Here is a 109,002-nt window from a genome sequence, read left to right as displayed (position 1 = left end):
AGCTGAGCTAAGAGCCCCACACAACGCCTGCGCTGCAAGCGAGACCGCAATTATGCGCTAATTCTGGAGGGCTTGCAGGAAAACCCGCGGGTTTTTTTAATCCAGTGCGTTGCGGCGTTGCAATTCCACGAACAGGCCCGCCTGGTCCAGGTCGCCCAGGCCGTTTTTCACTCCCTCGGCATAGAGCTGCTCCAGCAGGCCGGTGATGGGCGCATCAAAGCCGACTTCCTCGGCCGTGGCGATGGCGTTGCGCATGTCCTTGAGCTGCACCGTCATGCGCCCACGTGGCGCAAAGTCGTGCTTGACCATGCGTTCGCCATGCACTTGCAGGATGCGGCTGTCGGCAAAGCCGCCGGAGATGGCTTCACGCACCTTGGCAGGGTTGGCACCGCCGCGTTCGGCCAGCAGCAGGGCTTCGGCCACGGCACCGATGGTGATGCCTACGATCATCTGGTTGGCCAGTTTCGCGAGCTGGCCTGCGCCATGCGGACCCACATGGGTGGCACGGCCCAGCGCGGCAAAGACAGGCAGGGCATGTTCGAAATCCGCAGCCTCGCCACCGGCCATGATGGCCAGCGTGCCGGCTTGCGCACCCAGCGTGCCGCCCGAGACGGGGGCATCCAGATGCCGCACGCCCAGCGCGGCAAGCTTGCCGGCATGTTCACGCGCTTCGCGTGGCTGGATGGAGGCCATGTCGATGAACAGCGAGCCCTTGGGCATGGCGTCGGCAACCCCCAGCGTGAACAGCACTTCGCCCACGATGGCGCCGCTCTCCAGCAGGCTCACGGCGAAGTCCACGCCGCGTACGGCATCTGCCGCGCTGTCATGGATGCTCGCGCCATCGGCAGCCAGCGGCTCGGCCTTGGCGCGGGTGCGGTTCCAGACGTGGACCTCATGGCCGGCCTGGGCCAGGCGGCGGGCCATGGGCAGGCCCATCATGCCCGTGCCCAGAACGGCGATCTTCAATGTGTTCATGGCGTTGTTTCCCTGGAGCTTTTATGAATGACGACATGCTAAGCCCTGGTGAGGCCGCAATCGCGGCCATGATCACAGATCAGTTGTGCGCGCAGGATGCAGAAAAAGGGACAGCCGAAAACAACAAGGGCAGCCTGAGCTGCCCTTGATGCTTTTTTTGGAGGTTCACCTTCGCGCTGGTGAGTCGCGCTTTACGGCCTACATCAGCAGATGCTCGCCGGCGTTGTCGCCGCCGAGGATGACGTAGTTGACCTTGCGGATGTCCATGAGCTTGGTGCCGCCTGCGTAGCTGATGGAGGACTGCACGTCCTGCTGCATCTCGACCAGCGTGTTCATCAGCGGGCCCTTGACGGGCTCCAGAATGCGCTTGCCTTCCACATGCTTGTACTCGCCCTTGTTGAAGTCGGAGGCCGAGCCGTAGTATTCCTTGAACAGTTGGCCGTCCACTTCCACGGTCTTGCCGGGCGATTCTTCATGGCCCGCAAACAGGGAGCCAATCATCACCATGGTGGCACCGAAACGGATGCTCTTGGCGATGTCGCCGTGGCTGCGGATGCCGCCGTCGGCAATGATGGGCTTGGTCGCCACGCGGGCGCACCACTTGAGCGCCGACAGCTGCCAGCCGCCCGTGCCGAAGCCGGTCTTGAGCTTGGTGATGCAAACCTTGCCGGGACCCACGCCGACCTTGGTGGCGTCCGCACCCCAGTTTTCGAGGTCGATCACGGCCTCGGGCGTGGCGACGTTGCCGGCAATCACAAAGGCCGCAGGGATCTTGGCCTTGATGTAGGCAATCATGTTCTTCACGCTCTCGGCATGGCCGTGGGCAATGTCGATGGTGATGTATTCGGGGCAGATGCCGTCGGCCACGAAACGGTCCACCGTCTCGTAGTCCGGCTGCTTGACACCCAGAGAGATGGAGGCAAACAGTCCCTTGGACTGCATGTCCTTGGTGAAGGCCACGTTGTCGATGTCAAAACGGTGCATCACATAGAAGAAACCGTTTTGTGCCAGATAAGTGCAGATCTTCTCGTCCACCACCGTCTTCATGTTGGCGGGCACCACAGGCAGCTTGAAGCTGCGGTTGCCCAGCACCACGCTGGTGTCACATTCCGAACGGCTTTCCACGCGGCACATGCGGGGCAGCAGAAGAATGTTGTCGTAGTCGAAGATTTCCATGGTTCCAAGCTCCGGAAAAGGTCACGGCGGGAATCTCACCCACCTCAATTTTCAAGGATAGGCGCTTGGCTTGGAGCCCGGTTTTTGGCGGTGCCGGCACGCAGCAGGCAAAAAAAAACCGGACCTCAAAAAACTTGGGCCCGGTGATTGATTCTATACGGCGCTGGCGCAAATCGTATGTCCAGACATAGTTATGAGGGTTATAAGGATTTTCTTATAGAGTAACTCTTGCCCTGCGTCTCACCCGATGTGCCATAGACCCGCATGAAGGCATCCACGGCGCGCTCGGTGCACAGGGCAATCTCCTGCGCAGTAGGGGCGGGCAGGTGCTGGAACATGAAGCGCGGCAGCAGCTCGGCCTCCAGCAGCGCCAGCAGATGATGGCGCATGACTTCTGTATCGGCATTGCGCAGCAGGTTGCGCTCTATGCCCTGCTGCAAAAAGGCGTTGATGGCAGCGTTGCCGCGCGCCGGCCCCATGTCCCAGCAGCGTTGGCCGATATTGGCGCGACCGCCTTCGGAAACCAGCAGGCGGCGCACGGCCATCACCTCCGGCGAATACAGCAGACCCAGGAAACGCTGGCCAAAGTTGCACAGCGTCTGCGCCGCATCGTCATTGCCGGTCTGCAGCGCCAGCATGGTGTTCTGGAAGTCGGCCTCGGAGGCCTGGAACATCACCTCCAGAAACAGCGCTTCCTTGGACGGGAAGTAGTTGTAGAGCGTGGCCTTGGAGCCGCCCAGCCGCGTGCAGATCTCGGACATGGAAGTGCGCTCGAAGCCCAGTTCGCCAAAGGTGGCCGCTGCAACGTCAATGATGGCTTGTCGCTTTTCTTCCGTTTTGGTGCGCATGGGGCGAAATGTCCTGGGGCGGTTGTGATGTCTTTCAGTGTAGCGCTTGCGATCTCAAACGCTGGAAACATATACTGTACCGTACAGTTCATTATTAAAGTATTTCATGACTCAATGCATAGCCGCCGCGCCGCAGAGGATTCGGCGCGGGCGCCATGGCTGGTGGGTTCTGGGCTTGCCGGCGGTTCTGGCAGCCTGTGCCCAGATTCCCGAATGGGAGGGCAAGGCCATGCTGGCGCAGCCCGTGCCCGAGACTCTGCAGGCTGCAAGCCATGCCCCGCCCATGGACTGGCCCACCCAGCAATGGTGGCAGCGCTATGGCGACGCACAGCTCGATCAGCTGATCGCCGAGGCTCTGGAGGGCGCTCCCGATATGGCGGCCGCCGCAGCCCGCGTGCTGCAGGCCAGGGCCATGCTGGGTGTGAGCGAAGCAGCTTCGGCGCCGCAGCTTTCCGCCCGCGCCTCGGTCAGCGAGGACAAGCTCAGCTACAACCATCTGACGCCAGAGGCCTTCGCGCCGCGCGGCATGAATGACTACGGCCGCGCCACGCTGGACCTGAGCTGGTCGCTGGATCTGTGGGGCAAGCAGCGCGCAGCCGTGGCCGCCGCTGCCGGCGAGCTGGCAGCGCGCGAGGCCGATGCAGCCCAGGCGCGTCTCTTGCTGTCCAGCAATGTGGCCCTGGCCTATGCGCAGCTGCTGCGCCTGGCCGCCAATGCGCAGACGCTGGAGCAATCGGTGCAGGTGCGCCGGACCACGGCCGAGTTGTTTGAGCAGCGCTATGCCAACGGGCTCGAAAACCAGGGCAGCGTGCACAGCGCCAGGGCGCGTCTGGCAGCCGCGCAGGCCGAGCTGGCACAGATGCAGGAGCAGGTCGCCTTGCAGCGCAACAGCATTGCTGCGCTGATCGGAGCCGCTCCCGATCGTGGTGCGGCCATCGTGCTCGATGCCGGGCGCCTGCAATCGCCGTGGCAGCAGCAATGGGCCTTGCCCGAGCAGTTGCCGGCGCATCTGCTGGGCCGTCGCCCCGATGTGGTGGCCGCCCGACTGCAGGCACAGGCGCTGGAGTCGCGCGTGGCATCGCAGCAGGCCGAGTTCTATCCCGATGTGAATCTCAGCGCCTTTGTCGGCGTGCAGTCGCTGGGCCTGGACATGCTGAGCCGCAGCGGCTCCGGCATCGCCAGCCTGGGCCCGGCCGTCAGCCTGCCGATCTTCAATGGCGGCCGCTTGCGCTCGCAACTGGGGGCAGCGCGTGCCCGTTATGACGAGGCGGTGGCCCAGTACCGCAGCACGCTCAACCGGGCCTTGCAGGAGGTGGCGGACAACGCCGTCAGCCAGCGAGCTCTGCAGCAGCAGATGACGGCCATGCAGCAGGCCGTGACGGCCGCGACCGAGGCGCATCGCGTGGCGCGCAACCGCTATGAGGGCGGGCTGGCGCGCTATCTCGATGTGCTGTCGGCCGAAGACCAGTTGCTGGCCAGCGTGCGCCAGCTGGTCGATGTGCAGTCGCGTGCGCTGACGCTCGATATCAGTCTGCATCGCGCACTGGGCGGCGGCTGGAGCGAGTCCGCCGGCGCCTCTGACGCGATCGCGCCAAAGGCCTGAGCCACTTTCCAGAACTGAATCACGACTTGCGCAAAACAGGTTCGGGCAAGACGACTGCCTCAGCAGGCAGGCTGTGATTGCAGTCTTGTTTGCGTGACTCCCATGAATATTTCCGAGGTTTTTTTGTATGACTGAAAACGCTTCTTCCGTGAGCGCGAATCCCGCTGCGCGCGAACAGCGCCGCAACCGGTTGCTGGCCGGGCTGGCTGGCGTGGTGCTGCTTGGCGGTGCGGTTGCCGGCGCCTATTGGTGGCTGCATGCCTCCCGCTTCGTCTCCACCGACAACGCCTATGCGGCGGCCGAGGTGGCGCAGGTCACGCCCTCCATAGGCGGCACGGTGCTGGAGGTACTGGTCAGGGACACCCAGGCCGTGAAGCAAGGCGATGTGCTGGTGCGCATCGATCCCACGGACGCCAGGCTGGCACTGGCCCAGGCCGAGGCCGAGCTGGCCCGTGCCATGCGCCGCGTCAAGGGCTATGTGGCCAATGATGGCGGCCTCAAGGCCCAGGTGACGGCGCGCGAAGCCGATGAAAAGCGCGCGGCCGCGCAGCTGCTGGCGGTCGAGGCCGATATGGAGCGTGCCACCATCGACCTGCAGCGCCGCCAGGCCTTGGCCAAGAGCGGTTCGGTCTCGGGCGAGGAACTGACGCAGGCGCAGAACGCTTTTGCCGCAGCCAAGGCGCAGCTGGCATCGGCCGTGGCCGCGCAGGCACAGGCCAGGGCCAACCGCGAAGCCGCCATTGGCGCCAAGCAGGTCAACGCCACCTTGATCGAGGGGGCGGATGCACAGAGCAACCCCGAAGTTCAGCTGGCGCAGGCGCGGCGCGATCAGGCCCAGGTCGATCTGGATCGCAGCACGGTGCGCGCTCCCGTCGATGGCGTGGTGGCCAGGCGCAGCGTGCAGATCGGGCAGCGCGTGCAGGCCGGCGCGCCCTTGATGACGGTGGTGCCGGTGCAGCAGATCTATGTGGATGCCAACTTCAAGGAAGGCCAGCTGGGCAAGGTGCGCGTGGGCCAGCGCGTGCAGCTGCAGTCCGATCTGTACGGCAGCGATGTGAAGTACAGCGGCACTGTGGTGGGCTTCAGCGGCGGCACCGGCTCGGCGTTTGCGGCCATTCCCGCGCAGAACGCCACGGGCAACTGGATCAAGGTGGTGCAGCGCCTGCCAGTGCGCATTCAGCTCGATGCCGCCGAGCTGGCCAAGAACCCGCTGCGCGTGGGCCTGTCCATGCAGGTGACGGTGGACACCCGCAGCGGCCCTGCCGACGCAGCCGGCGTGGCGACCACGGCCGCGCAGTGAGCGTCTCATGAGCGATCACAACGCAATTGCGGCCGCGGCGGCCGATGCGCCTGCCGTGCCCATGGCCGCCGGCATGGTGCCGCTGACGGGGGGCACGCTGTGGCTGGCGGCCCTGGTGCTGGCCGCGGCCAATTTCATGGCCGTGCTGGACATGACGGTGGCCAATGTCTCCGTGCCCAGCATTGCCGGCAACCTGGGCGCGACCACCAGCCAGGGCACCTGGGTCATCACCAGCTATGCGGTGGCCGAGGCCATCACCGTGCCGCTGACCGGCTGGCTGGCGGCGCGCTTCGGTGCGGTGCGCGTGTTTGCCACGGCCATGGGCTTGTTCGGTCTGGCATCGCTGCTGTGCGGCCTGGCCAATTCGCTGGGCATGCTGGTGTTTGCGCGCATCTTGCAGGGTCTGGCCGGCGGCCCGCTGATGCCGCTGTCCCAGTCGCTGCTGCTGCGTATCTTTCCGCCGCGCATGGCGCCCGCGGCCATCGGCCTGTGGTCCATGACCACGCTGATCGCGCCCGTGCTGGGCCCCATCGTGGGCGGCTGGATCTGCGACGAGTACACCTGGCACTGGATCTTTCTGATCAACATCCCGGTGGCCCTGGTGTGCGCGTTCGCGGTCTGGCATCTGGTCAGGCGCTACGAGCAGCCGCTGCTCAAGAACCCCATAGACACCGTGGGCCTGATGTTGCTCATCGTCTGGGTGGGTTCGCTGCAGCTGATGCTGGACGAAGGCAAGAACCTGGACTGGTTTGCCTCGCCCATGATCGTGGCGCTGGCCGTGGTGGCCGTGGTGGGCTTTGCGGCCTTCATGATCTGGGAGCTGCATGCCGAGCACCCGATCGTTGATCTGCGCGTCTTCAGACACCGCGGCTTTTCCATGGCCGTGCTGACCATCAGTCTGGCCTTTGCAGCCTTCTTCGCCGTCAATGTACTCACGCCGCTGTGGCTGCAGAGCTTCATGGGCTACACGGCCACGCTCGCGGGTCTGGTCACGGCCTGGACGGGCTTGTTCGCGCTCTTCGTGGCGCCGGCTGCCGCCGGGCTGGCGGCCCGGGTGGACCCGCGCCGGCTGATCTTTGGCGGCGTGTTCTGGATGGGGGTGATCACCTGCTGGCGCGCGTTTGCGACCACGGACATGGGCTATTGGGACATCGCCCTGCCGCTGATGTTCATGGGGCTGGGTCTGCCGTTCTTCTTCATACCGACCACCGGGCTGGCGCTGGCCAGCGTGGAGCCGCAGGAGATGGACAACGCCGCCGGCCTGATGAACTTTCTGCGCACCCTGTCGGGCGCGGCTGCGGTCTCCGTGGTCAACACGGCCTGGGAGAACGGCACGACGCGCAAGCATGCGGATCTGGTGGGTTTGAGCGATGCCAGCGGCGAGGTGCTGCACGGGCTGCAGCAGTCGGGCATGAGTCCCGATGCGGCGCTGTCGGCGCTCGATCAGCTCATCACCAGCCAGAGCGTGATGCTGGCCACCAACCAGATCATGTTCATCATCGCGGGCGGCTTTGTGCTGGCGGCCTGCGCGATCTGGCTGGCACCCAGGCCGAGCCGCACGGTCGAGCCCGGTGCGGGTGGACACTGAGTGTGAGTGCCGTGGCTTGAATGAATTGATAGCTGCTTGCGCTTAATATTCTTGCATTTCAGATATGAAAGTATCTGAAATCCATATTTATCAAGCGCAGGCAGCTTTTCTTTCAGGAGCATGAAGCCGCGAAAGCAGCAGCAAGTCGAAGGGAGTCGCCAGCATTTCTACAATGGGGGGCTATGTTCCCGATCGACCTGCTTGACTCCGCGCCAGACGGTGCAAATTCCGGCGCCAATCCCGCCTCTCACTCGCCCCTGCTGACCGGCCTCAACGATGAGCAGCTGGCCGCGGTGACCCTGCCTGCGGGCCATGCGCTGATTCTGGCTGGTGCCGGCTCGGGCAAGACGCGCGTGCTGACCACGCGCATCGCCTGGCTGCTGCAGACCGGGCAGGCCACGCCCGGCTCCATCATGGCCGTGACCTTCACCAACAAGGCCGCCAAGGAGATGCTCACGCGCCTGTCGGCCATGCTGCCCTACAACGTGCGCGGCATGTGGATAGGCACGTTCCACGGGCTGTGCAACCGACTGCTGCGCGCTCACTATCAGGCCGCGAAGTTGCCCCAGGCGTTTCAGATTCTGGATACGCAAGACCAGCTCTCGGCCATCAAGCGCCTGTGCAAGCAGTTCAACGTGGATGACGAGCGCTTTCCACCCAAGCAACTGATGTACTTCATCGCGGGCTGCAAGGAAGAGGGCATGCGGCCCGGCGATGTGGTGGCGACCGACCCCGACACTCGCAAGAAAGTGGAGCTGTACCAGCTCTACGAGGAGCAATGTCAGCGCGAAGGCGTGGTCGATTTCGGCGAGCTGATGCTGCGCAGCTACGAGCTGCTGCGTGACGATGCCCATCTGCGCCACCACTACCAGCGCCGCTTTCAGCATATCCTGGTGGACGAGTTCCAGGACACCAACAAGCTGCAGTACCAGTGGCTCAAGCAACTGGCGGGCGACGATGTGGGCGGGCGCTACGAGTCGGCCGCCAGCGTGATTGCAGTGGGTGACGACGACCAGAGCATCTATGCCTTTCGCGGAGCGCGCGTGGGCAATATGGCCGACTTCATCCGCGAGTTCGACGTCAAAAACCAGATCAAGCTGGAGCAGAACTACCGCAGCTACAGCAACATCCTCGACTGCGCCAATGCGCTGATCAGCCACAACAGCAACCGTCTGGGCAAGAACCTGCGCACCACCCAGGGCCCGGGCGAGCCGGTGCGCATCTACGAGGCGCCCAGCGATCTGGCCGAGGCTGCGTGGATGGTCGACGAGATCAAGCAACTGGTCAGAAACGACGGCTTCACACGCCAGGAAATTGCCGTGCTCTACCGCAGCAATGCGCAAAGCCGGGTGATCGAGTCGGCGCTGTTCAATTCCAAAATTCCCTACCGTGTGTACGGCGGCCTGCGCTTTTTCGAGCGCGCCGAAATCAAGCATGCGCTGGCCTATCTGCGCCTGCTGGAGAACCCGCACGACGACACCAGTTTCCTGCGCGTGGTGAACTTTCCCGCACGCGGCATAGGCGCGCGCACGATCGAAGTCCTGCAGGACACGGCACGCAGCAGCGGCACTTCGCTGAGCGACGCCGTCACCGCAGTGGGCGGCGCGGCTGGCACCAAGCTGCAGGGCTTTGTGGCCCAGATCGATGTGCTGCGCGAGCAGACGCAGGGGCGCACGCTGCGTGAAATCATCGAGACCGTGGAAGAGCAAAGCGGGCTGATCGAGCATTACCGCAACGAGAAGGAAGGCGCGGACCGCATCGAGAACTTGCAGGAACTGGTCACGGCTGCCGAGAGCTTTGTGACCCAGGAAGGCTTTGGCCGCGATGCCGTGGCCATGCCGCTGGACGAGCAGCAGAATGCGCCGCAGCTGAGCCAGTCGCCGGTCAGCCAGGGGCTGGACCCGAATCAGCCGCTGCTGGACGAGGCGCTCAAGGCACCGGCAGGTACTGCGGCCTCCATGGTCAATGCCGATACCGGCGAGACGCTGTCGCCGCTGCAGGCTTTTCTCGTGCATGCGGCGCTGGAAGCGGGCGACAACCAGGCCCAGGCAGGCCAGGATGCCGTGCAATTGATGACCGTGCATGCCTCCAAGGGCCTGGAGTTCGATGCAGTGTTCATCGGCGGCGTGGAGGAAGGCCTGTTCCCGCACGAGAATGCCATGATGGATCGTGGCGGTCTGGAGGAGGAGCGGCGCCTGGCCTATGTGGCTATCACGCGTGCGCGCAAGCGTCTGTATCTGAGCCATTCGCAGACGCGCATGCTGCATGGCCAGACGCGTTACAACGTCAAAAGCCGCTTCTTTGACGAGCTGCCCGAAGAAGCGCTCAAGTGGATCACGCCCAGGCAAAGCGGCTTTGGCAGTTTTGCGCCCTCTTCAGGCGCGGGTGGTGCCTGGGGATCAAGGGCTGGAGGTCAATACGGCTCGGGCTCGGGCTGGGGCGGCAAGCAGACCGAAGTCTTTGCCAGCCCGCCCGTGCCGCAGCAAAAGGCCGAGCCCGCGCACGGCATCAAGGCCGGTATCGCGGTGTTCCACAACAAGTTCGGCGAGGGCAAGGTGCTGGCGGTGGAGGGCACGGGTGACGATGCGCGCGCCCAGGTCAGCTTCGGCCGCCATGGCACCAAGTGGCTGGCGCTGGCGATTGCCAAGCTGACGATTGTGGACTGAGGGATAGCGCCTTTGCCCAGTAAAAAGCCGCCTTGTAGAAGGCGGCTTTTTTATGAGGCGTTGGCGCTTATTTGGCGCTGAGCTTCATCTGGGCGGGCGAGGCCGTGATGTAGCCCACGGCGGAGCCGAACTTGTCCTTGTAGTTGGCCTTGATCAGCGGATCCAGCTGGGTCTTGACGTTGGCGTGGATGCCGCCCCAGTCGCCAGCGTGCTGGAAGTTGCTCATGATGTAGGTCCAGCCGTTGATCTCGTCCACGGCATGCAGGCCGGTGGATTCACCACCTGCGGGCACGGACAGCACGCGCGACAGCTGCTTGGTGTCCACGTTGTAGGCCCACATGAAGTTGTTGACGTGCTGGCTGCTGTCCTCGCCGATGAACAGGGTGCGCATTTTCTCCGAGAACTTGAGGTTGTCGGGGTTGGCAATCTTGTTGGGGTTGGCGGTGTTACCCAGGGCGTCGCCCTTGAGGGTCTTGCCGTCGCTGTCCAGCAGATCCTCGCCAGCCAGCAGGGGAGCGGTGTCCACGGGCATCCATTCGCTGTTGATGGCCGTGCCGGTCGTGTCCTTCTGGCCGCCCTTGAGGTTCAGCGCCATCACCACGCCGGCGACCAGCTGCTTGGGCACGGAGACGCCGTTGCCAGGCACGTTGGCGGCATTGCCGGCCACCATGGAGGACTGCACGTTCTGCAGGGCGGAGTAGGCGATCTTGTCCTTGGCGTTGACGGTCGTGCCTTCCATCTTGGTGAAGCCCAGGCTGGCACCCTTGAAGGCTGCATAGCGATGGGTTTCGAGGAAGGCGGCGGCCTTGTCCATGCCGGGGTTGATCTTGATCCACTCGGTCTTGCCGTTGGCCACGATCTTGGTGTAGCTGGAGTCGCTCGGGTCGGCCTTGAGCACGGTCATGATGTCCGCAGGCTTGAGCGTGTTGGCCAGGTTCTCGATCTCGGCGCTGGTGGCAGAACCCAGCTTGATCCAGGTCAGGGGTGCAGCGCTCTTGGCTGCAGGGTCGATGGAGAAGCCCGCGCCGACCTTGGCGGCATACAGAGTGCCCGACGACAGGTCTTTTTCCTTGTCTGCCACGAAGACGAAATAGCCGCTGTTGGTGGCATCGTCACCCATGAGGGCGGTGCGCTGGTCGGGCATGACCTGCACCAGCTCGTGCGAGATGCGGCCCATGCAGAAGTGCTTCTTGATGGTGGCCGTGCCGTCGACATTGACGATCACTTCGGGCATGTGGCCGTAGTGGTAGGGGTTAGCCTTGTTCTGGTCGCCATACAGGTTCTGGCTGTAAGCCTGGAACATGGTGTTGCTGCCGATGCTGAAGGCATCGGGCTCGTACTCTTCCGACGACAGATGGGTGCCCCAGGGCGACAGGCTGGCACCGCAGGTGATCCACAGTCCATGAACCTTGGAGGTGTCCACATTGTGGTATTTCACCAGGCTCAGCTTGCCGGTGCTCTGGTCCTGGTCCAGCGTCAGCACGGCGATGGGCGAGGGCAGCTTGCCGTACATATCGGTCTTGCCGTCCTGAGCCCAGGTGGTGTACTCGAACTGCACCACGGCAAAGACGGGCTTGCCCTTGACGCCTTCTACCTTGGCATCAGGAACGGTCAGCAGCGAGGTGCCGTCGGGCGAATCGGAGAAGAAGTGGCGCTCTTTGCCAGCGACCGTCTTGTCGATGATCTTGTTGTTGTAGATGTCGTAGTAACCACCGGCCAGCACCTGGTCGCCCTTGCCGTTGGAGACCATGTCGCCGGTCACGAAGAAAGGCTGATAGCCCAGGTTGTAGACCTGCTCGCTCTTGTCGTCGAAAGCGACCTTGAGCTGCGAGGCCGCATACATGGTCGCCATCTTGTCAGGGGTGCTCAGCGTAGGCGCGGCCATGCTGGTGAAGCTGGCGGAAACATAGTTCTTGGTGACGGGAGGCGTCGTAGGCGTTGTCGGGGTGTCGTCATCACCACCACCACATGCTGCCAGCAGGCTGGATGCGGACACGACCGAACCCAGTGGGAGCAGAGGAGCGCCGGAAAAGAGTTGCAGGGCCTTACGACGGCTGAGCAGATTTTGTGCCATGAGAGTTTCGCAGTGTGGGGTGAAGCGCAGACTTGGGGCCGCGCTGAATTGGATGAATGCCAGGACATGAGATGCATGCCTTGGTCAGTCCTGCGAATCCTAGGAAACAAATATGACAGTGCCGTGGCGGCTTGATGACGCCGGGATGAATGATCTGCTGGCGCGGGCCTTTGTTCGGCCCATAAAAAAAGCCCCGACCTGGGGTCGGGGCTGGTGCTGGTGCAGGGTGGTAGTGCTCGAGCTTACGAATCCGATGATGGCGGCGCTGTGCCCGACGAGGAGTCGATCAGAGTCTGGTCGGCATCGGGCGGGCTGAAGCTGTCACGGAAGGTAAACACAATCGAGGTAAAAAAGATGGCTGCCAGCATCAGTGCCGTTGCCACCATCAGGCCACCGGCAATGCTGCCGATGAGCATGGCAAGGATGCCGGTCACGATGGCCAGGGCCATGCCGGAGACGATGAACACGCCGATCCAGCAGACACCGAACACCAGATAGGCACCGATATTGCGAATGCAGCCGACAAAGCTGAAGAACAGCGATTTGATGGGGCTGATGCCATGCCAGTGGATGAGCGCCGGAGCATGCCAGAAGGCCAGCGACAGCGGCAGGTAGAGAAACATGCTCAGCCACATGGCGGACTGGAACTCGGGCTCTTCGGCCAGTTCGCGGGTCATGGGAGTCTGACCCAGGTAGACGCTGGCAAACGTGCCGCCGTCCACAAGGCTGGAGGCACCGATGATGAGCAAAAAGCCTGCGGCATAGAGGCCGCCCAGCATCAGCATGGAGTGCAGATGCTGGCTGCCGGAGCGGAAAGCCACCAGCAGCAGCGCCGGTGTGGGCTTGCGGCCGTGGGCGGCTTCGGATGCCGCGACCATCATGGTCAGCGAGATGCATGGCAGCAGTGCCAGTGCAATGACGGGGCCGATCAGCGGCAGGGCCGAGATCAGAGACATGCTGGCCATGCCCAGAAAGAACAGGGCGGCCAGGGCCAGGGGCTGGCTTTTGAAGGTGCGCAGACCCTGCAGCACCCATTGCAGACCGGTGCCGGGTGGAACGATTTGAAGTTTCATGGAAGAGGCTGAAATACTTTTGCGAGAGCGTGCAAAAGTCGCTTCTTGCACTGTACCCGAGACGGCTGAGCGGGGCCATCAAAAGCCCCGGAGCAATCAGCTTGCCTGGTACTCAGTCCAGCGTCAGCGGATGTGCGATGCGCTGGCTCAGCACGCGCTCGAAGTGGGTGGGGTCGTGGGGCTGCAGCAGTGCGGCTTCACGCGGCAGATGGAAGTCCCAGAGGCGGGAGATCCAGAAACGCAGGGCGCCGGCACGCAACTGGGCGTTGAGCAACTCGCGCTCGGGCCCGGTCAGCGGACGCACGGCCTGGTAGGCCGCAAGCATGGCTTTGGCGCGCTCGGCATCATGTGCACCTGTTGCGTGATCGATACACCAATCGTTGAGGCAGACCGCAAGATCGAAGAGCCAGGTGTCCACGCCCGCGAAATAGAAGTCGAAAAAACCGGTCAGCCGGTCGCCGTCGAACATCACGTTGTCGCGGAACAGGTCGGCATGGATGGGGCCGCGCGGCAGGGCCGCATAGCTGGCCGAGGCGGCGATATGGTTCTGATAGGCCAGCTCGGCGCGCAGCATGGCGGCGGTTTCCTCGCCCAGATGGGGCAGGACCACGGGCACGGTTTCATTCCACCAGGGCAGGCCGCGCAGATTGGGCTGCTGCCGGTTGTAGTCCTGACCGGCCAGGTGCATGCGCGCCAGCATCTCGCCCACGGCAGCGCAGTGCACGGCAGCCGGGGTCAGCTGGCTTTTGCCGGCCAGGCGGTTGACGATGGATGCGGGCTTGCCGCAGACCTTGAGCAGAATGTCACCGCTGCGTGCCTCGCCCTGCGGGTCCGGCACGGGAATCCCGGCTTGTGCCAGATGCTTCATCAGGTAGAGGTAAAAAGGCAGTTGCTCGGCACTCAGGCGCTCGAACAGTGTCAGCACCCACTCTCCCTGGTCGGTCGTCAGAAAATAGTTGGTGTTTTCAATGCCGCCTTGAATGCCGCGCAATTCCTTGAACGCGCCTAGGGACATGCGGCGCAGCAGCTCGCGCGCATCTTTATCGGAAACTTCGGTGAAAACAGCCATGGTGAATACGCCGGTCTGGGGCGACCGACCGAACTAGCGGGGAGAAGGTGTCTATATGCAACAGGGCAGTGAAGCACTGCCCTGTCATGAATGGGGGAAAGCGCGCCGCGCTTCAGAATTTGATGAAATTCCAGACGCGGGTGCCCGTGGTGTCGCCGCTGTTGTTGTCGCGGTTGCGGGCTGCGCGGGCGCCGTCGTTGGACTGCACCTCGTACTCGGGCATGGAGCCTACCTTGGGTTGCACGGTGATGCTCTGGGTCTGACCGCCCACACGGGTTTCATCCACACGGCTGCCAGCATCTTCCACGCGGATATGTTCGATCCGCTGGTTGTGCCTGCCGGTCGCCGCCGCGTTGTCCTGCTGGCCCTGGGGCGCAGGAGCGACCACGGCATTGGCCGGAGCAGGAGTGGGGGACTGGGCCAGAACGGATCCGGCAGCCAGGCTCAGGATGATGAAAAGTGGTGCAGCGCGCATGATGCATAGATTGTAGGGCGACTTCGAATTGTCCCGCCAGGCGCAGCCTGTCTTTGGGCGGCAGACTGCAGGAGCCGGGCACGCGTGCACAATCCGGGGTATGAGCAATTCCAAGACCCTGGTGCTGGTGGACGGCTCCAGCTACCTCTACCGCGCCTACCATGCCATGCCCGACCTGCGGGCGATTCCAGGCGACCCGGCCAGCCCGGCCACGGGCGCCATCCGCGGCATGGTGAACATGATGCAGGCGCTGAGGAAGGATGTGCAGGCCGATTACGCCGTCTGCGTGTTCGACGCCTCGGGCCCGACCTTCCGCGACGAGATGTACACCGAGTACAAGGCCACGCGCTCGCCCATGCCCGATGACTTGCGCAGCCAGATCGAGCCCATCCACGAGGTGGTTCAACTGCTGGGCTGGAAGGTGGTGGCCGTGCCCGGCGTGGAAGCCGATGACGTGATTGCCACGCTGGCGCAGACCGCGGCGGCCCAGGGCATACAGGTCATCGTCTCCAGCGGCGACAAGGACTTGAGCCAGTTGGTGGGCGAGCATGTGACCATCATCGACACCATGAACGGCAAAAAGCGCGACGTGGCCGGGGTGACGGCCGAGTTCGGCGTGCCGCCGGCGCTGATGATCGACTACCAGGCCCTGGTGGGCGATACCGTGGACAACGTGCCCGGCGTCACCAAGGTCGGACCCAAGACTGCGGCCAAGTGGCTGGAGGAGTATGGTTCGCTGGACAATCTGATCGCCCACGCGGCAGATATCAAGGGCGTTGCCGGTCAGAACCTGCGCGATGCGATTGCCAGCGGTCAGCTGGCGCTGAGCCGCCAGTTGGTGACCATGAAGACCGACTGCGATCTGTCCTCCTATATCAGCGGCCTGCCGCAGCTCGATGCTGTCACGCTGGCCGAGCCCGATAGCGCAGCGCTTGCGCCCTTCTACGAGAAATACGGCTTCAAGGGGCTGGTGCGCACGCTGGGCGCCGCGGCGGCCGAAGCCAAGGCGGCCAAGCCAGGCAAGGCTGCCAAGGTCGACAGTGCCCAGGGCGGCCTGTTCGATGCTGATGACGCGGCGGCGACCGAGGTCGCCGTGACTGCCCAGCAGCGCGATGTCCTCTACACCACGATTCTGAGCGAGGCTCAGCTCGATGAATGGCTGGCCAAGATCAGCGCCGCCGAGCTGACCGCACTGGATACGGAGACCGATTCGCTGGACGAGATGGTGGCCCGCATCGTCGGCATCTCCTTCAGCGTGGCCGTGGGCGAGGCCGCCTATATTCCGCTGCGCCACGAAGGCATGGATGTGCCCGAGCAGCTCGATATGGACATGGTGCTGTCCAGGCTCAAGCCCTGGCTGGAAGATGCCGGCAAGAAGAAGCTGGGCCAGCATGTCAAATACGACCAGCATGTGTTTGCCAATCACGGCATCACCGTGCGCGGCTATGCGCACGACACCATGCTGCAGTCCTATGTGCTCGAAGCCGACCGCCCGCACAATCTGACCAGCCTGGCGCTGCGCCACGTAAGTCGTACTGGCATCAGCTACGAGGACCTGTGCGGCAAGGGCAAGAACCAGATTCCGTTTACCCAGGTGAGCGTGGACAAGGCCGCTGCGTACAGCTGCGAGGACTCCGACCAGACGCTGGACGTGCACAACACCTTGTGGCCGCGCATCCAGGCCCATGCCGGGCTGCTGCATATCTACGAGCTGGAAATGCAGACCAGCGAAGCGCTGTTTCGCATCGAGCGCAATGGCGTCAGCATTGACGCGGGCGAGCTGGCGCGCCAGAGCAATGATCTGGGCGCGCGCATCCTCAAGCTCGAGGAAGAGGCTTACGAGATTGCGGGCCAGCCCTTCAATCTGTCTTCGCCCAAGCAGCTGGGAGAGATCTTCTTCGACAAGCTGGGCATGCCCGTCGTGAAGAAGACCGCCACCGGCGCGCGCAGCACGGACGAGGAAGTGCTGGAAAAGCTGGCCGAGGACTATCCGCTGCCCGCCAAGCTGCTTGAGCACCGCTCGCTGTCCAAGCTCAAGGGAACCTACACCGACAAGCTGGCGCAGATGGCCCTGCCCAGCGATGGCCGCGTGCACACCCACTACGCCCAGGCCGTGGCGGTGACGGGGCGTTTGTCCAGCAACGACCCCAATCTGCAGAATATTCCCGTGCGCACGCCCGAAGGCCGTCGCGTGCGCGAAGCCTTTGTGGCCCCCGAGGGCAAGCTGATTGCCAGCGCCGATTATTCGCAGATCGAGCTGCGCATCATGGCCCATCTGTCGGGCGACGAGGCCCTGCTGAGCGCCTTCAAGAACGGCCTGGACGTGCACCGCGCCACGGCCGCCGAAGTCTTCGGCGTGAGCGTGGACGAGGTCAGCAGCGAGCAGCGCCGCTATGCCAAGGTCATCAATTTCGGCCTGATCTATGGCATGAGCAGCTTCGGCCTGGCCAAGAACCTGGGCATTGAAACCAAGGCAGCGGCTGCTTATATCGACAAATACTTCCAGCGCTATCCCGGCGTGAAGCGCTATATGGACCAGACCGTGGAGCTGGCCCACGCTCAGGGCTATGTGGAGACCGTCTTCGGCCGCCGCCTGGTGCTGCCCGAGATCAATGGCGGCAACGGCCCGCGCAAGAAAGCGGCCGAGCGCGCCGCCATCAACGCCCCCATGCAGGGCACGGCGGCCGATCTGATCAAGAAGGCCATGGTGGCTGTGCAGGCCAGGCTGGATGCCGAAAAGCCCGAGGTGCTGGTCATCATGCAGGTGCATGACGAACTGGTGTTCGAGCTGCCTGAATCCGCCAGGGACTGGGTGCAGGCCGAGATCCCGGCCATCATGGCTGGCGTGGCCGACCTGTCCGTGCCGCTGCTGGCCGAGATCGGCTTTGGCAGCAGCTGGGAAAAAGCGCATTGAGCTTTTCACCAACAGGCGCACTGATACGCGTTCGTCCCGGGGGCGCCCAGGTCTTGCCGAGGCGAATCCTTAAAAAAGAGAGCTGCCTGCGCTTTTTAATAAAGAACTTCAGATTGTTTTTGGCCTGAAGTGCTTTGTTCACATGCGCTGTCAGCTCCTGAATTGTTCTAGCTTGTTGCGGGAAATATCTTGTTCAAAGGCTTTGCAATGACGCCCGCCGTGCGCATGGGGCTGTCGATTTCGGTGGCGACGGGGCTGTACGGCATCTCCTTCGGTGCGCTTTCCGTGGCGGCCGGCCTCAATCTCTGGCAGACCATGGCGCTGAGCGCGCTGATGTTCACAGGCGGTTCGCAGTTCGCCTTCATCGGCGTTGTGGCGGGCGGCGGCAGCGGCATGGCGGCCGTCAGCGCTGCCTCGCTTCTGGGCGTGCGCAATGCCATCTACGGCATGCAGATGAGCCGTCTGCTGGGCGTCAAAGGGCTGCAGCGCTGGCTGGCCGCGCACTGGACCATCGACGAATCCGCAGCCACGGCATCGGGGCAGGAAGATCTGGCCGAGCAGCGGCGCGGCTTCTGGGTTGCCGGGGCGGGCGTGTTCCTGCTCTGGAATCTGTTCACCTTGCTGGGCGCGCTGATGGGCAATGCGCTGGGCGACACGCGCCGTTTCGGTCTTGACGGTGCCGCCGTGGCGGCCTTTCTCGGCCTGCTCTGGCCGCGCCTGAATGCGCGCGAGCCGGTGGCGCTGGCACTGGCCTGCGGCCTGGTCACGGCCCTGGCCATACCCTGGGTGCCCGCAGGCGTGCCGATTCTGCTGGCCGCGGCCCTGGGCGCCTTCTGGGGCTGGGTGCGCCCTTCGGAGGCTGAGCAATGACGCTGTCCCTGTGGCAATGGATCTTGCTGGCCTGTGCGCTGGCCTTTGTGACCAAGCTGCTGGGCTACAGCCTGCCCGAGCGCTGGATGCGCAGCCCGCGCATGGCCCAGATCGCGGCCTGTCTGACGGTGGCGCTGCTGGCATCGCTGACGGTGATGAACACCCTGGCCAGCGGCACGCGCATCAGCCTGGATGCGCGCCTGGGCGCCTTGCTGGTGGCGGCGCTGGCCCTGTGGCTGCGGGCACCATTCCTGCTGGTGGTGATTCTGGGGGCAGCTGCTGCGGCGCTGCTGCGCTGGCTGGTCTGAACTGACTGCAAGGCACTGGCCTTAGACTGTATGGCCAGCCCGGCTTGCTGCGCGAGCCGGGCTGGCTTGAGATTCCATCAACCCAAGGAGGATCCATGAAGTACGAAGACATCGCTCAGGATATGCAGGGGCTGCTCGGCGGTCACGCCGATGCCCAGCCCAGCCGCCGCGCGGCCTTGCGCACGGCCCTGGGGGCCGGCCTGGGCGTGGGCTATGCCTGCGCCTCCGGCCCGGTCATGGCACAGACGGCCATCAAGACTCCGGTCGACGGCCTGACGGCAGGTGAGGTCAGCATCGATGTCAAAGGCTTCAAGCTGCCGGTCTACCGGGCCATGCCTGCGGGCAGGCAGAATCTGCCCGTGGTGCTGGTGATCTCCGAAATCTTCGGCGTGCACGAATACATTGCCGACACCTGCCGCCGCCTGGCTCGTGCCGGCTATCTGGCGATAGCGCCCGACCTGTTTGTGCGCCAGGGCGACCCCATGGCCTATGCCGAGATGGCCAAGCTCATGAGCGAGGTGATCGCCAAGGTACCCGATGCCCAGGTCATGGGCGATCTGGACGCGGCCGTGCAATGGGCGGGTACGCAGGGCGGCGATGTGAAGAAGCTGGCCATCACCGGCTTTTGCTGGGGCGGGCGCATCACCTGGCTCTATGCGGCGCATGCGCCGCTCAAGGCCGGCGTGGCCTGGTACGGGCGGCTGCAGGGCAACAAGAACGATTTGCAGCCCAGCTATCCGCTGGAACTGGTGGGGCAGCTCAAGGCTCCGGTGCTGGGCCTGTACGGCGGCAAGGACACCGGCATTCCGCTTGAGTCGGTCGAAGCCATGAAGGCAGCGCTCAAGACCGGCTCTGCCGCGGCCAGGGCCTCGGAGTTCGTGATCTTCCCCGATGCGCCCCATGCCTTCCATGCCGACTACCGTCCCAGCTACCGCGAGCAGGCCGCGCAGGACGGCTGGACGCGCATGCTGACCTGGTTCAATCAGCATGGCGTGGCCTGATGCCTCATGCGCCGAAATTTTCGGCTCGGGGGGCTTGACAGCTTTGCTAAGGTGAAAGAAGTCCCGGCATGCCATGCACGTCATGTGCATCCGGGGCTGACGGTATGGGGATAGTCGCAAGCGGGCCGCGTTGGACCGCGCATTCTGCGAAAATCCCCAGGATTCGCCTGTAAAAGGTTGCGGTTAAGCCATATAAAGCTATGACATTGGTAGCAATTATTCTGGCCACCCTGGCTGCTGGTATCGGCAGCGTCTGGGTGGCCGCGTTGTTGATGAGTCTGGGAGGGGGGCGCACGCCAGGGCTGATGCCCCAGCGTTTGCTGAGCCTGGCGGCGGGAGCCTTGCTCGCCACGGCCTTCATGCATTTGCTGCCCGAGGCGTTCGAGAGCCACGGCAAGTCCCATGATCTGTTCGTGGTGCTGCTGATCGGGCTGGTGTTTTTCTTTCTGCTGTCCAAGGCCGAGCTCTGGCACCACGGCCATGAGCATTCGCATGGCGACGCCCACCAGCATGTTCCCGTGCACCACGGTCATGGCCACGATCACCAGCATGGTCACACCCGCCATGAGCATGGCGAGCATACGCATGCTCACAGCCATGGCAAGGGCGGCTGGGCCATTCTGACGGGCGACAGCGTGCATTGCTTTGGCGATGGCGTGCTGATTGCATCGGCTTTCGTGGCCGACATCCGTCTGGGCCTGATTGCCGCTCTGTCGGTGCTGGCGCACGAGGTGCCCCACCACATGGGCGATATCGTGGTGCTGCGCCAATCCAGCAGCAATCGCCGCGTGGCGCTGATCAAGGTGTCCATGGCAGGAGCCGTGACCACGCTGGGCGGGGTGGCCGGCTATTTCCTCATCGGACAGTTGCACGAGCTGCTGCCATATTTCCTGGTCATTGCGTCGAGCAGCTTTATCTATGTGGCGCTGGCCGACCTGATTCCCCAGCTGCAAAAGCGCCTGAGCGCCAAGGAAACCGCAGCCCAGGTCTTCTGGCTGCTGCTGGGCATTGTCATCGTGACGGTGATGAGCGGCGCGGCGCACAACCATGGACACGAGCATGACCACGATCATGGTGCCGAGGTCGGGCATGCGCACGAGCCCGCCCCCGCGCCCGCGGCTGCCCATGAAGCGGCGCACAAGCACGAACATTGATTGCTACTGCAGTCGATAAAAAAACCGGCTTCCAGCCGGTTTTTTCATTCAGGAAATATCTTTGAGCTCGGTCTTGACCGCCGCCAGCTGGCGGCGCGATACCGGCAGCAGCTCGCTCACGCCCTGCAGGCGCAGACCCCAGCCTTCGCCTTCCTGCGGGTCGTCATATTTCTCGAGGCCGCGCAAGGCCGCACGCAGCACCAGGGCGTTGCGGTGTATGCGCAGCAGATGCTCGCCATGGCGGGTTTCGAGATCGGCCAGCGCTCCGTCGAGGATGTAGTTGCGCTGCACGGTGCGCACGGTGATGTATTTCTGCTCGGCCTTGAGAAAGCGCACCTCGGACAGCGGCAGCCGCAGCGTGCCGCCGCGCTCCTGGATCAGCAGCACGGGGCCGCTGTCCACGACGCTGCGCGTGCTCAGCGCACGTTCGGCCTTTTGCAGCGATTGCTGCAGGCGCTCCAGGCGTACGGGCTTGGTCAGATAGTCCACTGCATCGAGCTCGAAAGCCTGTAGCGCATGGCTGGAATGCGCCGTCACGAACACGATGGCGGGCGGGTTGGGCAGCTCGGCCAGAGCCGCTGCCAGTCGCAGCCCGTTGTGGCCCGGCATGTGGATGTCCAGCAGCACCAGTTGCACCGGGGCCGGCTGTGCGGCCTGCAGCATCTGCAGGGCTTGTTCGCCATCGGCGGCTTCCTGGATATGGTGGGGGCCATGTGCGCAGTCGCCGAGCAGAGTGCGCAGCCTGGTGCGGGCCAGAGCTTCGTCATCAACGATCAGAATGTGCATGGCGGGATTGTCCCGGTTTTGGGGCGGTCTGCAGCAAAGGCACGCTCAGGCGCACCACATACAGCCCATCGCGTACCCTGGCGCTGAAGCTGCCTTGCAGATCGTGCAGCAGCGACAGCCTGGCCTTGACATTGTCCAGGGCCATGCCATGGCCCGTGCTTTGATGCTCGGCGCTGGCCGGCGGCAAGGTGTTGATGATCTGGATCAGCGCCTCGTTGCCGCGCCTTTCGGTGCGGACCTGCAGCTTGCCGCCGCGCGCATTGGGCTCCACGCCATGACGGATGGCGTTCTCCACCAGCGGCTGCAGCAGCAGCGGCGGCAGCAGCGCGCCATGCACGCTTTCATCGAGCTGCCACTGCATCTGCAGCCGCTCGCCAAAGCGAACCTGCTCTATGGACAGATAGCGCTGGGCCAACTCTATCTCCTGGGCCAGCGTGGTGGTCAGATGGGGTTCGGCCAGCGCATAGCGAAACAGGTCGCTGAGGTCCTCGAGCAAGGCCTCGGCCTTGGCGGGTTCGGCACGCACCAGCGCAATCGCGCTGTTGAGGGTGTTGAACAGAAAATGCGGTCTGATGCGTGACTGCAGCTCGGTGAGACGGGCCTGGGTCTGCGCCGGCGTGTTGCCGCGCGCGCGCAGCACCAGTGCCGTCACGAGCAGCGCGGCCAGCAGGCCTCCCGTGACGGCACTGGCCAGCCAGGGGACTTTGGCTATGCCTATGAAGAGCAGCATGCCGCAGGCGTAAAGCCCCGCGAGGGCACCCAGCAGCACGCCGGCCAGATACTGGCCGCGCGTGCCCAGGCGCTGCAACTGGTGCTTGAGGCTGCAGGCCGCTATCAGCCAGACCAGGGTACCGGGCAGGCAAGCCCCGGTGAGCAGGGCGGCGCTGGAAAACCACTCCCAGAACGAGTCCGCGCCATAGATGGCGGCCGTGCTCACAACCACCTGTACAAACAGCACGGCACGCAGGACCACACCGGCATTGCAGGCGTCGAACACCAGGACCGTGCGGGCCGATGCGGGAGTGGCGGCGATGAGCGGTGAAATGGGCACAGGTGGTCTGGAGCAGGGCGCTGTCTTGGATGCAGACTGGGGCGAAAAAAGCACAAAGGGCATCCCTGTCGACAGGGATGCATGCCCGGTTCGAAATTGTGCAAGTCCTGTGATTATTGGCCAGCAGCCGCTGTGCAGCTGCAATTCGCGCGGCATCTGTCGGTTTGATGCATCAGCGTTTGTGCTGACTCAAAACTAGGCAGTAGCCCGGCCTGCGGCCTGAAAGCGTCTGAGCGACCAGACCAGGCCTGCGAGAATCAGCAGCATGGGCGCCAGCTCGACGAGCCGGGGCAGGCGCTGCTCGTAGAGGAAGTGGTAGGCCAGGGCAAACAGGGTTTCGAACACCAGCAACTGGCCCACGAAGGTGATGGGCAGGCGCTGGCTGGCGGCATTCCACATCCAGTTGCCCAGCCAGGACGAGAGCACGGCCACGGCCAGGTTCAACAGCCAGAACAGCTGCCAGCGCTGGGCTGGAATATCGGGGCTGCCAGCGCCGCTGGCCTCGGGCGATACCAGCCAGAGCAGCGCCCAGAGCAAGGCGCTGATGAGTCCGACGACCAGACCCCAGAGCGTGGACCATTCCGTGCCGTTGAAGCGGCTTTGCGCCAGATAGCGGGTGTTGTCCAGCGCGTAGCGGCTCCAGCAGAGCATGGCCAGCACGGCCATCAGCACGCCCAGCAGATAGCGCCCCTGGCTGCCTTCGGGCCCTGTGGTCAGCGCATGGGCGTTGACGAGCACGATGCCGGTCAGGATCAGTGCCATGGGCGCCAGCATGCGGCGCAGAGGAAGCGCGCCATGGGTATTGCGTCCCAGCAGCGGCACGGTGACGGGAACCAGGCCCACGATCAGCGAGGTCACGGCCATGCCTATCCATTGCACGGCCGTGGCGACCAGGGCAAAGTACACCACATTGCCCGTCAGGGCCAGCCAGACCAGATGCCGGATATCGGCCGCTTGCAGCCTGGGCAGCAGCCTGGTGGCCCGAGGCAGAAAAACGCATAAGGCCACCACGCCATAGAGCACGAAGCGGCCAAAGGTGATCTGCAGCGGCGAGAACTCCGGCAGCATGGCCGGCACGAGAAAAATCGCGCCCCAGAGCGCGCAGGCGGCCAGCGCAAAACCGAGGCCGGAAATCAGGGAAGAGCGGGAATGCATGCCGGGAGGCGCGTCAGCCGCTTGGGCAGCGGCCTGGGAGGGAAGTGAACGGGGACGATGTGATTGTCCGCGCAAGCCAGAAACCGGGTGGCTGCAGCCGGATTTGCCGGTTTGGGTGAATAAGGCTTGCAGACCTTATCCATCAAGTACATGGTGCTATTGATTAGTGATTTTTTGGGGCGCGAACAGTGCTTTGTCGCAGTGGCCGGCAATGGCTCTGGGGTGCTCTGGCGCCGGCACCGGGTCAGGCCGATAAAATCCCTGTTTCTGCTTTGCACAGCCGTCACGCCAAACTTCTGCATTGGGCGGCCTGTGGTTTTACGGGATTGTTGCCCTCACATGTCTACATCTGCTCCTTCGCACAACCAGCTCGATTCCAAGGCCGAAGCCTGGTCTGCCCTGTTCTCCGAACCCATGAGCGACCTGGTCAAGCGCTACACCTCCAGCGTGTTCTTTGACAAGCGCATGTGGCAGGCCGACATCCAGGGCTCTCTGGCACACGCCGAAATGCTGTCGGCCCAGAAGATCATTGCAGCCGAAGATTTCGCCTCCATCCAGAAGGGCATGGCGCAGATCACGGCCGAGATCGAGGCCGGCACTTTCGAGTGGAAGCTGGATCTGGAGGACGTGCACCTGAACATCGAGGCGCGCCTGACCCAACTGGTCGGCGATGCCGGCAAGCGTCTGCACACCGGCCGCAGCCGCAACGACCAGGTGGCCACCGACGTGCGCCTGTGGCTGCGCAGCGAGATCGACCTGATCGAAGGCCTGCTCAAGGAGCTGCAACGTTCGCTGGTCGACGTGGCCGCGAAGAATGTGGATGTGATCCTGCCCGGTTTCACCCATCTGCAAGTGGCCCAGCCCGTGAGCTTCGGCCACCATATGCTGGCCTATGTGGAAATGTTCAAGCGCGATGCCGAGCGCATGCTGGACGTGCGCAAGCGCGTCAACGTGCTGCCCCTGGGCTCTGCTGCCCTGGCCGGCACCACCTACCCGCTGGACCGCGAGCGCGTGGCCAAGACCCTGGGCATGGAAGGCGTGAGCCAGAACTCGCTGGACGGCGTGTCCGACCGCGACTTCGCCATCGAGTTCACCGCTGCTGCCTCGCTGTGCATGGTGCACGTGAGCCGCCTGTCGGAAGAGCTGATCATCTGGATGAGCCAGAACTTCGGCTTCATCAAGATCGCCGATCGCTTCACCACCGGCTCGTCCATCATGCCCCAGAAGAAGAACCCCGATGTGCCCGAGCTGGCACGCGGCAAGACCGGCCGCGTGGTCGGTCATCTGATGGGCCTGATCACGCTGATGAAGGGCCAGCCCCTGGCCTACAACAAGGACAACCAGGAAGACAAGGAGCCGCTGTTCGACACGGTGGACACCCTCAAGGACACGCTGCGCATCTTCGCCGAGATGATTGGCGGCCAGCTCAACCCCGCCAGCGGCGTCAAGGAAGGCGGCATCACCGTGAATGCCGAGAACATGCGCGCTGCAGCTCTGAAGGGCTATGCCACGGCCACCGACCTGGCCGACTATCTGGTCAAGAAGGGTCTGCCCTTCCGTGACGCCCACGAAACCGTGGCTCACGCCGTGAAGCTGGCCACCATGAAGGGCGTGGACCTGACCGAGCTGCCGCTGGCCGAGCTGCAGGCCTTCAACCCCAATATCGAGGCCGATGTGTTCGAGGCCCTGAGTCTGGAAGGCTCGCTCAATGCCCGCAACACGCTGGGCGGTACGGCTCCGGCGCAGGTGCGTGCGCAACTGGCCAAGCACCACGCTCGTCTGGCCTGATGGACTCAAGCACTGTGGCGTAACGTTCACGCCTTGAAAGCGCCCTTTGCCGGGCGCTTTTGTTTTGGTTAGTCTGGAAAAAGCATAAGGAGAAAACACATGACGCAATCTCGTCGTCAATTGCTGAAAGCCGGTGCGGGAGCGGTGGCAGCATCGGCCCTGGGCCCGCTGGCCTGGGCCTCGTCGGGCCAGCCCATCCGCATTCTGGTGGGCTTTCCGCCTGGCGGTGGCTCGGATGCGATTGCGCGCCTGCTGGCCGACAAGCTCAAGGACGAACTGGGCGGCGTGACGGTGCTGGTGGAGAATCGTCCCGGCGCCGGCGGCCAGATTGCAGCGCAACTGCTCAAGGCCTCGCCTGCCGATGGCCATACGCTGTTTCTCACGCATGACCACACCATCTCCATCCTGCCCAAGGTCGTGAAAAAGCCGGGCTTCGATCCGCAGCAGGACTTCATTCCCGTGGCCGGGGTCGCCACTTTCGTGAATGCGCTGGCCGTGTCCAGCAACACGCCGGTGAGGAATCTGGCCGAGTACGCGGCCTGGGCCAGGGGCAGTGCCAAGAACGGCACCATCGGCATTCCGGCTCCGGCCTCGACGCCCGAATTTCTGGTCAAGATCCTGGCCGACCACTACAAGCTCGATCTGGTGGCAGCACCGTATCGCGGCAGCGCTCCCTTGCTGGCCGATATGCTGGGCAATCAGATTCCTGCCGGCATTGCCTCGGTGCCCGACTTCATGGAGAACCAGAAGGCTGGCAAGCTGCGCGTGATCGGCGTGCTGGGCGCCAAGCGCCAGGCCTCCATGCCCGAAGTGCCGACCTTGCTGGAGCAGGGCATCAAGGGCTTCGAGGACATGCCTTACTACGGCATTTTTGCGCCCAAGGGCGTGCCCCAGGCCTTTGTCGAGCGCTTTTCTGCAGCCGTGGGCAATGTGCTCAAGCAGCGTGACGTCTACGCGCAGCTGACGGCGTTGGGGCTTACAGTTGGATACATGAATCCCCGCCAGTTGGGGGAGCGTGAGGCTGCCTATTCCAAGGTTTGGGCCGGTATCATTCAGCGCAGCGGTTTCCAGCCGCAGTAGTTTCGCGCGTGCGGCACCTGCTCAAGGCCCTGCTTCACTTGCGAGGCAGGGCTTTTTGCATTCTGCCGTCCCGCACTGCTGCGTCGCTGACTCCAGACTTCAGATTCAAACAGCCAGGGCCGGCCACGCCGGCCCCAAAAGGAAGTGACTGTATGACTGTGCCTTATGCAGAGGGAAGGAAGAGGGAGCAGATCGCGCCGCACTGGCGCGTGCTGCTCAAGGCAGGCCTGTTATGGGGCCTGGCGGCCACGGCGGCCCATGCCGTGGGGGTGCGCCAGTTCAGCCCGCAGGGCGATGTAAGCAAGGTGGGCCAGGTGGTGGTGCAGTTCGATGGGGCAGCCGTGCGCTTTGGCGACCCCAAGGCCGCGGCGCCGGTCAATCTGCAGTGCAGCAATGCGCAGGCCGCCAAGGGCACGGGGCGCTGGAACAGCGAAAAGGAATGGGTCTTCGACTTTGCCCAGAACCTGCCCGCCGGCGTGCGTTGCACGGCCCAGCTCAACCCTCAGTTCAAGAGCGTCGCGGGTACGGCCCTGACGGGCGCAGCCAGCTATCAGTTCCAGACCGGCGGACCGCAGGTGGCCCGCATCGCGCCCGATACCTATGAAGAGGTGGACGAGCAGCAGTACTTTGCTCTGCGCCTGACGGGCGCGGCATCCGTCGACAGCCTCAAGCAGCGCGTCTGGTGTACCTCCGAAGGTGTGGGCGAGCGCATTCCCGTGCAACTGATCGAGGGCAAGGACCGCGAGGCCGTGCTCGAGCAGCGCCACTGGGACAAGGATGCGGCCAAGAACCCGCAGAACTTCGTGGTGCTGGCCTGTAACCGCCGTCTGACCTCGGGCAGCAAGATGACCCTGGTCTATGGCAAGGGCGTGGCCATGGCCAATGGCCTGGTCAGCAAGGACGAGCAGCGCTACGAGTACCAGGTGCGCCAGCCCTTCAGCGCCGACTTCAGCTGCGAGCGCGAGAACGCCAACGCCGCCTGCCTGCCGATCCGCCCCATGCGCCTGTCATTCAGCGCGCCGGTGCCGCGCAAGCTGATCGAAGGCATACGCCTCAAGAGCGGTGCCTCGGCCGTGGCACCCATCATCGAGCAGAACGGCGACAAGCTGGCCGAGGATTCGCTGGTGGACAGCGTGAGCTTTCCCGCCACCATGCAGCCAAACACCAAGTATGTGGTGGAGCTGCCGCCGCAGTTCAAGGATGCCGCGGGTCGCACGCTGAGCAATGCCAATATGTTCCCGCTGGCCACGGCCACGGGCAATATGCCGCCGCTGGTGAAGTTTGCCGCCGCGCCCTTCGGCATCGTCGAGCGCTTTGCCGAAGGCCCCAAGGGCCCGGCGCTGCTGCCCGTGACGCTGCGCAATGTGGAGCCGCAGCTTCTGGGCAAGTCGCTGGACGCCAGCGTGGTGCGCACCAAGAAGGGCGGCTCGGACGCCGACATCATCGCCTGGATCAAAAAGGTCGAGCGCTATGACAGCTACAGCGTGGAGCGCAAGCGCGCCGCGCGTGATGTAAAGATCTTGCCTCCTGTCATCAATGACGACAAGCACTGGGTGCAGACCCGCATGCTGTCGCTGCTGGACGGCCAGAGCCAGACCCAGACGCTGGAGCTGCCCAAGGCGGCCAAGAGCGACCCGCGCCCCTTCGAGGTCGTCGGCATTCCGCTGAACCCGGGCTTCCAGGTAGTGGAGATCGCCTCGCCCATGCTGGGCCAGTCTCTGCTCGACGAAGGCTATGGAGCGGGCCGCACCATGTATGTGCGCACTTCGGTGCTGGTGACCAATCTGGCCGTGCACTTCAAGCTGGGGCGCGAGAACTCCGTGGCCTGGGTGACGACGCTGGACAAGGGCAAGGTGGTGCCAGGCGCCACGGTGCAGGTCTCGGACTGCAACGGTCAGGCGATTGCTTCGGCCGTCAGTGATGCCCAGGGTCTGGTGACCTTCAACGGCCTCAATCCCAATCCGCCTTCCTGCAGCAACGAAGACGGCTACTACCGCAGCAACTCCTATTTCGTGAGTGCGCGTGCCAAGACCGAGGCTGGCGAGGAACTGGCTTTTGTCTGGAGCAACTGGAACAAGGGCATAGAGTCCTGGCGCTTCAATGTGCCGACCAGCTCCAGCAGCAAGCGCGACGAAGTCGCGCATACGGTGTTTGACCGCATGCTGTTCCGTGCCGGCGAAACCGTGTCCATGAAGCACTTTCTGCGTGCCCTGACGGGCCCCGGCAAGAACTCCACGGGCTTTGAACAGACCCAGGACAAGCCTGACCGCCTGACCATCACCCATCTGGGCAGTGGCCAGCGCTTTACCCAGGCCCTGAGCTGGAATGCCAATGGCAGCGCGAGCAGCGAGTTCCCCATCTCCAAGGCCGCCAAGCTCGGCGAATATGCGGTGGAGCTGGGCTACACCAATGGCAGCGGCCGTCGCTCCAGCTTCAGCACGGGCATCTTCCGTGTCGAGGAGTTCCGCCTTCCCGTGATGGAGGGGCGTGTGGGCCCGGCCGGCAAGGAGCAGCTCTACGCTGTCAGCAGCGTGCCTGCCGAAGTGCAGATCAACTATGTCTCGGGTGGCGCCGCCGCCAATCTGCCGGTCAAGGTGTCGGCTCTGCTGCGCTCCAAATCGCTGGATTTCGCGGGCTGGGACGGCTTCAGCTTCAACCCGCCGCGCAGTGCCCAGGACGTGGGCAGCAGCGACGACGAGGAAAGCACGGCGGCCGACGACACCAAGGTCGTGGCTGACAAGCTTCCCGTGACGCTGGACAAGAACGGTCTGGGCAAGGTCGCTATCGACAAGCTGCCCAAGTCCGGCGAGCCGCGCGAGTTGCTGATGGAGGCGACCTACGCCGACCCGAACGGCGAGGTGCAGACCCTGCGCAGCACGCGCACCATCTGGCCGGCTGCCGTAGTGGCCGGCGTGCGCTCCGAGAACTGGATCTCGGTGGACCGCAAGCTGCGCTTTCAGGCGCTGACGCTGGATACGGCAGGCAAGGCCCAGGCCGGCGTGCCCGTCAAGGTCGAAGCCGTGGCGCGCATCACCACCTCCAGCCGCAAGCGGCTGGTGGGCGGCTTCTACAGCTACGACAACCAGACCACGCTCAAGAATCTGGGCACCGTGTGCTCGGGCACCAGCGACAGCCATGGCCTTGTTCAATGCGAGGCCCAGCTGTCCCAGCCCGGCGAGGTGGAGCTGATCGTCAAGGCCGCCGACAAGGAAGGCCGCAGCAGCCAGGCCGCGACCTCGGTGTGGGTCACGGGCCAGGGCGAGCTCTGGTTCGGTGGCGAAGACCATGACCGCATGGACGTGCTGTCCGAGCGCAAGAGCTATGAGCCCGGCGAGACCGCGCGCTTTCAGGTGCGCATGCCCTTCCGCCGCGCCACGGCGCTGGTGGCAGTGGAGCGCGAAGGCATCGTCAGCACGCAGGTGGTGGAGCTGGCGGGTGACAACCCCACGGTGGACGTCAAGATCGAAGACAACTGGGGCCCCAATGCCTATGTCAGCGTGCTGGCGCTGCGCGGCCGCCTGATGGAAGTGCCCTGGTATAGCTTCTTTACCTGGGGCTTCAAGTCGCCGCTGGAGTGGTGGCGTGCCTTCTGGAATGACGGCAAGGAATTCATCGCGCCGACTTCCATGGTGGACCTCTCCAAGCCGGCCTTTCGTTTCGGCATGTCCGAAATTCGCGTGGGCCTGAAGAGCAATACCCTGGACGTCAAGGTTTCCTCGGACAAGTCCAGCTACAAGGTGCGCGGCACGGCCAAGGTCACCATCAAGGCCACGCTGCCCGATGGCAAGCCTGCAGCAGGTGCCCATGTGGCGCTGGCGGCCGTGGACCAGGCCTTGCTGGAGCTGATGCCCAACAGCAGCTGGAATTTGCTCGATGCCATGCTGACGCGCCGCGAATGGGGCGTGCAGACGGCAACGGCCCAGATGGAGGTGATCGGCCGGCGCCACTACGGCAAGAAGGCCGTGCCTGCGGGCGGTGGCGGTGGCCGCAGCCCTACGCGCGAACTGCTCGATACCCTGCTGCTGTGGAAGCCCGATGTGGTGCTGGACGGCAACGGCATGGCGCTGATCGAGGTGCCGCTCAACGACGCCCTGACCACCTTCCAGGTGGTGGCCGTGGCCGATGCGGGCGTGAGCCTGTTCGGCACTGGCCAGGCGGCGATCCGCACCACGCAGGATCTGCAGATCATCAGCGGCCTGCCGCCCCTGGTGCGCGAGGACGATCAGTTCCGCGCCCAGGTCACGCTGCGCAACACCTCGGCCAAGGCCATGAAGGTGGAGGTCACGCCGCGTGCCACCATGCTGGAGCTCAAGGCCCAGACCGTGGAGATTCCCGCCGGCGAGGCGCGTGAAGTGGCCTGGGATGTGAAGGCTCCGGCCCAGCTCTCCGGCACGCGTGCCGAGGCGCTGATCTGGGAGATTTCCGCGCGCGACACCGCTGGCGGCGCCGATGCAGCGCAGGATGCGCTCAAGATCAGCCAGCGCATCGTGCCTGCCGTGCCGCTGTCGGTGCAGCAGGCCACGCTGGTGCAGGTCAACGGCAGCTATAGCGTGCCCGTGAATCCGCCCGCCGATGCCCTGCCCGGTCGCGGTGGTCTGCAGATGTCGCTGGTGCCCAAGCTGACCGAAGGCCTGCCCGGCGTGCGCGACTGGTGGGCCCGCTACCCCTATTCCTGCCTGGAGCAGACCACCAGCAAGGCCGTCGGCATGAACAACGCCGATCTCTGGGGCAGCACCATGGCCCAGCTGCCCAACTATCTGGACGGTGACGGCCTGGCCAACTACTTCCCGCCCCAGGACGGATCGGTCAGCCGCGGCAGCGATACGCTGACCGCGCATCTGCTGAACCTGTCGGCCATGGCGCAGGGCGTTGACAAGCGCTTCGTGATTCCTGCCGCCGAACGTGCGCGCATGGAGGACGGCCTGATCGCGTTTGTGGAAGGCCGCATCCAGCGCAACTTCTGGAGCCCGCGCAAGGATCTGGAAATGCGCAAGCTGGCGGCGATTGCTGCACTGGCACTGTCGGGCAAGGCCACGCCGCGCATGCTCGACAGCATCAATGCCACGCCCAACCAGTGGCCCACGCACACGGTCATCGACTGGGTGATGCTGCTGCAGCGCATGAGCGATGCGCCGCAGCGCGATGAGCGCCTGGCCCAGGCCATGCAGATTCTGCGTGCCCGCCTGACCTACAACGGCACGCGTGCCGGCTTCTCGACCGATCAGGACGATGGCTGGTGGTGGCTGATGCAGGGCCCTGACGTGAATCTGGCACGCCTGATCCTCGCGACCATCAACGACCCGGCATGGGCCGAAGACATGCCGCGCCTGGTCAGCGGCTTTATCGCACGCCAGCAGTCCGGTGCCTGGAACACGACCACGGCCAACCTCTGGGGAGCTCTGGCCCTGCGCCGCTTCTCGCAGAAGTTCGAGTCCGAGCCCGTGGCCGGCAGTACCGTGGCCAGCATGAACGGCAACGAGGCCAAGGTGAACTGGGCCGAGGTCAGGCGTGCCACGTCCGAGGATGCGCAGGGCACGGCCCACTCTAACAGCGTCTTCGGCGAGCCCGTGCGTGCCGGCGGCCTGATGAACAACACCATGTTCATGCCCTGGGCCAAGGCTGGCAAGGGCCAGCTGAGCGTGACGCAGCAAGGCACGGGCAAGCCCTGGCTGACCGTGCAGTCCGTGGCGGCCGTGGCCCTCAAGGCGCCTTTCAGCGCCGGCTACACCATCAAGAAGACCGTCACGCCCGTGGAGCAGGCGGACAAGGGCATGTTTGGTGGCGGCCAGTACACGCGCGGCGATGTGCTGCGCGTGACGCTGGAGGTGCAGGCCAAGACCGATATGACCTGGGTGGCCATCACCGATCCCGTCCCCACGGGGGCGACCATTCTGGGTGGCGGCCTGGGCCGCGATTCCGAGATCGCATCCAAGGGCGAGAAGCAGGAGGGGGCCGGCTGGCTGGCCTACGAAGAGCGCAGCTTCGAGTCCTACCGTGCCTACTACCAGTACCTGCCCGCAGGGACGACGAAGGTCGAATACACCGTGCGCCTGAACAACGCCGGTGAATTCGCCCTGCCGCCCACGCGTGCCGAAGCGCTGTATGCGCCCGAGATGTTTGGCGAGATTCCCAACGCCAAGCTCAAGGTGGTGATGCCCAAGTAAGCCTTCAGCGGTTTCCCGGCCGTACGACAAGCCCCGGTCTGCGCAAGCAGTCGGGGCTTTTTTCATGCACTGATGCTATGGATATAGAAGCTGCTTTCGCATTTAAAAAGGATGATTCAAGATCATTTCTATCTGAGATCAATCAATAGCAGGCGCCAGAAGCTCCTGTTTTTATTTAGTTGGATCCGGGTTGACACGTGACTGTCATCCAGTCTTTCTAGACTGGTGTGATGTCTTTGATCGAGCTGGAGAACGTCGCCAAATCCTGGGGTGACGCCACGGCCCTGCATGCCGTGAATCTGCGCATTGAACCAGGCTCGTTTTGCGTCTTGCTCGGCCCTTCGGGCTGCGGCAAATCCACCACCTTGCGCATGATTGCCGGGCTGGACATTCCCACTTCGGGGGCGGTGCGCATCGATGGTCGCGACGTCACACATCTGCCGCCCGCTGAGCGCGGCATTGCCATGGTGTTCCAGAACTATGCGCTGTTCCCGCATCTGAGCGTGGCCGACAACATCCAGTTCGGTCTGCAGGTGCGCAAGGTTGGCAAGGCCGAGCGCGAGCAGCGTCTTGAGCAAACCGCCGAGCTGCTGGGGCTGACGGCACTGCTGGAGCGCCGGCCCGGGCAACTCTCGGGCGGCCAGCAGCAACGCGTGGCGCTGGGCCGTGCGCTGGTGGCGCAGGCCAGGGTCTGCCTGATGGACGAGCCGCTATCCAATCTCGATGCCCAGCTGCGCCAGGAAATGCGCGCCGAGCTGCGCGAGCTGCAGCAGCGTCTGGGTCTCACGGTGGTCTATGTGACCCACGATCAGGCCGAGGCCATGAGCATGGCCGATCAGGTGGTGCTGCTCAACAAGGGCCTGGTGGAACAGGCGGCCGGGCCGCGCGAGATCTATGCCAAGCCCGCAACCACGTTTGCCGCGCGCTTTATCGGCACGCCCGCCATGAACATCGTGGCCCTGCAGGGCAACCGGATTGCAGGCAGCGATGTGGTCGTGGCCCCGGATCTGGTGGCTGGCAGCGCCTATCCGCAGGCGCTTGGCGTGCGGCCCGAGGTGATTGCCGTGGCAGGTGATGCCGACAGCGGCCACGAGGGTCTGGGCAACCGCATTCCGGCCACCGTGCAGGGCTTTGAATATCTGGGTGCCGATCTGGTGCTGCGCTGCCGGGTGGGCAGCGAGCTGCTGACGGCGCGTGTGCCCGGCCATGCCCATGCCGATCTGCGGCCTGGACAAGGCGTGATCCTGTACTGGCCGCAGCAGGCTTCGCATTGGTTCGATGCGCAGGGCGGGCGCATTCATGTTTGCGGGCAGGCGGTGGAATCCGCTCGCTCCTTGCTGGCCGCAGCCTGAGCCGCCGGTGTTTTCCATTGTCTGCAATTCCCGAGGAGAGATTCCCATGCGTCGTCAAACCTTTGTTCATGGCGTGATCGCCGCTGCCGCCGGCCTCGGCCTGGCGGGCACTGCTCTTGCGCAGTCCCCGTTGGAAGTGCCTTTCTATTACCCCGTGGCCGTGGGTGGCCCCATCACCAAGGTGATAGATGGTTATGCGGCGGACTTCAACAAGGCGCATCCGCAATACAAGATCACGCCCATCTATGCCGGCACCTACCAGGAAACCATCGTCAAGGCGCTGACGGCGAACAAGGCCGGCAAGGCGCCTGCGACCTCGGTGCTGCTGTCCACCGATATATTCACGCTGATGGACGAGGGCGCGATTGCGCCTATTGACGACTTCGTGAAGACCGATGCCGACAAGGCCTGGCTCAAGGGCTTTTATCCGGCCTTCATGGCCAACAGCCAGACCGGTGGCAAGACCTGGGGCGTGCCCTTTCAGCGCTCCACCGTGGTGATGTACTACAACAAGGAAGCTTTCAAGGAGGCCGGCCTGAACCCCGACCAGGCGCCCCAGAACTGGAAGGAACTCAAGGAGGCAGCCCACAAGCTGACCAAGAAGGACGCCAGCGGCAAGGTCGTGCAATACGGCATCCAGATTCCGTCCACAGGCTTTGGCTACTGGATGCTGCAGACCCTGACCACGCCCAATGATGTGCTGCTGGCCAACGAGTCCGGCACCCGCGTCATGCTCAACCACCCCAAGGTGGTGGAAGCGCTGAACTTCTGGGTCGGCCTGGTCAAGGACGGCGTGCACCCGGCAGGTGTGGTGGAGTGGGGCACGACGCCCAGGGACTTCATGGAAAAGAAGGCCGCCATCATCGTGACGACCACGGGCAATCTCACCAATATCCGTGCCAATGCCAAGTTCGACTTCGGCGTGGGCCAGATCGCCGGCAATGTCCGCAAGGGCTCGCCCACGGGCGGGGGCAATTTCTACATCTTCAAGAATGCGCCCAGGCAGCAGCAGCAGGCTGCGTTCGAGTTTGCCAAATGGGTGACCCAGCCAGAGCGTGCCGCGCAGTGGAGCATGGACAGCGGCTATGTGGCTGTCTCGCCTGCAGCCTACGAGACTCCCGCACTCAAGAAGTACGGCCAGGAATTTCCCCAGGCACTGGTGGCGCGCGATCAACTGCCGGTGTCGGTGGCCGAGTATTCCACCCATGAGAACCAGCGTGTGACCAAGGTGCTCAACGATGCGATTCAGGCGGCCCTGAACGGCACCAAGACCGCAGCCCAGGCCATGGAAGAGGCGCAGAAGGAATCCGAGCGCATTCTGCGTCGCTACAAGTAATGAGCAGTCCGGCTCTTGAAACCGGCAAGGGCGTCATGTCTGCGCCCTTGCCATCCAGGGCCGCCCGCAGGCTGGCGCAGGCCGCAGCGCGAAAGCAGGCCGTGCATGCCTGGCTGCTGCTCATGCCGGCGCTGCTGCTGCTGTCGGGCTTTACACATTGGCCGGCCTTGTCCACGTTGATCGACAGCCTGCATGCCACGGGTCGTGGCGGCCAGCCCGGCGAATGGGTGGGGCTGGAAAACTATGCGCTCATGGTCGATGATCCCGTGTTCTGGCAGGCCGTGCGAAACAACCTCTGGTTTGCCGCTGCCACCATTCCGCTGTCCATGGGACTGGCCTTGCTGATGGCGCTGTGGGTCAACGAGAAGCTCGCGGGGCGGGCCTTGCTGCGCATGGCCTATTTCACGCCCACGGTGCTGCCCATGATTGCCGTGGCCAATATCTGGCTGTTCTTCTACACGCCTCAGTACGGACTGCTGGAGCAGTTGCGCGGCGCACTGGGCCTGGACGCGCACAACTGGCTGGGCGATCCGTCCACGGCCCTGGCCTGCATCACGCTGGTGGCCGTGTGGAAGGAGGCCGGCTTTTTCATGATCTTCTATCTGGCCGCGCTGCAGACGCTCAACCCCAGCCTCAAGGAGGCAGCGGTCATCGAAGGCGCATCGCGCTGGTATTTCCTGCGCCGCGTGCAGTGGCCGCTGCTCATGCCGACCACGCTGTTCATCCTGGTCAACGCCGTGATCAATGCCTTCCGGCTCGTGGACCATGTGTTCATCCTCACACGTGGCGGGCCGGACAATGCCTCCACGCTGCTGCTCTATCACCTCTACGAAGTGGGCTTCAAATTCTGGGACACCGGCTATGCCGCGGCCATCACCGTGGTGCTGGTTTTGGTGCTGGCTGCCGTGGCACTGTTCCAGTTCTTTGTGCTGGACAAAAAGGTGCACTATCAATGACAGCTGCTTCATTTCTGCCGGGGCGCAGGAGCGCCCGGGAGAGCCAGGGCGTGAGCTTTTATGGCGCTTCATGGCTGGACACCCTGGCCGCCTGGACGCTGGCGCTGCTGTGGCTGCTGCCGCTGGCCTATGCTGTCTGGACGGCGTTTCACCCCTCCGATGCGTCCACGCGCCTGGATCTGTCCGCGCCCTGGACGCTGCAGAACTTCCGCCATGCCTGGGAAGCCGCGCCGTTTGCGCGCTATTTTCTCAACACCATCTTGCTGGTGGCCTTGATTCTGGCGGTGCAACTGCTGCTGTCCACGCTGGCTGCATTTGCCTTTGCACGCTTGCGCTTTCACGGCAGCAATGTGGCGTTTGCGCTGGTGCTGATACAGCTGATGATCATGCCGGACATTCTGCTGGTGGCGAACTATCAGACCATGTCCGGGCTGGGAGCGGTCGATACTCTGGCGGGCATAGGTCTGCCGTATTTCGCCTCGGCCTTTGCCATCTTTTTGCTGCGCCAGACCTTTATGGGCATACCCCGCGAGCTGGACGAAGCCGCGCGCGTGGAAGGTGCCAGCACGCTGCAGATTCTCTGGCGTGTCTACGTACCGCTGGCCAGGCCGGTCTACACGGCATTTGCGCTGGTTTCGGTGAGCTTTCACTGGAATAATTTTCTCTGGCCTCTGATCATCACCAACAGCGTGCAGTCGCGTCCGCTCACCGTGGGCCTGCAGGTTTTCTCCAGCGTGGAATCGGGCGTGGAATGGTCGACTATCTGCGCCGCCACACTGATGACTTCAGGGCCGCTGCTTATTGCATTCCTGCTGTTCCAGCGCCAGTTCGTGCAAAGCTTCATGCGCGCAGGCATCAAGTGACTGGGATACAGTCAAACCATTTGAGGAGTTGACGATGCCCGGTCCCGCTGCTGCTGGTGTGCTGATTTATGCCAAGGATTTCCAGAGTCTGGCAGGCTTCTATGAGCGGGTTCTGGGCATGCGGCGACTGCATGAAGATGCGCACGTCATCGTGCTGGAGTCCGCAGCCCTGCAACTGGTGATTCACGCCCTGCCTGCCGAGATTGCGGCGCGGGTCAAGATCGGCACGCCACCGCAGCGCCGTGCCGATGTGGCGCTCAAGTTCTTCGTCACCGTGCCGGCGATTGCCGAAGCCGAAAGCGCTGCACAGGCGCTGGGCGGACAGGTGTTTGACGAGCGTTGGCAAGGTCCTGGCTTTGCGGCCTGCAATGCCATGGACAAGGAAGGCAATGTGTTCCAGTTGCGCGAGAACTTGGCCTGATCAGCTGCTGTAAAAATGGTGGCTGCCGGGGCTTCAGCCACTTTCAATCTGGAAAGACGCGACAAGATGAATATCCTGACCTGGAATGTGCAATGGTGCTGCGGCATGGATGGACTGGTCAGTGTGGAACGCATCGTGCGCCACGCGCTGCAAATGGGCGAGCAGTCCGGCGGTCTGGATGTGCTGTGCATGCAGGAAATCGCCGTCAACTACCCCGATCTGCAAGGAAGGCCCGGCGACCAGTTGGCCGAGCTGAAGGCGCTGTTGCCGGGCTGGCAGATTTTCTTTGGCGCATCGGTCGATGAGTTCACGCCCCGGGGCCATCAGCGTTTTGGCAATCTGATTGCCACGCGGCTGCCGGTGCTGCTGGTTCAGCACTATCTGCTGCCCATGCCGGCAGAAGCCGATATGCGCTGCATGCAGCGCATGTGTTCCGTGGTCACGGTCGATGACGCGGCGCTGGGGCCGGTGCGCATCATGACCACGCATCTCGAATATTTCTCGACGCTTCAGCGCATGGCGCAGGCCGGCGCACTGCGTGCCCTGCAGATGCAGGCCTGTGCGCTGGCGGATGCCTCGCCCCAGCCGGCCAACGATGGCTCGCCCTATCAAACCAAGCCGCATACCCGTCATGCCGTGCTTTGCGGGGATTTCAACTTCGAGCCGCACGAGCCCGAATATACCGTTCTGTCCGCACCTTGGGCTGCTGGTGAGGAAGGCTGTCTGCAGGCCGGGCAGTGGCGCAATAGCTGGGATGTGCTGTATCCCGGACAACCGCAGCCTCCGACCTTCAGACTAGTGGATCGAACCTGGGGAGCAGAGCCTGGGGCATGTGACTTGATATGGGTCAGCGACAGCTTGTGTCAGAGAGTGCACACTTGGAGTGTTGACAGCGCCACACAGGCGTCTGACCACCAGCCTGTGATGTTGACGCTGGACTGAGCTTGTTGCTAGGTTCGGAGCTGGAGTCGAGAGACGAGTGGCTGCACAAGTCGCACTGTTGTGAAACCCTGAGAACGTAAACACGTTCTAAAAGAGAGGAGTCTTCATGCCTGTAGAAATTCCGTCCATGTCCATCATGTTGCACCGTAGCTGGTGGGTGCTGTTGCTGCGCGGCGCCGCCGCCATCATCTTCGGCGTGCTGACCTGGATGCAGCCTGCGGCGTCCGCCGCCGCGCTGGTGCTGGTGTTTGGCGCCTATGTGTTTGTCGACGGCCTGCTAGGCATCTACACCGCCATCAAGAGCCGCCAGCAGTCGCGCCACTGGTGGGTGGTTTTGCTGTGGGGGCTGACGGGTGTGGTGGTGGGGGTGCTCACGGTCATCAACCCTGCGATTACCGCGCTGGTTCTGACTATCTATATCGGCGTCTGGGCCTTGATGACCGGTGTGCTGCAGATCGTCGCGGCGCTGCGTCTGCGCAAGGAAATTCAAGGCGAATGGGTGCTGGTGCTCGGGGGGCTGCTCTCGGTGCTTTTCGGCATCTTCGTGCTGATGCAACCCGGCGCGGGCATGATGGCCATGCTGTGGGTGCTGGCGACCTATGCCGTCATCTTTGGCGTGCTGATGGTGATACTGGCGTTCAAGATCAAGAAGTTCACGGCCTGAAGAAAAGGCAGTGGTTCCGGAAAAAGCGGCTCGCTGGAGCCGCTTTTTTATTGCCGCTTGTCTGAGCGGACAGTTTGCCGTGCCATCTTTGGGACAATGCCTGCTGACTTTCAACAGCGCACAAAGACATGAAACAAGGCATGCAGCGGTATTTCCAGCCCTCGAGAATGAAGCCGTCCTGGCGAGCCGTTGGCATGACGGCCGCCTTGTGGCTGGGTCTTGCCGCCAGCAGCCAAGCCGTGCCCAGCTATGACGAGGTGCGCAGCGACCATCGCTCGTCGGAGACCCTGCTGCTTTCGCGCGAAGGCGAGGTGCTGCAGCGTTTGCGCACCGACAGCACGGTGCGCCGCGGACCCTGGGTGGCTCTGGCCGATGTTTCGCCGGCACTGCGCACGGCCCTGGTGCTCAGCGAGGACAAGCGTTTCTACGAGCACAGCGGCGTGGACTGGGCTGCCGTCACCGCAGCTGCCTGGGGCAACCTCTGGAACACACGCACGCGCGGCGCGAGCACCATCACCATGCAGCTCGCCGGTCTGCTGGATGGAGACTGGCGTCAGGGACCGGGTGGGCGCAGCGTGGTGCAGAAGGTGGGGCAGGCTGTGGCGGCCCAGGTGCTGGACAGGCGCTGGCGCAAGGACCAAATTCTCGAGGCCTATCTGAACTTGGTGCCGTTCCGCGGCGAGATCGTGGGTATCGCTGCGCTGTCGCAAAGCCTGTACGGCAAGGCCGCACACGGGCTGGACGCGCGCGAGGCCGCCATTGCCGCAGCCCTGGTGCGGGCACCCAATGCCTCGGTGGAGCGGGTGGCCCAGCGTGCCTGCGGCGTGCTGCAGGTGATGGTGCCCGATGATGTGGCGGCCAGGGATTGCTCGGCCATGCAGCTCTACACCTCCAGCGTTCTGCAGCGGCGTCAATGGCTGGCCAGCGAGGGCGTGGCCCCGCATTTCGCACGGCGCTGGCTGGCGCTGCCCCAGAACAGGGGGCAGGAGCAGGTGCGATCAACCTTGAGCGCACCCTTGCAGCGCTTTGCCGTGGCCAGCCTGCAGCAGCATCTGCGCGAGCTGCAGGGCCGCAATGTGGAAGATGGTGCGACCGTGGTGCTGGACAACCGAACAGGCGAGATTCTGGCCTGGGTGGGCTCCTCAGGAACGCTGAGCCAGGCGTCCGAGGTCGATGGCGTGACCGCGCTGCGTCAGCCCGGCTCCACGCTCAAGCCGTTTCTCTACGCCCAGGCGATTGCCGAAAAGCGCATCACGGCCGCCTCGCTGATCGAGGATTCATCGGCCCATATTCCCACGCAGAACGGCCTCTACATTCCGCAGAACTACGACCGGCGCTTCAAGGGCTGGGTGTCGGCGCGCACGGCGCTGGCGTCCTCGCTCAATGTGCCTGCGGTGCGCACGCTGGTCATGGTCACGCCCGACGCCTTCTTCGAGCAGCTCAAAAAACTGGGTCTGCCGCTGCGTGAAAGCGGGGGCTATTACGGCTTCAGCCTGGCGCTGGGCAGCAGCGAGGTCGCGCTGCTCAATCTGACCAATGCCTATCGGGCACTGGGCAATAGCGGTCAATATCGTCCCGTGAGCTGGGCCTTGCCTCAGACTGAAAGCCGCAAGGCCGGCGGCAAAACCGGCGACGACGCGGTGCAGGCACTGGATGCGCGGGCAGCTTTTATCGTGGGCGACATTCTCTCCGACAATATGGCGCGGGCCCCGACGTTCGGCACGGACAGCGTGCTGGCCACGCGCTTCTGGACGGCCGTGAAAACCGGCACCAGCAAGGATATGCGCGACAACTGGGCCGTGGGCTGGTCCGAGCGCTACACCGTGGGCGTCTGGGTGGGCAATGCGGGTGGCGAGGCCATGCATTCGGTCAGCGGCACCAGCGGCGCAGCGCCCATATGGGCCGATATCATGGGCTTCTTGCATCGCAACCTGTCCAGCCGCGCGCCCAGGGCTCCGGTCGGCGTGCTGCAGCAGCAAGTGCAGTTCGGTGCGTTGGCAAGCGGCGGCATGCCTATCGAAAGTGCACGCGGCGAATGGTTTGTGGCAGGGACCGAGCAATCACTGTTTGCCATGGATCATGTGGCTGGCGGCACGGAACGGAAAAACCTAGCAAGGCAAAAAGCCAGCAAGTCCGGCAGTGCCGCGGCTGCGGCCGCTGTGCGTATCTCGCGCCCGGCCAATGGCACCATTTTGGCGCTGGACCCCGATATTCCGCCCGACAGCCAGCGCGTGCAGATGGTGGCGCGCCAGGCCGGCATGGCGGCCGAGCAGGACTGGCGCGACAGCAGCTTGCGCTGGCGGCTGGTGACCCGGCAATATGGAGCGCCGGCCACAGCAGACAAGAACGCTCAACCCGTGATGCGAGAAGTGCAGCGCGAGCTGGGGCGCGGCAGTCAGCTGGGCTGGCTGCCCTGGCCGGGGCGTCACAGGCTGGAGCTGCTCGATGCCTCCGGCAAGGTGCTGGACAGCATCGCGCTCGAGGTGCGCGGTGCCGGCGCCCTGGTGGCCGGGCCGGAACAGATCCAGAGTCAACGCCGGCGCTGAAGGCTAGCCAATGACCCGGAGGCTCAGTTGCCGGAATCGAACTGCGCGACCAGAAAGTCCAGCAGCGCGCGCAGCTTGGGCGTCACATGCTGGCGTGATGGATAAATCGCATAGAGCGTGGTCTTCACCGTGCTCCAGTCCTCCAGGACGGCCTGCAGCCGGCCCGTGCGCAGGTCTTCCTCGACATAGGGCCGCGGGATCAGGCTGACGCCAAAGCCCGCGCGCAGTGCGTCGCGCACTGCCAGGCTTGAGGACACCGAATAGCGCGCGTTGACTGCCACGCTCTCCATGTGCCCGCCTTGCTCGAATTCCCAGGCATCCGCATGGCCCGAGAGGCTGAAGCGTATGTGCTCCAGGCCGTTGAGGTCGGCAGGCGTGTGCGGGCGGCCGCGCTTTTCGAAATAGCCGGGAGTGGCGCACAGCACATGCGACATGCTTGTCAGCGGACGCGCGATCAGCGAGGAGTCCTCGAGCCGGTCACTGCCGCGTATGGCCAGATCGAAGCCTTCGCGCACGATGTCGACGCGCCGATCGTCCAGGTGCAGGTCCAGCTGCAGCTCGGGGTAGCGCTCCAGGAAGGCGGGAATGGCGGAAGACATCTGCGTCAGCGTGAATGTCATGGGTGCGCTGACCTTGAGCAGGCCGCTGGGCGCGGCCTTGAAGGGGCATAGCGCCGAGTCGGCATCGGCCAGCGCATCCAGCGCCCGCGTGACATGCTCGAGATACAGGCGGCCTTCTTCCGTCAGCGCCATGCGCCGTGTGGTGCGCTGGATCAGGCGCGTGCCCACATGGGCCTCCAGCTCGGCGATGTTTTTGCTGATCGCGGCTGGCGACAGGCCCAGGCTGCGGCCCGCCTCGGCAAAGCTGCCGCGCTGCGCGACGCGATGAAAGACTTGCAAGGCGGTCAGTCGGTCCATGTGATTCTTCTCTGTTGGTGAATGGTTTGTTTTTATAAAAGCCAATTATCAATTCAGGGTGAATTATCTACAGTCATGCCATGACTACCCCTCACCCCACACTCGCTCTCATCGAGCAGCGCATCTCGGCCAACCGCTTCGATGACTCCCACAGCCTGGCCGATGCCGAGATAGCGCGGCTGGTTCAACTGGCCACGCGCGCACCCACGGCCTACAACCTTCAGAACTGGCGCTTCATCGCCGTGCGCACGCCCGCAGCCAAAGCCAGGCTGCGCGCTCTGGCCCAGGATCAGGCCAAGGTGCAGGAGGCGGCCGTCTGCGTCATCGTCTGCGGCGTGCTGGCCGACCCCGAGGCGCTGGCCGAACGGCTGCAGCCCTTTGTGGACGGGGGCTTCATGCCTGCCGCCATGGCGCAGGGATGGCTGCAGGCCGCGCAGCAGCAGTACGCCAGCGCGCAGGCGGTGCGCGACGAGGCCCTGCGCTCGGCCAGCTTCGGCGCCATGACGCTGATGCACGCGGCGCAGGCCATGGGTCTGGCGTCCTGTGCGATGACGGGCTTCGACGCCGAAGGCGTGACATCGAGCTTCGGTCTGGCGCGCGAGGAGGTTCCGGTGATGCTTGTCACCGTGGGCCGTGCAGCAGCCGGCAACTGGCCGCAGAAGCCGCGCCGGCCGCTGGAGCAGGTGCTGGAGTTCGCATGAGCGCCCGGCAAGCGGTGCGAACACCGGGGCAGACCCGGGCATGGGATCTGCTGCTGACAGGGCTGGCGCCCGCCATCTGGGGCAGCAGCTATATCGTCACCACGCAGCTGCTGCCGCAGGTGCCCGCGATGACCGTGGCCCTGCTGCGCGCGCTGCCCGCAGGCCTGTTGTTGCTGGCATTTGCACGGCGCCTGCCGCAGGGCATGTGGTGGTTGCGGGTGTTCATCCTGGGAGCGCTCAATTTCTCGGTGTTCTGGAGCATGCTGTTCGTCTCGGCCTACCGTCTGCCGGGCGGGGCGGCCGCCACCGTCGGGGCCGTGCAGCCGCTGGTGGTGGTGTTTCTCGCGGCCTGGGTGCTGGGCAGTGCGCTGCGACCGGCCTCGGTGCTCGCAGCCCTGGCCGGACTGGCGGGCGTGGCCCTGCTGGTGCTCACGCCCGGCGTGGCGCTGGATGCGACAGGTATTGCGGCAGGCCTGGCAGCAGCGCTTTCCATGGCCTGCGGCACGGTGCTCACGCGCAAGTGGCGCCCGCCCGTGCCACTGCTGACCTTCACCGCCTGGCAGCTCACGGCCGGCGGCCTGTTGCTGCTGCCGGTGGCGTTGTGGGCCGGACCGGATTTTCCGGCGCCCACACCCGGCCATCTGATCGGACTGGCCTGGCTGGGTCTGGTGGGCGCGGCGTTGACCTATGTGCTGTGGTTTCGCGGCATTGCCCGGCTGGAGCCGAACATGGTGGCGCAGCTGGGTTTTCTGAGTCCGCTGACGGCGATTTTGCTGGGGTGGGTGTTCCTGGACCAGACGCTGACGACCGTGCAGATGGCGGGCGTGGCCCTGGTCCTGGGCGGCATCTGGCTGGGGCAGAAGGGGGCGGCGCGCTGATCCCCGCAAGGCCCGGCTCTGGGCCGGAGCCTGTGCGGGATCAGTCCCGTACCAGCAGATCGCCAGTGATCTCCGAGACCTTCTTGACGCTGGTCAGCGTCATGGCCACGCGCATTTCCTTTTCGAGCAGGTTCAGCAGGTTGGTCACGCCGGCTTCGCCTTCTGCAGCCAGCGCGTAGACGAAGGCGCGGCCTATCATGGTGCAGTCTGCTCCAAGGGCCAGCAGGCGCACGATGTCCAGGCCGTTGCGCACGCCCGAGTCGGCCAGGATCTTGATCTGGCCCTTGACGGCATCGGCAATGGCAGGCAGGGCGCGTGCCGAGGAGAGCACGCCGTCGAGCTGGCGCCCGCCGTGGTTGGAGACGATGATGCCGTCAGCGCCGAAGCGCACCGCATCCCTGGCGTCCTCGGGGTCGAGGATGCCCTTGATGAGCATGGGACCCTTCCAGAAGTCGCGGATCCACTCCAGGTCCGACCACGAGATGGAGGGATCGAAGTTCGCGCCCAGATAGCCCATATAGTCTTCGAGCGAGACGTTCTGACCCTTGTAGGTGGAGATATTGCCCAGCGTGTGCGGGCGCCCCATCAGGCCCACGTCCACGGCCCAGTGCGGATGGGTCACGGCCTGCAGGTAGCGGCGCATGGCGGCGTTGGGGCCGCTCATGCCCGAATGCGCATCGCGGTAGCGGGCGCCAGGCACGGGCATGTCCACGGTGAAGACCAGGGTGGAGACGCCGGCGGCCTGGGCTCGCTCCAGCGCGTTCTTCATAAAGCCCCGGTCCTTGAGCACATAGAGCTGGAACCACATCGGGCGGCCCAGCCTGGGCGCGACTTCCTCGATGGGGCAGACCGAGACGCTGGACATGGTGAAGGGGATGCCCTTTTTATCAGCGGCCATGGCGGCCTGTACTTCGCCACGGCGGGCGAACATTCCGGTCAGCCCCACGGGAGCCAGCGCCACGGGAATCGAGAACTTCTCGCCGAACAGCTCGATGCTGGTGTCCAGCTGGCTCATGTCCTTGAGCACGCGCTGGCGCAGGGCCACGTCGGCCAGGTCGTCGACATTGCGGGCCAGCGTCTTCTCGGCATAGGCACCGCCGTCGAGGTAGTGGAATAGAAAGGGCGGCAGGCGCTTTTGCGCAGCCGCGCGGTAGTCGGTGGTAGAGGAGATGATCATGAAAAAATGGCGGAGGAAGAGGAAAAACGATCCAGCCGCTTGCGTCGGGCCGCCTCGGCATCCGACTCGGACAGCTTTTCGTGAACATAGGCCAGGTGCTGGCCGATAGCGCTTCTGGCCTGCTCCGGCTCGCCGTCGACAATGGCCTGCATGAGATTGCGGTGCTGTGCAGTCAGATGCTCCAGCGTCGAGAGATCATCATGCACGAACATCAGGCGCCGGTTCTGGGCCACGGTGCCAAGCACCAGCTCGAAGAGGCTGCCCATGAGCTGCACCAGCACGGCGTTGTGCGAAGCCTCGGCAATTGCCAGATGGAACTGCGCATCGGAGCGGGCCGCGCTGGCGGCATCGCGCGCCTGCTGGTGGCGCAGCATGTCGTCGAAGCAGTGACGGATGCGGTCCCTGTCCTTGTCGGTGGCACGCTGGGCCGCATACCAGGCAGTGCTGAGCTCCAGCGCCTGGCGTGCTTCCAGCACGTCGTAGCGATACTGGGGGTCGTCGCGCAGCAAGGATTCCAGCGGTGCGACGGCCTGCTCGTGCCACAGCGGCACGCGCGAGCCGACAAAGGTGCCGGCGCCCACGCGGCTTTCGAGCACGCCGCGGCTGGCCAGCTTCTGTATGGCCTCGCGCAGCGCCGTGCGCGAGACCCCCAGCTGCTCGGCCAGCGCCCGCTCGGTCGGCAGCTTTGCGCCGCTCTGGAGCTGGGTGCTCTGGATCAGCTCCAGCAGCTGCTGGGCAACGCGGTCGGACAGGCGGATGGCGGGCATGGGGTCGGGCAGGAGTTTCAGGTGGTAGGAATCATCCACGGAAACACATAAGCCTGCAGCGTGCAGATGATGCCGATCAGCACCAGAAAGGCCAGACTGTGCTTGACGGTGAAGCGGAACAGGTCCGATTCCTTGCCGGCCAGGCCCACGGCTGCGCAGGCAATGGCGATGGACTGGGGCGAGATCATCTTGCCGGTCACACCGCCGGTGGTGTTGGCCGTCACGGCCAGAACCTCGGGCAGCCCCAGCTGGGCGGCCGTCGTGGCCTGCAGGGCGCCGAACAGCGCATTGGCCGAGGTGTCTGAGCCCGTGAGGAATACGCCGACCCAGCCCAGGAAGGGCGAGAAGAACGCAAAGGCCTTGCCCGTATGGGCCAGCGCCATGGCCAGCGTGGTGGACAGGCCGGAGTAGTTGGCGATGAAGGCAAAGGCCAGCACCATGCCGATGGAGTAGATGGGCAGGGCCAGTTCCTTGAAGGTCTCGCCCAGGGTCTGGACTGCCACGGCTGGCTTGAGGCGCAGCAAAAGAATGGCGAGCACGGCGGCGATCAGGATCGCGGTTCCAGTGGCCGACAGCCAGTTGAAGGAATAGACCGCACCATAGGGCGTGGGCGCGGCGACGACGGGAGCCATTTTCTGCACCAGATTGTGCAGCATGGGCACGGGAATGCTGAAGACCGTGCCGGACAGTGCACCGCCCGAGGCGAACAGCGCCTTGAAGGGCTTGAGGCTCCAGATGGTCACCATGGCCGTGAGGATGATGAAGGGCGACCAGGCCTTGATCACCATGCCGGTCGTCAGTTTGGCAGGGGCTGTCGTCTGGATCTTTGCTGCGCCCGGCTCGGTGTCGAAGCGGAAGATGCGCTTGGGCTGCCAGAACTTGAGGAAAGTGGTCAGTGTCACCAGGGCGAAGATGGCCGAGGTGATGTCCGGCAGTTCGGGGCCGATGTAGTTGGCCGTCAGAAACTGTCCGAGTGCAAAGCTGCCGCCGCCCACCAGCACCGCAGGCCAGGTTTCCTTCACGCCGCGCCAGCCGTCCATGATGGCCATGAGCCAGAACAGCACGATGATGGTCATGAACGGCAACTGGCGGCCGGCCATCTGGCTGATGGCCATGACATCGACGCCCGAGACCTGACCGGCCACGATGACGGGAATGCCCATGGCGCCGAAGGCCACGGGGGCGGTATTGCCGATCAGGCACAGGCCGGCTGCATACAGAGGCCTGAAACCCAGGCCCACCAGCAGCGCAGCCGTGATGGCCACGGGGGCGCCGAAGCCGGCGGCTCCCTCAAGGAAGGCACCGAAGCAAAAGCCCACCAGGATGAGCTGCAGGCGCTGGTCTTCTGTGACCGAGAGAATCGACGAGCGGATGATGTCGAACTGTCCGGTCTTGACCGAGACCTTGTAGAGAAACACCGCCGCGACAATGATCCAGGCAATCGGCCACAGGCCGTAGAAGAAGCCGTAGACGCCTGCTGCCAGCGCATTGGCCACGGGCATGCGGTAGAAGAGCAGCGCCACGGCCAGGGACAGCGCCACCGTGATGGTGCCCGCCACATAGCCCTTGAGGCGCAGCTTGGTCAGTGCGAGAAAGAAAAAGATGATGGGTATCAGCGCCACCAGCGCCGACACCCACACATTGCCTGCGGGGTCGTAGTTCTGCGACCAGATTTCTTGCATTGCCTTGATCTCCTGGATTTATGCGGGGAGGGCAACCCTCCTGAGCGTCCAGAAGCTTCCCCGTCAATTCTTTAAACAACCATGCCGCCCTGCGCCGGACGCTGTCATGCAGTCTTGTTCGGCTTCGCTTGTTAAATTGGTATGACCAATGTGTGGCGATTTCGGGTTGGATGGATTATAGAAATGGGGTTTTGGTCATGAATTAGTGGTTTTCCCTTGTTTTTAATAATTGATTGGTAATACCAATTTGCAGATTGGTATTACGCTGATCCCCTGCAAACGGCGCAAAAAAGCCGCAGGCCCGAAGGCGCTGCGGCTGCTGGTGTGCCCACCTGGTGGGTTGAGAAAAGGGACATGCGCGGTGGAAAACTGCCGCGGCCCAGGCCAGAGATGCCGAGCAAGGGCCAGTGTGGCCCTTTAGGGTGTCCCGTCAGGGCAAGCCGCAAAGCGGCTCGGGGGCTCAGTTCACCATTAGCTTGAACGGCCAGACATAGGCCTGCATGGTGACGAACAGGCCCATCAGGCAGGCCAGGGCGATGGAGTGGAAGAATACGTAACGCAGGATGTCGCCTTCGCGGTTGAACCAGCGTGTGGCGGTCGAAGCCACGACGATGGATTGCGCATCGATCATCTTGCCCATCACGCCGCCCGAGCTGTTGGCGGCGCCCATGAGGTTGGGGGACAGGCCCAGTTGGTCGGCGGCGACCTTCTGCATGCCGCCGAACAGCACGTTGGATGCAGTGTCCGAGCCTGTGAGCGCCACGCCCAGCCAGCCCATCAGCGTGCCGAAGAAGGGGTAGAGCACACCGGTGTTGGCAAAGGCCAGGCCCAGGGTGGTGTCTGTGCCCGAGTAGCGTGTCAGCGTGCCCAGGGCCAGCATCAGCACGATGGTCAGCAGCGAGTAGCGCACCAGCCATGTGGTCTTGAAGAAGGTGCGCGCTATGGTCACCGGGTTGTACTTCATGACGAAGGCACTGACGATGGCCGAGAACAGAATGGCGGTTCCGGTGGCAGACAGCAGGTTCAGCGTGTAGACCGCACCCTCCTTGGTCGGCTGGGGCACCACGGGCGGCATTTTCTCGATCAGATTGTGCAGGCCCGTCATGGGGAAGGCGGGGGCAAACAGGCTGTTGAGCCAGGCCTTGACCGGCGGCAGGCCCCAGATGAACACAAACACCGAGAGAATGATCCAGGGTGTCCAGGCGGCGATCAGCGCGCTCTTGCTGTGCTTGGCCACGGGCTGCGGCGGCTTGACTTCGGAGGCGCTGATATCCTTGCCGCGCAGCGAGGCCGAGGTCCAGATCTTCTTGGGCTGCCAGACGCGCAGGAACAGGATCAGGCTGGCCATGGAAACAATGGCCGCGATGATGTCCACCAGCTCTGGGCCGATGAAGTTGGAGACCAGATACTGGGGAATGGCAAACGACAGGCCGGTGACCAGAATCGCGGGCCAGATCTCCATCATGCCCTTGCGACCGGCAAAGGCCCAGATCAGCCAGAACGGCACCAGCACCGAGAAGAAAGGCAGCTGGCGGCCGATCATGGCGGTCACTTCCATCAGATCGTAGCCATGGACCTTGGCCAGCGTGATGACGGGCGTGCCCAGGGCGCCAAAGGCCACGGGTGCGGTATTGGCGATCAGTGACAGACCGGATGCCGCCAGTGGAGAAAAGCCCAGGCCGATCAGGATGGCTGCCGTCACGGCCACGGGGGTCCCGAAGCCGGCAGCGCCCTCGAAAAAGGCACCGAAAGAAAAGGCAATCAGCAGCAACTGGATGCGGCGGTCTTCGGTAATCCCGGAAAGTGAGTCCTGCAGCACCTTGAAGCTGCCGTTCTGCTCGGTCAGCTGATGCAGGAAGATGATGTTCAGCACAATCCAGCCAATGGGCAGCAGGCCGGTGAAGCCGCCGAACAAGGCTGCGCGCCCCGCCATTTCGCCGGGCATGTTGTAGACAAAGACTGCAATCAGCAGCGCTGCAATCAGGCCTGCTCCTGCGGCCAGGTGGGCCTTCATGTGCAGAAAACCAAGGCCCACCAGCATCACCACGACCGGAATGGCCGCCAGCAATGTGGATAGCCACATATTCGATAGAGGGTCATAGACCTGTTGCCAAACCATCTCTGTTGTCTCCTGTTTGTTGTGGTGACAAGGATGGTGGCTGTGCGAATAGGCTTGCATACCTAGCATTAGCCCTTGATTTCCCCTCGCTGAAGAAAATTTCAAAACCGGCATAAATCACTTCAAACCATAGTGAACTGCCGATGACGGCGATGAGGGCTACCATCGGGTTCAACTCCAATTACAAGGCTAGAAGTCGTGAGCGATCTTTCCAAAATCACCTGTATCGAAGACCTGCGTGTGGTGGCCAAGCGTCGTGTGCCGCGCATGTTTTATGACTACGCCGATTCGGGCTCTTACACCCAAGGCACGTATCGGGCCAACGAAGACGAGTTCCGGTCAATCAAGTTGCGTCAGCGTGTGGCCGTGAACATGGAAGGGCGCAGCACGCGCACCACCATGATCGGCGAGGAGGTCGCCATGCCGGTGGCGATTGCACCCACGGGCCTGACCGGCATGCAGCATGCCGATGGCGAGATTCTTGGAGCCAAGGCCGCCAAGGCCTTTGGCGTGCCGTTCACGCTGTCCACCATGAGCATCTGCTCGCTGGAGGACATAGCCGAGCACACCGATCGCCATCCGTTCTGGTTCCAGCTCTATGTGATGCGCGACAAGGCCTTCATGGAGCGCCTGATCAATCGGGCCAAGGCAGCCAACTGCTCGGCGCTGGTGGTGACGCTGGACCTGCAGATCCTGGGTCAGCGCCACAAGGACATCAAGAACGGTCTGTCCACCCCGCCCAAGCCCACGCTGGCAAACCTCATCAATCTGGCGACCAAGCCGCACTGGTGCCTTGGAATGCTGGGTACCAAGCGCCGCAGCTTTGGCAATATCGTCGGCCATGTGGATGGTGTGGGCGATGTGTCCTCGCTGTCGTCCTGGACGGCAGATCAGTTCGATCCGTCACTGAACTGGAGCGATGTGGAATGGATCAAGAAGCTCTGGGGCGGCAAGATCATTCTCAAGGGCGTGATGGATGCCGAAGATGCGCGTCTGGCTGCACAAAGCGGTGCTGATGCGCTGGTGGTCAGCAACCATGGCGGCCGTCAGCTCGATGGTGCGCCTTCTTCGATTGCAGCCTTGCCATCGATTGCAGAGGCTGCGGGCAAGGACATCGAAGTCTGGATGGATGGCGGCATTCGCAGCGGTCAGGACGTGCTCAAGGCCCGTGCACTGGGTGCGCAAGGCACGATGATAGGTCGCAGCTTCCTCTACGGTCTGGGCGCTTATGGCCAGGCCGGCGTGAGCAAGGCGTTGCAGATCATCCACAAGGAACTGGACACCACCATGGCCTTCTGCGGGCACACCAATATCAACCAGGTCGGCAAAGAAATTCTGTTGCCCGGCACTTACCCGAAACCTTTCGAGCAGAGCTGATTGTTCTGCGGCATGAAAAAAAGGTCAGTCCTTTGCAGGGCTGACCTTTTTGATTTCCGGCGGTGTGTCGTGGCGTTCAGGGCTGCTCGAAACGCTTGCGCATGGCAAAGCCATAGCCCAGTCCCAGCAAGGCTGCCATGGCCGAGCCGGCCAGAATGCCCAGCTTGGCCGCGCCCAGCAGGGAAGCATCCGTAAAGGCCAGGCCGCCGACAAAGATGGACATGGTAAAGCCTATGCCGGCCAGCAGACCCACCAGCAGCACGCCGCGCCAGTTCAGGCCCTCGGGCAGGCTGCACAGCCCGCTCTTGACAGCCAGCCAGGTGCAGATGAAGACCCCCAGGGGCTTGCCCAGCACCAGGGCCACCAGCACGGCCATGGCCGTGGTCTGCGGTGCGGCAGCGCTCAGGTCTATGCCCGAGAACTGCACGCCGGCATTGGCCAGCGCAAAAATGGGCATGATGCAAAAAGCCACCCAGGGATGAAGAATCATGGGCAGGCGCAGAGCAGGCGGCAGCAGGTCGCGCTGTGCGAGCTGGGCAATGCGCAACTCCTGCAGCAGGTGCTGCGGATCGGGGCGGCCGCTCAGCATCTGCTCACCGGCCTTGCGCATGGCCGTCTGTGCCGTGATCAGCAGCGGCATGGAAGCGGGGCGTACAAACACAGGCGTCATCAGACCCAGCACCACACCTGCCAGAGTGGGATGAGCGCCGGTCTTGAGCAGACCGAACCAGAGAATGGCTCCGGGCAGCACATACAGGGGCGCGGCGGCAATGCCCATGCGGTTGAACAGCAGCACCAGCAGCACGCCGGCTGCGGCAACCACAAAGCCCATGGCCTGCAGGCCGCCCGAGTAGAAGAAGGCGATGATGAGCACGGCCACGATGTCGTCGATGATGGCCAGGGCCAGCAGGAAGATACGCAGTGCACCCGGGATATTACGGCCCAGCAAGGCCAGCACGCCCACGGCAAACGCGATGTCGGTCGCCGTCGGAATTGCCCAGCCGTTGAGCAGCGTCCTGTCGTTGCCCGCCAGGACCACGTAGATGAGCGCGGGCACGGCCACGCCGCCGATGGCAGCGATCAGCGGCAGACTGGCCTGGCGCAGGCTGGCCAGCGCGCCGTTGTGCAGCTCGCGCCGGATCTCCATGCCCACGACCAGAAAGAACACCGTCATCAGCACATCGTTGACGATGAAATGCAGATCGGTGCTGAAGCTCCAGGGGCCAAGCGTCAGCGCGACGGGGGCATGCCACAGTGCAAAGTAGCTTTGCGCCGCGCCGGAGTTGGCCCAGATCAGGGCTGCCGCAGCGGCCAGCATGAGCACCATGCCGGCGAAGGATTCGATATGCAGCAGGTGCGAGATTTGTGCCTGCACGCGCTCGGTCGCGGATTGCAGTGCGGAAACACGGGGTGAATTTTGGGATGCAAAAGGCGCAGGGGCCTGCACAAGTGTTTGTGGGTCCATGTGTCGGTAGGTGTCTGAGTCGTACGCTGAAGGCGTGCGGCACCTGAGGCAATGCCTGCTGGTGCCGTCTGCACTGCAAACGACTGGTGCGCTGGCGGCCCGACCTGCGCATGAACATTCACCTGCCATCGCCACCTCGTGCGGCGGGCACCCAGCTGAAATTGTAGCTAAAGACGCAGCAATGGTCTGGATTTGAGGTTATTTTGCCGGGGTGGAGACTTCGCCATCAGGACGCAAGCCGTTCGTGCTTCACGTCACCTTGGCTTGAGCGGGTGGACTGCACGAATCGCGTCAGCACCGTCCGGCAGCCGGCGCTATGCTGGCGCGCTAACAGAAAAGAAAGCGTCTCATGCCGGGCATAGGAATGGAATATTTGTGGGTGGGAGTGGTGCTGTTTGCGGCGGCGGCGCAGACGGTGCGCAACACGGCCCAGCGCTCGCTGACGGCGCAGGTCGGCACCTTGCCAGCCACGCTGGTGCGCTTTCTCTACGGCTTGCCGTTTGCCGCCATCTATCTGCTGGCGCTGTATGGTCTGGGCGATCCGTCCCAGGTGCTGCCGAAGTTCAGCGCCGCCTATCTGGGCTGGATCGCACTTGGTGCCTTCTTTCAGGTTGCGGCCACGGCTGCCTTGCTCATGGCTATGAAGGAGCGCAACTTTGCCGTGGCGGTCACGCTGTCCAAGACCGAGGTTCTGCAGGTGGCCCTGTTTGCCGCCATGTTCCTGCATGAGCTGCCGACCCGGCTGGCGCTGCTGGCCATGGTTCTTGCCACCGTGGGCGTGCTGATGCTGTCGCTGCCGCCGCGCGGGCAACTGTTCACGCTCTCGGCCTGGACCAGCAAATCCTCGGTCTACGGGCTGATCTGCGGCGCCTGTTTTGCGCTGGCCACGGTGGGCTTTCGCGGTGGCGCGGTCGAGATCGCAACACTGGGAGTGAGCTCGCCCTGGTTGTCGGGGGCCTGGGGCGTGCTGATCGCGCAGACCATGCAGTCCGTCGTCATGAGCGCCTGGATTGCCAGAACCCATGAACAGGGCCTGCGCCCCATCTTCAAGGCCTGGCGCATCTCGCTGCTGGCCGGCAGCATGGGCGCTGCGGCCTCGCTGGCCTGGTTCACCGCCTATGCCATGCAGGGGGCGGCCGCCGTGCGCACCCTGGGCATGGTGGAGGTGGGGTTCAGCTATATCGTCTCGCGCAAGGTGTTCAGCGAGAAGCTCTCATTGACAGAAAAGTTGGGCATGGCGCTGATGATGCTGGGCCTGGTGCTGATCTGTCTGCAGCTCTGATTTCAAGAGCTTCCCACGCTTGCCAGTGTTCGTTTTCAAAACTAAAAGTCTTTGAAATGAACTATGAAAAAGCGCAAGAAGCTTCTGAATCAATAGCGTGCCGCCGCGGCTGTCGCGGTCTCAGCTGGCTACAGCCAGGGCATCGACAGCGCGGCTGTGCTGAGCCTCAGGCGGCTTGCTGCTGCGCTTGCGCCAGGCTTTGGCGCTGCTCGGGCTTGACCGCGTAGAGCCGGTAGCCGATCGTCAGCAGCGCAAACCACAGGGGCGCGATATAGAGCGCCACGCGGGTGCTGGCATCCAGCGACAGGCAGACCAGCACCACGGCCAGAAAGGCCAGCACAAACCAGTTGGTGAACGGCGCGCCGGGCATGCGGTAGGCCACGGCTGCGGCATGACCCAGCCTGACGGCGCGGCGATAGCGCAGATGGGAGAAGACGATGATCCCCCAGGTCCAGACGGCGCCTATGGTGGCAATGCTGGTCACGTAGATGAAGGCTTCCTCGGGCACCAGATAGTTCAGCACCACGCCGACCAGCATGAAGGCTGCAGAGATCAAAATGCCGGCGGCCGGCACATGGCGTGAATTGACCTTGCCCAGGCGGGCGGGCGCCTGTTTGAATTGCGCCAGCGTATAGAGCATGCGGCCCGTGCTGAAGATGCCGCTGTTGCACGAAGAGGCTGCGGCGGTGATGACCACGAAGTTGATGATGCCGGCAGCGGCGGGAATGCCCAGCTTGTCGAAGACATGGACGAAGGGGCTCATGTCGGGGCTGAGCTCGTTCCAGGGCACCAGCGACATGATGACGATCAGGGCGCCGATATAGAAGATCAGAATGCGGTAGACGATGCTGTTGGTGGCACGGGGCAGCACTTTCTCGGGCGACTCGGCTTCACCGGCTGTCACGCCTATCAATTCCACGCCGGTATAGGCAAAGCAGGCTATCTGCAAGGTGAAGACCACGCCCACCATGCCCACGGGGGCAAAGCCTCCATGCGACCATAGGTTGGTGAAGCTTGCCGTCTGGCCCAGCGGTCCCCAGCCCGTGGTGATGATGGCCACGCCCAGCACCAGCGTGGCAACAATGGTCACGACCTTGATCAGCGCGAACCAGAATTCCAGCTCGCCGAAGACCTTGACCGCAATCAGATTCACGCCCAGCAGCACGGCCAGGGTGGCGAGCGCCGGAACCCATTGCGGAATGGCGGGAAACCAGTAATGGGTGTAGATGCCTATGGCCGTGAGCTCGGCCATGCCCGTCACCACCCAGGTGAACCAGTAGGTCCAGCCGGTGACGAATCCGGCCCAGGGGCTGACATAGGTTTCGGCATAGGTGGCAAAAGAGCCGGCCACCGGGCGGTGCACCAGCAACTCGCCCAGTGCCCGCATGATGAAGAAGATGGCCAGCCCCGCGATGGCGTAGCTGACCAGCAGCAGCGGCCCGGCCTTGTGGATTGCCTTGGCCGAGCCCAGGAACAGGCCCACGCCAATGGCGCCGCCCAGGGCGATCAGCTGGATGTGCCGGTCCTTGAGGCCGCGCTCCAGCTCCCCTGTCTGCTGCAGCGACTCCCCGGCTGCGCTTGGATGATTTCGACTCATGTTGTATGTCTCCGTTTTGCCATTCACACGGCAACAGCTGCCCCTCACGGGGCGCTGCGGCTACCGTGTCTGGCTTGTTGATGAGGTTTTCAGGTCGTGGTCAGGCGCTGGCGGTGCTCAGCGTGGCCGGTCGGGGCTGTCTGCTGGCGCGGCCCATGGACTGCAGCACGAGGTCGCCGACCATGTCGGCGGTGACAGCCGACAAGGTCCAGCCCAGATGGCCGTGGCCGGTGTTGTAGAACACGCAGGGCTTGTTGCCAGGGCCCACGCGCGGCAGCATGTCCGGCATCATGGGGCGCAGACCGGCCCAGGGCACGACGCTGCGCGTGCTGACGCCGGGGAAGCATTGCTGCACCCATTCGATGAGTGGGCGGATGCGGTCGGCGCGGATGTCCTTGTTGAAGCCGTTGAACTCCGCCGTACCGGCAACTCGGAAGCGATCGTCGCCGAGGCGGCTGGTGACCAGCTTGGTCTCGTCGTCCAGCAGACTCACCACAGGGGCTGCGGCGCGGCTGGCTTCGTCCGCCAGATTGACCGTGATGGAATAGCCCTTGACCGGATAGATGTTGACGCTGTCGCCGAGCTGGGCGGCCAGGGCGCGGCTGGCCGTGCCTGCGCAGACCACCATGGCGTCGAAAGTCGAGGTCTCGGTTTCCAGACCCAGGCGCACGGTCACGCTGGCCTGCTTGCCGTTGCTGTTCACCGACATGATTTCCTGGCCGTAGCGGCATTGCACGCCCAGTCGTTCGCAGGCGGCAGCCAGGCCGCTGGTGAACTTGTGGATGTCGCCCGTGGAGTCGCTCTCGGTGAAGTAGCCGCCATAGAAGGTTCCGGACAGGGTCGGCTCTATGGAGCGCATCTCCTGCGGTGTCACGGCGCAGCGCTCCAGGCCGCCTTTGGCCAGCAACCGGGAAACCTTGCCCGCATGTTCAAAGCCTGCTCGGTCGCGGTAGATATGCAAGATGCCTTTTTGCTTCAGATCGAAGTCAATGCCTTCGCTGGCCGCCCAGTCAAACAGGTGCTCGCGTGCCGCAATCGCCAGCCTGGCGGTTTCCACGGTGTTTTTCTCGTAATGGGGGATGGCAGCGAGAAACTGGCAGAACCAGGAAATCTTGTGCCAGCTGGGCCTGGGGTTGAGCAGCAGCGGAGCATCGCTCTTGAGCATCCACTTGAGGCCCTTGACGATGGTGGACCAATGGGTCCAGACCTCGGCGTTCGAGGCCGAGAGCTGGCCGCCATTGGCGAACGAGGTTTCCATGGCGGCATAGCGCTGCTTCTCGAACAGGGTGACGGAAAATCCGCGGCGTGCGAGGGCGTAGGCGGTGGTCACGCCCGTGATGCCACCGCCGATGACGGCGATTGTCTTCATGATTCAGATTCCAGAAACGTCAAGGGTGGAGCCCGTGCGCAACATGCGCAGCGGACGCCCCCTCTGTTCTGGACCTGAGAGATTCACGAGGCAGGGCCTTGCGGCGCTGCTCGCTTGCTCCTTCGGTATGCCCGGCGGACGATGACGTCCGGACATTCTTCAGAGTGTGTGAAAGCGATGCCGATCCTTTGGCCTGAGAGTTTCCGGGGCGGTTGCTCCTTCGGCGCTGCATGCGCCAAGTTTGCGCTGCAGTCTCTCTCGGCATCACCGGGCTGAGAGCCTGTGGCGAATGTAGGAAGAATGGCGGCGCCTGGATATACGGGTTTTCTAGACTTCTGCGCCAGGGCCCAGCCATGGCTGCTCATGTCGGGTTCACGCTATTTGATAGCGCTTGCCGCTTATCCTTCAATGAAATATTGATTGTTTGTCTATGAAAATGAATTTATTAAAGCGCAGTGTGCTTCTAAATTCATAGCGATAGACGCTGTCAAGTGCCACCGAGCAGCCCCAGAGTCAGCCCCTGCATTGGCATGGCGGGTCATGGTCGGCGGTGGATTTGGGCAAAATATCGTCTTTGCCTGTCAATGGGCCCGGCGATATCACCGCTTTGCCATTGAAGCGCCCGACTGGGGTGGCTGCCGATTCAGGATGCAACTGGCCTATCCGCCATGGCGTTCTGCTGTCATGGCTTCGTTCCTTTGTCCTTGTTGCCCGCGACCGTCATGGTCGCCTTTTTGCGTTGCCTGTCGCAGCGCCTGCGGGATGGTTGGGTGTTTTGTCCGGATGGGCGCAAACCATTACAACAAGACATTTATGTCCCAACCCAACTCAAGCCAGCAGCTCGCGCCGACTGGTGATGGTGACGATAACCAGCCCCGCTTGCACCGGGTGCTCAAGCAGCGCCACCTGAGCATGATTGCCATTGGCGGCGCCATCGGAACGGGCCTGTTCGTGGCCTCAGGCTCGGCCATCGCCCAGATCGGCCCTGGTGGTGCCGTGCTCACCTATCTGCTCATAGGCATCATGGTGTACTACATCATGACCAGCCTGGGCGAGCTGGCCGCCTTCATGCCTGTGGCCGGCTCTTTCTCTACCTATGCCTCGCGCTATGTGGATCGCGGCTTCGGCTTTGCGCTGGGCTGGAACTTCTGGTTCAGTTGGGCTGTGGTGGTGGCGGTGGACCTGGTGGCCTCGCAACTGGTCATGGCCTACTGGTTTCCCGATGTGCCAGGCATCATCTGGAGCGGCCTGTTCCTGCTGCTGATGGTGGGGCTGAACGCGTTTTCCGCGCGCGGCTTTGCCGAGGCCGAGTACTGGTTCGCGCTGATCAAGGTGCTGGCCGTGGTGGCCTTTCTGATCACCGGCGTGCTGATTCTGTTCGGCATCATCAGCAACGGCCATGTACCCGGCTTCGAGAACTGGACCACGGGCGATGCGCCATTCGTCGGCAATTTCGCGACCTTTGTGGGCGTGGCCATGATCGTGGCCTATTCCTTCCAGGGCACGGAGCTGGTGGGCGTTGCGGCAGGCGAATCCGAGAATCCGCGCGAGAACGTGCCGCGTGCGATTCGTCAGGTGTTCTGGCGCATCCTGCTGTTCTATGTGCTGGCCATTGTCGTCATCGGCTTTCTGATTCCCTATACCGATCCGCAGCTGCTGCGTACCGATGTGGCGGATATCGCCGTGAGCCCGTTCACGCTGGTGTTCCAGCACGCAGGCCTGCTGTCGGCGGCCACGGTGATGAATGCGGTGATCCTGACCTCGGTGCTGTCGGCCGGCAACTCCGGCATGTATGCGGCCACGCGCATGCTCTACAACATGGCGACCGAGGGCAATGCGCCGCGCATCTTCTCCCGGCTGACCCAGAACGGCGTGCCGCTGGTGGCCTTGATCGGCAGCACGCTGGTCGCCAGCCTGTGTCTGTTTTCCTCGCTCTACAGCCCGCAGGCCGTCTATATCTGGCTGCTGAATCTGGCCGGCATGACGGAGTTCATCGTCTGGCTGGGCATTGCCGTCAGCCACTACCGCTTCCGTCGCGGCTATGTCATGCACGGCCACGATGTGGGCCTGCTGCCCTACAAGGCCGGCGCCTTCCCCTTCGGTCCCATCTTTGCCTTTGTGCTGTGTCTGGTGGTGACGCTGGGCCAGAACTACCAGGCCTTCCTGGAAGATCGCATCGATTGGGGCGGCGTGGTCTCGACCTATCTGGGCATTCCGCTGTTCCTGCTGTTCTGGCTGGGTTACTGGCTGGTCAAGCGCAAGACCTGGGTCAGCTATGCCGATATGCGCTTTGACGAGCTCGAAGACATCAAGCAGGGCAAGGTTTCGTCCTGAGGCGGTTTGAGTCTTCCTCTTCTCTGTGCGGGAGGGGGGAAGGATGCAGGGCATGAGGTCATGCCGCTGCTTGCTGTTTTCAGGTGCGTGTGTGCTTGTTTAATGCATGGCTGCCGTCTCTTGCCAGCGCAGGCAAAATCGGCACTGTGAGCGATCTTCCCACCAGCCCCGATTCCCGGCCCAGGCGCATCGCGCATCTGGACATGGATGCGTTCTACGCCTCCGTGGAGCTGCTGCGCTACCCGCAGCTCAAGGGGCTGCCGGTGGTGATCGGTGGCGGGCGGCGCAGCTTTGACGAGGAGCTGCTGGCGCGCCATGCGGGGCGGCCGTTGTCCGAGATCCCGGTGGCGGACTTTCCGCTGCTGCGCGATTACACGGGGCGCGGCGTGATCACCACGGCCACCTATCCGGCGCGGCAGTTCGGCGTGGGCTCGGCCATGGGCATGATGAAGGCCGCCAGGCTGTGCCCGCAGGCGATTCTTCTGCCCGTGGACTTTACCGAGTACAGGCGCTTTTCCCGGGCCTTCAAAGAGATCATCGTGTCGATTGCTCCGCTGATGGAGAACCGCGGCGTGGACGAGGTCTACATCGACTTCACCGACGTGCCCGGCGGCCAGCGCGAAGGCGGACGCGTGCTGGCCCGGCTGATCCAGAAATCCATCTTCGACGCCACGGGCCTGACCTGCTCGGTCGGCGTGGCGCCCAACAAGCTGCTGGCCAAGATGGCCAGCGAGTTCAACAAGCCCAACGGCATCTCCATCGTCCAGCCCGAAGATCTGCAAAGCCGGATCTGGCCGCTGGCCTGCCGCAAGGTCAACGGCATAGGACCCAAGGCCGATGCCAAGCTCAAGAGCCTGGGCATAGAAACCATTGGCGACCTGGCCGCGCAAAGCCTGCCGCAGCTGCTGCACTGGTTTGGCAAAAGCTATGGCCACTGGCTGCACGAGTCGGCATGGGGGCGGGACGAACGCGCCGTGGTGACCGAGAGCGAGCCGGTGTCCATGAGTCGCGAGACCACCTTCGAGCGCGATCTGCATGCCGTGCGCGACAAGGTCGAACTGGGCGCGATCTTCACGGACCTGTGCGAGCGTCTGGCCGAGGATCTGCAGCGCAAGGGCTATGTGGGGCGCACCGTGGGCATCAAGCTGCGCTATGACGATTTCAGGATTGCCACGCGGGACCAGACCCTGAACCTGCCGATACAGGATGCGGCGGCCATCCGCCTGGCCGCGGGCCAATGCCTCAAGCGCGTGCCGCTTGGCAAGCGCATCAGGCTGCTTGGGGTCAAGGTCTCGGGCCTGATTGCCGAGCAGCTCTGGCAGGCCAGCGCCCACGATCCTGCGGCTCGCGAACTGCTGCTCAGACCTCATGGTTTGACCTCGGTCAAGCATTCGGATCCCTATACCGCATCTCTGTTCTGAGCCTGGGGGCTCGGGAATCATCACTGTGCGATGATCCAAGTGTGAATTTGTGTATCTGGTTAACCAGCTGTCGACGGGATGCCTGATCGCTCACTCTCGAACAAAAACTAAACAGGCTTATTGGAGGAGTGCAAAGCATGCGCCTGAACCTGCCGGTATCTCAACAAAACTACGACTTTCCAGGTGACGAGCTGCTGGTCTCCAGCACCAACACCAAGGGCGAGATCACGCATTGCAACCCGGCCTTCGTGCGCGTCAGCGGCTATGCCTACGAAGAGCTGATCGGCCAGCCGCACAATCTGATTCGCCACCCCGACATGCCGGCCGCTGCCTTCAAGGATATGTGGCGCACCATTGCCCATGGCTATCCCTGGACGGCACTGGTCAAGAACCGCCGCAAGAATGGCGACCACTACTGGGTGCGCGCCAATGTCACGCCCATCATGGAGGGCGGCAAGCCAAGCGGCTATCTGTCGGTGCGTACCAAGCCTTCGGCCGCCGAAGTGGCCGAAGCCGAAGCGCTGTACGCGCGCATGCGCAACGAGGAAAAGCAGGCCCAGGCCAGCTTCCGCCTGCGCGCGGGCGCGGTGCGCCGTCTGGGGCTGATGGGCTGGTGGGATGGTCGCAAGGATGTGGGCCTGGTGGCGCGCATGGCCTGGTTGCTGGCCATCATGGCCTTGATCGCCATGCTGCCCGATATGCTTGGTTGGCAGGGTGCAACTGCCTGGGGCTGGCGTGCTGCAAGCCTGGTGGCAGGCGGCGCATTCGTGCTGTGGCGCTTTCAACGGCGCTGCGTGGCGGGACTGGAGGAAGCCAGCCGCTTTGCAGCCGATGTGGCCGCCTGCAATCTGAGTACCGAATGCAGCCAGAGCTACAGCGGTGCCGTGGGGGCGCTGATGCTGAGGCTGCAGCAGATTCAGATCAATCTGCGCGCCGTGGTGGGCGATGTGCGTACCGAGGTGCAGGGCTTTGCCCAGACTGCCCATGAAATCGCCCAGAGCAGTTTCGATCTGGCAGGGCGTACCGAGTCGCAGGCCACCAGCCTGCAGCAGACGGCGGCCTCGATGGAGGAAATTTCGGGCACCGTGTCGCAGACGGCCGACACGGCACAGTTCATGGCCGGTGCCAGCGACGAGAGCAGCAAGGTGGCCAGCCGCAGCGGCGCGGCCATCAGCGAAGTGGGACTGGCCATGGAGCATATCCGCGGCTCCTCCACCCGCATGAGCGAGATCATTGGCGTGATCGAGAGCATTGCCTTCCAGACCAATCTGCTGGCGCTGAACGCGGCCGTGGAAGCGGCGCGGGCCGGCGAGCAGGGTCGCGGCTTTGCCGTGGTGGCAGGCGAGGTGCGAGCACTGGCCCAGCGCAGCGCCGAAGCGGCCAAGGAGATCAGCGTGCTCATCAACCGCACGGTCGATGGCATCAATGACGGAAATGCGCGCATGCGTGCCGCGGGCCAGACCATAGACGGCATGGTGCAGGCCGTGGACAAGGTCGGCTCCCTGGTGCACCAGATCAGCATTGCCACGCGTGAGCAGTCGATAGGCATCTCCCAGGTCAATGAGGCCGTGGCCCAACTCGACTCAGTGACCCAGCAGAATGCGGCGCTGGTGGAGCAGTCGACCAGCGCAGCGCAATCGCTGCGCCTGAGTGCCAGGACACTGGAGCGTTCGGTGGACGTGTTCCATCTCTAGGCTTTTGTGGTCTTGCTCTGAAAAGGCAGCCGTGGAGCTGCCTTTTTCACATCGGCTTTCGGTAGGATTGCGCCATGAGTGTTGTGCTGACCCTGATCGCCATTGCGGCGCTGGCCCTGTGTTTGCTGATCTGGCTGATATCGCGTTTGCGCGCTGACGCCAGACCCGCGTCGTCTGCAACTGCCGGGCAGGAGGCCGAGCCGTCCGTGGCCCAGGCCGGAGCGGCGTCGGATGTTGCGGCGCGGACACTCTCCGATCAAGAGCTTGCGGCGCAGGCGGATGTGGTGTCAGAGGCCAGCAGGGATGTGAATTTTCGCCCCCAGGGCGAGCGCGGCATGGGCGGTCCCATCTATGGCGATGTGCTGTGTGCGGACGGCGTCTATCTGCCCCATGTCTGGGAGATGGACATGCACACCTCCTATGACGGGCGCTGGCTGCGCACGGGCTTTTATGACAGCGAGGCCGCCCATCTGGTCGACCGCAAATCACGTCGCAGCTGGATGATCAGCAAGCCGGAAGGCGAGCTGCTGGATGCCATCCACTGGCGCATGCCGCGCTGGAGTGGCGAGAGCATCAACGAAAGCGGCATTGCCGACGATGCGCATGTGATCATGTCCGATGCCAGCTTCGAGGCCTGGCTGGGCGAGCATATGGCTGCGCAGCCGCAGCCCCTGCTGCAGGTGGTGGATCTCTGGGTGCCGGCAGACTGCCTGCCGGCCGAAGTCGCCCGGCCCATGCCGACTCTGCCTCAACCGGCTCAGCCCACCCCGGTGCCGCCGGTGGCGCTGCAGCGCCACTGGCCGGCTTCGCTGCGCAAGCTGCGCTATCCCATGGCTCCGCTGCAGAATCCGCACTGGCAGCTGATGCTGGGTGAGGCCGCCCAGCCCTGGGTGCTGGACGAGAGCCACAGCATGGTCTGGCGTGCCGATGCCCAGGCCTTTGCGCTCTATGCCTACCCTACCCAGGGCGATGCCAGCCAGGCCAGCCTGCGGCTGGCTGTCTGGACCATGGAGCGAGGCTGGCAGCAATGGCCGGAGTTGATGCCCGAGGATCGCAAGCCCTGGGCCCTGGGCCTGCCGGATCTTGAGCCGCCGAGTGAGCCGCAAGCGCCAGCGGTTTTACCGCTGAGCTGGCTCAATGAGCTGCTGCTGCAGAAAGTGCAGCTAGATACGCCCGAGACCGAGCGCCTGCACGATGGCACCAGCATCAGCTGCGCCATGAGCGAGGTGGATATCTGCGCTGCCCATCAGCGCGATGGCCTGCCCATCCTCAAACCCTCGCTTCCCTTGTGCTTCGACTGGCTGCGTGATCCGGCGCAGCCCGCGCTGTGGCGCGCGCAGAGCGAGCCGCTCAAGGGGCAGCGCCTGATCTGGACTCTGTCCAAGCCCGCCCGGGAGGAGCTGGGCGAAACGGCGGCCTACAACCTGCAATGGGGCGAACGCCATCTGCCCGGTACCTGGGCACTGGAACATGTGATCGTGCAGGGACGCTGGGCGATTCTCATGCCGCATGGCCGTGCACCGATTCGCGGTGGCAGCGGCAGCCTGCAGATCTGGGACGGGGAGCGCCTGCAAAGCGTGGACCTGCCCTGGCCCGTGGTGCGGCTGGCCGCTGTGCCGTCGGTCAAGGGCGGCATGGCTGCTCGCCTGCGCGTGCTGGCGCTGACGGCCAGTCTGGCGGACAAGGACTGGGACCCCTCGACCGCATCCTGGCGCTGGCCTTTGCAGTCCGTATCGGCCAGCCACCTGGCAAGACCCGACTGGCGCCCGCTCTACTCAGAGCGCGAACTGGCACCCGATGCGCAAGGGCGCTGGCAGTTGCTGCCGCGCTGGCGCGAGGTGAGACAGATTCAACACCCCTGTTCCGACGGCGACTATGTCTGGCGTGACGATGTGCGCGGCGACACCGTCTGGTGGTGGGGCGGCGTGAACGAGCGCGTCAACCACTATTGGCAGCATGATGAACCTCGCAAGGACGGCGTGATCATGACGCGCAGCGGTCTGGCGTTCTGCGGTGTCGGGCCCTGCGCCTGCCCCCATCCTTCAGGCGAAGGCTGGGCCTTGCTGGAGCCCGTGGAGACACGCTATGGCGAACTGGGTCAATGGCAGCTGCACTGGCTCAACCCCGTGGAAAAGGAAGTGCGCACGCTGATGCTCAAGGCGCGCATGCCGGTGCTGCAGGGCTGGGATGCCCAGGGCCTGCATTGGCAGGATTTGCCCTTGCCTGACGAAGTGGCACTGCAGGGCGAGGCCAGCGCGGTTCACAAGCCCCAGTCGGAGCCCGCAGCGGCGCGTCAGCTCGTGGTGGCGCAGACCTGGCAGCGTGCTGCCGTCGAGCCCCTGCGCCAGGGCATGAACGGGCTGTGGCTGCGCATTCAGGATCTGCGTTATGCCGAGGCTTTGCTGGGGCAGGATGACTGCCCATGGAAGAGTTGATTCCCTTGAGCCACTCTGCGGCTTCCCTCTGGGGGGACGGCAGCTTTGCTGCGGGGCGGCCCTTGCTTGCTGCCCCTGATTGAGACGGTGCCGGTGTTACTGGCGTGCCGTACGCACGTTGGCGGGCAGGGCACCCGGGTGGCTGGTGCGGAAGGGGTTGATGTCCAGGCCGCCGCGGCGTGTGTAGCGGGCGTAGACGGCCAGCTTGATAGGTTTGCAGCGGGTCCAGATGTCCATGAAGATGCGCTCCACGCACTGCTCGTGGAATTCGTTGTGGTTGCGAAAGCTCACCAAGTACTGCAGCAGACCTTCCTGCTCGATTTGCGCACCGCTGTATTGAATCTGCACGCTGCCCCAGTCGGGCTGGCCGGTGACCAGGCAGTTGCTCTTGAGCAGATTGCTGACCAGGGTTTCGTTGACGGGGGCTTCGTCGTGGTTTGCGCGCAGCAACTCGGGAGCCGGCGTGTACCGGGTGCACTCCACATCGAGGCGGTCCAGCAGCAGGCCGTCCAGCTCATGCACTTGCTGGGCATCGAACTGCTCTGCTTGCAACAGCCGCACGCCCACGCTGCCCTGGGTTTCGCTGCCGCGCCAGGTCGCTTCGGACAGATCGGTGCGAAGGCGCGCCAGCACCTCGCTGGCGTCGGCAAAACGGGTGTTGTTGAAGCTGTTCAGATACAGCTTGAAGGACTTGCTCTCGATCAGGTTGGGCGTTTCGCAGGGGATGGTGAAATGCGCCAGCGCCACCTGGGGCTTGCCGCGCAGATTGAGCCAGGAAACTTCGAATGAAGTCCACAGATCGGCACCAAAGAACGGTGGGTTGATGGCGGCGCCGATTTCCTCGCGCTTGGTCAGGCGTGGCAGGGGAAAGAGCAGGGACGCATCGTACTGGTCCACATAGGCCGAGCTTTTGCCCAGCTGCGATTGTTCAGGGGTGTGCATGATTCAAAAACAAAATGGCCAGCAGTAAAAAAGATAGCTGCTGGCGCTTTGTGAGTATGGGATAGAGCCTGTTTTTACTTGAACTCTCGTTCGCGCAGCCACTTGGTGGCAATCCATTTTTCGCCCTCCAGCACGGGAGCGCCACCGTGCAGGGTCTTGGTGGCCGGGTCGGGCCGGTTATAGCTGAAGAATACGGCATTGCCACGGCGCGGCACGACCTGCAGCCCTACATCGGGAAAGGTGGTTGAGCCGCCGCGCGCGGGCTCGTTGAGATACATGACCAGGGTTCCCACCCGCTGGCCGCCACGCTTGAGTATGGTCGGCGTGCCGGGCTCGTTGGGGGCGAAGTAATCGTAATGCGGCTTGTATTCGGCGCCAGGCCGGTAGTGCAGCACTTGCATGCCCTCGCCGTTTTCCAGCGGCCAGTTCAGCAGGCGTGCGATGCGCTGCTCGACGAGGCTGATGAGCTCGTTCTCGCCGCGCTGGAAGAACATGCCATTGCTGGTACGGTCGTCATTGACAGCCTCGCCGCCGCTCTGGTTGTCCACGGTCAGCGAGCGCCGCATGCGCGGGCGGGCAGCTGCGATGAGGGCATCGCACTCCTCGTCGGAGAGCAGATTGCCGAACACCACCACGCGCGGGTGGCGCACGCTCATCAGCACATGGACATCGCGATCGCCGGCATGGACGCAGCAGGGATCGGTCAGCAGATCGGGCTCGGGGACGCCCGACTCATGGACCTGCACTGCCACTTCAGCTTCGGTCCTGGCTGCTGTGAAAGGCAGGGGCAGTTCACCCTCTTCGGGCAGGGCCAGCGCGCGGCGCGCCAGATGCTCGGCCCAGCCAGCCTTGCGCATGGACTGCAGCAGCGATGGCAGCGGCACGCCGGAGGCGCTTTGCGCGCGCACCCATTGCATCAGCTCGGGTGTCAGGCCGGGAGGTGTGACGAACTCGTCTTGGGTGGAGGTGCTCATGTCGACAATGCTAGTGTGCACTGATGCCGATTTCAATGCGCAGCGTCAGTCTTGCAGCTTGCGGCGGAACACCAGCTTGCCGGGCGTGCTGGCCTGCTCGGCCAGCGCATAGCCTTCCAGGTCGAACTTGCGCAGGTCGGCCACCTTCCTGGCCTTGTGCTGTACGGCCCAGCGCACCATCAGTCCGCGTGCGCGCTTGGCATGGAAGCTGATGATCTTGTACTTGCCGCCTTTGAAGTCCTCGAAAACGCATTCGACCACGGGGGCCTTGAGCGCCTTGAGATCCACGGCCTTGAAGTATTCCTGAGACGCCAGGTTGACGACAATGCGCTCGGCCTGGGCGTCACCGTGCTCGGCTTGCGCAGCACTGCATTCGTTCAGGTAGTCGGCAATCTGGGTTCCCCAGAACTGATAGAGGTTGCTGCCCTTGGCGTTTTCCAGCCGGGTGCCCATCTCCAGGCGGTAGGGCTGCAGCAGATCCAGCGGGCGCAGCACGCCGTAGAGGCCGCTAAGGATCACGACATGCTCCTGGGCCCAGTCCAGCTCCCTGGGCTTGAGGCTGGCGGCATGCAGGCCTTCATAGACATCGCCATTGAAGGCCAGCACGGCCTGGCGCGAGTTCCTGGTGGTGAACTTGGAACTGAATGCTTCGTAGCGGCCTACATTGAGTACGGCCAGCTTGTCGCTGATACTCATGAGCTCGGAAATCTGCTGGGGCGATTTCTCGCGCAGCACTTCGATCAGTTCCAGGGGCTGCTTTTTGAAAACCGGCAGCGTGTGCGGCAACTCGGCGGAAACAGGGCTTTCATAGTCCAGCGATTTGGCCGGAGAGATCAGAAACAACATGGCTTGACGTTCACTCAATCAAAGAAAGGGCGCATGAAAAAGGGCCAAGGCCCCATCCACCGAAGTGGACAGTCCCCTTGGCCCTGTGATGCCGGAAGGCAGTCTGCTTAGGCGTTGACGCCTGCAGCCTGTTCTTCCTTCTCGAACGGCAGCTGCATCAGGCTCAGATCCTTGCGGGTCTCGACCAGAATCAGCGGGCCTTCGTCGAGCACCACCACGGGCGGGCGCTCGCGAGGAATGCGCACGGGCTTGGGCTCGGCGGCAATCGCAGCCTGGACGGCGGCGATCTTTTCGGCATCGGAGTTGATCCATTCCAGACCCGATGCGGCTGCCAGGGCTTGCAGCTCGGCAATCGGCAGCGCATAGCTCTGAGCTTTGGGCGTTGCGACTGCCGGGGCAGGCGCCTCGGTTTCAGCCACAGGCTCCACGGCGGCAGCCGCAGGTTCTGCTTGCACGGGCTGAGAGAGTTCTGCCACAGTGGCGACAGCTGCCACCACGGCTTCTGCAACCACGGGTGCCTGCACTTCTGCAGCAACAGGCACCTGTTCTGCCTGAGCCTGAGGTGCAACAGCATCAAAGTAGCTGCGGCGTGCCGGCTGCTCGCCAGCGTCTGCGGCAGGCACTTCGACCGGGGCCTGGGCTTCGGAAGCCTGCTCTGCAGTCTGGCCTTCTGCCTGGGCATCGCGCGGTGCACGGTCGCGGCGGTCACGGCCATAGCGGTCACGCGAACGGCGCTGACGGGGCTCGCGAGCCTCGCCGCCTTGTGCGCCATCCTGCACCTGAGCGTCAGAGCCTTCAGCTTGGGCGGTGTTCAGCACTGTTTCGTCGGTCACGGCCTGCATGGCGGGCTGGGCATCGGCGTTGCGATTCTGGCGCTCGCGGCGGCCTTCACCGCGCTCATTGCGTTCCGCACGCTCACCGCGTTCCTGGCGGTTGCGCTCGGGCTTGGGAGCTGCGTTGAACTCTTCGCCGTTCAGAGCGGCTTCCGCCACCTGGGGCTGGCGCTCGTCGCGACGCTCGTTGCGTTCGCCACCGCGGCGGTTGCCGCGCTCGGGACGGTCCTGACGCTGTTGCTGTTCGGGACGCTCGTTGCGTTGCTGCTCGTCACGACCCTGGGCATTGCGGCGGTTGTTGCGGTCTCCGCGTTCGCTGCCGTTGCGCTCCGCGCTGTTGCGGTCGCTGCGCTCATTGCGGTCACCGCCACGGCGGTTGCGGTCACCACCACGGCCTTCGCCTCGGCGGCCTTCGCGGCTGCCTTCACGAGCGGCAGGGGCGGGAGCCTCGGCCACGGGAGCGGGCGCTGCCACGGGAGCCGGTGCGCCAAAGCCGAACAGATTCTTGAGCCAGGCAAAGAAGCCTTGCTCGCGCACCACGGGGCGGGCCGCAGCGGGAGCGGGCGTCGCAGCGGCAGCGCGAGGCTGGCGCGGTGGGCGAGGCTCGGCAATCGGTGCGGGAGCATCGGGCAGCACTCCCTTGATGACGGGAGTCTGCTTGTTGGTGGGCTCCTGCGAGCGGCGTGTGACCGTGGTCACCTCTTCGGGCTCGTCGGCCAGCTTGTAGCTGGCTTCCATGGATTCCAGGCGCGAGTCGTCGTGCTTGAGGCGCTCGAGCTTGTAGTGCGGCGTGTCCATGGACTTGTTGGGCACCATGATCACGTTGACGCGCTGCTTGAGCTCGATCTTGGTGATTTCGCTGCGCTTTTCGTTGAGCAGGAAGGAGGCCACTTCCACGGGCACCTGGCAGTGCACGGCGGCCGTGTTGTCCTTCATGGACTCTTCCTGGATGATGCGCAGAATCTGCAGCGCCGAGCTTTCCGTGTCGCGGATGTGGCCGGAGCCGCCGCAGCGTGGGCAGTTGATGTGGGCGCCCTCGGACAAGGCGGGCTTGAGGCGCTGGCGGCTCATTTCCATCAGGCCGAACTTGCTGATGGTGCCGAACTGCACGCGGGCGCGGTCCTGGCGCAGGGCATCGCGCAGGCGGTTTTCCACTTCGCGGCGGTTCTTGGCCTCTTCCATGTCGATGAAGTCGATCACGATCAGGCCGCCCAGGTCGCGCAGGCGCATCTGGCGCGCCACTTCGTCGGCTGCCTCGAGGTTGGTGCGGGTCGCGGTTTCCTCGATATCGCCGCCCTTGATGGCGCGGGCCGAGTTCACGTCCACGGAGACCAGGGCTTCGGTGTGGTCGATCACGATGGCGCCGCCCGAGGGCAGGGTCACGGTGCGCGAGTAGGCGGACTCGATCTGGTGCTCGATCTGGAAGCGCGAGAACAGGGGGGCGTCGTCGCGGTAGCGCTTGACGCGGGCAGCGTGCTCGGGCATCACATGTGCCATGAACTGCTGGGCCTGTTCATAGATGTCATCGGTGTCGATCAGGATGTCGCCGATGTCATTGTTGAAATAGTCGCGGATGGCGCGGATCACCAGGCTGGATTCCTGATAGATCAGGAAGGCGCCCTTGGAGGCCTTGGCGGCGCCGTCGATGGCGCTCCACAGCTTGAGCAGGTAGTTCAGGTCCCACTGCAGCTCGGGGGCCGAACGGCCGATGCCGGCAGTGCGTGCAATGATAGACATGCCCTTGGGGTACTCGAGCTGGTCCATGGCCTCCTTGAGCTCGGCGCGGTCCTCGCCCTCGATGCGGCGCGAAACGCCACCGCCACGGGGGTTGTTGGGCATCAGCACGACATAGCGGCCGGCCAGCGAGATGAAGGTGGTCAGGGCTGCACCCTTGTTGCCGCGCTCTTCCTTCTCGACCTGGACGATCAGCTCCTGACCTTCGCGGATCACGTCGTTGATGCGGGCCTGGCTGGGCGAGACGCCTTCGGCAAAGTATTGCTTGGAGATTTCCTTGAAGGGCAGAAAGCCGTGGCGGTCTTCGCCGTAGTCCACAAAGCAGGCTTCTAGAGATGGCTCGACGCGGGTCACGACGGCCTTGTAGATATTGCCCTTGCGTTGTTCGCGACCTTCGATCTCGATCTCGTAGTCCAGCAGCTTCTGGCCGTCCACAATGGCCAGGCGGCGTTCTTCGGACTGCGTCGCGTTAATCAGCATCCGTTTCATGATGCGTTTCCTTTATTCGTTTTATGAGGCACGTTGGTCATAGACCAACGCACCTTTGACTGGTAATCAAAGACAGGCTCAACAGGAGCCGTGATGCCAGACGAACGAGTTGAAACGGATGAGGAATCTGGGGCGGTACAGGACGGCGCTACTGGCCTGATCTCAAGTCAGTAGCGGAGGTACAGGCCGGGGGACGAGCGGGAGAGGACGCGCATGCAGACGGGGTACAAAAGAAGCCGACGCGCGTGCTAGGGAGGTGGGTGGTTTCTTCGAGACATGACTCGTCCCGGGGGCCGGCCGTGCCTTGCCCCAGAGGTTGATCAGCAATGTCCAAAAGATCCACATGCTCGTTGAGAGAACCGACAGTTGCAGGCTGCTTTTGCCTGGACAACTGCACGGTATGAGATTCCGTATCAGTGTTTCAATTCGTCAGCCTTTGCCAGGCTCTCACAGGCTGCTGCAGCTCATCTTGACTGCAATTTGCGTGTGCAAAACTGGCGGGCATCGACCTGCCTGTGCGGTGGGAAATGATTGTTTGGACTAAACTCCATGCGAATCAATCACTTACAACTAAGCTCGGCACAGGTGAAACACATTATAGAGGGCAAACCGGCACAGGACCGGTCCCAGAATACGGCCGCGGCCTCGGTACGGCTGATCGAGGTCGATGAAGACTCCGCCGGACAGCGACTCGACAACTTTCTCATGCGCCACCTCAAGGGGGTGCCCAAGACCCATGTCTACCGCATCATCCGCAGTGGTGAGGTGCGCATCAACAAGGGGCGCGTGAGCGCCGAGACCCGGGTTCAGCCCGGCGACGTGGTGCGCCTTCCCCCGGTCCGGATTTCCGACAAAGTGGCTGAAAAAGCGGAGCGCCCGGCACCGGCTAAGGACTTTCCCGCCCTGTTGGATGACGAACACATGATTGCATTGTCCAAGCCTGCCGGCGTGGCCGTGCATGGAGGCTCGGGCGTGAGCTTTGGCGTCATCGAGCAACTGCGCCAGGCGCGTCCCGATGCCAAGTTTCTTGAGCTGGTGCACCGGCTGGATCGCGAAACCTCGGGCATTTTGCTGGTGGCCAAAAAGCGTTCGGCACTCCTCAATCTGCAGGACCAGTTTCGCGAGCGCGAGACCGGCAAGACCTATCTGGCATTGGTGCAAGGTGCCTGGCCGGCCAACAAGAAGGTCATCGATCTGCCGCTGCACAAGTATCTGCAGGCCGATGGCGAGCGCCGTGTGCGCGTGACCACGGCCGATGACCCGGATGGAATGCGTTCCATCACCCTGGTCAAGGTCAGAAAGCTGATCGAGCCGCGTCCCCTGCAGGGGCTGCCTGCGATGAGTCTGCTGGAGGTGACCATCAAGACAGGTCGCACCCACCAGATCCGCGTGCATCTGTCCTCGCAGGGGCATCCCATCGTGGGCGATGACAAATATGGTGATTTTGATCTCAACCGTCGTGTGCAAAAGCAGGGTCTCAAGCGCATGTTTCTGCACGCCTGGCGGCTACAGTTCAATCATCCCGCCAGCGGCGAGCGTGTCGAACTGCGTGCCGAGCTGCCGCCTGAGCTGGCGGACTTTGTGAACTGACTAGGCTTCATGACTACTGAAAACCATAGCGCCCGGCGACCACGCCGCTTCGATCTGATTGCATTCGACTGGGATGGCACGGTGGCGGACTCCACGGCCATCATCAGTCGCAGCATCCAGGAGGCTGTGCGTGATGTGGGCGGCACCGTGCCCAGCGACGAGCAGGCTGCCTATGTGATCGGCATGGCGTTGATGCCGGCCCTGGCCCGCGCGGCACCCGATGTGCCGCCCGAAAAATATCCTGAGCTGGCCAATCGCTATCGCTTTCACTTCTTCAAGCATCAGGATGATATCTGCGTGTTTGACGGCATACTGCCGCTGCTTGCCGAGCTGCGCGAGCGCGGCCACTGGCTGAGCGTGGCCACGGGCAAGAGCCGCATGGGGCTCAACCATGCGCTGCAGGACCCGCAGCTCAAGGGATTGTTCGACGGTTCGCGCACGGCCGACGAGACCGCTGGCAAGCCCAGTCCGCTGATGTTGCACGAGCTGATGGCCGAATTCGGCGTGGAGCCCGAGCGAACGCTGATGATTGGCGACACCACGCACGATTTGCAGATGGCACAGAATGCCGGCTGTGCCTGTGTGGGGGTTTCCTATGGCGCCCATGCTCCCGACGGCTTCGCCCAGTTCAATCCGCTGTTCGTGGCCGATTCCGCGATGCAGCTGCGGGCCTGGCTGCTGGCCAACGCGTGAAGCCAGATATGACAGATGCCGTGGAGCTGTGCGCCAGTGCGGATCTGGTCGACGGCGGCCGGGCGGTGAGCTTTGATGTGTTGTATGCCGGTCAGAGCAGCCGCGCGTTTGCCATCCGCTACCAGGGGCAGGTTCATGCCTATCTGAATCGCTGCAGCCATATCCCCATGGAAATGGACTACCAGGAAGGTCAGTTTTTTGACGATTCCGGTCGCTGGCTGTTGTGTTCTACCCACGGAGCTGCCTACGAACCTGACAGCGGCGCCTGTGCAGGCGGTCCTTGCCGCGGTGGGTTGGTAAAAATCGCCTTGAGCGAAAGCGGCGGCTTGGTGCGCTGGCATACTGGGCCACACCTGAAACCTCTGAAGTTTTGAGATGAGTACTCCTGACAACCATGATTCCCAGTCGCATGTGACGCCGGGCGCGGACCTCTGGTCCAAGGCGTCTGCTGCGTCCGCTGAGGCGCCCGCCGCTGCGGCCAAGGCCTCCGGGAACGGGGGCTGGGAGCGCGATGTGCTGGAAAAGCTGGTGTTCGCCTCCATCAAGGAGCAGCGGGCGGCAAGGCGCTGGCGCTTTTTCAGCCGTCTGCTGTGGTCCGTGGTGGTGCTGCTGGTGCTGTGGGCGGTGTTCTTCAAGGATACGGCCACCAAGACCAGCACCTCGCCCCATACCGCGGTGGTGGAGATCAAGGGCGAGATTGCCTCGGGAGCGGACGCCAGTGCCGAGTTCGTGGTGGCGGCCATGCGCAGCGCCTTTGAAGATTCGGGCTCGCGCGCCGTGGTGCTGCTGATCAACTCGCCCGGAGGCAGCCCCGTGCAGGCAGGCATCATCAACGACGAGATGACGCGTCTCAAGGCCAAGTACAACAAGCCTCTGTATGCAGTGGTCGAGGAGTCCTGCGCCTCGGCGGCCTACTACATCGCGGCGGCGGCCGACGAAATCTTCGTCGACAAGGCCAGCATCGTGGGCAGCATCGGCGTGCTCATGGACGGCTTCGGCTTCACCGGTGTGATGGACAAGGTGGGCGTGGAGCGCCGCCTGCTGACGGCTGGCGAGAACAAGGGCTTTCTCGATCCGTTCAGCCCCATGTCGGCGCAGCAAAAGGAATTTGCGCTGCAGATGCTGGAGCAGATTCACCAGCAGTTCATCGGCGTGGTCAAGGTCGGCCGTGGCGACCGTCTGCATGAAACCCCCGAGATGTTCAGCGGACTGTTCTGGACCGGCCAGCAAGCCGTGGAGCTGGGTCTTGCCGACAAGCTGGGCAGCCTCGACTATGTGGCGCGTGAGGTGGTCAAGGCCGAGGAAGTTATCGACTACACCCGCCGTGATAATGTGGCCGAGCGCCTGGCCAAGCGCTTTGGCGCCGCCATCGGCGAGGGATCGGTCAAGGCCATGCGCGGCTTGGTGCCAAGCATTCGCTGATCAAGCATCAGAAGGCTGCTGGACCTTTCTGGATAGGCGCTGGTCGCTATCAAAAAAAGCCTGCGGTATTGGCCGCAGGCTTTTTTGTTTCTTGGCGCTCAACGGCCTATGGCAAACACCACGGGCGTACGGTTGTCGGGAGGCGCGTTGCGCTGGCGCCATTCGCGCACCAGATGGCTTTCAATGCGTGCTGTCTCCAGCGTCAATCCGCTGGCCAGGGCCAGCCTGGTATTCGGTTGCAAGGTTTGCAGCAATGCCTGCCAGAGGGAAGCATTGCGGTAAGGGGTCTCGATGAACTGCTGGGTCTGGCCGTGACGCAGGGCCAGGCTCTCCAGCTCCTTAATGCGGGCCGTGCGCTCGGGGCCATCCTGAGGTACATAGCCGACAAAGGCGAAATTCTGGCCGTTGAGGCCGCTGGCTGCCAGGCCCAGAAGCAGCGACACCGGTCCCGTCAGCGGCACGACGCGAATGCCCAGGTCATGGGCGGCACGCACGATGGAGCTGCCGGGGTCTGCCACGGCGGGCATGCCCGCCTCGCTGATCAAACCCATGTCCTGTCCAGCCAGGGCCGCTGCCAGCAGGGGCTTGGGGTCGAAGACGGCCGCGCCCTTGTTGCCATGGTCGCCTTTTTTATGCGCTTCACGTGGCAACTCGACAATGTTCTGGGCCTGCAACGGAGCAGCCAGCGGGAACAATGCATCAATGCGCTTGAGATAGGCGCGTGCGGTTTTGGCGTTTTCGCTGATCCAGTGGGTCAGGGAGGCGGCGCGGCGCAGCGTGCCCTCGGGCAGCACCTCGGTCAAAGCGGTCTGGCTTTCGCAGCCGAAATCGAGTGGAGCGGGTACCAGATAAAGGGTGCCCGCTTTGCTTTTCGATGTTTCGCTCATGGCAGAACCACTCCTGCGGCACGCAGCAACTGGCAGGTGCGGATCAGCGGCAGGCCTATCAGTGCCGTGGGGTCGTCGCTGACGATGGCATCCAGCAGGGCGATGCCCAGGCCTTCGCTCTTGGCCGAGCCTGCGCAGTCATAGGGCTGCTCGGCGCGCAGATAGCGCTCGATCTCAAGGTCGTTCAGTTCGCGAAAGCGCACTTGCACCGTGACCACGCTGGATTCCGTGAAGCCGGTTTCGGCACAGCTCACGCAGACGCCGGTGTGGAAATTCATCTGGCGGCCGCTCATCTGGCGCAGCTGTTCGGTGGCGCGCTCGTGGGTGCCGGGCTTGGACAGGGGCTGGCCATCGAGCTCGGGCACCTGGTCGGAGCCGATCACAATGGCGCCGGGGTGCAACTGGGCCACGGCCTGTGCCTTGGCTATGGCCAGACGCAGACTCAGATCGTGGGGCGTTTCGTCGCTGAGCGGGGTTTCATCCACTTCGGGAGACACCGTCTCGAACGGCAGTTGCAGGCGGCTGAGCAGCTCACGGCGGTAGCGCGAGGTGGAGCCAAGAATCAATGGACGCTCAAGTCGTCCGGCAATCAATAAGTCGGGCATTGCGGGATTCTCTTACACTGGCTGCATGAGCAAGGATTTTTCTGCGACCCGGCTGGACGTGCGTGCTTTCGCGCAGGCTGAAGGTCATTTGCATGGTCAGGCACCATTGTCGGACTTCAAGCGTCTGGCGGCCGATGCGCTGGCGATTACCGGCGAGCAGCCTCTGGTGCGCTGGGAAGCCGAAGGCGAGCTGGTGGAGCAAAAAGGCGGTAGCGGCCATGTGTGGCTGCATCTGAGTGCCGAGGTGGCTTTGCCGCTGACCTGTCAGCGCTGCCTGACTGAGGCCGATATTCCCCTTTACGTGGATCGGTCATTTCGCTTCGTTCCGGACGAAGCGACGGCAGAACTGGAAGATGACGACAGCGATGAGGATGTGCTGGCATTGAGCAGCGAGTTCAATCTGCTGGAGTTGATCGAGGACGAGTTGCTGATGGAAGTGCCTGTAGTGCCTCGCCATGAGGTCTGCCCGGTCCCCGTCAAGCTGGAGGTCAGCGATGACGCCTTCGAGCAGGCCAATGAGCAAAAGGAAAACCCTTTTGCCGTGCTGCAATCTCTCAATGTAGGCAAGTCTGCCGACTGATCCATCCCATAGCACGGTGGGGATTTGATTTTGCCTGGGCCGCGAAAAGCGTTTGCGCTATAATCGTGAGCTTCGCGCGAAACCCCCTCGTGTCTTTAATGGGCTGATCGCGTTTTTTTAGGACTTGCACGGACAAGGGCGCACTCTCACTCTCGGTGGGTGCGTCGAAAGGCAGAGTTTTTTGCCCGGTCTTGCTGTGTAAGTCGTGTTACCAACCCTTTCAAGATACACAGGAGCCATCATGGCTGTTCAGCAAAACAAGAAGTCTCCCTCCAAGCGCGGCATGCACCGTTCGCACAACGCACTGAATGTGCCTGGCATCGCTGTCGAAGCCACTACCGGCGAGACACACCTGCGCCACCACATCAGCCCCAACGGCGTGTACCGTGGCCGTCAAGTGCTGAAGAACAAGTCCGAAGCCTAAGCGACGACTGCATTCGCAAAGCCTGTTGCTACATTTTTTGTAGCAACAGGCTTTTGTTTTTATGGGAGATATTTGCAAAGCCTGTCATGACGGGCATGGCTGCAAAATCTCAATGCTGGTTTTGCAAATAGCTTCTGTTGTGGTCCTCGGATCCTTCAATTCATCATCCCAAGCCTAATTGGATTTGTCAGTCGCCCATGATTAATTTGGCTGTTGACTGCATGGGGGGCGATCATGGCCCCCGCGTCACGCTGGCCGCGTGCCGTCAGTTTCTGAATTCACACCCCGATGCGCATCTGCTGCTGGTCGGCAAGGCCGAGGAGTTGGCCGGCTTCAAGCATGAGCGCGTGACCATTGTTCCCGCCACGGAGGTGGTGAGCATGGATGATCCCGTGGAAATAGCTCTGCGCAAGAAAAAGGACTCGTCCATGCGCGTGGCCGTGCAGCAGGTCAAGAATGGTGCGGCTCAGGCGGCTGTGTCCGCCGGCAATACCGGGGCGCTGATGGCGATCTCGCGCTATCTGCTCAAGACTCTGGATGGCATCGATCGTCCCGCGATTGCCTTCGGCTTGCCCAATGCCAAGGGTAGTGACACCACAATGCTGGACCTGGGGGCCAATGTGGACTGCACGGCAGAGCATCTGCTGCAGTTTGCGGTCATGGGCTCGGCCCTGGTGTCAGCACTCAAGAACACCGAGGCGCCCAGCGTCGGTCTGCTCAATATCGGCGAAGAGCTGATCAAGGGCAGTGAAGTCATCAAGCGCGCCGGCGAGTTGCTGCGCGCTGCAGGCGATGCGGGCAATCTCAACTTCTACGGAAATGTGGAAGGCAACGACACCTTCAAGGGTGTGGTGGACATTGTCGTGTGCGATGGTTTCGTTGGTAACGTTGCACTCAAGACCACCGAGGGGGTTGCCTCGATGATTTCGGGGATTCTCAAGGAAGAGTTCAAGCGCAACATCTTCACCAAGATGGCTGCCATCATTGCTTATCCGGTGCTATCTGCGCTGATGAAGCGTGTTGATCACCGTCGTTACAACGGCGCTGCGTTGCTGGGTCTGCGAGGGCTGGTCTTCAAAAGCCATGGCTCGGCTGATGCAATGGCATTCGAGCATGCTTTGAACCGCGCGTATGATGCGGCACGCAACAACCTGCTTGACCGTGTCCGCAGCCGTATTGCTGCTGCCGCACCTTTGCTGCTGGCAGCGCAGACGGAATCTGGAACTTCGGCGCCCTGATAGAAGACATGAGACGCTACGCACGCATCATTGGCACCGGCAGTTACCTGCCGCCCCGCCGCCTGACCAATAACGACCTCGCAGCCGAGTTGGCTCAGCGCGGCCTGGAAACCTCGGACGAGTGGATCGTCGAACGCACGGGCATTCGTGCCCGCCACTTCGCCGAGCCCGATGTGACCAGCAGCGACCTGGCTCTTGAGGCCAGCCGCAAGGCCATCGAGGCCGCAGGCATCGAGGCTTCGGACATCGACCTGATCATTGTCGCCACGTCCACTCCGGACATGGTGTTTCCCTCGACGGCCGCCATCCTGCAGCACAAGCTGGGCATCAGCAATGGCTGCCCGGCCTTCGATGTGCAGGCCGTGTGCAGCGGTTTCGTCTATGCCCTGACGGTGGCCGATTCCATGATCCAGACCGGCGCTGCCAAGCGCGTGCTGGTGGTGGGCTCCGAAGTCTTCAGCCGTATCCTGGATTTCAACGACCGCACGACCTGCGTGCTGTTCGGTGATGGCGCAGGCGCCGTGGTGCTGGAGGCTTCCGACGAGCCTGGCATTCTGGCTACCGAGCTGCATGCCGATGGCAGCCATGTGGGCATTCTCTGCGTGCCGGGCAATGTCTCCGGCGGCAATGTGCTGGGCGACCCCTTGCTCAAGATGGACGGTCAGGCTGTCTTCAAGCTGGCGGTGAGCGTGCTGGACAAGGCGGCTCGCTCCGCGCTGGATAAAGCGGGTCTGACGGATGCCGACATCGATTGGCTGATCCCGCACCAGGCCAATATCCGCATCATGCAAAGCACGGCGCGCAAGCTCAAGCTGTCCATGGATAAGGTGGTGGTGACCGTCGATCAGCATGGCAACACCTCGGCGGCTTCGATTCCTCTGGCACTCGATCACGGCGTGCGCAGCGGGCAGGTCAAAAAAGGCCAGACCGTGCTGCTCGAAGGGGTAGGCGGTGGCTTCACCTGGGGTGCGGTGCTCCTTAAGATGTAGCTGTAGACGCAATATAAATAAGCGTTTCAGGCAATTTTTATACTAAGAAATATGAAGAAATTCGCATTTGTATTTCCTGGCCAGGGTTCGCAGTCCGTGGGCATGCTGGATGGCTGGGGGGATCATCCCGTCGTGGCTCAAACCGTGGCCGAAGCCTCCGAGGCTCTGGGCGAGGATGTGGGTCTGCTGATCAAGCAAGGCCCCAAGGAAGCTCTGGCGCTGACCACCAATACCCAGCCCGTGATGCTGGTTGCCGGTGTTGCGGCCTGGCGTGTCTGGCAGGCAGAAGGCGGTGCACTGCCAGATGCCGTGGCCGGTCACTCCCTGGGTGAATACTCGGCGCTGGTCGCTTCCGGCGTGCTGACGCTGGCTCAGGCAGCTCCGCTGGTGCGTCTGCGTGCCGCAGCCATGCAGGATGCCGTGCCCGTTGGCACGGGTGGCATGGCGGCCGTGCTGGCCCTGGATGCCGAAAAGGTCAAGGCGGTTTGCGCCGAAGTGACGGCCCAGCTGGGCGGTGCCGAAGTGGTGGAAGCCGTGAACTTCAACGATCCCGGTCAGACCGTGATCGCCGGCAGCAAGCTGGCCGTGGAGAAGGCCTGTGAAGCGGTCAAGGCGGCCGGTGCCAAGCGCGCCCTGCCTCTGCCGGTCTCCGCACCTTTCCACTCCAGCCTGATGAAGCCTGCTGCAGAAAAGCTCAAGGCCGCGCTGGCCGAGCTGACGCTGGCTACTCCTCTGATTCCCGTCATCAACAATATCGACGTCACCGTCCAGACGGACGCTGATGCGATTCGCGATGCCCTGTATCGTCAGGCCTTTGGTCCGGTGCGCTGGGTGGAGTGCGTGCAGGCCATCAAGGCTCGCGGCGTGACCCATATCGTGGAATGTGGACCCGGCAAGGTACTGGCCGGCATGGTCAAGCGTATTGACGCCGACCTGACGGGTGTTCCCCTGTTTGATACAGCCACCCTGGCTGACGTGAAAGAATTGCTCGCATGACTGATAACCAGACCAAGCCCCAGGTTGCCCTGGTCACCGGTGCCACCCGTGGCATTGGTGCCGCCATCGCGCAGGAGCTGGCCTCCAAGGGCTATCAAGTGATTGGCACGGCCACATCGGATGCTGGTGCTGAAAAGATCAGCCAGGCTCTGTCCGCCTTCGGTGGCCGTGGTGTCACGCTGAACGTGACCGACGGCGCTGCCGTGGATGCCCTGATCGACTCCATCGTCAAGAATGACGGCGGCCTCCATGTGCTGGTCAACAACGCAGGTATTACCCGCGATACCCTGGCGATGCGCATGAAGGATGACGATTGGGATGCCGTCACCGACACCAATCTGAAGGCTGTTTTCCGAGTCAGCCGTGCGGCTATTCGTCCCATGATGAAGCAGCGTTTCGGCCGCATCATCAGCATCACCAGCGTGGTCGGTGCCTCGGGCAATGCCGGTCAGGCCAACTACGCTGCAGCCAAGGCTGGCGTGGCTGGCATGACCCGTGCTCTGGCCAAGGAGTTGGGCAGCCGCGGCATCACCGTGAACTGCGTGGCCCCAGGCTTCATCGCCACGGACATGACGGCAGATCTGCCAGAGGCGCAAAAGGCTGCGCTCAAGGCACAGATCGCCATGGGTGATCTGGGTCAGCCCAGCGACATCGCGCATGCCGTGGCCTATCTGGCTTCTGCCGGGGCTGGCTATGTGACGGGACAAGAATTGCACGTCAACGGCGGCATGTACATGTAAGAAATTTCGGCAGTTTGCGCGGTGTTTGCCGCACTTGCTGCCAGAAGCTGAACACTTTTGCAAGTTCAGTGGCCGTTTCCTCGCGACGGCCAGCCGCCAAGGGGCTTCTCCCGAAACGGCTAGAATCGCGGGTTCATTCACAACCCCCTGAGGGAAACCATGAGCGATATCGAAGCACGTGTCAAAAAAATCATTGCCGAACAACTCGGCGTTGAAGAGTCCCAAGTGACCAACGAAAAGGCCTTCGTGGCTGACCTGGGCGCTGACTCCCTGGACACAGTGGAACTGGTGATGGCCCTGGAAGATGAATTCGGCATCGAGATCCCTGACGAAGACGCAGAGAAGATCACGACGGTGCAAAACGCCATCGACTACGCCAATACCCACCAAAAGGCCTAAGGTCTTTTTTCAGCGATCAGTTAAAGGTTTGAACGCATGAGCCGTCGTCGCGTTGTCGTGACCGGTCTGGGCTGCATCTCCCCCGTGGGTAACACGGTGGGCGAAGCCTGGGCCAATCTTTTGGCCGGCCAGTCCGGTATTGACCTCATCACCAAGTTCGATGCGTCGAACTTCTCCTGCAAGATTGCAGGTGAGGTCAAGGGATTTGAGGTGGAGAAGTACATGAGCGCCAAGGATGCGCGCTCCATGGATAGCTTCATTCATTACGGCATTGCGGCTGCGGAGCAAGCCATTCGAGACGCAGGCCTGCCCACAGGCGAAGCCCTGTCCGAAGACCTGGCCACGCGCATTGCTTGCGTGATCGGCTCGGGCATCGGCGGCCTGCCGCTGATCGAGAACACCCACGCAGAACTGGCTGCCCGCGGTCCGCGCCGCATCACGCCGTTCTTCGTGCCTGCTTCCATCATCAATATGGTGGCGGGGCATGTGTCCATGCGCTTCGGCTTCAAGGGGCCGAATCTGTCGATAGTGACAGCCTGCACCACAGGCCTGCACTGCATCGGCGAAGCAGGACGCATGATCGAATACGGCGATGCAGACATCGTCGTGGCCGGTGGCACGGAAGCCACTGTTTCACCTCTGGGTGTCGGCGGCTTTGCTGCCATGCGTGCGCTGTCCACGCGCAACGACGACCCCAAGGCTGCCTCGCGCCCCTGGGACAAGGACCGTGACGGCTTTGTCCTCGGCGAAGGTGCCGGTGTGCTGGTGCTCGAAGAGTACGAACACGCCAAGGCCCGTGGCGCCAAGATTTACGCGGAGCTGGCAGGCTTTGGCATGAGTGCCGATGCCGGTCACATGACGGCTCCCAACATGGACGGCCCGCGCCGCGCCATGCTCAATGCTCTGCGCAACGCCGGTGTGAACCAGGATCAGGTCAACTACCTGAATGCGCACGGCACCTCGACCCCGCTGGGCGATATCAATGAGTCCAACGCCATCAAGGCGGCCATGGGCGAGCATGCCAGCAAGCTGGTGGTCAGCTCGACCAAGTCCATGACCGGCCACCTGCTGGGCGGTGCTGGCGGCATCGAGAGCGTGTTCACCGTGCTGGCACTGCACGACCAGAAGATTCCTCCGACCATCAATCTGGTGAATCAGGATCCCGAGTGCGATCTGGACTATTGCGCCAACACGGCGCGTGACGCCAAGCTGGAAGTTGCAGTGAAGAACAACTTCGGTTTCGGTGGCACCAACGGCACCCTGGTCTTCAAGCGCGTCTAAGTCGCTTCGAGCAGCTTCTGCACAAGCCCGCACTGGCCCAGGCCTTGCGGGCTTTGTTCTATGTGCGGCTTGATCGTGCTTTCCCTAGCTTTGCGGCAGCCGGTTTTTCGCACATGGTCGGCCCATGAGTGCCCGCTACCATGCTCCAGCCGTTGCCTATATCTTCGTCCGGCCTGGCTGGGCCGGAGGACTGCTGCTGCTGACCGGGATGGTCTTGCTGATGGCTCTGCTGGCATGGTGCCTGCAAGTCCAGTCGGGCTGGTTGCAGGTGCTGCTGGCTTTACCGGCCTCGATCCTGGCAGCCGTGCTGCTTTGCGAGCAGTGGCGCAACTGGCCGCAAGGACATCTGCTCTGGAATGGAGAGTATTGGTTGCTGGAGGCCGAAAACCTGTCAACCGCTCGGTCACTTCCTGTGCGGCTGGCGGTGGGACTTGATGGTGGCAGCTGGCTTTGGATCAGCGTTTCGGATGTTTGGGTGTTCAGGACCAAGGGCGGCAGGCGCAAGCTGCTATGGATTTTCCTGTCTCAACGACACAGCCCCGAGCAGTGGGGAGACTTGCGGCGTGCGGTATATTCCTCCATCGTGCCGCTGGCAGAGCAGGGCTAGGCCCTCGCCGGTTATGGCAGCACGCCGCTTGGCCTTTCATGACACCTCCCGATTTTCCCACTCCCTCTGCCGACAGCGATCTGGCTCTGGTCGAACGAGCCAATGCTGGCGACACACGGGCTTTTGAGTTGCTGGTCATCAAATACCAGCGTCGCATCGAACGTCTGGTGGGTCGCATGGTGCGCGATGTCGATCTGGTGCCTGACATCACGCAGGAAACCTTCATTCGCGCCTACAAGGCCTTGCACCAGTTCCGAGGCGAGGCACAGTTCTACACCTGGCTGTACCGCATTGCCGTCAATACGGCCAAGAAGGCCTTGATGGAAATGCATCGCTCGCCGGTGATGACGGAGAGCGCGTTACACACTGGGGACGATGAGGATGAAACTTCTGTTCACAGACAGGAACTAACGACTCAGGAAACCCCGGAAACAGTGTTGGCGGCGCGTGAAATTGCCGAAGCCGTCAATGCCGCCATGGAAGCTTTGCCCGAGGATTTGCGCCAGGCGGTCACGCTGCGCGAAATCGAGGGGCTCAGCTATGAGGAAATCGCGCAGGCGATGGACTGTCCCATAGGCACGGTGCGCTCGCGCATCTTTCGGGCACGCGAGGCGATTTCGGCCAGGGTCAAGCCCTTGCTGGAGCGCCAGGGTGGGAAGCGTTGGTAGTACAGGCAAGACGAGCAGGTGAACTTCATGAATGACGATCTGATCAAGCAGGAACAGTTGTCGGCACTGGTGGATGGCGAGGCTTCCTCGGTCCAGATGCAGGCTGTGCTCTCCTATGCGGAAAGCGACGAAGGCCAGCAGTCCTGGGCCATGTACCACCTGATTGGCGATGTGCTGCGTTCTCCCGAGTTGGCACATCACAGTCAGCACGATATTTTGAGCGGCGTGCGCGCCCATATGGAGCGCGAGCCGATCCGCGGCATTCATCTGCCCGGTGTGACCGCAGATGCGGCCAGCTCATTGAGCTTGGGCGGGCTGGAGCAGATCACAGCTGCCGAGGAGCGGGGCCAGGCGCTGGGCAACGGTGCAACCGTGGTCAGCCTGCCTGCACGTCAGGCGGCCAATGCATCGGTCTTTCGCTGGAAAATGGCTGCCGGCTTTGCCTCGGTTGCTGCCGTGGCCGCCGTTGGCTGGGGGGTCATGATCGCGGGCTCGGGGGGGCTGTACGGTCGCCAGGGTGGGGCGCAGCTCGCTGCTCTCAGCCCGAATGTCGTAGTGGCCGCTGCGCCTGCCGCATCATTGGGCTTGAGCCAGCCCGTTTCGGGCGGTGAAGAGACCACCATGCCTCTGGGCTCGGAAGCCCAGTCCTCCACCGTGGTGGCAGTTGCTGGCCCCAACGGCCAGACCGTGATGCTGCGTGATCCGCGTCTGGACGAGTTGCTGGCTTCTCACCCCCAGCAAAGCAGCGTGCCCAATCTGCAGATGCCTGCCAGCTTTTTGCGCAATGCAAGCTTTGCCACGGCTACCCGCCATTGATGCTTCTCCGCACAGCAGTCTTAGGCCTGAAATGCAGGGTTTTCAGGCCTAAGCTTTTATGCAGCTTGCGTACGCAGCTATTGATTTAGGATTAGTTGGGTGCAGATACTGTTTGATCTGCGCCCGATTTCACGGACCGGAGCGCTTTCAGTTGATGGCGGCTTTTGCCAGAATGCGCTTCAATGCTCTCACCTGTTTTCTCTCATGGGTCTGATTTGGCGGCCCGTTCTGTCCGACGACTCAAACAAGGAATAAAAACGATGCGCACACCATCCTGGATGACGCTCAAATCCCGTGTTTCGGCTACAGCCATTGCCAGTTCGATGGCGATCGCGGCCCTGGCTGCAGGAGGCATGCTGCCGGTTACTGCCGCTCATGCCCAAAGTGCTGCAACGGCGCGCGGGCTGCCGGACTTCACGGATCTTGTCGATCAGGTCGGCCCTTCGGTGGTCAACATCCGTACACTGGAGAAGGTCTCCAACAACAGCGCCGAAGCTCTGGGCATGGATGAAGACATGCTGGAGTTCTTCCGCCGCTTCGGCCTTCCCGTGCCCAATGTGCCGCGTCAGCGCTCGCCCAAGGGCGGTCAGTCCGAGGAAGAGCAGCCACGTGGCGTGGGATCGGGCTTCATCCTCACGGCTGACGGCTATGTGATGACCAATGCCCATGTGGTCGATGGTGCCGATGAAGTCATTGTCACGCTGACCGACAAGCGCGAGTTCAAGGCAAAAATAGTCGGCGCGGACAAGCGCACCGATGTGGCTGTCGTCAAGATTGATGCCAAAGGGCTCCCCGCAGTCAAGATCGGCGATGTGAGCAAGCTGCGTGTGGGCGAGTGGGTCATGGCGATTGGCTCGCCCTTCGGACTCGAAAATTCGGTGACGGCCGGCATTGTCTCGGCCAAGCAGCGCGATACCGGCGACTATCTGCCCTTCATCCAGACCGATGTGGCCATCAATCCCGGCAACTCGGGCGGCCCGCTGATCAATATGCGCGGCGAGGTGGTGGGTATCAATAGTCAGATCTACTCGCGCTCGGGCGGCTTCATGGGCATCAGCTTTGCAATTCCCGTGGATGAAGCGATCCGTGTCAGCGATCAGCTGCGTGCCACCGGTAAGGTCACGCGCGGCCGTATCGGTGTGCAGATCGGCCCCGTGACCAAGGATGTGGCCGAGTCCATCGGTCTTGGCAAGCCCGAGGGCGCTCTGGTGTCGGCCGTCGAGCCGGACTCGCCTGCCGCAAAGGCCGGCGTGGAGGCGGGCGACGTGATCACCAAGTTCGATGGCAAGGCCATCGAGAAGGTCTCCGATCTGCCGCGTCTCGTGGGCAATACCAAGCCTGGCACCAAGAGCACCATTACCGTGCTGCGCCGCGGCAAGCTCAAGGAGTTGAGCATGGTGATTGCCGAAGTACCTTCCGACGAATCTGCCAAGACCAAGGCAGGCAACAGTGGTGCAGGCAAGACTCCATCCGGTACGCTGGAGAACAAGGCTCTGGGCCTGACGCTGAGCGAGCTGACGTCTGCACAGAAGAAGGAGCTGGCCATCAAGGGCGGCGTGCGCGTGTCGGCTGCGGTGGATGCCGCAGCCCGTGCCGGCCTGCGTGAAGGCGATGTGATTCTGCAATTGGCGAATGTGGAAGTCTCCGATCTCAAGAGCTTCGAGGCAGCCTGGGCCAAGGCCGACAAGTCCAAACCCGTCAATGTGCTGGTGCGCCGTGGTGACTGGGCGCAGTATGTGCTGATTCGCCCTGCCAAATAAATGTGGCGAAAAGCCTGCATGGGCTTGTTGCCATTTCGTGATCTGAAATGACAACAAGCCCTCAGCCTGTCAGTGCCCCTATGCCATTGGGTAGAATCCCACGCAAATGCATGGTGGTTGGACGCAAAAAATCACGCTGACAGGCGGTTTTCAAGCGGTGCAAAAGCCTTTGCAATCTCCGGCTGCTGATGGCTAAACGGTGTTTTCTGGTTTGTGGATAATTTGTTGATAAATGAATTCGAAAATCACAAACCGAAACTTGTCAAGCCTTGCTGGGTCTTGGCTTGCGGCCAGTTTTGCCTACAATAAAGTCCCAACTATCGCAGTTGCCAGAGATTGTTGGTTAAGGGCGCGCCGCTTGAGGGACGCGCCCTTTTTTCTTGCTGCTGCAGGCCACTTTTTTCAATTCCAAAGCTGTCTTTCTCGTTGATGAATCACATCCGTAATTTCTCCATCATTGCGCACATTGACCATGGCAAGTCCACTCTGGCGGACCGCCTGATCCAGCGCTGCGGAGGCCTTGCCGACCGCGATATGGAAGCCCAGGTGCTGGACTCGATGGACATCGAGAAAGAGCGCGGCATCACCATCAAGGCCCAGACCGCCGCCCTGCAGTACAAGGCCAAGGATGGCAAGGTCTACAACCTGAACCTGATCGACACCCCCGGCCACGTGGACTTCTCCTACGAAGTCTCGCGCTCGCTGTCGGCCTGCGAAGGCGGTCTGCTGGTGGTCGATGCCTCCCAGGGCGTGGAAGCCCAGACCGTGGCCAACTGCTACACCGCGCTGGACCTGGGCGTGGAGGTATTCGCCGTCCTCAACAAGATGGACCTGCCTCAGGCCGACCCCGACAATGCCAAGGCCGAGATCGAGGACGTGATCGGTATCGATGCCAGCGATGCCATTCCCTGCTCGGCCAAGACCGGCATGGGCATAGACGAGATCCTGGAAGCTATCGTTGCCAAGGTGCCAGCTCCCAAGGGCAATCCCGATGGCCCGCTGCGTGCCATGATCGTGGACAGCTGGTTCGACCCCTATGTGGGCGTCGTGATGCTGGTGCGCGTGGTCGATGGTGAGCTCAAGAAGAATGAGCGCTTCAAGATGATGGCCAGCGGCGCTGCCTATGAAGCCAACAACATCGGCGTGTTCACCCCGGCCAACCAGCCACGCGACATGCTCAGGGCCGGCGAGGTGGGTTACATCATCGCCGGCATCAAGGAGTTGAAGGCCGCCAAGGTGGGCGACACCATCACGCTGGAAAAAAAGCTGCCCAACAATCTGGGGCCTGCCGAGAAGCCTCTGCCGGGCTTCAAGGAAGTCAAGCCCCAGGTTTTCGCCGGTCTGTATCCCACCGAAGCCTCTGAATACGACCAGTTGCGTGATGCGCTGGAAAAGCTGCAGCTCAACGATGCGGCGCTGCAGTTCGAGCCCGAAGTCTCGCAGGCTCTGGGCTTTGGCTTCCGCTGCGGCTTCCTGGGTCTGCTGCACATGGAAATCGTGCAGGAGCGCCTGGAGCGTGAGTTCGACCAGGATCTGATCACCACGGCCCCCAGCGTGGTCTACCAGGTGATCAAGGGCGATGGTGAACTGATCGACGTGGAAAACCCGTCCAAGATGCCCGACATCGGCCGCATCCAGGAGATCCGCGAGCCCATCGTGACCGTGCACCTCTACATGCCGCAAGACTATGTGGGTCCGGTGATGACTCTGGCCAACCAGAAGCGTGGCGTGCAGATGAATATGCAATACCACGGCCGTCAGGTCATGCTGACCTACGAGATGCCTCTGGGCGAAATCGTGCTGGACTTCTTCGACAAGCTCAAGAGCGTCTCGCGCGGCTACGCCTCCATGGACTATGAGTTCAAGGAATATCGCGCATCCGACGTGGTGAAGGTCGATATCCTGCTCAATGGCGAAAAGGTCGACGCCCTGTCCATCATCGTGCACCGTTCGCAGTCCGTTTACCGCGGCCGTGCCGTGGTGGCGAAGATGCGCGAGATCATCAGCCGCCAGATGTTCGACGTGGCCATTCAGGCCGCCATCGGCGCCAACATCATTGCGCGTGAGACCGTCAAGGCCATGCGCAAGAACGTGCTGGCCAAGTGCTACGGCGGCGACATCACGCGTAAGCGCAAGCTGCTCGAAAAGCAGAAGGCCGGCAAGAAGCGTATGAAGCAGATCGGTTCGGTGGAAGTGCCGCAGGAAGCCTTCCTGGCCATTCTGCAAGTGGAGGATTGATGCAAGTCATGCAGTGGATCACGGCCGCCATCCTGGCGGCCTTTGTAGGCTATATCGCGGCCTGGTACACCGGCTCCATCGAAGGCAACTTCGCATTGCTGCTGTTTCTGGCAACCGTGGTGACCGGTGTGTACTGGCTGGCCGAACGCTTTTACTTCTGGCCTCGACGCCGCGCGGCTGCGGCTGCGCTGGAGCAGGCTGCCGTCGAGCGCCGCGCCGAGCTGGACCGCATGGGCATTGCCAAGACTGACATCGAAGTCTCCGAAGACGCCAAAGGTCGCATTCTCATGCAACCCTGGTGGCTGGACTGGACTGCCGGTCTGTTCCCGGTGATCGCCATCGTCTTCGTACTGCGTTCCTTCCTGTTCGAGCCGTTCAAGATTCCCTCGGGCTCCATGATTCCGACGCTGATGGTGGGCGACCTGATCCTGGTCAACAAGTTCACCTACGGCATCCGTCTGCCCGTGATCAACAAGAAGATCACCGAAGGCAACAAGCCCCAGCGTGGCGATGTGATGGTGTTCCGCTACCCCCCCCAGCCCACGCTGGACTACATCAAGCGTGTGGTGGGCGTGCCCGGCGATGAGGTGGCCTATATCAACAAGCGCCTGAGCATCAACGGCAAGGAGCTGCCCACCCGCGAGCTGCCGGACTTTCTGGACCGTGACGTGATGCGTTACTTCAAGCAGTTCGAGGAAACTCTGGGCGAGCAGCCGCACCGTGCCATCGTCAACAACGATGTGCCGGCCTTCATCCAGGGGGCGAGCAATTTCGACTTCAAGGAAAACTGCCGCTACAGCGTGGAAGGCGTGACCTGCAAGGTGCCCGAGGGCTATTACTTCATGATGGGCGACAACCGCGACAACTCGCTGGATTCACGCTACTGGGGTTTTGTGCCCGACCAGAACATCGTGGGCAAGGCCTTTTTTGTCTGGATGAACTTCGGTGACCTGAGCCGTATCGGCCGTTTCCACTGAGCACCGGCAATCGTTTCGTCATTTTTCTGGGATACACGGGCAGGAACATGCCCGGCTTGAGAGGGGAAAAGCATGAAAAATCTGGCATTGCGCTCCAGGCAGCGTGGTCTGTCCTTCATCGGTCTGGTGTTTCTCGTGGCCATCATCGTGGCGGTTGCCGCAATTGGCGCACAATCGGTGCCCGTCTTCCTGGAGTACCAGGCCATCACCAAGGCGGCCAACAAGGCCGCCGCTGAAGGCAGTACCGTTGCCGAAGTCAAGGCCAGCTTCGATCGTTCGGCCTCCATTGACGACTTCAAGTCCATCTCCGGCAACGATCTGAACGTGACCAAGGTCAACGACAAGATCGTCGTGGGCTTCGAGTATTCCCGTGAGATTCATCTGGCAGGCCCTGCCTACCTTGTTTACCGTTTCAAGAAATAGACCTTTCAGGTGGAACCTGCTCTAGTCGCTCTGCAGCAAAGGCTGCAACATCAATTTGCCAACCCGGCACTGCTGCAGCGTGCCATCACGCACCGCAGCTTTTCGGCCGACAACAACGAGCGACTGGAGTTTCTGGGCGACTCGGTGCTGAGTCTGGCCATCTCCAGCTTGCTCTATGCCAAGCTGGCCTCCATGCCCGAAGGCGATCTCTCGCGCGTTCGGGCCAATCTCGTCAAGGAAGGCACGCTGCACAAGATTGCGCTGAAGTTGCAGCTGCCCGATCTGCTGCGTCTGGGCGAAGGTGAGGCCAAGTCCGGTGGCAAGCAGCGTCCCTCCATCCTGGCCGATGCCGTGGAGGCGCTGATCGGTGCCGTCTACCTCGATGCCGGCTTTGCCGCAGGCGAGAAAGTCGTCCACCACCTTTTCGAGGGCGTGGACATCAACCCCCATATGCGTGCGGCCGACAAAGACCCCAAGACCGCACTGCAGGAATTGCTACAGGGCAAGCGCATGAAGCTGCCGCAATACCATGTGGTGGAAATCAGTGGCGCGGCGCACAAGCAGACCTTCAAGGTCGAGTGCACGATTGCCGAATGGAATATCAGCGCCCAGGGCTCGGGAGCATCCCGTCGCATGGGCGAGCAGGCAGCCGCTGCTGCCTTGCTGGAAAAAGTGAAAGCCAAAAATCCATGACCGATGCTGCTAAGAAAAAGATAGCGGGCACCGCAGGTGCAGAAAAAGCCAAGGGCCCAAAAGGTCCCAAGTCTGTTACTACCGATATCAGCGACCCGAGCCTGGACTACATCAGCGCCATGCTGGCCGCTGCCAAGCCCGGCAGCACGCCGACCGCCATCCGCGACCAGGAAGAGGAGGCTCCGGCCCGCGTCTACGCGCCCGAAGAGCAGCGCTGCGGCCTGATCGCCATCGTCGGCAAGCCCAATGTGGGCAAGTCCACGCTGATGAACGCGCTGGTGGGCCAGAAGATCTCCATCACTTCGCGCAAGGCCCAGACCACGCGCCACCGGATCACCGGCATCCGCACTAAGGACGAGACCCAGTTCGTCTTTGTCGATACCCCCGGTTTCCAGACCAAGCATTCCACTGCCCTGAACAAGTCGCTCAACAAGACCGTGATGGGCGCCATCGGCGATGTGGACCTGATCCTGTTCGTGGTGGAGGCAGGCAGCTTCACGCTGGCCGATGCCAAGGTGCTGAGCCTGTTCAAGCCCGGCATTCCCACGCTCTTGATCGCCAACAAGCTCGACACCGTGGGTCGCCGCGCCGAGATCGCGCCCTGGCTGCGCGACATGCAGGAGCGCCATCCTTTTGCCGAGTTCGTACCCATGTCGGCCAAGAACAAAAAGGATATCGAGCGCATGTATGGCATTTGCGCCAAATACCTGCCGCAGCAGCCCTGGTTCTACGGCGAGGACGAACTGACCGACCGCAGCGAGAAATTCCTGGCTTCCGAGACTCTGCGCGAGAAGCTGTTCCGCTTCACTGGCGACGAGCTGCCCTATACCTCGACAGTTGTCATCGACAAGTTCGAGGAAGAGCCCAGCCCCAAGTTCGGTCGCTTCATGCGCATTGCAGCCACCATCGTGGTCGAGCGCGACGGTCACAAGGCCATGGTGATCGGTCAGGGCGGCGAGCGCCTCAAGCGCATCTCCACCGAAACCCGTCAGGAGCTCGAAAAGCTGCTCAATGCCAAGGTGTTCCTCGAAGTCTGGGTCAAGGTCAAGTCCGGCTGGGCCGACGATGAGGCCCGGGTCAAATCCTTCGGCTACGAGTGATGGCCTTGCGGCGCCGTGAATGCTGCGCCTCAAGCTATCATTCCCGGACCAAGGCCTCTGCTGAGGCCTTTTCTTTTATCTGACTCCTTCCGTGGCAGCCAAACGCGTCGGCGACGAACCCGCATACATCCTGCACCAGTACGACTGGAGCGAATCCAGCCTGATTCTGGAGGTGTTCACACGTCATCGCGGGCGCGTGGCGCTTGCGGCCAAGGGCGTCAAGCGCCATACCTCCAACTTTCGCCCCGTGCTGCTGCCGCTGCAGCCGCTCAAGCTCAGCTACACGCTGGGAGCAGAGGGCAATGCCGAGATTCATAGCCTGAAGGGGGCGGAATGGGTGGGCGGCCATGTCATGCCCCAGGGCGATGCGCTGTGGTCGGGCATGTATCTGAACGAGCTGCTGCTGCGCCTGCTGGCGCGCGACGACCCTTATACGGCGCTGTTCGATATCTATGCCGGTGTGGTGCGTGTGCTGGCTGGCCAGCATGGCGGCACGACCGAGGCCATCGAACCCGTGCTGCGTGCCTTCGAGCTGGTGCTGCTGCGCGAACTCGGCCATCTGCCCGATCTGAGGCAGGAAAGCGCAACGCTCAGCCAGCTCAACAGTGTTTTGCGTTACACCCTGGTGGCCGACGGCGGCCTGCGCCAGGCCGCCGGCTACGAGCGCGCGGCGCTGAGCGGCCAGCAGTGGCAGGCCATAGAGCTGGCGCTGCAGGCCGAGCAGCCATTTCCGAGAACCCTGAACGCGCTGGCCGAGCCGGAGGTGGCCCAGGCCCTGAAGCCGCAATTGCGCCATCTTCTGCAATACCATTGCGGCTCAACCATGCTGCGCACCCGCCAGCTGATGATGGATCTGCAATCGCTATGAATACCCCTGCCTCCCCTCGCACCGCGCTTTCGGTCAATGTCAACAAGGTGGCGCTGCTGCGCAATACCCGCCATCTGGGCATTCCCTCGGTGACGCGTGCGGCGCAGATCTGCCTGGAGGCCGGAGCGCAGGGCATCACCATCCACCCGCGTCCCGACGAGCGTCATATCCGCGCGCAGGATGTCTTCGAGCTGCACGAGCTGCTCAAGAGCTGGCCTAGCGCCGAGTTCAATATCGAAGGCAATCCCACGCAGAACCTGATGGACTTCATCCGCCAGACGCGCCCGCATCAGGCCACGTTCGTACCCGACAGCGAAGACCAGTTCACCAGTGACCATGGCTGGAGCTTTCCCCAGGATGCCGAACGCCTTCAGCCGTTGATTGCCGAGTGCAAGGCCCTGGGCGTGCGCGTGAGCCTGTTCATGGACCCCATCCCCGAGCAGATGGCGGCGGCCAAGGCCGTAGGTGCCGACCGCGTGGAGCTCTACACCGAGCCTTTTGCTGCCAACTGGGGCCAGGCCGAGCAGGAGCAGCAGCTGCAAACCTATGCCAGGGCCGCGCAGGCCGCGCTGGATGCGGGCCTGGGCATCAATGCCGGCCATGACCTCAATCGCGACAATCTGGCCGCCTTTGTGGCCCGGGTGCCCGGTCTGGCCGAAGTCTCCATCGGCCATGCGCTGATTGCCGATGCGCTGGAGCTGGGCTATGCCGAGACCGTCAAGGCCTATCAGGCCTGCATCGACGCCGGCATGGCAGGTAAAAATTCCTGAAAAGATAGCTGCCAGCGCTTTGTAGGTAAGCGTTTGAGGCCTTTTTCTCTATAAGGAGCCACGGATGATTTACGGCATCGGCACCGATATCTGCGATGTGCGCCGCATACGCGCAAGCCTGGAAAAGCATGGCGAGCGTTTTGCCCGCAAGATTCTGGCCGATGGCGAGCTGGCGACCTGGAAGGCACGCAGCGAGCGCTGGCCCGAACGCGGCATCCGCTATATGGCCACGCGCTTCTCGGCCAAGGAGGCGTTCAGCAAGGCCGTGGGAATGGGCATGGTCATGCCCATGACCTGGCGTCATTGCGAAGTCATCAAACTGCCCAGCGGCCAGCCTGCGATTCGTCTGCATGGCGAACTCAAGGAATGGTTCGAGAAAAACAATCTGACGGCGCACCTGTCCGTCACCGACGAGTCCGACTACGCGGCCAGCTTTTGTGTCGTCGAAAGAAAAGAGTGAAATTAGCCTCTGGTGCTTGATATATAAGCGCTGGAAGCTATAGAAATATATAAATCATGAGCATGCATGCACCTCTGATCATTGATATTGCCGGCACATTGCTGACTGATGTGGACCGCGCGCGCCTGGCCCATCCGCTGGTGGGCGGCATCATTCTCTTCAAGCGCAACTGGCAGGACCGTAGCGCATTGGTTCAGCTGTGTGCCGATATCAAGGCCGTCAAGCCCGATCTGCTGATCAGCGTGGACCACGAGGGCGGTCGCGTGCAGCGCTTTCGCACCGATGGCTTCACGCATCTGCCGCCCATGCGCGCCTTTGGCGAGATGTGGATGGATGACGGTGGCAAGGGCCGGAAATACCGCGAAGGCAGCGGTGCCATGCGGGCCATGAACGCCGCCACGGCCGCCGGCTATGTGCTGGGCACGGAGCTGCGCGCCTGCGGCGTGGACTTCAGCTTCACGCCCGTGCTGGACCTGGACTATGGCGAATCCTCGGTCATCGGCGATCGCAGCTTTCACCGTGACCCGCGCGTGGTGGCCACGCTGGCCAGGAGCCTGATGCAGGGTCTGCTGCAGGCCGGCATGGGCAATTGCGGCAAGCATTTTCCCGGTCACGGATTTGTGAAGGCCGACTCGCATGTGGACATTCCCGTCGACAAGCGCAGCCTGACGGCCATCCTCGACGAAGACGCCGCTCCCTATCCCTGGCTGTCCAGCGTGCTCACCGCCGTCATGCCCGCCCATGTGATCTATCCCAAGGTGGACAAGCGCCCGGCAGGCTTCAGCGAGAAATGGCTCAAGGACATTCTGCGCGCCCGTCTGCGCTATGACGGAGCCATCTTCAGCGACGACCTGAGTATGGAGGGCGCGCGCCGCATCGACGGCGCACTCATCAGCTACACCGATGCCGCGTTGACGGCCCTGAATGCGGGCTGCGACATGGTGCTGCTGTGCAACCAGAGCCTGGGTCTGGGCGAGCATGTGGACGAGTTGCTGGACGGCATGGATGCCGCGCTGCGCGACGGCCGCTGGGTGCCCGATATCGACTCCGAGTCGCGCCGTGTCTCGCTGCTGCCCGACACGGAACCTCAGGCCTGGGACGATCTGATGCGCCAGCCTGCCTATCTGCAGGCGCTGGATCTGTTGCCCTAGGCGGCACTGAGCCGGCCCCGCCATCCGCTGCCTTTGACGCAAGGGCAGCGGATTTTTTATGTCCCTTGAAGGCCAGGTAGGGCGGTCTCTGGCATTTAAGTCTGGCCTCAGTTAGCCGGCTTAGGGTGAGCTCAGGAGCCTGGCCGTGGCATCGTCGCTGCGCCTTTGTTCATGAATCACCGAAAGCCTGCATGAATTCCAAGAGCCCGGGACCTGAGTCCCGTAAACACCAGCCGGGCGTGCTGCGCCAGGCCTTTACCCTGACCCGGCCCTATTTCCAGTCCGAGGAGAAATGGCGGGCCTGGGGGCTGCTGGCCGCCATCGTGGGCCTCAATCTCGCCGCGGTGTTCATGCTGGTGCAGATCAATGAATGGAACCGGGTGTTCTATGACGCATTGCAGAACAAGCAGGCCGAGGTGTTTTGGCAGCAGCTATGGCGCTTTCTCTGGCTGGCCCTGGTGTACATCGTCATCGCGGTCTACAAGTTCTATCTGACGCAGTTGCTGCAGCTCAACTGGCGGCGCTGGCTGACCGAGCATATGTTGCAGCGCTGGCTGTCGGCTAAGGCGTTCTACCGGCTGGAGCTGGGGCGCTATGGCGTGGACGGCAATGCCAAGGCCCCCGACAACCCCGATCAGCGGATTCAGGAGGACCTGAATCTGTTCACCACCTATACCGTGTCGCTTTCCATGGGGCTGCTGAATGCGGCCGTCACCTTTGTGAGCTTCGTCGGCATTCTCTGGAGTCTGAGTTCCGTCGTCGATATCGGTCTGCCGGCACTGCTCGGCGGCGGGCAGCTGCAGATTTCCGGTTTGATGGTCTGGATGGCCGTGCTGTATTGTCTGGTCGGCAGTGCGATCACCTTCTGGATCGGCAAACCCCAGGTCCGACTCAACAACCGCCAGCAGCAACTGGAGGCCAACTTCCGCCATCACATGATCCGTGTGCGCGAGCATGCCGAGGCGATCGCCCTGGACGGTGGCGAGCGTGTGGAGGGGGCGCAGATCGGCCTGCGTTTCGGCGACGCCCTGGGCAACTACCTGGACCTGATCAAGAAGCAGAAGAGCCTGAGCTGGTTTACCAATTTCTTCGGCCAGGCGGCCGTGGTCTTTCCCTTCATCATTGCGGCACCGCGTTTTTTCAGCGGCGCCATCCAGCTGGGTCAGCTGATGCAGATAGGCTCGGCCTTCAATCAGGTGCAGGACTCGCTGAGCTGGATCGTCAACAACTACTCCGATATCGCTGCCTGGCGGGCCACGACTGCGCGCCTGGCCGGTTTCGACGAGAGCCTGCGCGAGCAGGAGGAGCATCCGGTCGGCGTGCAGCTTGAAGCTTCGAACCAGTTGCAGACCCGGAATCTCGATGTATCCCTGCCCGCAGGAGGCCCCATCGTGGCGGACGCCAGGCTGCAGATATGCCCGGGCCAGAGGCTGTTGATCAGCGGGCCTTCGGGCAGCGGCAAGTCCACCTTGCTGCGGGCGTTTGCTGGTATTTGGCCCTATGCGCGAGGTCAGGTGGAGCGGCCTCTGGACGCGATGTTCATCCCTCAGCGTCCCTATTTTCCCGACGGCAGCCTGCGCGATGCCCTGGCCTATCCGGAGTCGGCGGCAAGCTACAGCGACGCTGAGCTCAAACAGGTCTTGCGCGAAGCGCAGCTGCCGCAGCTGCAGGAGCGGCTGGACAGCCAGGCGGCCTGGAACAGCAGCCTGTCGGGAGGCGAGCAGCAGCGGCTGTCCGTTGCGCGGGTCTTGCTCAAGCGTCCGGCCTGGGTGTTTGCGGACGAGGCCACGAGCGCGCTGGACAATGCTGCCGAAGCGCAGATTTACAGCCGGCTGGTGCAACTGGTGCAGGGCAGAGGCGGGGCACTGGTTTCGGTGGCGCACCGCGACAGCGTGACGGAGTTCCACACGGCCCGCTGGCTGCTGCAGCCGCAGCAAGGGATCCGGGAGGCCGACCTGCCCGGGAGCCGCTGAAGCAGGCAGGTTCGGGGACAAGCAGTCTCAACCACGGTGCAGGCATGGGAGGCTCTGGCAGCGACTTTCTCGTGGGATGATGTGCATTCAAGAATCTTTGGAGAGCGAGCCCATGCGCGTTGGTGTGCTGACCGGTGGCGGCGATTGCCCCGGCCTCAATGCGGTGATCCGTGCGGTCACCAAGTCTCTGATCAACCATGGCCAGTGCGAGGTACTGGGCATTGCCGACGGCTTTGAAGGGCTGATGGATGCCAGTCCGCGCGTCAGAGCGCTGAGCTGGGACGAGGTCAGCGGCATTCTGCATATCGGCGGCACGATCCTGGGCACCAGCAACAGCGCCAACCCGCTGCGCGATGCGGCCACGCTGGCCCAGGTGGGGCGCAATGTCAAGGCGCTGGCACTGGATGTGGTGGTCGCCATCGGCGGCGACGGCACCATGAGTCTGGCCCACGGCCTGGCGCAGGTGGGACTGCAATGCGTGGGCGTGCCCAAGACCATCGATAACGACATTGCCAACTGCGAGCGCAGCTTCGGCTTCGACACGGCCGTGGCGACGGTGACCGAAAGCCTGCGCCGCATCGAGAGTACGGCCATGAGCCACCACCGCGTGATGATCGTGGAGACCATGGGTCGCCACGCAGGCTGGCTGGCGCTGGAGTCCGGCATCGCTGGTGCTGCCGACATCATTTTGCTGCCCGAGATCGATTACGACCTGCAGTCCATCATCAAGGTCTGTCAGGAGCGCGAGCGGCGTCAGCGCTACACCATCATCTGCATCGGCGAGGGGGCCAAGGAAAGCGGCCAGAGCCTGACGGTGCGCGAGCGGATTGCGCACAGTCCCGACCCCGTGCGTCTGGGCGGCGTCGGCCATGTGCTGCGCGAGCGCCTGCAACCCCATCTCCAGAGCGAGGTGCGCACCACGGTGCTGGGGCATGTGCAGCGCGGCGGCGATCCGACGCCGTTTGACCGGGTGCTGGCCACGCAGTTCGGCCACCATGCGGCGCAACTGGTGCTGGGCGGCCAGCTGGGCCATATGGTCACGCTGCAGAACGGCCGCATCGGCAGTGTGGCGATTGCCGATGTGGCCAACACCCAGCGCACCGTGCCGCTGGACAGCCCGCTGCTGACCATGGCGCGTGATATCGGTATTTGCTTCGGCGAGGCCTGAGCTGCGCTAAGGTGTGAGCCTGCGCGCACTTTCGGCGCGCCGGAGAAATTCAGCATGGACCGACATGAAGAAGCCGTGATGCAGCTGCTCACGGCCAACGGTGAGACTTTTGTGGCCCCCAAGTACGAGGTGGCCGATGGCTGGCAATGCCCGGCTTTCGTGGCATTGCGCCCGGCGCGTCGCCAGGTCTATGTGGTCGAGGTATCGGCTTCCGGCTATCCGCTGGCGCTGGTCAACCGTCTCAACGAGCGGGTCGAGAAATGGTATGCCCCGCTGCTGTCGCAGCTGCACGGCCTGGGCATCACGCAGCCCGACTGGGAGATTGCCTGCCTGGTGTTTGTGCGCAGCGATCAGATCGACTGGCTCAAGGAACGCGTCAAGGACCTGAGCGGCGTGCATGTGCTGGGTCTGGAGCAGGCCAGCAGCCCCTGGGTCTGGGACGATGCGGTCTGGACTTCCGAGATGCGATTCGACGCGGGAAGCATTCCGCAGCGTGGCGGCAAGGCTGTCGGTCTGACGCACTGATACCCACCGAAAAAATCTATGATATTGGCCTCACTCCCTTTGTCTTGAAGCGATTGAAGCTATCTATTTGGTAGAGATGCTGGGCCATGAACATCACTCACTCGCAGGTAGGCAGATGACTCTTTTCCGAATTCTGATTGTGACGGCTTTGACCGCCTGCGCCGCTGCCGCCCAGGCTGCAGACTGGCAGATCTGCGATCTCAAGGTGCAGGTGCGAGAAAAGCAAAGCGGTGGCCGCGCGCTGCAGACCCGCGTGCTCGAAGCCAAAGCCAGCGGCGATGCCGAATGTCCGCAGCCGGGCACGGCGCTGAGCTTCAGGCCTGAAACGGCGGACTATCAAAGCGAGCTGCCGCGCAGGCAGTGGCCCAGTCCCGGTGCTGCCGTGACGGTACGCTTTCGCTATCTGGACGGGCAATGCAAGAATCGCGGCGCCTGCCGCATCGTGCATTACTCGCCGATGCCGCACTGAATCTTCAATCAGCCGTGCCATGCGCTTCATAGCTCGGCGCTGAAAGCGGCCGAATTGCCAGGCTGCAGTCACGAGAGGCTTGCCTGCTCGCCTATGATCGGGGGCTCGGCCCCATATATGCAGGATGCAACCATGACCACCCTAGGAACCCCTCTCTCCCCCAATGCCACCAAAGTCATGCTGCTGGGCAGCGGCGAGCTGGGCAAGGAAGTGCTGATTTCCCTGCAGCGCCTGGGCGTGGAAACCATTGCCGTGGACCGCTATGAAAACGCGCCTGGCCAGCAGGTGGCCCATCATGCGCGCACCATCACCATGAGCGATCCGGCCCAGCTCAAGGCACTGATCGAAGAAGTCAAGCCCGATCTGGTCGTGCCCGAGATAGAAGCCATTGCCACGCCCATGCTGGAAGAGCTGGAGGCCGCAGGCATCATCACCTGCATTCCCACGGCCCGAGCCGCGCGTCTGACCATGGACCGTGAAGGTATTCGCCGTCTGGCCGCTGAAACCCTGGGCCTGCCCACCAGCCCTTATCGTTTCTGCGACTCCTTGGTCGAGCTGCAAGCCGCGATCGACGGCAGCGACGGCCAGCCCGCCATCGGCTACCCTTGTGTGGTCAAGCCCGTGATGAGCAGCTCGGGCAAGGGCCAGAGCAAGATCGACGGCCCGGCCGATGTGGCCAAGGCCTGGGATTACGCCATGGCCGGCGGCCGTGTGGCCAAGGGCCGCGTGATTGTCGAAGGCTTTATCGACTTCGATTACGAAATCACCCAGCTGACTGTGCGCGCCAAGGGGGCGGATGGTCAGATCGAAACCCATTTCTGCGATCCCGTGGGCCATATCCAGCAGGCCGGCGACTATGTGGAGAGCTGGCAGCCTCATCCCATGCACCCAGCCGCACTCGAGAAATCGCGCCAGATTGCCAAGGCCGTTACCGATGACCTCGGCGGCCTGGGCCTGTTTGGCGTGGAACTGTTTGTGAAGGGCGAGCAGGTCTGGTTCAGCGAAGTCTCGCCGCGTCCCCATGACACAGGTCTGGTGACGCTGTGCACGCAGTGGCAAAGCGAGTTCGAACTACATGCCCGCGCGATTCTGGGTCTGCCCGTGGATGCCAGCCTGCGCAACCCTGGTGCCAGTGCCGTAATTTACGGTGGTCAGGATGCAGAAGGCCTGGTGTTTGATGGAGTGGACCAGGCCCTGGCAGTGCACGGCACCGATTTGCGCCTTTTTGGCAAGCCCGAGAGCTTTGTCAAGCGTCGCATGGGCGTGGCCCTGGCGCGCGCCAGCGATGTGGAGCAAGCACGTGTGAATGCCAAGCTGGCTGCCAGCAAGGTCAGGCCGCGTCTGCCTTGAGGGAATCAAAAAAGGGCTTCTCAGGAAGCCCTTTTGCATTAAGACCGGGTATCGGTCGGTCTCAGCCCGAGGCAGCGGCGCTGCCGCCAGGAGTCGTGATGGCCACCGCGCACGCTTCTTCCTGGCTGGTGGCCGGCGTGTTCTCCGTCACCACCGGCATGCCACCTTTCCAGCGGCGAATGACGCGCTGGAAGATCAGTGAGTTGGGAATCTGCAGCAGATTGGGCATGCCTGCCGGTGCGCTGTCATCCTGCAAGGTGATGTAGAGCATATTGAGGTCGATCACGCGGCCCTTGGCTCCAGGCTTCTCGGCAGTGTCGAGCACCTCGATATAGTCGCCCAGACGGAAGGGGCCGACGGTGACGATCAGCAGCGCGCAAAACAGATTGGAGAGCACGCTCCAGGCTGCGAAGAAGGCAACGGCACCCACGGTGGCAAAGCCGGTGAAAGCCGTCCAGAGCACGGTAGCCGACATGCCCAGGCGCTCCAGAATCGCCAGTATGGCGGCGGCGATGATGATCCAGCGAAACACGCCGCGCAGCGGCATGAGCAGCTCATGAGGCAGGTCATAGGCCTTGCCTGCACGCGAGATGATGCGCTTGATGAGCCAGTTGATCAGCCAGGCCACCAGGATGATGAGAAAGATCTGAACCCCGGGAATCAGGATTTCAAGCCAGTCCTGCATCCAATCGGGCAGGTGCATTTGAAGACGACGCATAACCAGTCACTCGAGAAAAACGGCAGAGGTCAGCCCCGAAGGGCTGACAGGACAATGCGCCAATCCTAGCGTCTCTTGAGAGCGGAGCTGATAAGTGTCGAATGGGCAGGCAGTGCCGCAACGCTGCTTGGCGGACTGCTAGATCTGTCTCTGCTCTATGGTGTCCATCTGCATCTCGAAGCTGAAGAAGCGGTTGCGCCCTTGAGACTTGGCGGCATACAGGGCTTCGTCGGCTCGCATCAGCATGGATTCGGCGCTGGTGTGCTCGTCGGGAATGCAGGTGGTAATCCCGCCGGAGAGGGTCAGCGGAATATCCTCGGCGGCTCCTGGCGGGCGAATCTTGAGGAACTTGAGCATTTGGCCGAGAGCACGTGCGAACGTCATCGAACCGGAGCGCGGGGTATTGGGCAGGATCATGGCAAACTCTTCACCGCCATAACGTGCGGCGATGTCGCGCGGGCGCACGCAGACTTCGCGCAGCAGACGCCCGACCTGCTTGAGGCATTCGTCACCCTGGACATGGCCGTAGGTATCGTTGAAGTGCTTGAAGTGATCGAGGTCGCAAAGCATCAGCGTCAGCGGCCTGCTCTCGCGCCTTGCCGCAGCAATTTCGGCATGCAGCATGCGATCGAGGCCTCGACGATTGACGAGACCCGTGAGCGCATCGAGCTCCACCATTTCGTTGAGCTTTTGATTCGCCAGATGCAGCTCTGCAGAGACCGTGACCAGGCGACGGCGCATGTCCAGCAGGCGGCGCATGGCGCGCAGCTTGGCGACCAGCACAATGGGTTTGACGGGTTTGACCAGGTAATCGTCGCCGCCCGCCTCAATACCGCGCCAGACGTCCAGATCGTTGTCCAGGCCGGAGAGAAAGATGATGGGTGTCCACTCGCCGGGCTCGGCCTCGCGCAGCTGACGCGCGACCCAATAGCCGTCTTCGCCGGGAAGGCGGATGTCCAGCAGCACCAGATCGGGTCTTTCGCTGCGAAACAGTGCCAGCGCGGTGCGGCCGTTTTCGGCTTCAAGCACCTGTGTCACACCGGCCTGGCGAAGTTCCGTCACCAGAGCAGCTCGCATGACTGCTTGATCCTCGACGACCAGTACGGAGAACGGCGTCGCAGAATCGGGTGACGAGAACCGTGCCCCGCTGGATTCGATGGCAGACAAAGCTGATGCAGAGGATGGCAGAGCTGTCATGAGAGGAAGGTCAGGGTCAGACTCATCGGTAGTTCAGGCATGGTCTGGGAAATATATTGTTACTTTATACGCCGGTTTTAAGCAACAGGCTTTGTGAATGGTCACGGACATGCTCAGGCCAATGCCAGAGAGGAGTGCGCTTTGCTGCGTTCATCGTGCCAGATGACGAAAGTCTGTGCCGCTGAACACAGCGTCGTCGCGCCCAGTTGAGCGATAAAGCGGCAGGCCGCGAACTGCGTCGATCTTGTTTCATATACCGACACCCACTGCTGGCGTGCAGTCTGAGAGGCGGCAGGCAGGGGCCAGCGCCTTTCCTGGCTCGACAGACCGTTCAGGCCCATGCGCCATGGTTTGCCGCTGACTCGGGCGCGAAAGCACTGCTGCTGGTTACACAGCATGGCGTAGAGCGGGTCAACCTCCAGTTGCTGGAACAGCCCCTGGACCTCGGGCGAGGAGGGGGCGAGTGCGGTGTGGGTGACAATGACGCGCAGTCCTTTGGGCGTTTCGTAGACGCGCAAGCCCCAGTCCGGGTGCCTGGCTGAGAACGCCCGAACTTTTGCCAGTGCAATATCCACAGGCGGTGGCAGGCGGGCATTGTTGCGCTGCGTCTGGCGGGCATGCAGCCATTGCTTCAGGCCTGACCAGAAGACCAGGCCGATGCTGGCCACCAGCAGCATCAGCATCGCCGCACCGAGACTCCAGGTCAGCGGGGTCATCCACAGCCAGGGCAGGGCCAGAGCCAGCAGCAGCGACGAAATGACTGGGAAGCGGGCAGGCTTTTTCTGATGTGGAAAGTCGATATCGGCAATGGCCACGTTCTCTGTATTCAGGCAGTGTGCGCCATAGCTATTGCGCGTCATGACGGATTCATCACGCCGCTCCAGCACCTCTTCACGAATGGGTGTGCCGCCGTCCAGCCCGTATTCGGTGCGCCATTCCATGCGCTCGAAGTCTTCGGGCAGGCTGCGCTTGGCAGCGGCAGCGAGAGCCGCCTCCAGTGCCTGCTGTGCTCTTTGCTGAGCATGAGCCTGGGCATCTGACTCGCTGTTGTCGGACCAGCCCCAGCGTTGAACGGTGACGCCATGGCGTACGCCGGTCTGATGACGTAGTCTTGCCTGAGCCCAGTATTGGGGAATCTGCATGTCAAGCAGTATAGCCAGCCAGTATTGCGACAGCCTATTTTGAATAGTGGCCGGTGCGCAATCTGGCTGTGCCGGTGGCTATTGGTGTCTCAGTCGCGGATCGTCAGAGGCCCGTCAGGCCATGTTGTTCCGCAACGCCCGAGCCGGGCGCACAGCCGCTTCTCAGACCTCGCGGCGCAATGCCGGGAACAGAATCACGTCACGGATGCTGGCGCTGTCGGTCAGCAGCATCATGAAGCGGTCAATACCGATGCCGCAGCCGCCGGTGGGGGGCATGCCGTATTCCAGGGCGCGCACAAAGTCGTGGTCGAAGTACATGGCTTCGTCGTCGCCTCCGTCCTTGGCTTCCACCTGGGCATTGAAGCGGGCAGCCTGGTCTTCGGCGTCATTGAGCTCGGAGAAGCCGTTGCCGAATTCGCGGCCCGTGATGTAGAGCTCGAAGCGCTCGGTCACTTCGGGGCGCTCGTCGTTGGCGCGCGCCAGCGGCGAGATCTCGGTGGGGTGTTCCATGATGAAGGTGGGGTTCCACAGCTTCTCTTCCACCACCTCTTCGAAGTACAGCACCTGCAGGCTGGCCAGGGTGCGGGTGGACAGCTTGTCCTTGTCTTCCTTCATGCCCAGCTTCTTCAGGGCATTGGTCAGCCATTCGCGGTTGCCCACGTTGTCGCCGGCTTCGGTGTATTTGACGATGGCTTCGGGGATGGTCAGGCGTTCAAAGGGCTTGGCCAGGTCCACGGGCTTGCCGCCATAGCTCAGCTCAAGCGTGCCAACGGCCTTCATGGCCGCGTCGCGGATCAGCTTTTCGGTGTAGTCCATCAGATCCTGGTAGTTCCAGTAGGCCGCGTAGAACTCCATCATGGTGAACTCGGGGTTGTGGCGCACCGAGATACCTTCGTTACGGAAGTTGCGGTTGATCTCGAACACGCGCTCGAAGCCACCGACAATCAGGCGCTTGAGGTAGAGCTCGGGCGCGATGCGCAGGTACATCTCCTGGTCCAGCGCATTGTGGTGGGTGATGAAGGGCTTGGCATTGGCACCGCCGGGGATGGGGTGCAGCATGGGTGTCTCGACTTCCAGGAAGCCGTGTTCGACCATGAAGTCGCGGATGCCGGCCACAGCCTTGCTGCGGGCCACGAAGCGCTTGCGGGCTTCTTCGTCGGTCATCAGGTCCACATAGCGCTGGCGCACCTTCTGCTCCAGGTCGGCCATGCCGTGGAACTTGTCGGGCATGGGGCGCAGGCTCTTGGTGAGCAGGCGGATCTTCGTGGCCTTGATCGACAGCTCGCCGGTCTTGGTCTTCATCAGCTGACCTTCGACGGAGATGATGTCGCCCAGATCCCATTTCTTGAAGTCGGCGTAGACCTCTTCACCCACGGCATCGCGGGTGACATAGGCCTGGATACGACCCGTGGCGTCCTGCACGGTGGCAAAGCTGGCCTTGCCCATCACGCGCTTGAGCATCATGCGACCAGCCACGCTGACGGCGACGGCTGCAGCGTCCAGGGCTTCGGCATCCTTGTCGCTGTGCTCGGCGATCAGGGCTGCGGCGCGGTGCTCGGGCTTGAAGTCGTTGGGAAAGGCAACGCCGCCATTGGCCTTGGAAGACTCGCGCAGGGCTTTGAGTTTTTCGCGGCGCTCGGCGATGAGTTTGTTTTCGTCCTGAGGGGCGGTGTTTTCTGCCGCAGAAGAGATGTTTTGTTCAGTCATGAAAAGAGAGCGCCAGCGACAAGCGCCGGTTGGAGGCCAGGAATGGGGGCGCGGCAAGGATAGCCGCTGCCCGAAACCGGTGATTTTAAGTTTTTTGCCGAGTCAGCGGTAAGCGACCGGGCAAAGCGCTCGCAGGAACTGCGGAATGTCGCCTCCATGGCCCAGACTGCAGCGGAGAAAGCCAGCTGAATGCTGTCGAAAAAGTAGTGTTTTTACACCGCCGTTAAAGGGAGGAGCCAAATTCAGGCTTCCTCCTGCGGGCCTGATCCGGTAATGCCGCTTTGCTCCAGCACATCGGCAATCAGCTCCAGTCGCAGCAGCGGGGCATCCAGTGTCATGAGCTGCTGCTTGACCCGCACCGGCAGGGGTAGCATCTCGGCCCAGCGATTGGCAACCCAGGCGCAGTCGTGCATCTGCGTCGGAGTGGGCAGTTGCGCGTGGTCGGGGTCGTGGCTGTGCAGGTTCAGCAAGGCCTGAGCCAGTGCATGAGAGGTGCTGATCAAATGCTTGGGGACAGTGACCTTGGGGTCGTCGGGCAGCATGGCGACATCGGCTACCCACAGGCCATGCGGCAGTTGCCAGCAGCGCTGGATGTGAAAGCGCTGGACGCCCTTGCATTGCAGGTGCAGCAGCCCGGGCTGGGGAGAGTCGAGCCGGGCGATATGGGCCAGTACGCCCTCCGAGTGCAGGCGCTCGGTCTGGGCGCCAGCCTTGCGTACCTCCTGTCCCGACTGCAGCGCAACCACGCCGAAAGGGGCGTCGGCATGCTGGCATTTGCGGATCATGTCCAGATAACGCACCTCGAAGACCTGCAGGCTCAGCAGGCCTTCAGGAAACAGCACCGTGTTCAGCGGGAACAGGGGCAGGGAATGCAGACTTTGTGTATCAGTCATGGTGCCCGGCTATCATCCCACGAATGGGTGAGTTGCTCACTGTTTTCTGAATTGGGTCACATGCTGTTTGAAATCGTTTTGTTTCTGCTGGATGTCGTCGTCGGGTTGATCAGCGGGGCCTGCCTGCTGCGCATGTACATGCAGGTGCAGCGTGTGCCGTTTGGCAATCCCGTGGGACAACTGGTCTTTGCGCTGAGCGACTGGATTGTCATGCCGTTGCGCAAAGTCGTTCCCGCCAAGGGCCGCTGGGACAAATCCAGTCTTATTGCTGCCTTGCTGCTGCAACTGGTGCAGGTGCTGCTGATCTGGCTGCTGCTGGGTGCCAAGGGCTCGGTTGTGGCGCTGCCATGGCTGGCGCTGTGCGGGCTGATCAAGGTCATTCTGTCCGGCATGATGGGCATCTTGCTGATCTACGCCATCCTGTCCTGGGTGCAGCCCTATTCGCCCATCTACGGCGTGCTGCAGCGTCTGGCCGATCCGCTGGTGGCTCCTATCCGCAAGGTGGTGCCCCTGATAGGCAATGTGGACTTTTCGGCGCTGATTGCCCTGATTGGCCTGCAGGTGCTGTTGATGGTGCTCAACTATGTGCAGGCTGGCGGCCTGTCCATGATTGCCGGGGTGCGCTAGGGGGGGCTGCCCGGGCCGGGAAAGCCGTATTGCCCGGAGCCTCGTCAATTCCACAGCCTGCTGTGTGGTGTGTTTTGGATGTTCCGAGGTGCTAAAACTGACAAAAAAAGGCTGACGCAGATGAATGCTGCGTCAGCCTTTTTACTTTTGGTCGGCCGGTGCTTATTCCACGGCGTCCGCAGGCAGGCGTTGCAGCATGGCCAGAGAGCTGGAGACGCGATCACGCAGCTCGCGGCGGTCGACGATCATGTCCACGGCACCTTTGTCCTGCAGGAACTCGGCGCGCTGGAAGCCTTCGGGCAGTTTCACACGCACGGTGGTTTCGATCACGCGAGGGCCGGCAAAGCCGATCAGGGCCTTGGGCTCGGCAATCACGATATCGCCCACGAAGGCGAAGCCGGCGGACACACCGCCCATGGTCGGGTCGGTCAGCACGGAGATATAGGGCAGGCCCTTCTTGGCCAGACGTGTCAGCGCGGCATTGGTCTTGGCCATTTGCATCAGCGACAGCAGACCTTCCTGCATGCGGGCACCACCGGTGGCGGTGAAGCAGATGAAAGGCACTTTCTGCTCGATGGCGGTCTCCACGCCGCGCACAAAGCGTTCACCGACCACGGAACCCATGGAGCCGCCCATGAAGTCGAACTCGAAGCAGGCCACGACCACATTGATGCTCTTGACGGAGCCACCCATGACGATCAGTGCGTCGGTCTCGCCGGTGTTTTCCAGTGCTTCCTTCAAACGCTCGGGGTACTTGCGGCTGTCCTTGAATTTCAGCGGGTCGACAGGAATGACTTCCTGAGCGATTTCATAGCGGCCTTCGGCGTCGAGGAAATGGTTCAGACGCGCGCGCGCGCCGATGCGGTGGTGGTGGCCGCAGGTCGGGCAGACGTTCTGGTTCTTTTCCAGATCGGTCTTGTACAGAACGGTTTCGCAGCTGGGGCACTTGATCCACAGACCTTCGGGAATCTGCTGGTGGCGTTCCGTCGGATTGGTCTGCTGGATTTTTGCAGGCAGAAGTTTTTCAAGCCAGGACATGGTTATTTCCTTTTCAGTTTCCACTGCACTGCGCGCCACCCGCAACCCATGAGGGCGGCGCGGCGCAGGCACTGGCGCAATCCCGGTCAGGGACAGCGAGCAAGGGCCGCCCCGCTGCGAGGCTGTCGTCCCCCTTCAAGGGGGAAGCAGCGAAGCCGCTCAGGGGGAGGCTAATTTCTAGGGGTGCATTATGCGTCGAGAGCCTTTCGCACACCACGCAGAAAGTCTATTGCCAAAGGAACGATCTTCTCGTGGGGCTGGTTGTCGAGCAGGTCAATGATGCGGCTGCCGATGATGACGGCGTCGGCCACCTGGCTCACGGTCTGTGCGGTCTGGGCATCGCGAATGCCGAAACCCACGCCCACGGGCACGCTGACATGCTGGCGAATGCGCGGCAGCATGGCCTCCACGGCCGAAGTGTCCAGAGCGCCCGAACCGGTCACGCCCTTGAGCGAGACATAGTAGACATAGCCGCTGGCCACGCGCGCCACCTGCTGCATGCGCTCCTCGGTGCTGGTGGGAGCCAGCAGGAAGATCAGATCCATGTCGCGGGCCTTGAGCTTGGCTGCAAACTCTTCGCATTCCTCTG

91 protein-coding genes and 1 riboswitch (1 of these 92 only partly in view) are annotated in these 109,002 nt (G+C 62.9%); of the genes, 60 read left to right on the top strand and 31 right to left on the bottom strand.

Annotation, left to right across the window (positions count from 1 at the left end; all coding sequences use genetic code 11):
- Window positions 1-96 precede the first annotated feature (96 nt).
- The gene (locus Cth01_RS01480; protein ID WP_045838363.1) at window positions 97-975 is read right to left on the bottom strand and encodes an NAD(P)-dependent oxidoreductase; all 879 of its coding nucleotides are present in this window, start codon (window positions 973-975) and stop codon (window positions 97-99) included.
- Between the two features lie 23 nt (window positions 976-998).
- Between Cth01_RS01480 and Cth01_RS24430 the strand changes: the two genes are divergently transcribed.
- Window positions 999-1,124 carry a hypothetical protein gene (locus tag Cth01_RS24430; protein ID WP_255777529.1) on the top strand — a complete coding sequence of 42 codons (126 nt, stop codon included), beginning with the start codon at window positions 999-1,001 and terminating at the stop codon, window positions 1,122-1,124.
- A gap of 49 nt (window positions 1,125-1,173) precedes the next feature.
- On the opposite strand, the gene Cth01_RS01475 is transcribed toward Cth01_RS24430, so the two are convergent.
- Together Cth01_RS01475 and Cth01_RS01470 are read right to left on the bottom strand one after the other, a co-directional pair.
- Window positions 1,174-2,151: a GMP reductase gene (locus tag Cth01_RS01475; protein WP_012837214.1), complete on the bottom strand. Its 978-nt coding sequence runs from the start codon at window positions 2,149-2,151 to the stop codon at window positions 1,174-1,176.
- A 200-nt stretch (window positions 2,152-2,351) separates the two neighbouring features.
- Entirely contained in the window at window positions 2,352-2,999 is a 648-nt protein-coding gene (locus Cth01_RS01470; RefSeq protein ID WP_045838362.1) for a TetR/AcrR family transcriptional regulator, read from the bottom strand.
- A 106-nt stretch (window positions 3,000-3,105) separates the two neighbouring features.
- On the opposite strand from Cth01_RS01470, the gene Cth01_RS01465 reads away from it, so the two are divergent.
- The 4 genes from Cth01_RS01465 to Cth01_RS01450 all read left to right on the top strand — a co-directional run bounded on the left by Cth01_RS01465 (window position 3,106) and on the right by Cth01_RS01450 (window position 10,156).
- Complete coding sequence (locus tag Cth01_RS01465) at window positions 3,106-4,602, top strand: efflux transporter outer membrane subunit (protein ID WP_045838361.1); 1,497 nt, start codon at window positions 3,106-3,108, stop codon at window positions 4,600-4,602.
- A gap of 127 nt (window positions 4,603-4,729) precedes the next feature.
- Window positions 4,730-5,902, top strand: a complete 1,173-nt coding sequence (locus Cth01_RS01460) for an HlyD family secretion protein (protein ID WP_045838360.1) — start codon at window positions 4,730-4,732, stop codon at window positions 5,900-5,902.
- A gap of 7 nt (window positions 5,903-5,909) precedes the next feature.
- Entirely contained in the window at window positions 5,910-7,490 is a 1,581-nt protein-coding gene (locus Cth01_RS01455) for a DHA2 family efflux MFS transporter permease subunit (protein WP_034389334.1), read from the top strand.
- A gap of 182 nt (window positions 7,491-7,672) precedes the next feature.
- Window positions 7,673-10,156 (top strand): UvrD-helicase domain-containing protein, encoded by a 2,484-nt coding sequence (locus Cth01_RS01450; protein WP_045838359.1) that lies wholly within the window; start codon window positions 7,673-7,675, stop codon window positions 10,154-10,156.
- 67 nt (window positions 10,157-10,223) lie between these two features.
- Here the strand turns inward: Cth01_RS01450 and Cth01_RS01445 are convergent, their stop codons facing one another.
- The 4 genes from Cth01_RS01445 to Cth01_RS01430 form a co-directional block, all read right to left on the bottom strand.
- Window positions 10,224-12,230, bottom strand: a complete 2,007-nt coding sequence (locus Cth01_RS01445; RefSeq protein WP_045838358.1) for a PhoX family protein — start codon at window positions 12,228-12,230, stop codon at window positions 10,224-10,226.
- 242 nt (window positions 12,231-12,472) lie between these two features.
- Window positions 12,473-13,303 (bottom strand): BPSS1780 family membrane protein, encoded by an 831-nt coding sequence (locus tag Cth01_RS01440; protein ID WP_045838357.1) that lies wholly within the window; start codon window positions 13,301-13,303, stop codon window positions 12,473-12,475.
- A gap of 112 nt (window positions 13,304-13,415) precedes the next feature.
- Window positions 13,416-14,372, bottom strand: a complete 957-nt coding sequence (locus Cth01_RS01435; RefSeq protein ID WP_034353244.1) for a homoserine kinase — start codon at window positions 14,370-14,372, stop codon at window positions 13,416-13,418.
- Window positions 14,373-14,484: 112 nt separating this feature from the next.
- Entirely contained in the window at window positions 14,485-14,847 is a 363-nt protein-coding gene (locus Cth01_RS01430; protein WP_003067794.1) for a hypothetical protein, read from the bottom strand.
- Between the two features lie 100 nt (window positions 14,848-14,947).
- Here Cth01_RS01430 and polA point away from each other — a divergent pair, with 100 nt between their 5' ends.
- The 5 genes from polA to Cth01_RS01405 all read left to right on the top strand — a co-directional run bounded on the left by polA (window position 14,948) and on the right by Cth01_RS01405 (window position 21,094).
- Window positions 14,948-17,761, top strand: a complete 2,814-nt coding sequence (gene polA / locus Cth01_RS01425) for a DNA polymerase I (protein WP_045838356.1) — start codon at window positions 14,948-14,950, stop codon at window positions 17,759-17,761.
- Window positions 17,762-17,968: 207 nt separating this feature from the next.
- Window positions 17,969-18,631, top strand: a complete 663-nt coding sequence (locus tag Cth01_RS01420; RefSeq protein ID WP_034353248.1) for an AzlC family ABC transporter permease — start codon at window positions 17,969-17,971, stop codon at window positions 18,629-18,631.
- A complete protein-coding gene (locus tag Cth01_RS01415) occupies window positions 18,628-18,939 on the top strand; it encodes an AzlD domain-containing protein (protein WP_003067787.1) in 312 nt (103 codons plus the stop codon). Before Cth01_RS01420 ends, Cth01_RS01415 begins: the two co-directional genes overlap by 4 nt.
- A 95-nt stretch (window positions 18,940-19,034) precedes the next feature.
- Entirely contained in the window at window positions 19,035-19,940 is a 906-nt protein-coding gene (locus Cth01_RS01410; RefSeq protein ID WP_045838355.1) for a dienelactone hydrolase family protein, read from the top strand.
- 200 nt (window positions 19,941-20,140) lie between these two features.
- Complete coding sequence (locus Cth01_RS01405) at window positions 20,141-21,094, top strand: ZIP family metal transporter (protein WP_045838354.1); 954 nt, start codon at window positions 20,141-20,143, stop codon at window positions 21,092-21,094.
- A 48-nt stretch (window positions 21,095-21,142) separates the two neighbouring features.
- On the opposite strand, the gene Cth01_RS01400 is transcribed toward Cth01_RS01405, so the two are convergent.
- The 3 genes from Cth01_RS01400 to Cth01_RS01390 all read right to left on the bottom strand — a co-directional run bounded on the left by Cth01_RS01400 (window position 21,143) and on the right by Cth01_RS01390 (window position 24,086).
- A complete protein-coding gene (locus tag Cth01_RS01400; RefSeq protein WP_034378633.1) occupies window positions 21,143-21,880 on the bottom strand; it encodes a LytR/AlgR family response regulator transcription factor in 738 nt (245 codons plus the stop codon).
- Window positions 21,861-22,931 (bottom strand): sensor histidine kinase, encoded by a 1,071-nt coding sequence (locus tag Cth01_RS01395; protein WP_045838388.1) that lies wholly within the window; start codon window positions 22,929-22,931, stop codon window positions 21,861-21,863. Before Cth01_RS01395 ends, Cth01_RS01400 begins: the two co-directional genes overlap by 20 nt.
- A 195-nt stretch (window positions 22,932-23,126) precedes the next feature.
- On the bottom strand, window positions 23,127-24,086 hold the full coding sequence (locus Cth01_RS01390) for a DMT family transporter (RefSeq protein WP_045838353.1): 960 nt from the start codon (window positions 24,084-24,086) through the stop codon (window positions 23,127-23,129).
- Between the two features lie 339 nt (window positions 24,087-24,425).
- Here Cth01_RS01390 and argH point away from each other — a divergent pair, with 339 nt between their 5' ends.
- From argH to pbpC, 11 genes are all read left to right on the top strand, one after another.
- Window positions 24,426-25,874 carry an argininosuccinate lyase gene (argH, locus tag Cth01_RS01385; RefSeq protein ID WP_034353260.1) on the top strand — a complete coding sequence of 483 codons (1,449 nt, stop codon included), beginning with the start codon at window positions 24,426-24,428 and terminating at the stop codon, window positions 25,872-25,874.
- A gap of 99 nt (window positions 25,875-25,973) precedes the next feature.
- On the top strand, window positions 25,974-26,954 hold the full coding sequence (locus Cth01_RS01380) for a Bug family tripartite tricarboxylate transporter substrate binding protein (RefSeq protein ID WP_045838352.1): 981 nt from the start codon (window positions 25,974-25,976) through the stop codon (window positions 26,952-26,954).
- Window positions 26,955-27,106: 152 nt separating this feature from the next.
- Window positions 27,107-33,118 carry an alpha-2-macroglobulin family protein gene (locus Cth01_RS01375; protein WP_045838351.1) on the top strand — a complete coding sequence of 2,004 codons (6,012 nt, stop codon included), beginning with the start codon at window positions 27,107-27,109 and terminating at the stop codon, window positions 33,116-33,118.
- A 230-nt stretch (window positions 33,119-33,348) separates the two neighbouring features.
- Window positions 33,349-34,470 carry an ABC transporter ATP-binding protein gene (locus Cth01_RS01370; RefSeq protein WP_045838350.1) on the top strand — a complete coding sequence of 374 codons (1,122 nt, stop codon included), beginning with the start codon at window positions 33,349-33,351 and terminating at the stop codon, window positions 34,468-34,470.
- A 46-nt stretch (window positions 34,471-34,516) separates the two neighbouring features.
- Window positions 34,517-35,806 carry an ABC transporter substrate-binding protein gene (locus Cth01_RS01365; RefSeq protein ID WP_045838349.1) on the top strand — a complete coding sequence of 430 codons (1,290 nt, stop codon included), beginning with the start codon at window positions 34,517-34,519 and terminating at the stop codon, window positions 35,804-35,806.
- Entirely contained in the window at window positions 35,806-36,762 is a 957-nt protein-coding gene (locus tag Cth01_RS01360; protein WP_233425094.1) for a carbohydrate ABC transporter permease, read from the top strand. Before Cth01_RS01365 ends, Cth01_RS01360 begins: the two co-directional genes overlap by 1 nt.
- Window positions 36,759-37,625, top strand: coding sequence for a carbohydrate ABC transporter permease (locus Cth01_RS01355; protein ID WP_045838348.1), 867 nt, complete (start codon window positions 36,759-36,761; stop codon window positions 37,623-37,625). Before Cth01_RS01360 ends, Cth01_RS01355 begins: the two co-directional genes overlap by 4 nt.
- A 34-nt stretch (window positions 37,626-37,659) precedes the next feature.
- Complete coding sequence (locus tag Cth01_RS01350; protein ID WP_034353277.1) at window positions 37,660-38,046, top strand: VOC family protein; 387 nt, start codon at window positions 37,660-37,662, stop codon at window positions 38,044-38,046.
- A 66-nt stretch (window positions 38,047-38,112) separates the two neighbouring features.
- The gene (locus Cth01_RS01345) at window positions 38,113-38,988 is read left to right on the top strand and encodes an endonuclease/exonuclease/phosphatase family protein (protein ID WP_045838386.1); all 876 of its coding nucleotides are present in this window, start codon (window positions 38,113-38,115) and stop codon (window positions 38,986-38,988) included.
- A 106-nt stretch (window positions 38,989-39,094) separates the two neighbouring features.
- Entirely contained in the window at window positions 39,095-39,652 is a 558-nt protein-coding gene (locus Cth01_RS01340; protein WP_012837236.1) for an HdeD family acid-resistance protein, read from the top strand.
- Window positions 39,653-39,819: 167 nt separating this feature from the next.
- Window positions 39,820-42,198 (top strand): penicillin-binding protein 1C, encoded by a 2,379-nt coding sequence (pbpC, locus tag Cth01_RS01335; RefSeq protein WP_045838347.1) that lies wholly within the window; start codon window positions 39,820-39,822, stop codon window positions 42,196-42,198.
- Between the two features lie 23 nt (window positions 42,199-42,221).
- On the opposite strand, the gene Cth01_RS01330 is transcribed toward pbpC, so the two are convergent.
- Window positions 42,222-43,115 (bottom strand): LysR family transcriptional regulator, encoded by an 894-nt coding sequence (locus tag Cth01_RS01330; RefSeq protein WP_034353283.1) that lies wholly within the window; start codon window positions 43,113-43,115, stop codon window positions 42,222-42,224.
- Window positions 43,116-43,195: 80 nt separating this feature from the next.
- Between Cth01_RS01330 and Cth01_RS01325 the strand changes: the two genes are divergently transcribed.
- Together Cth01_RS01325 and Cth01_RS01320 are read left to right on the top strand one after the other, a co-directional pair.
- A complete protein-coding gene (locus Cth01_RS01325; RefSeq protein ID WP_045838346.1) occupies window positions 43,196-43,816 on the top strand; it encodes a nitroreductase family protein in 621 nt (206 codons plus the stop codon).
- Window positions 43,813-44,694 carry an EamA family transporter gene (locus tag Cth01_RS01320; protein ID WP_045838345.1) on the top strand — a complete coding sequence of 294 codons (882 nt, stop codon included), beginning with the start codon at window positions 43,813-43,815 and terminating at the stop codon, window positions 44,692-44,694. Before Cth01_RS01325 ends, Cth01_RS01320 begins: the two co-directional genes overlap by 4 nt.
- A 40-nt stretch (window positions 44,695-44,734) precedes the next feature.
- On the opposite strand, the gene lldD is transcribed toward Cth01_RS01320, so the two are convergent.
- The 4 genes from lldD to Cth01_RS01300 all read right to left on the bottom strand — a co-directional run bounded on the left by lldD (window position 44,735) and on the right by Cth01_RS01300 (window position 50,439).
- On the bottom strand, window positions 44,735-45,871 hold the full coding sequence (gene lldD / locus Cth01_RS01315; RefSeq protein WP_034353288.1) for an FMN-dependent L-lactate dehydrogenase LldD: 1,137 nt from the start codon (window positions 45,869-45,871) through the stop codon (window positions 44,735-44,737).
- Window positions 45,868-46,638 carry a transcriptional regulator LldR gene (gene lldR, locus Cth01_RS01310; protein WP_034353291.1) on the bottom strand — a complete coding sequence of 257 codons (771 nt, stop codon included), beginning with the start codon at window positions 46,636-46,638 and terminating at the stop codon, window positions 45,868-45,870. The genes lldD and lldR overlap by 4 nt, the downstream gene beginning before the upstream one ends.
- A 17-nt stretch (window positions 46,639-46,655) precedes the next feature.
- Entirely contained in the window at window positions 46,656-48,320 is a 1,665-nt protein-coding gene (gene lldP / locus Cth01_RS01305) for an L-lactate permease (protein ID WP_003067748.1), read from the bottom strand.
- Window positions 48,321-48,780: 460 nt separating this feature from the next.
- Window positions 48,781-50,439, bottom strand: a complete 1,659-nt coding sequence (locus Cth01_RS01300; protein ID WP_045838344.1) for an L-lactate permease — start codon at window positions 50,437-50,439, stop codon at window positions 48,781-48,783.
- A 198-nt stretch (window positions 50,440-50,637) separates the two neighbouring features.
- On the opposite strand from Cth01_RS01300, the gene Cth01_RS01295 reads away from it, so the two are divergent.
- Window positions 50,638-51,816, top strand: coding sequence for an alpha-hydroxy acid oxidase (locus Cth01_RS01295; RefSeq protein ID WP_045838343.1), 1,179 nt, complete (start codon window positions 50,638-50,640; stop codon window positions 51,814-51,816).
- Window positions 51,817-51,892: 76 nt separating this feature from the next.
- Here the strand turns inward: Cth01_RS01295 and nhaA are convergent, their stop codons facing one another.
- Window positions 51,893-53,281 carry a Na+/H+ antiporter NhaA gene (gene nhaA, locus Cth01_RS01290; RefSeq protein ID WP_045838342.1) on the bottom strand — a complete coding sequence of 463 codons (1,389 nt, stop codon included), beginning with the start codon at window positions 53,279-53,281 and terminating at the stop codon, window positions 51,893-51,895.
- Window positions 53,282-53,630: 349 nt separating this feature from the next.
- Between nhaA and Cth01_RS01285 the strand changes: the two genes are divergently transcribed.
- Window positions 53,631-54,563: an EamA family transporter gene (locus tag Cth01_RS01285; protein WP_034389350.1), complete on the top strand. Its 933-nt coding sequence runs from the start codon at window positions 53,631-53,633 to the stop codon at window positions 54,561-54,563.
- Between the two features lie 166 nt (window positions 54,564-54,729).
- Here Cth01_RS01285 and Cth01_RS01280 read toward each other — a convergent pair whose 3' ends face one another.
- Together Cth01_RS01280 and Cth01_RS01275 are read right to left on the bottom strand one after the other, a co-directional pair.
- Window positions 54,730-56,160, bottom strand: coding sequence for an amino acid permease (locus tag Cth01_RS01280; RefSeq protein ID WP_034353303.1), 1,431 nt, complete (start codon window positions 56,158-56,160; stop codon window positions 54,730-54,732).
- 100 nt (window positions 56,161-56,260) lie between these two features.
- Window positions 56,261-57,529 (bottom strand): D-amino acid dehydrogenase, encoded by a 1,269-nt coding sequence (locus tag Cth01_RS01275; protein ID WP_045838341.1) that lies wholly within the window; start codon window positions 57,527-57,529, stop codon window positions 56,261-56,263.
- Between the two features lie 171 nt (window positions 57,530-57,700).
- Window positions 57,701-57,800: riboswitch (glycine riboswitch) on the bottom strand.
- A 542-nt stretch (window positions 57,801-58,342) separates the two neighbouring features.
- Here Cth01_RS01275 and Cth01_RS01270 point away from each other — a divergent pair.
- The 4 genes from Cth01_RS01270 (at window position 58,343) to Cth01_RS01255 (ending at window position 65,413) form a co-directional block, all read left to right on the top strand.
- A complete protein-coding gene (locus tag Cth01_RS01270; protein WP_034378665.1) occupies window positions 58,343-59,863 on the top strand; it encodes an amino acid permease in 1,521 nt (506 codons plus the stop codon).
- A gap of 203 nt (window positions 59,864-60,066) precedes the next feature.
- Window positions 60,067-61,284, top strand: coding sequence for a DNA polymerase IV (gene dinB, locus Cth01_RS01265; RefSeq protein ID WP_233425095.1), 1,218 nt, complete (start codon window positions 60,067-60,069; stop codon window positions 61,282-61,284).
- Window positions 61,285-61,421: 137 nt separating this feature from the next.
- Window positions 61,422-62,978 (top strand): methyl-accepting chemotaxis protein, encoded by a 1,557-nt coding sequence (locus tag Cth01_RS01260; protein WP_034353311.1) that lies wholly within the window; start codon window positions 61,422-61,424, stop codon window positions 62,976-62,978.
- 74 nt (window positions 62,979-63,052) lie between these two features.
- Entirely contained in the window at window positions 63,053-65,413 is a 2,361-nt protein-coding gene (locus tag Cth01_RS01255) for a hypothetical protein (protein WP_045838340.1), read from the top strand.
- A gap of 96 nt (window positions 65,414-65,509) precedes the next feature.
- Here the strand turns inward: Cth01_RS01255 and queF are convergent, their stop codons facing one another.
- The 4 genes from queF to Cth01_RS01235 all read right to left on the bottom strand — a co-directional run bounded on the left by queF (window position 65,510) and on the right by Cth01_RS01235 (window position 71,231).
- Entirely contained in the window at window positions 65,510-66,355 is an 846-nt protein-coding gene (gene queF, locus Cth01_RS01250) for an NADPH-dependent 7-cyano-7-deazaguanine reductase QueF (RefSeq protein ID WP_034389354.1), read from the bottom strand.
- A gap of 74 nt (window positions 66,356-66,429) precedes the next feature.
- Window positions 66,430-67,329 carry a 2OG-Fe(II) oxygenase gene (locus Cth01_RS01245; RefSeq protein ID WP_034378668.1) on the bottom strand — a complete coding sequence of 300 codons (900 nt, stop codon included), beginning with the start codon at window positions 67,327-67,329 and terminating at the stop codon, window positions 66,430-66,432.
- Between the two features lie 45 nt (window positions 67,330-67,374).
- On the bottom strand, window positions 67,375-68,175 hold the full coding sequence (yaaA, locus tag Cth01_RS01240; RefSeq protein ID WP_045838339.1) for a peroxide stress protein YaaA: 801 nt from the start codon (window positions 68,173-68,175) through the stop codon (window positions 67,375-67,377).
- Between the two features lie 107 nt (window positions 68,176-68,282).
- Window positions 68,283-71,231 (bottom strand): Rne/Rng family ribonuclease, encoded by a 2,949-nt coding sequence (locus Cth01_RS01235; protein WP_045838338.1) that lies wholly within the window; start codon window positions 71,229-71,231, stop codon window positions 68,283-68,285.
- 585 nt (window positions 71,232-71,816) lie between these two features.
- On the opposite strand from Cth01_RS01235, the gene Cth01_RS01230 reads away from it, so the two are divergent.
- The 4 genes from Cth01_RS01230 to Cth01_RS01215 are packed head-to-tail and all read left to right on the top strand — an operon-like array spanning window position 71,817 to window position 74,936.
- Complete coding sequence (locus Cth01_RS01230) at window positions 71,817-72,821, top strand: RluA family pseudouridine synthase (RefSeq protein WP_169749758.1); 1,005 nt, start codon at window positions 71,817-71,819, stop codon at window positions 72,819-72,821.
- A gap of 9 nt (window positions 72,822-72,830) precedes the next feature.
- On the top strand, window positions 72,831-73,514 hold the full coding sequence (locus Cth01_RS01225; protein WP_034408589.1) for an HAD family hydrolase: 684 nt from the start codon (window positions 72,831-72,833) through the stop codon (window positions 73,512-73,514).
- Window positions 73,515-73,522: 8 nt separating this feature from the next.
- A complete protein-coding gene (locus Cth01_RS01220) occupies window positions 73,523-73,888 on the top strand; it encodes a Rieske (2Fe-2S) protein (RefSeq protein WP_034353459.1) in 366 nt (121 codons plus the stop codon).
- A 1-nt stretch (window position 73,889) separates the two neighbouring features.
- Window positions 73,890-74,936, top strand: coding sequence for a S49 family peptidase (locus tag Cth01_RS01215; RefSeq protein WP_045838336.1), 1,047 nt, complete (start codon window positions 73,890-73,892; stop codon window positions 74,934-74,936).
- Between the two features lie 98 nt (window positions 74,937-75,034).
- Here Cth01_RS01215 and Cth01_RS01210 read toward each other — a convergent pair whose 3' ends face one another.
- Window positions 75,035-75,823 (bottom strand): SAM-dependent methyltransferase, encoded by a 789-nt coding sequence (locus Cth01_RS01210; RefSeq protein ID WP_045838335.1) that lies wholly within the window; start codon window positions 75,821-75,823, stop codon window positions 75,035-75,037.
- A complete protein-coding gene (locus tag Cth01_RS01205; protein ID WP_034353342.1) occupies window positions 75,820-76,428 on the bottom strand; it encodes a Maf family nucleotide pyrophosphatase in 609 nt (202 codons plus the stop codon). Before Cth01_RS01205 ends, Cth01_RS01210 begins: the two co-directional genes overlap by 4 nt.
- 25 nt (window positions 76,429-76,453) lie before the next feature.
- On the opposite strand from Cth01_RS01205, the gene Cth01_RS01200 reads away from it, so the two are divergent.
- From Cth01_RS01200 to purT, 26 genes are all read left to right on the top strand, one after another.
- Window positions 76,454-77,008 (top strand): YceD family protein, encoded by a 555-nt coding sequence (locus Cth01_RS01200; protein WP_003064170.1) that lies wholly within the window; start codon window positions 76,454-76,456, stop codon window positions 77,006-77,008.
- 241 nt (window positions 77,009-77,249) lie between these two features.
- Window positions 77,250-77,432, top strand: coding sequence for a 50S ribosomal protein L32 (gene rpmF / locus Cth01_RS01195; protein WP_003058062.1), 183 nt, complete (start codon window positions 77,250-77,252; stop codon window positions 77,430-77,432).
- Window positions 77,433-77,629: 197 nt separating this feature from the next.
- Window positions 77,630-78,670 (top strand): phosphate acyltransferase PlsX, encoded by a 1,041-nt coding sequence (gene plsX / locus Cth01_RS01190; protein ID WP_034353347.1) that lies wholly within the window; start codon window positions 77,630-77,632, stop codon window positions 78,668-78,670.
- A gap of 8 nt (window positions 78,671-78,678) precedes the next feature.
- Window positions 78,679-79,659 (top strand): beta-ketoacyl-ACP synthase III, encoded by a 981-nt coding sequence (locus Cth01_RS01185; protein ID WP_034389360.1) that lies wholly within the window; start codon window positions 78,679-78,681, stop codon window positions 79,657-79,659.
- A 51-nt stretch (window positions 79,660-79,710) separates the two neighbouring features.
- Entirely contained in the window at window positions 79,711-80,655 is a 945-nt protein-coding gene (gene fabD, locus Cth01_RS01180; protein WP_034353350.1) for an ACP S-malonyltransferase, read from the top strand.
- Window positions 80,652-81,395: a 3-oxoacyl-ACP reductase FabG gene (gene fabG, locus Cth01_RS01175; RefSeq protein WP_003058052.1), complete on the top strand. Its 744-nt coding sequence runs from the start codon at window positions 80,652-80,654 to the stop codon at window positions 81,393-81,395. Before fabD ends, fabG begins: the two co-directional genes overlap by 4 nt.
- Window positions 81,396-81,554: 159 nt before the next feature.
- On the top strand, window positions 81,555-81,794 hold the full coding sequence (acpP, locus tag Cth01_RS01170; protein ID WP_003058049.1) for an acyl carrier protein: 240 nt from the start codon (window positions 81,555-81,557) through the stop codon (window positions 81,792-81,794).
- 36 nt (window positions 81,795-81,830) lie between these two features.
- Window positions 81,831-83,075 carry a beta-ketoacyl-ACP synthase II gene (gene fabF / locus Cth01_RS01165; protein WP_034353357.1) on the top strand — a complete coding sequence of 415 codons (1,245 nt, stop codon included), beginning with the start codon at window positions 81,831-81,833 and terminating at the stop codon, window positions 83,073-83,075.
- 124 nt (window positions 83,076-83,199) lie between these two features.
- Complete coding sequence (locus Cth01_RS01160) at window positions 83,200-83,682, top strand: hypothetical protein (protein ID WP_034408600.1); 483 nt, start codon at window positions 83,200-83,202, stop codon at window positions 83,680-83,682.
- A gap of 38 nt (window positions 83,683-83,720) precedes the next feature.
- Window positions 83,721-84,350, top strand: coding sequence for an RNA polymerase sigma factor RpoE (gene rpoE / locus Cth01_RS01155; protein ID WP_003064186.1), 630 nt, complete (start codon window positions 83,721-83,723; stop codon window positions 84,348-84,350).
- A gap of 27 nt (window positions 84,351-84,377) precedes the next feature.
- Entirely contained in the window at window positions 84,378-85,166 is a 789-nt protein-coding gene (locus tag Cth01_RS01150; RefSeq protein WP_034408604.1) for a sigma-E factor negative regulatory protein, read from the top strand.
- Between the two features lie 260 nt (window positions 85,167-85,426).
- Entirely contained in the window at window positions 85,427-86,926 is a 1,500-nt protein-coding gene (locus Cth01_RS01145; RefSeq protein ID WP_034353363.1) for a DegQ family serine endoprotease, read from the top strand.
- A gap of 429 nt (window positions 86,927-87,355) precedes the next feature.
- Window positions 87,356-89,164 (top strand): translation elongation factor 4, encoded by a 1,809-nt coding sequence (gene lepA, locus Cth01_RS01140; RefSeq protein ID WP_034353366.1) that lies wholly within the window; start codon window positions 87,356-87,358, stop codon window positions 89,162-89,164.
- Window positions 89,164-90,141 (top strand): signal peptidase I, encoded by a 978-nt coding sequence (gene lepB, locus Cth01_RS01135; RefSeq protein ID WP_034408607.1) that lies wholly within the window; start codon window positions 89,164-89,166, stop codon window positions 90,139-90,141. Before lepA ends, lepB begins: the two co-directional genes overlap by 1 nt.
- A 72-nt stretch (window positions 90,142-90,213) precedes the next feature.
- On the top strand, window positions 90,214-90,564 hold the full coding sequence (locus tag Cth01_RS01130; protein WP_003057968.1) for a DUF4845 domain-containing protein: 351 nt from the start codon (window positions 90,214-90,216) through the stop codon (window positions 90,562-90,564).
- A 9-nt stretch (window positions 90,565-90,573) separates the two neighbouring features.
- A complete protein-coding gene (rnc, locus tag Cth01_RS01125) occupies window positions 90,574-91,257 on the top strand; it encodes a ribonuclease III (RefSeq protein WP_003057967.1) in 684 nt (227 codons plus the stop codon).
- Window positions 91,254-92,357 (top strand): GTPase Era, encoded by a 1,104-nt coding sequence (gene era, locus Cth01_RS01120; RefSeq protein WP_122974417.1) that lies wholly within the window; start codon window positions 91,254-91,256, stop codon window positions 92,355-92,357. Before rnc ends, era begins: the two co-directional genes overlap by 4 nt.
- A gap of 91 nt (window positions 92,358-92,448) precedes the next feature.
- Window positions 92,449-93,225: a DNA repair protein RecO gene (gene recO, locus Cth01_RS01115; protein ID WP_034353373.1), complete on the top strand. Its 777-nt coding sequence runs from the start codon at window positions 92,449-92,451 to the stop codon at window positions 93,223-93,225.
- A complete protein-coding gene (locus Cth01_RS01110; protein WP_045838334.1) occupies window positions 93,222-93,995 on the top strand; it encodes a pyridoxine 5'-phosphate synthase in 774 nt (257 codons plus the stop codon). The genes recO and Cth01_RS01110 overlap by 4 nt, the downstream gene beginning before the upstream one ends.
- 64 nt (window positions 93,996-94,059) lie before the next feature.
- A complete protein-coding gene (gene acpS / locus Cth01_RS01105; protein ID WP_034378694.1) occupies window positions 94,060-94,455 on the top strand; it encodes a holo-ACP synthase in 396 nt (131 codons plus the stop codon).
- A 56-nt stretch (window positions 94,456-94,511) separates the two neighbouring features.
- Window positions 94,512-95,606 (top strand): beta-N-acetylhexosaminidase, encoded by a 1,095-nt coding sequence (nagZ, locus tag Cth01_RS01100; protein WP_045838333.1) that lies wholly within the window; start codon window positions 94,512-94,514, stop codon window positions 95,604-95,606.
- 191 nt (window positions 95,607-95,797) lie between these two features.
- The gene (locus Cth01_RS01095) at window positions 95,798-97,579 is read left to right on the top strand and encodes an ABC transporter ATP-binding protein/permease (RefSeq protein ID WP_045838332.1); all 1,782 of its coding nucleotides are present in this window, start codon (window positions 95,798-95,800) and stop codon (window positions 97,577-97,579) included.
- 112 nt (window positions 97,580-97,691) lie between these two features.
- The gene (locus tag Cth01_RS01090) at window positions 97,692-98,747 is read left to right on the top strand and encodes a 6-phosphofructokinase (RefSeq protein ID WP_003057959.1); all 1,056 of its coding nucleotides are present in this window, start codon (window positions 97,692-97,694) and stop codon (window positions 98,745-98,747) included.
- A gap of 54 nt (window positions 98,748-98,801) precedes the next feature.
- On the top strand, window positions 98,802-99,272 hold the full coding sequence (locus Cth01_RS01085) for a hypothetical protein (protein WP_003057958.1): 471 nt from the start codon (window positions 98,802-98,804) through the stop codon (window positions 99,270-99,272).
- Window positions 99,273-99,387: 115 nt separating this feature from the next.
- On the top strand, window positions 99,388-99,741 hold the full coding sequence (locus tag Cth01_RS01080; RefSeq protein ID WP_045838331.1) for a hypothetical protein: 354 nt from the start codon (window positions 99,388-99,390) through the stop codon (window positions 99,739-99,741).
- 132 nt (window positions 99,742-99,873) lie between these two features.
- Window positions 99,874-101,091 carry a formate-dependent phosphoribosylglycinamide formyltransferase gene (gene purT / locus Cth01_RS01075; protein ID WP_045838383.1) on the top strand — a complete coding sequence of 406 codons (1,218 nt, stop codon included), beginning with the start codon at window positions 99,874-99,876 and terminating at the stop codon, window positions 101,089-101,091.
- Window positions 101,092-101,152: 61 nt separating this feature from the next.
- On the opposite strand, the gene Cth01_RS01070 is transcribed toward purT, so the two are convergent.
- The 5 genes from Cth01_RS01070 to Cth01_RS01050 form a co-directional block, all read right to left on the bottom strand.
- Entirely contained in the window at window positions 101,153-101,809 is a 657-nt protein-coding gene (locus Cth01_RS01070) for a mechanosensitive ion channel family protein (protein WP_003064226.1), read from the bottom strand.
- 138 nt (window positions 101,810-101,947) lie between these two features.
- Window positions 101,948-102,886 (bottom strand): GGDEF domain-containing response regulator, encoded by a 939-nt coding sequence (locus tag Cth01_RS01065; protein ID WP_003064229.1) that lies wholly within the window; start codon window positions 102,884-102,886, stop codon window positions 101,948-101,950.
- A gap of 233 nt (window positions 102,887-103,119) precedes the next feature.
- Window positions 103,120-104,148 carry a hypothetical protein gene (locus Cth01_RS01060; protein WP_034408616.1) on the bottom strand — a complete coding sequence of 343 codons (1,029 nt, stop codon included), beginning with the start codon at window positions 104,146-104,148 and terminating at the stop codon, window positions 103,120-103,122.
- A gap of 162 nt (window positions 104,149-104,310) precedes the next feature.
- On the bottom strand, window positions 104,311-105,855 hold the full coding sequence (lysS, locus tag Cth01_RS01055) for a lysine--tRNA ligase (protein ID WP_034353397.1): 1,545 nt from the start codon (window positions 105,853-105,855) through the stop codon (window positions 104,311-104,313).
- A 242-nt stretch (window positions 105,856-106,097) separates the two neighbouring features.
- A complete protein-coding gene (locus tag Cth01_RS01050; RefSeq protein WP_034353402.1) occupies window positions 106,098-106,748 on the bottom strand; it encodes an LON peptidase substrate-binding domain-containing protein in 651 nt (216 codons plus the stop codon).
- 60 nt (window positions 106,749-106,808) lie between these two features.
- On the opposite strand from Cth01_RS01050, the gene Cth01_RS01045 reads away from it, so the two are divergent.
- A complete protein-coding gene (locus Cth01_RS01045; protein WP_045838330.1) occupies window positions 106,809-107,375 on the top strand; it encodes a YggT family protein in 567 nt (188 codons plus the stop codon).
- Between the two features lie 162 nt (window positions 107,376-107,537).
- Here the strand turns inward: Cth01_RS01045 and accD are convergent, their stop codons facing one another.
- Both accD and trpA read right to left on the bottom strand, forming a co-directional pair.
- Window positions 107,538-108,413, bottom strand: coding sequence for an acetyl-CoA carboxylase, carboxyltransferase subunit beta (accD, locus tag Cth01_RS01040; protein WP_003064244.1), 876 nt, complete (start codon window positions 108,411-108,413; stop codon window positions 107,538-107,540).
- Between the two features lie 188 nt (window positions 108,414-108,601).
- Window positions 108,602-109,002, bottom strand: partial view of a tryptophan synthase subunit alpha gene (trpA, locus tag Cth01_RS01035; protein WP_045838329.1) — the final stretch only. 409 nt of this gene lie beyond the right edge of the window; the window shows 401 of its 810 coding nt (coding positions 410-810); its start codon lies beyond the right edge, outside the window — the gene reads right to left on this strand; the stop codon is at window positions 108,602-108,604.

The organism is Comamonas thiooxydans, from assembly GCF_000964545.1.
Taxonomy (GTDB): Bacteria; Pseudomonadota; Gammaproteobacteria; order Burkholderiales; family Burkholderiaceae_C; genus Comamonas; species Comamonas thiooxydans.
Note: the sequence above shows the minus strand (reverse complement) of the source record. Positions and strands in the feature narration are given on the sequence as shown.

Excerpts from the sequence above, each read along its gene's own strand:
- Cth01_RS01480 (WP_045838363.1), bottom strand. The coding sequence starts at position 975 with ATGAACACATTGAAGATCGCCGTTCTGGGCACGGGCATGATGGGCCTG.
- Cth01_RS24430 (WP_255777529.1), top strand. The coding sequence starts at position 999 with ATGAATGACGACATGCTAAGCCCTGGTGAGGCCGCAATCGCGGCCATG.
- Cth01_RS01475 (WP_012837214.1), bottom strand. The coding sequence starts at position 2,151 with ATGGAAATCTTCGACTACGACAACATTCTTCTGCTGCCCCGCATGTGC.
- Cth01_RS01470 (WP_045838362.1), bottom strand. The coding sequence starts at position 2,999 with ATGCGCACCAAAACGGAAGAAAAGCGACAAGCCATCATTGACGTTGCA.
- Cth01_RS01465 (WP_045838361.1), top strand. The coding sequence starts at position 3,106 with ATGACTCAATGCATAGCCGCCGCGCCGCAGAGGATTCGGCGCGGGCGC.
- Cth01_RS01460 (WP_045838360.1), top strand. The coding sequence starts at position 4,730 with ATGACTGAAAACGCTTCTTCCGTGAGCGCGAATCCCGCTGCGCGCGAA.
- Cth01_RS01455 (WP_034389334.1), top strand. The coding sequence starts at position 5,910 with ATGAGCGATCACAACGCAATTGCGGCCGCGGCGGCCGATGCGCCTGCC.
- Cth01_RS01450 (WP_045838359.1), top strand. The coding sequence starts at position 7,673 with ATGTTCCCGATCGACCTGCTTGACTCCGCGCCAGACGGTGCAAATTCC.
- Cth01_RS01445 (WP_045838358.1), bottom strand. The coding sequence starts at position 12,230 with ATGGCACAAAATCTGCTCAGCCGTCGTAAGGCCCTGCAACTCTTTTCC.
- Cth01_RS01440 (WP_045838357.1), bottom strand. The coding sequence starts at position 13,303 with ATGAAACTTCAAATCGTTCCACCCGGCACCGGTCTGCAATGGGTGCTG.
- Cth01_RS01435 (WP_034353244.1), bottom strand. The coding sequence starts at position 14,372 with ATGGCTGTTTTCACCGAAGTTTCCGATAAAGATGCGCGCGAGCTGCTG.
- Cth01_RS01430 (WP_003067794.1), bottom strand. The coding sequence starts at position 14,847 with ATGCGCGCTGCACCACTTTTCATCATCCTGAGCCTGGCTGCCGGATCC.
- polA (WP_045838356.1), top strand. The coding sequence starts at position 14,948 with ATGAGCAATTCCAAGACCCTGGTGCTGGTGGACGGCTCCAGCTACCTC.
- Cth01_RS01420 (WP_034353248.1), top strand. The coding sequence starts at position 17,969 with ATGACGCCCGCCGTGCGCATGGGGCTGTCGATTTCGGTGGCGACGGGG.
- Cth01_RS01415 (WP_003067787.1), top strand. The coding sequence starts at position 18,628 with ATGACGCTGTCCCTGTGGCAATGGATCTTGCTGGCCTGTGCGCTGGCC.
- Cth01_RS01410 (WP_045838355.1), top strand. The coding sequence starts at position 19,035 with ATGAAGTACGAAGACATCGCTCAGGATATGCAGGGGCTGCTCGGCGGT.
- Cth01_RS01405 (WP_045838354.1), top strand. The coding sequence starts at position 20,141 with ATGACATTGGTAGCAATTATTCTGGCCACCCTGGCTGCTGGTATCGGC.
- Cth01_RS01400 (WP_034378633.1), bottom strand. The coding sequence starts at position 21,880 with ATGCACATTCTGATCGTTGATGACGAAGCTCTGGCCCGCACCAGGCTG.
- Cth01_RS01390 (WP_045838353.1), bottom strand. The coding sequence starts at position 24,086 with ATGCATTCCCGCTCTTCCCTGATTTCCGGCCTCGGTTTTGCGCTGGCC.
- argH (WP_034353260.1), top strand. The coding sequence starts at position 24,426 with ATGTCTACATCTGCTCCTTCGCACAACCAGCTCGATTCCAAGGCCGAA.
- Cth01_RS01380 (WP_045838352.1), top strand. The coding sequence starts at position 25,974 with ATGACGCAATCTCGTCGTCAATTGCTGAAAGCCGGTGCGGGAGCGGTG.
- Cth01_RS01375 (WP_045838351.1), top strand. The coding sequence starts at position 27,107 with ATGACTGTGCCTTATGCAGAGGGAAGGAAGAGGGAGCAGATCGCGCCG.
- Cth01_RS01370 (WP_045838350.1), top strand. The coding sequence starts at position 33,349 with ATGTCTTTGATCGAGCTGGAGAACGTCGCCAAATCCTGGGGTGACGCC.
- Cth01_RS01365 (WP_045838349.1), top strand. The coding sequence starts at position 34,517 with ATGCGTCGTCAAACCTTTGTTCATGGCGTGATCGCCGCTGCCGCCGGC.
- Cth01_RS01360 (WP_233425094.1), top strand. The coding sequence starts at position 35,806 with ATGAGCAGTCCGGCTCTTGAAACCGGCAAGGGCGTCATGTCTGCGCCC.
- Cth01_RS01355 (WP_045838348.1), top strand. The coding sequence starts at position 36,759 with ATGACAGCTGCTTCATTTCTGCCGGGGCGCAGGAGCGCCCGGGAGAGC.
- Cth01_RS01350 (WP_034353277.1), top strand. The coding sequence starts at position 37,660 with ATGCCCGGTCCCGCTGCTGCTGGTGTGCTGATTTATGCCAAGGATTTC.
- Cth01_RS01345 (WP_045838386.1), top strand. The coding sequence starts at position 38,113 with ATGAATATCCTGACCTGGAATGTGCAATGGTGCTGCGGCATGGATGGA.
- Cth01_RS01340 (WP_012837236.1), top strand. The coding sequence starts at position 39,095 with ATGCCTGTAGAAATTCCGTCCATGTCCATCATGTTGCACCGTAGCTGG.
- pbpC (WP_045838347.1), top strand. The coding sequence starts at position 39,820 with ATGAAGCCGTCCTGGCGAGCCGTTGGCATGACGGCCGCCTTGTGGCTG.
- Cth01_RS01330 (WP_034353283.1), bottom strand. The coding sequence starts at position 43,115 with ATGGACCGACTGACCGCCTTGCAAGTCTTTCATCGCGTCGCGCAGCGC.
- Cth01_RS01325 (WP_045838346.1), top strand. The coding sequence starts at position 43,196 with ATGACTACCCCTCACCCCACACTCGCTCTCATCGAGCAGCGCATCTCG.
- Cth01_RS01320 (WP_045838345.1), top strand. The coding sequence starts at position 43,813 with ATGAGCGCCCGGCAAGCGGTGCGAACACCGGGGCAGACCCGGGCATGG.
- lldD (WP_034353288.1), bottom strand. The coding sequence starts at position 45,871 with ATGATCATCTCCTCTACCACCGACTACCGCGCGGCTGCGCAAAAGCGC.
- lldR (WP_034353291.1), bottom strand. The coding sequence starts at position 46,638 with ATGCCCGCCATCCGCCTGTCCGACCGCGTTGCCCAGCAGCTGCTGGAG.
- lldP (WP_003067748.1), bottom strand. The coding sequence starts at position 48,320 with ATGCAAGAAATCTGGTCGCAGAACTACGACCCCGCAGGCAATGTGTGG.
- Cth01_RS01300 (WP_045838344.1), bottom strand. The coding sequence starts at position 50,439 with ATGGTTTGGCAACAGGTCTATGACCCTCTATCGAATATGTGGCTATCC.
- nhaA (WP_045838342.1), bottom strand. The coding sequence starts at position 53,281 with ATGGACCCACAAACACTTGTGCAGGCCCCTGCGCCTTTTGCATCCCAA.
- Cth01_RS01285 (WP_034389350.1), top strand. The coding sequence starts at position 53,631 with ATGCCGGGCATAGGAATGGAATATTTGTGGGTGGGAGTGGTGCTGTTT.
- Cth01_RS01280 (WP_034353303.1), bottom strand. The coding sequence starts at position 56,160 with ATGAGTCGAAATCATCCAAGCGCAGCCGGGGAGTCGCTGCAGCAGACA.
- Cth01_RS01275 (WP_045838341.1), bottom strand. The coding sequence starts at position 57,529 with ATGAAGACAATCGCCGTCATCGGCGGTGGCATCACGGGCGTGACCACC.
- Cth01_RS01270 (WP_034378665.1), top strand. The coding sequence starts at position 58,343 with ATGTCCCAACCCAACTCAAGCCAGCAGCTCGCGCCGACTGGTGATGGT.
- dinB (WP_233425095.1), top strand. The coding sequence starts at position 60,067 with ATGGATGCGTTCTACGCCTCCGTGGAGCTGCTGCGCTACCCGCAGCTC.
- Cth01_RS01260 (WP_034353311.1), top strand. The coding sequence starts at position 61,422 with ATGCGCCTGAACCTGCCGGTATCTCAACAAAACTACGACTTTCCAGGT.
- Cth01_RS01255 (WP_045838340.1), top strand. The coding sequence starts at position 63,053 with ATGAGTGTTGTGCTGACCCTGATCGCCATTGCGGCGCTGGCCCTGTGT.
- queF (WP_034389354.1), bottom strand. The coding sequence starts at position 66,355 with ATGCACACCCCTGAACAATCGCAGCTGGGCAAAAGCTCGGCCTATGTG.
- Cth01_RS01245 (WP_034378668.1), bottom strand. The coding sequence starts at position 67,329 with ATGAGCACCTCCACCCAAGACGAGTTCGTCACACCTCCCGGCCTGACA.
- yaaA (WP_045838339.1), bottom strand. The coding sequence starts at position 68,175 with ATGTTGTTTCTGATCTCTCCGGCCAAATCGCTGGACTATGAAAGCCCT.
- Cth01_RS01235 (WP_045838338.1), bottom strand. The coding sequence starts at position 71,231 with ATGAAACGGATGCTGATTAACGCGACGCAGTCCGAAGAACGCCGCCTG.
- Cth01_RS01225 (WP_034408589.1), top strand. The coding sequence starts at position 72,831 with ATGACTACTGAAAACCATAGCGCCCGGCGACCACGCCGCTTCGATCTG.
- Cth01_RS01220 (WP_034353459.1), top strand. The coding sequence starts at position 73,523 with ATGACAGATGCCGTGGAGCTGTGCGCCAGTGCGGATCTGGTCGACGGC.
- Cth01_RS01215 (WP_045838336.1), top strand. The coding sequence starts at position 73,890 with ATGAGTACTCCTGACAACCATGATTCCCAGTCGCATGTGACGCCGGGC.
- Cth01_RS01210 (WP_045838335.1), bottom strand. The coding sequence starts at position 75,823 with ATGAGCGAAACATCGAAAAGCAAAGCGGGCACCCTTTATCTGGTACCC.
- Cth01_RS01205 (WP_034353342.1), bottom strand. The coding sequence starts at position 76,428 with ATGCCCGACTTATTGATTGCCGGACGACTTGAGCGTCCATTGATTCTT.
- Cth01_RS01200 (WP_003064170.1), top strand. The coding sequence starts at position 76,454 with ATGAGCAAGGATTTTTCTGCGACCCGGCTGGACGTGCGTGCTTTCGCG.
- rpmF (WP_003058062.1), top strand. The coding sequence starts at position 77,250 with ATGGCTGTTCAGCAAAACAAGAAGTCTCCCTCCAAGCGCGGCATGCAC.
- plsX (WP_034353347.1), top strand. The coding sequence starts at position 77,630 with ATGATTAATTTGGCTGTTGACTGCATGGGGGGCGATCATGGCCCCCGC.
- Cth01_RS01185 (WP_034389360.1), top strand. The coding sequence starts at position 78,679 with ATGAGACGCTACGCACGCATCATTGGCACCGGCAGTTACCTGCCGCCC.
- fabD (WP_034353350.1), top strand. The coding sequence starts at position 79,711 with ATGAAGAAATTCGCATTTGTATTTCCTGGCCAGGGTTCGCAGTCCGTG.
- fabG (WP_003058052.1), top strand. The coding sequence starts at position 80,652 with ATGACTGATAACCAGACCAAGCCCCAGGTTGCCCTGGTCACCGGTGCC.
- acpP (WP_003058049.1), top strand. The coding sequence starts at position 81,555 with ATGAGCGATATCGAAGCACGTGTCAAAAAAATCATTGCCGAACAACTC.
- fabF (WP_034353357.1), top strand. The coding sequence starts at position 81,831 with ATGAGCCGTCGTCGCGTTGTCGTGACCGGTCTGGGCTGCATCTCCCCC.
- Cth01_RS01160 (WP_034408600.1), top strand. The coding sequence starts at position 83,200 with ATGAGTGCCCGCTACCATGCTCCAGCCGTTGCCTATATCTTCGTCCGG.
- rpoE (WP_003064186.1), top strand. The coding sequence starts at position 83,721 with ATGACACCTCCCGATTTTCCCACTCCCTCTGCCGACAGCGATCTGGCT.
- Cth01_RS01150 (WP_034408604.1), top strand. The coding sequence starts at position 84,378 with ATGAATGACGATCTGATCAAGCAGGAACAGTTGTCGGCACTGGTGGAT.
- Cth01_RS01145 (WP_034353363.1), top strand. The coding sequence starts at position 85,427 with ATGCGCACACCATCCTGGATGACGCTCAAATCCCGTGTTTCGGCTACA.
- lepA (WP_034353366.1), top strand. The coding sequence starts at position 87,356 with ATGAATCACATCCGTAATTTCTCCATCATTGCGCACATTGACCATGGC.
- lepB (WP_034408607.1), top strand. The coding sequence starts at position 89,164 with ATGCAAGTCATGCAGTGGATCACGGCCGCCATCCTGGCGGCCTTTGTA.
- Cth01_RS01130 (WP_003057968.1), top strand. The coding sequence starts at position 90,214 with ATGAAAAATCTGGCATTGCGCTCCAGGCAGCGTGGTCTGTCCTTCATC.
- era (WP_122974417.1), top strand. The coding sequence starts at position 91,254 with ATGACCGATGCTGCTAAGAAAAAGATAGCGGGCACCGCAGGTGCAGAA.
- Cth01_RS01110 (WP_045838334.1), top strand. The coding sequence starts at position 93,222 with ATGAATACCCCTGCCTCCCCTCGCACCGCGCTTTCGGTCAATGTCAAC.
- acpS (WP_034378694.1), top strand. The coding sequence starts at position 94,060 with ATGATTTACGGCATCGGCACCGATATCTGCGATGTGCGCCGCATACGC.
- nagZ (WP_045838333.1), top strand. The coding sequence starts at position 94,512 with ATGAGCATGCATGCACCTCTGATCATTGATATTGCCGGCACATTGCTG.
- Cth01_RS01095 (WP_045838332.1), top strand. The coding sequence starts at position 95,798 with ATGAATTCCAAGAGCCCGGGACCTGAGTCCCGTAAACACCAGCCGGGC.
- Cth01_RS01090 (WP_003057959.1), top strand. The coding sequence starts at position 97,692 with ATGCGCGTTGGTGTGCTGACCGGTGGCGGCGATTGCCCCGGCCTCAAT.
- Cth01_RS01085 (WP_003057958.1), top strand. The coding sequence starts at position 98,802 with ATGGACCGACATGAAGAAGCCGTGATGCAGCTGCTCACGGCCAACGGT.
- Cth01_RS01080 (WP_045838331.1), top strand. The coding sequence starts at position 99,388 with ATGACTCTTTTCCGAATTCTGATTGTGACGGCTTTGACCGCCTGCGCC.
- purT (WP_045838383.1), top strand. The coding sequence starts at position 99,874 with ATGACCACCCTAGGAACCCCTCTCTCCCCCAATGCCACCAAAGTCATG.
- Cth01_RS01070 (WP_003064226.1), bottom strand. The coding sequence starts at position 101,809 with ATGCGTCGTCTTCAAATGCACCTGCCCGATTGGATGCAGGACTGGCTT.
- Cth01_RS01065 (WP_003064229.1), bottom strand. The coding sequence starts at position 102,886 with ATGCGAGCTGCTCTGGTGACGGAACTTCGCCAGGCCGGTGTGACACAG.
- Cth01_RS01060 (WP_034408616.1), bottom strand. The coding sequence starts at position 104,148 with ATGCAGATTCCCCAATACTGGGCTCAGGCAAGACTACGTCATCAGACC.
- lysS (WP_034353397.1), bottom strand. The coding sequence starts at position 105,855 with ATGACTGAACAAAACATCTCTTCTGCGGCAGAAAACACCGCCCCTCAG.
- Cth01_RS01050 (WP_034353402.1), bottom strand. The coding sequence starts at position 106,748 with ATGACTGATACACAAAGTCTGCATTCCCTGCCCCTGTTCCCGCTGAAC.
- Cth01_RS01045 (WP_045838330.1), top strand. The coding sequence starts at position 106,809 with ATGCTGTTTGAAATCGTTTTGTTTCTGCTGGATGTCGTCGTCGGGTTG.
- accD (WP_003064244.1), bottom strand. The coding sequence starts at position 108,413 with ATGTCCTGGCTTGAAAAACTTCTGCCTGCAAAAATCCAGCAGACCAAT.